A 115,343-nucleotide genomic window follows, 5' to 3' on the forward strand; every position below is an offset into this window, starting at 1 on the left:
CTGAGTTTTCACTGTTTAATCCGTCGCTTGGATTGCAGTGGGTATGTTGGTCTCACTATTTTCTGCCAAGACTTGTTTATCATCGATTGTTTCGGCTTCAGCATTTTCTGAATTGACTGTTTCAGTAAGGACATTTTCTGCTAGACCTTTCTTGTCCTCACTATTATCTAAGGACGGATTGTGATTGCTTTCAGAAGTTAACTTTGCCCTTTCTTGGTCACGGGATTTGAGCACAGCTTCCACTGCAGCAACTTGGTCAGGACTTAATTCACTGGCCTTTTTAGCCTGTCCGGTTTCTGGCTTATAAACTGTCAGCTTATATTCCGTGCCGAAAATTTCAAAGATATAGCCTCCAGCAGTTTTGGATTTTACTTCTTCAGGGTTAAAACCATGAGAAGCGAGAAAGGCTTCCTTTGCCGTTTCAATTCGTTCGGCGTCGTTTTTTTGCTCGGTAGCTGCTTTTGAATCGGTGGCTGGCTCTTTATCTGTGGCCTTGCTACCTCTTTGCTGCAAGACTTCTTCTACCGCGTCAATTTGCTCTTTTGAGAGTTCAGACTGACTGAAGTACTGGTTGCCTTGGTCAAATTGGAAGAGGTATCCGCGTGAAAAACGGCTAAGCACTTTATCTGCTTGGAAATTCTTCAAGAAAAGTTGCCGTTCAATTTTTTCAATTTGGTAATCAGATAAAGCTTCAGCTGGGTAGACCACGGACTTTCCATTCACTTTAAAGTGGTAACCATCGCCATCCTTGCCTAACACGGTTTGAGGGTCAAGTGTTTTTCTAGCTAAGACCGCTTCGACTGCAGCAATTTGGTCCGGTCTTAATTCAAATGGATAGACATAAAATTCCTTACCATTTTCACCTTCGAAGACGTAGCGGTCACCACGCTTGTCAGGCACAACACTTTCTGGATCGATTTGAGGGCTTGGGTCCTTAGTCTTTTCAACTGCTATTCCCTGTTCTTCCATCCATTCTTCCACTTTGGCAAGTTCATAGCCCTTTAATTCGCCAAATTCAATATAGTGGGTATGGGCATGGCCATCTTCTCGGTGCTCGGTGGTTACACCATGGTCATCCACTCCTATGATATTATCCTTACTGAAAACATAGCCTTCAGATCCAGTATTATAAGGTCCCGCTTGGAGCCCCTTACCGAAAGCCTTATACTTTTTACCATTAAAGCTTACATAGAAATCCTTGTCATCCGCCGATTGATTATGAGGGACACCAAAACCATTTTTAGGCGGCATTTTAGCTTCAGGATGAGCGATTAAATAACGCATACTTGCCTTAGCCTTTTCGATTTTTTCCTTATCTTGGTTAAACCAAGCATTTAAGTGGATATCTTCGATTTTGTGCCAGTGATCAATATGGTAAACCAAGAAAGCCCCATTTTCTTCTCTTTCCGGATAGGCCATTTGTATATTCACTGCAGCCAATTGCTGAGGGGTAAAGAGCCCTTCAGGGATAGGGGTAGCTTGTGGCTGCTCTACTACAATTTCTTCCTTCTTCTCATCTTGGTCATTTTTATAAGAGCTAAATGAAACCGTTTCATAGTCTATCGGTAAAGTAATATCATCAAGTTTTTTAGCAATCGTTTTATCCGCGAGAACAGCAAGTAACTGATCACCATCACGTAAAACCTCTTTGTCTTGGAAACCATGTTCCAATTTGAACTGACTCAATTTTAATCCTAAAATATAGTCTTTATATTCTTCAGCAGTAGAAAAATCACTCGCTCTTAGGTAGGAAGGATAGTCCGATAAATTCTTCATATGACTATGATTACCATGCGGAACAATGACTTTATTGCCGGTTACTTTAAGATCGGCCTTCTTAACCCCACTTTCCAGGGCGATTAAAGAAAGTTTCTTATCGATTTCATCAGCAGAATCCTGACTTGCTTCGACAAACTTAATTTCCTTTTTCCCACTATTGACATAATCCTGTGCTTGACGGATCTCTTCATCATCCAAATCCGCAAAGGGAACATAGTGACTGTGATCGCCATGTTGGGTGATAAGGCCGTTACTGTCGTACTCTATGATTGACTCTGGGCTAAAACGATAGCCGTCATCAGTGGTATAGGCTTTATGATCTTTACCTTTAGCGGATTTATCGATTTTTTGAGCCAGAGCAAGGAAGATTACCTTCTCTTGGTCTTTCTCCTCTTGTCTATCCTCCACCTGGCTTGCTTGCTTCTTAGACTCATCTGTTTGACCATTTATCTCTTCACCATGGGAATCTGAAGGTTTACTTTCCTGATCGGTTTTACCAGCTTGGTAAATATAAGAAGGATTGTTGAGATGAGCCTCCGTTGCAGCAATTTCAAGAGCGGATAATTCTTGCAAAGGAATCACATGGTGATGGTCACCATGAGGATGAACATAGCCAAAATTGGTCTTGCGTGTCACTTTCATCGGATCGAATAATAAGCCATCCCCTTCCCTATGACGTTCTTTTAGAGGAAGAGCGTAGAGTTCGTCCAACATTTGCTCTAAGGTTTTTTGACTATTTGCCGGACTGTCATTGAGATCTTTTTGCGGCTGTGCTTTGCCTTCTTGAGGATGGTCGATTTGGCTAGGTTTAAAGCCTGGTTGGTTCACTTGCGGGCGAACTGAGTCTAAGGGCCTAATGACCTTCTCAGTCTGGTCTTGCTGTGCTCCAGCTTGCCCGCTCTTCTTATTAAGATATGCCTTGGCTTGAGCGCGCTCATTAGCACTTAAATCATCCTTAGGGACATAGTGGAAATGATCGCCGTGCTGACAGATATAGCCATCGCCTTGGTCGGAAACGATAGATTCAGGGGTAAAGATATAACCATCGTCGGTAGTATAACGTCCCTGACGCCGCGCTTCTTCTAAGGAGCTCAAATCCTTTCCTTGATCTTTATTGCCTTGGCCATGCTCCTGGGTTTTCTGTCCTGCTGGCTCTTTTTGTCCAGGAGATGCTTGATCTTTTTTCTCAGGCTGCGACCCTGTTTGTGGTTTCTTATTAGATGCTGTCGTTTTTGAATGGTCTTTAGGCGCTTGGTAGTTATAGTTCCCAGCCTTTAAATAAGCTTCAGTGGCCGCAATTTCCAAATCGGATAGTTGGTCAAAAGGAATAATATGGAAGTGGTCGCCATGCGGGAGGACATAGCCGAAATTGTTTCTTTTGGTGACTTTGACCGGATCAAAAACTAAGCCATCGGACTCCACATGGCGTTGATTCATTGGCAGTTTATAGAGTTGGTCTAATAAACCGTCTAAGCCAGAGCGTTGTCCCTGACTCGCTTGCTGAGCTTCTTGGTTAGCTTGATTTTGGGGACTTATTTTACCCGTTGATCCCTGTGGATTTTGCCAGCTATTATTCCCATTCACTAAACCAGCGTAAGGACTATTATTTAAACGTTGGCTAACGATGCTTTGTCCACTACTATGCGAAGGGACCGCTGATCCTGACTGAGAAGTTCCTGATCGTCCCGCCATATAGGCCGCTGCAGCCGCCCGTTCCGCTGGGGAAAGGTCTGCCTTAGGGACATAGTGGAAGTGGTCGCCATGAGCACAAATATAAGCGTCCCCGGTATCTTGAACAATGCTACCCACGGTAAAGACATAGCCATCATCGGTGGTATAACGCCCTTGGGCTTTAGCTGCTTGGACAGCTTGGGCCTCAGCCTTAGTCATGGCATGTCCTCCATGGCTACCGTCTTCTTTAACATTGTGTAATTTTCTTTGCTCTTCAATTTCTTCTTTGGTCCGCACATTAACAGCTTTATTAGGATCTTTTAGATAGAGGTAATATTTGCCATTAACTTTAATGATATAGCCATCCCGAACTTCGTTTACGATATCTTCTTGACGGAGTTTGTAATTGGAGTCTCGCATAATTAATTCTTCACTAATAATGGCATCATAAGGAACCTTACCATTGTAATAGTGGAAATGATCGCCGTGAGAAGTGACATAGCCATCATCAGTGATCTTCACTACGATTTGCTCTGCTTCAATTTCGTCATCCGCATGAGACAATTTTTTGACTTCGGCCCCATCTTTTCCCAGGCCTTGGTCAGCCACGTAATTAATCGTCGATTCATTGCCTGAATGTCCCTGGGAGTAGCCCCAATAATAGCCCCCTCCTAATAAGAGCGCTGAGGCTGAGCAGGCCAGAATGGCTTGCTTAATGTTTTTCTTCTCCACAATTATTCACTCACTTTCTACTTTTTATCTTCTTGTAAATGCTTTAAGAGGGTTTGTAAATTCATCTCAATATTTCCTAAGAGTCCTTTATCATTTTGGGGGTCAGCTTCCAAGGGACTTAAAGTATCCAATTGAGCCCCCGTCGCTTGGGAAATGACCTCAGCAATTTTAGTAGACACTTGAGGCTCAACGAAAATGGTCTTGACCTGGTAATTTTTTACAAAGTCTTGAATTTCAGCCATTTGTTGGGCACTGGGCTCTTGGTCCGGTGAAATCCCCGATATCCCTAATTGCCGTAAACCAAAGCGATTAGCTAAATAAGAAAAGGCTGTGTGCTGGGTGACAAAAGTTTTTTGCTTGAGCCCTTTGAATTGATCTTGGTATTTATCCACTAGGTCTTGGGCCTGGGCTTGATAGTCGTCAGCGTTCTTTTGATAGATTACTGCATGGTCAGGATCAATCGCACTTAATTGCTTAGCAATACTTTGTGCCTCTTGGCCAACTAGAATCGGATCAAGCCAGGAGTGGGGATCATAAAGCGTTTTTTCATCGACTTCTTGACCAGGGTCGAGGTCTTCTAATCCAGGGACCTTGTCTAGAGTTAAGTCTTCTGATCCTTCGATAACTTTGACTGGAGAATCTTTCAGATTTTCCTTAAGGTTCTTGGCCCAGCCTTCCAAGGTCCGCGAATGATAAACGAAGACATCTGCCTTTTCAATGGCAGCAATATCATTGGCTGAGGGTTCAAAGGAATGAATACCGGCTCCACTTTGAATCATTTGAACCGTATTCAAGTCTCCCGAAACCGCCCGGGTCATTTCATAAATTGGGTAAAAACTGGTGACAATATTTAGCCCCTTGACTTCCTTATCCCCAGTATTCTTCGTACAAGCACCAGTAAGCACTAATAAAGCGAGTAAAAGCATACTGAAGATTAGGCTTTTAACCGATTTTTTCACTTAATTTCCTCCTCTTAATTTTTAAATCGTAACTCTTACGATTTATATTATCGATTCTTTCGATCGAAGTCAATAGCAAATCGTAAATATTACGATTTATTTTTTACTGACACTTTTATTTCTGTTTCTACAAAAGTCCTGTTAAAGTAATAAGTAAGAAGATTTTTTCCTAACCATGACCAAGAGACCGGCTAAGATAAAATCCATAGAAAGGAAATGAAGATGTTATATCCACAAAGCAATTTATGTCGCAGTGTCTTATCGCTCGATGGCAATTGGCGCTTCCGTATTAAAGAAGACCAAGAAAGTTATGACCCTAAGGACCCCTTAGACCATTGGCTAAGTGTTGCGGTCCCTGCCTCCTTCAATGACCAAGTGGCTGATCCAGCCATTCGCAACCATGTCGGCTACTTTTACTACCAAAGAGACTTCACCCTCCCCAAGACTTTGGCTGACCAGGATATTTTTCTCCGCTTTGGCTCTGCAACCCACCAAGCTTGGGTCTATGTCAATGGTCAGAAAGTCGCCCATCACCAAGGGGGCTTTACCCCCTTTGAGTGCAAAATTACGGACGCGGTTTCTTTTTCTAAAACTAACCGCCTAACTGTCCTACTTTCCAATATCCTTGACCACACCACCCTACCCGTGGGCCACTACCATGAAAAGAAAGATGACCAAGGAAAGATCAAACGGGAATTAGATGAGAACTTTGATTTCTTCAATTACGCCGGACTTAACCGCTCCATTGTTATCTATACCAGCTCAAAAGCTGCCCGTTTGACTGACCTCACCATCTTGCCTGAATTAAATGATTCCTTAGACCAAGCTAAAGTCAGCTTCGATGTTTCAATTGATTCCCAGGTTAATGACGGGTTATCCTATCAAATAAGTATTTATGACGAAGCTGAAAAGATAGTTGTCGAGGGGAAGGCTAATGAGAGTGAATTTTATCTAGACCAACCCCATCTCTGGCAACCACTGAACGCCTATCTCTATACTGCCCAAGTCGACCTCTACCAAGACGGCCAACTAGTGGATACTTACCGGCAAGACTTTGGTATTCGCAAAATAGAAGTTAAAAATGGCCAATTTCTAATTAACCAAGAACCATTCTATTTCAAAGGTTGTGGTAAACATGAAGATAGCTACGCCCATGGTCGCGGTTTTGATCCTGTTTATAACGTCTTAGATATTAACCTCTTAAAAAGCATGGGAGCCAACTCCATCCGTACCTCCCACTACCCTTATTCCGAAGAAATGATGCAGCTCTGTGACCGGGAAGGGATTGTCGTTATTGATGAAACCACCGGAGTGGGGATAATGTCCTCCTTTGGTTTTAATATGTCTAACTTTGACCCGAACACTTACCGCGATGACACTTTCCAAGAGCTCAATACCCAACCGGCCCATGAGCAAGTGATCCGCGAATTGATTCAAAGAGATAAAAACCACGCCTGTGTGGTGATGTGGTCCTTGGCTAATGAAGCAGCCACTTTCAACCCGGAAGCCCATGATTATTTTGCGCCACTCTTTGATTTAGCTCGGTCGCTCGACCCCCAAAAACGTCCCCTAACTATGATCAATATCCTCTTAGCTACTCCGGATACTGACCAATGTTCTGACCTAGTTGATGTTATTTGTCTTAACCGCTATTACGGTTGGTATACCCAAACCGCTGATTTTGACTTAGCTGAAGACTTGAGCCTAAAAGAATTACAAGACTGGCAAGCCCTCTATCCAGATAAACCCATCATGTACACCGAATACGGGGTTGATACGGTTGCTGGCCTCCATGCCATCGAGCGCCAACCTTTTACAGAAGAATTCCAATGGGACTACTATGTCATGATGTCTCGAGTCTTTGACCAAGTGGATAACTTTGTCGGCGAGCAGCTTTGGAATTTTGCTGACTTCCAAACCAAAGTTGGCGTTCAACGGGTTCAAGGCAACAAAAAAGGTATCTTTAACCGGGCCCGGGAACCGAAAATGGTGGTTCGTTTCCTTAAGGAGCGCTGGCAAAAGATACCAAACTTTAATTATAAAACAAAAACAAACTAGGCCTGATTAATAAAATCATTTAGAGCAAAGCTGATTCTTCTGTGCCAAAAGCTTGAAATAAGGGGAATCAGTCTTTGCTTTTTATCGTTTTTGACTAATATTTTACGAGAATTATTTTTTTCTACTGTGCAAGCGAACTTTTTCGTGTATCATATTGTAGGTGTTCATTTGTTGGACTAACACATGAACCGAGACAAGTAACGATCATTTAATCGTTAATAAAAAAGAGAAAGTGAGTGTAAGAGTATGGGTAAAATTGGTTTTGACACTAAAAAGTATCTTGAAGAACAGTCAAAGTATATCTTTAAGCGCGTTGAAGGCAAGGACAAGCTCTACCTGGAATTTGGGGGAAAATTAATCGGCGATAAGCACGCCAAACGGGTCCTTCCAGGTTTCGATGAAGATGCCAAATTGAAACTCTTGGAAAGAATGAAGGACCAAGCCGAAATTATTATCTGTGTCTATGCTGGAGACATTGAAAGTAACAAGATGCGGGGCGACTATGGCATCACTTATGACCTTGAAGTCTTACGTTTAATCGACGAATACCATGCCTTAGATATTTCTGTTAACAGCGTCCTTATCACTCGCTACCATGGTGAAGCGAATGCCACAAACTTTATGCATAATCTTGAAAGACGGGGAATTAAGGTCTACACCCACCAAGAAATTAAAGGTTACCCCACTAACGTTGACCTTTTAGGGGAAAATGGTTTTGAAGTCAATCCTTATATTGAAACCACAAAACCGATTGTGGTTGTCTCTGGGCCAGGTGCCGGCTCTGGGAAACTAGCCACCTGCCTTAACCAACTCTACCATGAATGGAAACGCGGGGTTCGAGCTTCCTACGCCAAATTTGAAACCTTCCCAGTTTGGAACCTCCCCCTCAACCACCCTGTTAATATTGCCTATGAAGCAGCTACGGTGGACTTAAAAGACGTCAATATGATTGATAACTATCACTACGATGCCTATGGAGAAGTCGCTGTTAATTATAACCGTGACTTGAAGATGTTCCCAGTTATCCGCCGCATCTTACAAAGCATTACCCACGAAACTGTCTACCAATCCCCTACTGATATGGGTGTGAACTGTGTCAAAGCTGGCATTATTGATGATGAAGTGGTCCGTCAGGCAGCTAATGAAGAAATCATCCGACGTTCCTTCCAAACAGAAAACGATTATAAGAGTGGTCTGGTCGATGAAGAAGCCTTGTCACGGATGCAATTAATTATGGAAGACTCCAACCTCAAGCAAGAAGACCGCGTTCCTGTCAAAGAAGCACGCCAATATGCTAAAGAAGTCCAAGATCGCTTCAATTCCGAAGAAGACCAACCCGTCATGGCCTTGGCTTTAGATGATGGTCAAATTGTTACTGGACGTAGCAGTGACCTGATGGACGCCTCAGGTGCAGTCATCCTAAACAGCTTAAAGGTACTAGCTGGCATCGCTGACCCGATTAACTTGCTATCACCACTCATTTTACAAACCATTCAAGAACTCAAAACTGGCCCTTTAAGTGACCGGACACCGATCCTAACGGCTAATGAACTACTCATTGCCCTAGCTATTTCAGCGTCAACCAATCCAACCGCCCAAATGGCTTATGACCAATTAAAAGCCCTGGATGGCACCCAAGCTCACTCAACCTACATACTCACTAAAGACAATGAAAAAACCTTAAAGAGTTTAGGTATCGATGTCACTAATGACCCCGTCTTCCCTAATGAAAATCTCTATTATCAATAAAAACAAAAAACAGGCCGCGGCCTGTTTTTTGCTTATTATAAACGTTCTAAGTAATCAATTTGATCAAATTTTTCATTATTGGCTACAGCCACGATAATATCGTCTTTAGCAAAACGATAATCCGGTTGGAATTGGGTATTTAGGGTTTCCTTTAAATGTTGTCTAATGCCAATAATATTGAGATCATATTTTTGTCTAACGTCTAATTCATCCAAAGTGACATTGACCCATTTTTCCGGAGCCCGGAATTCAACAATAGCAGTTTCTTCATCCAGATTAATCAGGTCTTCAATGGATTGGCGACTGATAACATCGGCAATATGGTAACCTGATTCCTCTTCAGGAAGAATCACTCGCGAAACCCCTAAAGCTAACAAAGCTTGGGCAAAACGTTGGTTCTTCGCCTTACAGATAATATGGTTGACCCCTAATTCTTGGCAGTTAATCACACCGAGAACGGCAGCCTCGAGGTTTTCCCCGGTTCCAATCACAATAATATCGCAATTTCCAAAACCAGCTTCTCGCATAAAGTCGAGGTCAGTAAAGTCTCCTACACTACCTATAGTTAGACAATCTTCCAAGTCGTTGACATGTTTTTCCATGCGGTCACAAGCAATCACATCAATCCCCTTGGTCGCTAGCCGCTTAACCAAGGCAGAACCAAAGAGGCCTAAGCCCATAACACCAATAACACGATTTGCTTTACTCATAATGACTCCCTTATCCTATTATTTTTTATTTCTTTCTAATCTATCCAATAAGAATATTGGTCTTCGCATAGCGAATATCATAATTGTTCCGATTCCGTCTCAAACTTAAAGCCATGGTCATCGGACCGATACGGCCAACAAACATTAATAGCATTAAAACAATGTGGCTAGCTAGGGAAAGGTTAGGCGTCAAGCCAGCAGAGACCCCAACTGTCGCCAAGGCTGAAATGGCTTCAAATAACAAGTGTAAGTAGCGCTGGCCTGGATCAAAAGTTAGTAATAAGGCCGACCCAATGAAGAGAGCGCTAACATACATTAAAGCTATGGTAAAAGATTGACGAACCGCTGCATCTGGGATCGTATGCCGCTCAAAGTTGACATGCTTAATTTGCCGCACCTCGCGCAAGGCTAGCATGATGGTTAAGGCAAAGGTGGTTACCTTTAACCCACCGGCAGTACCCCCGGCCCCCCCACCAATGAACATGGTAAGAACAAAGAGCAACAAGGACACTGGGCGGCAGGCCGTGTAATCCACAGTGGCAAAGCCGGCAGTACGCATAGTGATGGTTTGGAAAAAGGCAGTCATAATCTTATCTCCAAGCGATAACGGCCCAATAGTACCAGGATTATTCCACTCCACTAGTAAAAATAAAGAGGTTCCAGTCAGAATAACTAAGCTAGTAACGATAAGAACTAACTTGGTGTGGGGACTTAAGTGTTTAAAATAAAAACTCAATTTGTGTCCATTACTTTTTTTAGCATAATTTTTGATTTGATTAGTGATATCGAACCAAACACTGAAACCAATCCCCCCCAGGACAATGAGGGCCATGATGGTCCAATTTAATACCGGCACTGTCTTTAGGTCAATTAGGGAATTGTTTCCCATAATATCAAAACCAGCATTACAGAAAGCTGAGATGGCTGTAAAGAGACTATTCCAGAGCCCCTTAACCCAGCCGAAGCGAGGCACAAAGTAGGTCGACAATAAGATAAAGCCAGCCCCCTCAATAATCGCCGTATAGCGAATAATTCGGGTTAGGAAGTCGCCAATTTTGTAATTTTCACTGTGGTTAAGGGCCGCGCCAGTGGCTATTTGATTTTTCAAACCGATATTTTGCCCAATGGTATGGTAGATGGACCCAATAATGGTCATCAAGCCCAAGCCACCCGTTTGGATCAGGGCTAGCATCACCATTTGTCCGATAATATTATACGAATCATAAATGGATTCGGTCCATAAACCAGTCACACAAACGGCTGATACCGAAATAAACAAATGGTCTAAATAAGTTGCAGTAGAAGTCGCCGTATGGGCGATCGGTAGTGATAAGAGTAATGACCCTACTAAAATCACAATCATGAAAGAAAAAGCAATCTTTTGAGAAACATTTAAGCGCTTAAAGAAATTTAACATGACTACCCTCTTTATTCTTAATAATTTTGAATAACTTGTGTGGCTATTTCTAGCATACGAATAGCTAATTCATAATTATCTGTAAGTAAATTATAGACTTGATCCTCAGAAAGCACACCACATTTTAAGTCACTAGGAAGAACTCCCTGGTTAGAAACCTCAAAATCACGATACCATTCTTCACTCCCATAATAATCGCTAAGTTTATTTACGGCAGCTTGACTCTTAGCATATGCCTCTAAAGACTTAGAAAAATCAGTAAGTAAAGCGGCCACTCGATCGGCATGGTTTTCCATCGCCTGGATTCTAGCTTCTGATTCCATCAACATCCTCCTTAGCTCGCTAAGCCATTATTTCTGGCTAGCGCATATATTCACTCTCAATAACTATGAATTGTACGCCTAATATTTCTAATAAGCTAGCTTTTTCTCCAAGTAATAAGACAATTTTTCAATTATTTTCTATTTCTAAAAAAAGAGGACCTGGCCTTAACCAAGTCCTGAAGGTTTCTTTTCAATTGTAAAAGGCAAGTTCCACTAACCAAAACGACCAGCCACATAGTCGGCAGTTTGTTCTTGTTGGGGATTGTTGAAGATTTGTTCCGTTGGGCCATATTCGATAATTCTAGAATGGCCACCACCTAATTCGGGATCAGCATAGAAGAAGGCAGTATAGTCGGATACCCGGGCAGCTTGTTGCATGTTATGGGTCACGATAACAATGGTATATTCTTCTTTAAGATCGTTAATTAAGTCTTCAATCTTCAAAGTGGATATTGGGTCCAAGGCTGAAGTGGGTTCGTCCATGAGTAAGACTTCTGGTTTAACGGCTAAGGCACGCGCAATACATACCCGTTGTTGTTGCCCACCAGAAATAGCTAAACCACTCTTAGACAAGTCATCCTTGACTTCGTCCCAAATAGCTGCACCACGTAAGGATTCTTCCACAATTTGATCAAGTTCATTTTTATCACGGATACCGTGGGTACGAGGCCCGTAAGCCACGTTATCATAAATACTCATTGGGAAAGGGTTAGGTTGTTGGAAAACCATTCCTACTTCCTTACGTAAAAGATTAAGGTTGATATTTTTATCATAAATATTTTTACCTTCTAATTCAATGGTTCCGTCAATCCGGCAACCATCAACCAGGTCATTCATACGGTTTAAAGATTTAAGAAAGGTGGATTTTCCTGATCCAGAAGGTCCGATCAAAGCAGTCACTTGTTTTTCATAAATTTCAATATCAATATCTTCCAAAGCCTGGAAATTACCATACCAGAGGTCCATATTATGGGCACTCATCTTTAATTTCATCGGCGTTTTTGTTTGTTCAGCCATTTTATTGTTGTCCTCCTTGTGCTCCCAATTTATTGGATAGCCATGTTGATGTTCCATTAATAATTAAAACTAAGATCAGCAATACCACACCCGTTGCCATCGCTTCGTTACGGTGTAAGCCTTCAGTGGAAAGCACGAACATATGTAAGGCTAAGGTTCTCCCGGATGAAAAGAGTGATTTTGGTAAGCTAGTCGAAGTCCCTAAGGTATACATAAGAGCTGCCGTTTCACCTACGATACGCCCAATAGCCAAGATAACCCCTGATAAGATCCCTGGCATAGCCACTGGTAAAACGATCCTAAAGATGGTCCGTAACTTGCCTGCCCCTAAGCCATATGAGGCAAAGCGTAAGCTATCGTTAACTGACATTAAACCTTCTTCGGTATTACGGATAATTAAGGGTAATACCATGATTGCCATGGTTAAAATCCCGGCTAAAACGGAATACTGGAATTGTGCTGCCAAAACAAAGGCAAGCATACCGAATAAACCATACACAATGGAAGGTACCCCTGTCAAGGTATCTGTAGCAATTCGAATGGCTTCCACCCATTTATTATTTTTACCAGCATATTCTACCAAGTAGAAGCCAGCAAAGACTCCTAAAGGCACTGCAATGAGTAAGGAACCTAGAACAATGTAAATGGTGGTGATGATAGAAGGCATCATCGACACATTCTCAGTGGTATAATTCCAAGCAAATAGTTCTGGTGATAAATAAGGAACCCCTTTTACTAGAACATAGAGAATAATGAAAAATAACCAACCAAAAGTAAATAAGGTAAAGAGATAAGTCAAAGCACGTAGTAATTTATCTGCCATTAGTGGTTGCCTCCTTTACGGTTTACAATAGCTAGTACACCATTGATGATTAAGATAACCACAAATAAGACTGCCCCTGTCGCGATCAGGGCATCACGGTGAGTCCCAGAAGCATAAGCCATTTCTAACATAATGTTAGTGGTCATGGTTCTGACCCCTTTGAAGAGGCCTTGTGGGAAAATGGCCTGGTTACCAGCAACCATAATTACCGCCATGGTTTCTCCCACCGCACGACCAATACCTAAGATAACCGCCGCAAGAACCCCTGACCGAGCCGCTGGCAACATAATCCGATAAGCTGTTCGATCATGGGTCGCTCCCAGACCAACAGAGGCTTGATAGTAGGACTTAGGAACCGCTCTTAGGGATGATTCAGAAGTGGTAATAATGGTTGGTAAAATCATAATTCCTAAAACTAAACCCGCTGTAAAAACGCTCATCCCGGTGCTTGAAATGCCTAGAGACTGGCAAAAACTACGAACAGCTGGAACCAGAACCACTAAGCCAAAATACCCATAGACAATGGAAGGAATCCCGGCCATCAAGTTAACAGCAGGTTTCAACCAGGTATGGAGTTTCTTGGGACAATAGAAGGCCATAAAGACCGCAGTAAAAATTCCTGCAGGGACACCAATAGCAATCGCTAAGAGAGTCACATAAAAAGAACCAACAATCATTGGAGCAATTCCAAAGTTTCCCTGACGCGGGCGCCAGCTAGAACCAAACAAGAAGTTTCCTAGTCCATAATCCGACAAGAAAGGAATACTTCCCGCAAAAATGAAATAACAAATAGCTAATAATGCTAAAATTGAAACAGCCGCACAGATGAAAAAGATCCATTTCATGACGACTTCTAAAGTATTCTTCTGCATTTTTTTCTCCCTTTAAAATTCTTCTACTAAGCTATTATATTATAAAGGGCCAGCAATAAAAAGGGCTACCTCTAGTTAAAGGAGTAGCCTCTTTTTACTAATCGCTATTATTGATTTAGCTCTGACCAGTCAAGAATTTCTCCTGTATAAATTCCTCTAATTTGGTCTACAGATAAATCATCTGTTGGGTTTTCCTTGTTGACGATTACTGCAATACCATCTTTAGCAATTGCTTCAGCTGTTACACCAGTTTCGTCTTCTTTTAATTCACGAGAAGCCATACCGATATCAGCTGTACCTTCTTGAGCACCGGTAATCCCTGCACCAGAACCATTTTGGGTAATGTTAATTTGAACATTTGGATTCTTTTCTTCATAAGCTTCTTTTAGTTTTTCCATAACCGGACCAACAGAAGTTGAACCAGCGATATTAATGTTACCACTCGCAGAACCATCACCGCTATATGCTTCAGCGTCAGACTTCACAGGAACATAACCATTTTCTAAGACAATGTCTTGCCCTTCTTTAGAGAAGATAAAGTCATGGAAGTCTTTAGCTGCGCCTTCTAATTCACCAGGGTAAACAATGTTGAAAGAACGAGCAATCTTGTAGCTGTCATTGGCAACATTTTCTTCAGTTGCTTCGACACCGTCAATCTTCAAGGCTTTCACGGTATCGTTCATGGAACCAAGGGAGATGTATCCAATGGAGTATGTATCTCCAGCTACATAGGAAATCACTTGGTCAGTACCGTTTTGCACTAAAGCAGACGCTACTGGTTCTTCAAAATCGATGATTTCTTGGAAAGCATCACGGGTCCCGGAACCTTCTTCACGAGTGGTTACGTTAATAGTACCTGAGAAGTCAGCAGCTGATTCACTACCACCATCTGCAGTATTTGAGCCTTCAGAACCGCCGTTGCCCCCATTGCCACAAGCAGCTAAAGTAGCTGTTACACCTAAAGCCATAACTAACTTACCTAGTGGTTTGAATTTCAATGCCATTAAACAATCTCTCCTTCTGATTGATAAAATATAGCCATCATCGATGACCGTTTTTTTCTTACTATATCCATTATAGCTCCCTAATGTAAAAATAATGTTAGGGTTTAGCCTTTTTTGCTGATTTTTGTAAAATTTATGTAAATTTTGTGTAAATTTTTCCTTTTTATAAATTATATTTTAAATGATCAAAAAGACAAAAGCAGCCAATTCCTTTCACTTAAAAGTCATTGACTGCTCTAGTTTGTTCTTTATTAAAATATTATTTATCGGTATTTTTCTGCTATTGAAATCCGGCCCAAAAAAACTTAATTTCTATTCACTATCAGCAGACAGGGAGGCGTCTGCTTCTGTTTCTAGTAAACTTTTATCGTTTTTAGGCAAATAGACTGTAAACGTCGATCCCTCATTGAGTTCGCTGACCACATCAATCTTTCCACTCATTGATGCGACTAAATTTCGGACAATAGACAGGCCAAGACCAGTCCCACCAGAAGCAGTTGACCGGGTCTTGTCTACCCGATAGAAACGTTCAAAAATCCGAGGGATATCTTCGTCAGGAATGCCAAGACCATTATCTCTTATAGCAACAACAACATATTTATCATCCTCAGTCACTGTAGAACTAATCCAAACTTGACCTCCCTCAGCCTTGTTGTATTTGATCGCATTGTTGATTAAATTGGTCAAAATCTGCTTTAAGCGCATTTCTTCGGTAGTAAAACGAATGCCTGCTTCAAGATCATTATCATAGTGGACTTCCACTCGATTTTCGCTGGCAGGAATTTCTAAAGAATGAACGACTTCAGCAATCACACGGTTCAGTTGCACTGTTTCACTACGGTGACCGAGTTGGTCTTGCTCAATCTTAGCCAAATCTAAAATATCATTAATGAGAAAACCCAGTCGGTTAGCTTCCCGGTTCATAATCTCGACAAATTCTCGAGCGGTATCCTCATCTTCTAAGGCCCCATCAAGTAAGGTTTCCGTAAAGCCTTTTAAGGCGGTGACAGGTGTCTTTAATTCGTGGGAAGCATTGGCAATGAAATCAGAGCGCACTTTTTCTAAACGGCGAATTTCAGTAATATCATAGGCTAATACCACTACCTGCTCACTGATTCCAGAGACATTGGCCTTCTTAGGAACATAGAGAATATTAACATCCAAAATCAATTCCTTAGGATAATAGAGGTAAACTTCATCGTTAACATTTTCTTTGGTGGAGTAGCAGGTTTCTATCATTTGTAAGAGCCGATAGCCTGTCAGCACTTCTTCATATTTATGATTGATCACATTATCATCTAAATCAAAAATACTATAGGCTGCCTTATTAGCCACTTTAATCCGGTGTTTTTTATCAATCATTAAAACCCCCACCACCAGATAGTCCATCAGGAGTTGTAAACGTTCCTCCTGCATGGAAATTTGGATATCTTGCCGGGACAAATTGCTGGCTAGATCATTGATATCGTCTCCCAACTCGTCAATTTCAGCCACTCCCAGCTGATTATAACGAATCGAGTAGTCACTTTTAGACAATCGACCGACCACGTCGGAAATGGAATAGATGGGTTGGGCAATCTTTTTAAAGTAATAGGACAGAATCGCTAAAAGGATTAAGACCATGACCACCGACCCACCGACAGACACGATCAATAAGCGGTTTTGTGCCTCTGTTATATCGTTAACATTCCGCAGAACTCGGATTGAAGCGATGGGCTGGTGGTTCTTATTCTTGATCAAGCCAGTGTATTCATAGGTGGTCATATCTTCTTCATTTTCAAACTCGGTAAAGGCTAAATTCTTATCTAAGGCCTGCTTCCCCGCTTCGGTAAAGGGAATATTGGCTAAGAGTTTATTACCAAACGAGAGAACTTCCTTATGGTTAGCGTCATAAATAGACACCCGTTCCATAGGGTTAAGGGTATTCATAATTTCCTGCTGGGCATCAAACCAAGCAGAACTATTGTTCACCACATCTTCTGCGGTCAAGTTCTTAGTGATGCGCTCAACCGAATGGACTGTATCCCGCATGGATTCTTGGGTTTCCTGCTGGACAGTGACTTGAACAACTTCGTTAGCATTATAAGCAAAAAGAAAACTATATAAAATAAACAACAGTGAAAACACTGTTGTTATGATTAAAGTTAAACGTTTCATGCTTTGGGCACCTCAAATTTATAGCCAAAGCCTCTAACCGTAATGATGTATTCAGGATTTTTAGGATCCTTTTCAATCTTTTCCCGTAAGTGACTGATATGCACATCCACTAAGCGGGAACCTACCGAGTAATCAAAATCCCAAATCTTGGATAAGAGAATTTCCCGAGAAACAATCCGGTCGACCCGTTCAGCTAAATAAGTTAAGAGTTCAAATTCTTTCTTTGTCATATCTACCGCTTGCCCATGGGCAGTAACAGAAAAGTCACTCTTATTAATAGTGATATCGCCTACCTGGATCACTGATTCCTCTTCCCCGGCTGGGTCTTGGTCAGCTTCCTTCTTGTCTTCCTGGTCACTAGCCACTTTACCATAATCACGTGACCGACGTAAGATGGCCTTCATTCGCGCGACTACTTCTCGCGGACTAAAGGGTTTTGTCATATAATCGTCCGCTCCCAGTTCAAGGCCAATAATTTTTTCTAATTCATCATCCTTGGCAGTTAGCATCAAGATCGGTGTATTTACCTTATCTTGACGCAATTGCTTACATACATCCATTCCATCCATGGAAGGAAGCATCAAATCTAATATAATAAAATCAAAGTTTTTCTCGCTTGCAAGATCATAGGCTGCCTTACCATCAGCCGATGAAGTGACCTCATAGCCTTCTTTAGATAGGTTATATTCTAACAACTTCCGAATTGATTCTTCGTCATCCACGACTAGAACTTTCTTCATGAATAAGCCTCCCCCTTGTTATCAATCATCAGTTCTTATTGTAGCAAAAAAATATCTGAAAAAGAACTCTCTAACATTTTCTTCTTAATCCTGATTGATAGTCTCTTTGAGATAGGCATCGATAAAACCATCGATATTGCCATCCATCACCTTACTGGTATCGCCTTCTTCATAATTCGTCCGATGGTCTTTGACCATTTGGTAGGGGTGGAAAACATAAGAACGAATTTGAGAACCCCAGGCGATCTCAGACTTTTCGCCCCGAATTTCATCAAGTTCTTGGGCGTTCTTTTCTTCTAATAAACGGGCGAGTTTGGCTTGCAACGTTTTCATAGCGGTTTCCCGGTTTTGTAATTGTGAGCGTTGACTTTGTGAGGAAACCACAATCCCAGTTGGAATGTGGGTAATGCGAACAGCTGATGAGGTTTTATTAATATGTTGACCCCCAGCACCAGAAGCACGAAAAACATCGATCCGCAAGTCATCATCATTGATTTCTATTTCCGTATTCTGGTCAATCTCAGGCATGACTTCCACTGAAGCAAAGGAAGTATGCCGGCGCTTGTTGGAGTCAAAGGGAGAAATGCGAACCAAGCGGTGGATGCCGTGCTCCGATTTTAATAAGCCATAAGCATTATTGCCTTTAATTTCAAAGGTAGCCGACTTGATCCCCGCTTCATCGCCTGCCTGGTAGTCAAAGAGATTAAAAGTAAAATCATGACTATCCGCCCAGCGTTGATACATCCTAAGCAGCATGCTGGCCCAGTCTTGAGACTCAGTTCCTCCCGCCCCAGGATGAATATCTAAAATAGCCGATGCCTTGTCGTGGGGGCCATTGAGTAACATATGGCGCTCATAATCCTCCATCTCTTCCTGGAAGGCGAGCACTTGGTCTTCAAAGTCCTGGTAGAGCTCTTGGTCAGCCTCTTCCTCTGTAAGTAAGTCATCATAAGCCTGTAAGTCTTCGTAAGTTGACAGTAATTTATGGTAGGTATCATAAACCGCCTTGACTTGATTATTTTCATTGATTACTTCCTGGGCCTGGCTGGGGTCGTCCCAGAAATCAGGGGCTAACATGCGGTCTTGATATTCAGCTAATTGAGCTTCTAACTCCTCTAAGTCAAAGAGACCTCCCGAAGCTGGCTAATTGTTCTTGGTTTTCTGCTAATAGATGACGTAATTCACTAATTTCCATCGAACTACTCCTTTATAAAAAATCCTTAATTTTAAATTAAGTAATAAGAAAACAAGGACTGTAAGCCTCACGAGCCCAGTCCTTCCCTCCTAATCGTTAAACGTGTTCCAAGTGCGAGGCAAGCGTCCACTTCATTAAATGGCGACGAATTCTTTATGAGAATTCTTTCGCCCTTTAGCTCCAGTGTTCTTGCCTTATAACGCGCTTGTCGCACTCTCTTCAGTTGAGTTCGTACGCCAGCCTTGAAATTGCTTCAGGAAATTCCAACGCACAGATAGTTGAGTTCGGAAGGGTGAGGGGATGTCCTTTCTCACATCCTTATAGCTGTGCTTATAGTATTTTCCTCCAGCAATTCAAGTCTCTGACGGCGTCCTCACATCCTTTTTAAACCTGTTCCAAGCGCGAGGTGAGCTCCATTTCAGAAGTTTACGCAAATCCTCTTTGAGGATTTACTGCAAACTTCTTCCAATGGACTCCCCTCTTTTTGCGCTTGTCACACTCTATTCAAACCTGTTCGGTGACAAAAGTGAACTCCGCTTCAGAAATATTTGTCAATCCTCTTTAAGGATTTCCGCATATTTCTTCCAGCCTTTCACTTTTTTCACGCCGCCTCACACTCTTACTTAAACTTGTTGTCTTTGTAGGTTTTGACGGATTTCAGAATTCATAAAGATCCGACTGGCATCGTATTCAATGCCAGAAATCATATCATTGAAGCGTTCATAACCTTCAGTTTGGTATTCCACTAGTGGGTTATTTTGCGCATAGGCTCTTAGCCCTACCCCTTGACGTAATTGATCCATGGCATCAATATGGTCGGTCCAACGGGTGTCAACTGCCCGCAGAATAACCACCTTTTCAAATTCCAAGATCAGATCAGGGTTAGCAATATTCTCTAACTTTTCTTGGAAGCGTTGGCGAGCTTTATCGGTAATGAATTGCTTGAGCTCGTCTTGAGACTTACCTTGTAAATCACTGGATTGGATAGCGTCAGAATGTAAGATCTCAGTAGACACTTGGTCATAGAGGGCTTCTAAGTTCCACTCTTTTTCCGTTCCAGCAGTGTACTGTTCTACCATTCGCTCAACGGTACGTTCAATCATTGCCCACATGATATCATTGAGGGATTCTTTCTCATCGATAATTTGTTGACGTTGGCTATAGATGATTTCCCGTTGTTCACGCATGACTTCGTCGTATTCTAAAACACTCTTACGGGTATCGTAGTTATTACCTTCTACCCGTTTTTGAGCAGATTCCACTTGGCGAGTCAGCATGGGATTTTCAATTGAGACATCATCATCCTCTAAGTGGAGGTTTTCCCAAATCGCTTTCACCCGGTCAGAACCAAAGCGACGCATCAAGTCATCTTCTAAAGATAAGTAGAAGCGAGAGAAACCTGGGTCTCCTTGCCGGCCAGAACGGCCCCGCAACTGATCATCAATCCGGCGTGATTCATGGCGTTCCGTCCCAATAACCGCTAGACCGCCCAGGTCTTTAACGCCAGGTCCTAATTTAATGTCGGTCCCACGACCAGCCATATTGGTGGCAATAGTTACGGCGCCTTCTTGTCCTGCTTGGGCAATGATTTCAGCTTCACGGGCATGGTTTTTAGCGTTTAAGACATTATGTGGAATGTTCCGTTCACTGAGCATCCGTGAAAGTAATTCCGAGGTTTCCACTGCCACAGTCCCTACCAAAACAGGTTGACCCTTTTTGTGGCGAGTCTCAATTTCATCGGCTACCGCACGGAACTTGGTCATCAAGTTAGGGTAAATCTTATCCAAGGCATCTTCTCTTTGCACCGGACGGTTGGTAGGAATTTGAATAACATCCATATCATAGATTTCACGAAATTCTTGTTCTTCGGTTTTAGCTGTCCCGGTCATCCCAGCTAATTTGTCGTACATACGGAAATAATTTTGGAAGGTAATGGTGGCCATGGTTTTGGATTCATTTTGAATGGGAACATTTTCCTTGGCTTCAATCCCTTGGTGGAGGCCATCTGAGTAGTGCCGTCCTTCCATAATCCGCCCGGTAAAACCATCCACAATCTTAACTTCATCATCTTGAACCACGTAATCAATATCACGGATCATAATGTAGTTAGCCCGTAAGGCGGTATCAATGTGGTGGATAAGCGGACCGTTTTCCACATCATAAAGATTATCTAAATGGAAGACAGATTCCGCCTTATCGACACCTTGTTCGGTCAGACTAATGGTTTTTGATTCAATATCAATGACATAGTCTTCTTCCTCTTTCAAGGATTTTACAAAATAATCAGCCCGTTGGTAAAGTGCAGTTGACTGTTCGGCCTGTCCAGAAATGATCAAAGGTGTCCGGGCCTCATCAATTAGAATGGAGTCTACCTCATCGACAATGGCATAATGCAAGGGACGTTGAACCATTTGCTCTTTATAAACGACCATGTTGTCACGTAAATAGTCAAATCCTAATTCGTTGTTGGTGGAATAAGTCACATCACAGTGGTAGGCCGCGCGTTTTTCTTCGGCGGTTAGGTCATTAGTATTTAAACCAACTGTGAGGCCTAGGAATCGATAGACTTCTCCCATATCAACCGAGTCACGACGGGCTAGGTAGTCGTTGACTGTTACCACATGAACCCCTTTACCTTCTAAGGCATTGAGGTAAACTGGCATGGTCTCCGTCAAAGTCTTCCCTTCCCCGGTTTTCATCTCAGCAATATTCCCATAATGCAGGGCTAAGCCCCCCACGATTTGGACATGGTAGGGATATAAACCTAAAACCCGTTTAGCGGCTTCCCGAACAGTGGCAAAGGCTTCGACTAAGATGTCTTCTAAGCTCTCCCCATAAGCGAGACGCTCACGAAAAGAAGTTGTTTTTGCCCGTAATTGTTCATCAGAATACTCACTGTATTTATCAGCAAGTGCTTCCACTTTTTTTGCTTGTTTATTAAAACGTTTTAATTCTCTTTTATCGTTATCAAACATTTTTCTTAAAATGTTGGCCATGGAATTCTCCTTAATCTACTCGTATTCCTTGCATAAATAAGGTATCTTTATTATTCTAGCATTTTTTTATAGCTATGAAAACAAGAAAAACTTTCCCCATTGATTGTAACAGAAGCAGCTCGTCTCGGCTAAATGAAATCGTTTTTTATATTCTAGCGGCCCCGTTCTTTTCAGCTTCCGCCAGCTAGTCAGAAGAGATTTCCCTGGTAAACTTTAAGTCTTTCCATTCAAAAAAGCTGGATCAGAGTGACCCAGCTTTTGACTTAAAAATCTCTTATTCGTTAACGATGTCTTTTTCGATTTCGATTAAACCGTACTTACCGTTATGGCGTTTGTAAACTAAGGACACGCTTTCACTTTCAGCATCTTCATAAATAAAGAATGAGTGTCCTAACATTTCCATTTGTAAGACCGCTTCTTCTGCGCTCATTGGTTTTACCGCAATACTCTTGGTGCGGACAATTTCAATATTGCTGTCATTGTCATCTTTACTGTCTTCTTGATTGTTTTCAGTAAACATCACGTCAGAAATGCCTTTTTCACGTGATTTGCGGTTAATCCGAGTTTTATATTTCTTCACTTGGCGTTCGAGTTTATCAACCACTAAGTCAATGCTACCGTAAAGGTCTTGTGAGGTTTCTTCAGCCCGTAAGGTTAAACGTGGTAGGGGAACGGTAACTTCTGCTTTAGCCTCTCCGTTTTGGTAGACTTTGGCATTCACATAGACGGTTGTATCCGGAGCGTCTTTAAAGTATTTCTCGATTTTTGAAATCTTATTCTCTGCATAATCACGGATAGCAGGAGTGATTTCAATATTTTCTCCGCGAACATTGTAAGTAAACATAATTACTCATCCTTCCTAAGCCAAACTTCGTCTGGCAGAAGCCCTTAATAAGCTTCTTCTTACTACTTATATTATATGTTAGATAGCGCTTTAATTCAAGTCATAAGGAGTTTTCCCTAACGTCCCAGCGTGAGTGACGCGATTTCTTCTACCCCAAAAGATTCTAAAAAACGGGCCACTTGGTGGATCGTCGCACCGGTTGTATAGACATCATCAAAGAGAAGAATTTTTTGAGGAAGTGGTCCTTCAGTCAAGCGTTCAATCTGGCGTTGGTTAGCTAAGCGCTCTTGACGGTTCAACTGGGCCTGTTTCTTTTTGGATCCAGCTAGGTGGATTAAGCGTTGGTAGGGAATACCCGCCTGGTCCAAAATAAGCTCACTTTGATGAAAACCACGTTTTTTAAACTTTGCACTTGAGCCAGGGATGGCTAACCAGGTGTATCCGGGATAGTCGCCTCTAATCTTTTTGAGTTCTTGAGTAAATAAGCCGGCCACCCTGACATCGCCCTTACTTTTCAGGGTATGTAGCCAGTCTTTAAAAACAGCATTATAGGCGCAGAGCGAGTAATTACGAAAGTACCAGCCATCCTCCCTTTGCCAGGTCAAACAGTCAGGACAGTAGTCCCCTCCCTCCCATTCCCGGCTACATTGCTGACAACGCGGCCCCTTTAAATAATGAAAGGCCTCTTGGCAAGTTGGACAGATAATAATAGGCTCCCAGCTCTTCCAGGCGAAGAATTCTTTTAAGCTAAGCTTTTCCTGGAAACTTTCTTGACACAATAAGCACTCACTCATCAATCAAGCCCCGCTTCCTAGCTTCTTGATTTAGCCAGAGAATCTGCTTGACCGCTTGCAAGCTGGCCTTGGTTTTCCCCTCATGAAGGAAATACACCTGCCCGCTGGCTTGGTCAGGTTTTCGTCCTACCCGTCCAGCAATCTGAACTAAGGAGGAGGTGTTAAAGACCCGGTCCTCACTCCCTAAGACAATGACGTGAATTCCAGGAAAGGTCACGCCCCGCTCTAAAATAGTAGTAGTCAGTAAAAACTGATAAGTCTGTTCACGCATGGCAGCTACCTTTTCAATCCGATCGGGATCTTTAGAGGAAACACTGGTAAAGCTTACTTGCTTAAAATGCTTATGGAGAATTTTTTCGAGTTCTTCCATCAAGGCGATATGGGGAAGGAAGAGTAAAAAAGACTCGCCCTTCTTCAAAAAAGACTTGATGGTTGACCCTAATACGCCCGGCAAGCGCCCCTTAGCAATAGCTTGTCGCCAATTGCCCACCCAGCGGTGCTTAGGAACCGGGAGAGGATGGCGGTGGTAGCGGGCTGGCAGGATAGAAGCGGCAACTTTTTCCTGCTTGATAGCCCTTTGCTGGTCTCTTGAAGGGGTGGCCGTGAGTTCCACTCGCACGCCGGTGTCTTTAACTGCTCGCCGACTAGCTGCCTCTAATAAAGGGTCACCATGGTAGGGAAAAGCATCGACTTCATCAACAATTAAAAGATCAAAGGCCTGGTAAAAGCGCAGTAACTGGTGGGTCGAAGCAATAGTCAAGGGGCTAAGCCGGTAGGGGTGGTCCACCTTGCCATGGAGGAGGAGAATATCAATATCCGGAAAGGCAGCTTGAAAGCGGGGAAATAACTCATTACAGACATCGACCCGAGGCGTAGCCAAGGCGATACGCTGACCCTGACGGAGGGCATAGTCCACTAGGGGAAAAATCATCTCTGTTTTCCCTGCTCCAGTGACCGCCCAAACCAAGTGATCCCGCCCCGCTTGATAGGAAGTCAGTAATTGTTTAGCACACTGCTCTTGCTGGGGCGATAGGGTCCCGGGCCATTCTAGGTAAGTTTGCTCCCGACATAAGTCTCTAAAGTAAAAGTGAGGGTCTAGGTCATAATAAAGCCGGTCGCAGGTCCTTAATTTGGCGAAGGCCAGGCAATTTAAACAATAAAAACAGAGGCCGTCACAAAGACAAGGATTAGGCTGAAAAGCCAGCTGGTTAAAACAACGTTGGCAAATTAATTGCTTTCCCTCAGCTTTAATCGCTGGGAGACTAGGAATACTGTTTAAATCAAGGTTATCGGGCAGCTCACTCGCCGCCAGCAGCCGTCCTAAAAGTAAGTCTTGCACGCTTATTCATCCTCCTTTCATCACCTGACTAAACTATTCATCCGTAATTTATAGCCAAATTCCCCTCTCAATTGACGAATAAAAGGAGACTTTTGAAGTTTAGACCTGCTTTAGTTACAATAAGGAGAAAATAAACAGAAACGAGCTGAGCCATCAATGATTGAATACCGTACCATTAAATGTGCTGGTGAACATGAAATAGAAATCAAAAAATCACGCTTTATTTGTCGGATTCAGCGTGCCTACACGAAGGAAGAAGCCGACGCTTTTGTTGAAGAAGTCAGAAAAGAACATTATAAGGCCACCCACAACTGTGTCGCCTACCAAATCGGTGAGCATAATGAAATTCAAAGGGCCCTCGATGATGGTGAACCCAGCGGAACAGCTGGAGTGCCCATGCTGGAAGTCCTAAAAAATATGGATTTAAAAAACGTTGCCTGTGTGGTTACCCGGTATTTTGGGGGCACCAAATTGGGAACTGGCGGTCTAGTCCGTGCCTATAGCGGTGCCGTTTCCGAAGCTGTCCACCAGATTGGTGTGGTTGAACGCCGCTTGCAAACCCAAGTCGATGTGACTATCGATTATTCCCTCAATGGCAGTATGGCCTACTGGGTGGAAAACTCCCCCTATTCTCTCCTAGACACCACCTACTTGGAAAAAGTGACCTATCACTTAGGCGTTCCGAGCCAAGAAGTGGACAAACTCCAAGAAGAACTCACCAACCTTACTGCTGCCCAAGCCAGCTTTCATATTGGTGAAGAGGTCTATGTGGACGTACCTGTCCCGGTCGATACTGATCAATAAAGAAATAAGCCTGATCTTACCCCAGGGGGTGAAATCAGGCTTACTTGCTGCCAATTTTTAACTGACTAAAAAATTTTTCCTCCAAAAAACACCCAGCCGCTAAATATGGTGACCCCAATAAGTTGGACTTTATATATAGTGAGTTGGCCTTTGGCCAGCTCTTTTTTGTTGCTTACAGTTCTTGCTTATTTCTTGCCGACACATTTACTCAGAAATTTAAACTTGTCAAGAGGAAGAGCGTAGCGGCTCTTGATAAGTTTAAAGTTTATGTGTAATCATTAAGCGGCGAAAGAAGCGTGATGAAGACGAAATTCTATAGGACTCCTAAAATCTAATTTTTCTTTGATTCTTTCACCATTGTAATAGATTATAAAATCTTCAATCGCTTGTGCTAATTCTTCAAAGGAATGATAAGTCCGACCATAGTAGACTTCTTGTTTTAGTAGACTAAAGAAATTCTCCATTGGCGAATTATCTAAGCAATTTCCTTTACGAGACATACTTTGAAAAATTCGGTGATCCTTCAAGAGCCGGGTGTAACTTTTCATTTGATAGGCCCAGCCCTGATCAGAATGAAAGGTTCTTCTGTATGGACATAATTTACTTGCTTCAATGGCAGCTTGTAGCCCCTCCAACATGCTTTGTCCATTAGGCTGATGTGTTATCTTAAAAGAAATAATTTCTCGATTAAATAGATCCATGTAAGGATCTAAATAGAGTTTTCCAGTTTGATAATTCCCAGAATCATCGGCATAGTAGTATTTAAATTCTGTTGTGTCTGTTGTTATTTTTTGATAAGGAATGGTCGAATCAAACCGCCGGTTGATACGATTTGGCGCTATCTCTCCAATCGTTCCTTTGTAGGAATTATATTTTCTTGTCTTTCTAGTATAGCTAGTGACCTGTATCCCCATAATTTTCATTAGGCGTTGAACTTTGTTTTTACTGACCTTATAACCACGGGAAAGCAGTTCAGCTCGCATTCTTCGATAACCATAATCCTTATGGGTTTCTCTGATGTCTTTCATTTCCTCTTTTAAATCGGCATCCTTATCAATTTCCTCATCTTTATTTTTCCAATAAAAGTAGGTCGATTTAGGAAACTTTAAAACGCTAAGAATATCTTTTAAAGCATATTTTTCATCATGGAGACGTGTGATTTCGGTCACTATTTCTTCTTTTCTCGCTTGACTCTTTGAGCCACACGTCTCCTCAATCCTTTTAAAAATTTGTTCTCAATTTCTAAATCCGTAATCCGTTGTTCAAGTTCCTTTATTTTTGCTTCACTTAACTGATTGGTTTCGCTGCTATCCTTTATTTGATTGATTTGTGATTTCTTTTTAGACACTTTAGGTGGCCTTCCTTTCCTCGCGGAAAGGCCATCAAGTCCTCTTTCATGATAAGCTCTTCGCCAATTAGCGATTAGACTTGGATTATTCATGTTTAATGAATTGGCCAATTCGCGATAACTCATTTCCGTACTTTCATACAATTCTATCGCATTTAATTTGAATTCAACAGTATAAACCTGTTGAGTCCGCCTTTTCTTTAAACCATCTACACCAAATTCATAATAGTTATTAACCCACCTTCGTAAAATAGAAGGATCTATTCCTGCTTTATTAGCTAAGGTTCGATAACTTCCTTTTTCGCAATATAGTCTCCTACTAAATTCAGTTTAAATTCTAATGAATATTTAGACATAAAAATAACCCCCAAAAGTTGAATTCTTAGTCCAACTTTTGGGGGTCACTACAAAAAGCTGGGTGTTTTCCTTCCAATAAATTTAGTGGAGCTGCTTGGTTAAGGCCGCTAATTTTTCTGAGGCTGTCTTTCCTTCATCTTTTAAGACCTCTTTTTCAGACAAGATAAAGGAGCCCCCCACTGCCAATACGGCATCATTGGCTAAATAGTCGGTGAAGTTATCATTATTGACCCCGCCAGTGGGGATGAATTGAATATCAAAGAAAGGTCCTGCTAAAGACTTAATCGCTGACAGCCCCCCATAGACATTGGCTGGGAAGAATTTCACCACGTCAAGGCCTAAATCCATGGCTTGCATGATTTCACTTGGAGTAACTGCTCCGGGGAAAACAGGAATATCTTCCTTCAAACAATAGTTGACCACTTCAGTCGATAAACCAGGACTGACAATAAATTGCGCGCCATGGTCAACGGCGTCCTTGGCGGTATCCAAGTCACGGACTGTGCCTGCTCCCACAACTAATTTTCCCCTATCCGACAATTGCTGGATGGCTTGAGAAGCCAGGTCACTGCGGTAGGTCACTTCGATAAAGGATAAGTTATTTTCGCTTAAAACCGCCTCAGCTAAGGCTACCGACCCTAAGTCATTGACCGTGTATAAGGGTAAGAGTTGCTCTTTACCCAATTGTTCTTTAAAAGTTTCTGCCATACCTAATGCCCTCCACTCATTGCAATTACGCTGCTTATTATTATTCAGTCTAACACGATTACTAGGATTTGCTAGAAAAAAGCCCCGGACTGCTTTATATTTTCTTGAAAACAAAAAAGCCCTTACAGATTTTGGGTAAGCATTGTAAGGGACTCACAGGCTTATTATAGCAGCTTGTTAACGCTTTCGCAAGCGATTTCATCACTTTATCAGTCATTTTAGAATTTTTATAAAGAAGACCACTAAATATAAAAGCTTAATTAAATTTTAAAAATAATCAGGCCGAGCCATCCAGGAAGTCTCAAGCTTAGTCAAATAGGTCAAAGAGCGCAGGAAAATTTCTTCCTTGGCCTTATCAATATCCTATGATAGAACACTTTTCGGACACAAGATATAGTGTTTACACTTATTTTTATAAGAAAACAGCACAATATATAGTTAGAGAGTAGGGATTACAATAGTGATAGTTTTTGCTGGAACCATCGGCGCAGGAAAATCGACCTATGCCGGAAAATTAGCTGAATATTTAGGCACAAAAGTATTTTACGAACCTGTCGAGGAAAACCCCATCCTTGATAAATATTACCAAGACCCCAAGAAATATGCCTTTTCCTTACAGATTTACTTTTTAAACCAACGTTTTAAAAATATTAAGGCAGCCTTTTTCGATAATAATAACGTTTTGGACCGTAGTATTTACGAAGACGAGCTTTTCACCTATTTGAATGTCTTAAACGGGAATATCTCTGAAGAAGAGTTTGCCATCTACCGTGACTTACTAGCCAACATGATGGAAGAATTAGACAGCCTACCTAAAAAGGCTCCTGACCTCTTAGTCTTTTTAGATAGTTCCCTAGACAACGCTGTCAAAAACATCAAAAAACGGGGCCGGGTTTATGAACAACCAAGTTCTGATAACGGCCTTTACGATTATTACCGTCAACTCCACAGCCACTATGGTCAATGGTATGCAGAATATGACCAGTCACCTAAAATGCGGCTAAATGTGGATAATTATGACATTCATCGCCCCCAAGACGCCCAAATTATTTTCGATAGCATTGGCACTTACTTAGAAAAAATTCAATAGAAAACGAGGAAAATATATGCAAGAACAAAACAAAGCCACTAAGACCCTGTCCTTAAAAGAATGTATTCACCGCGCCTTAAAACCACTCAACAAGGTGGAATTAGCCATCATCGCTTTTGGTTTTATCGTCTCCTTGGGATTTAATTTATACGGAATTATTACCAGTTTAACCAGCCAAGAATTTGACCTTAACATCCTTATGTCTCTAGGGATGAGTATCTTTGGATTTTTAGGCACTTGGACCTTAGCCATTCAATGGCAACCCACTTTTATCGTTAACGGGATTCAAAACATCTTCGGCATTGCCGCTGCCGCTATCCTAGGAATATACGGAGATATGTTTTCATCTATTTACTATCTCATCACCGAATTTGTTGGCCACTTCAGTTGGGCTAAACGTCGGGACGAAAATGGTGACCTCCACGTGGACCAATACTTTAATTTAAAAATAATTTGCCAAGCTGTCTTCTTCTGGACTATTGGTTTAGGGGCCTTCTCCTATGTATTGGGTGGCCAACAAATTGTCTTAGACGCCATCACTAACGGGATTTCCTTTACCGCCCAACAACGTCAAGTGACTGGTCACAAGGACGGCTACTATCTCTGGTTAATTAACGACGTCCTCTCTGTAATTCTTTGGTTACAAGCAGGCAACCTCATTGTTGGTTTCTCTTACCTAGGCATGTTAGCCCAAGGGATTGCCGGTTTAATTATCTGGTCTAAAGGCAAGAGCTCGGCCTTAGAATACGAAAACGAATGCATCGACTAAAAACTTGTCGCTTCCATCTTCAACAACACAATAAATAAAAAAGTGCAGCAAGCACAAAAGGATCACTGAGAAGTTCTGATCGCTCCTACTTCTCAAGCAAAGTCCTTTGGCTTGCTGCATTTTTGTTTTACTTATGTCTTTTTAATCGTTTATTCAGGATCGTCCACTTCTAAGTGCCAAATATCCTCATTATATTCCAAAATGGTACGGTCACTGGAGAAGTAGCCCGCTTCTGAAATATTGACTAGGACCTTATCCAACCAAGCTTCTTGGTCTTCATAGTCTTGGTACATCTTATCTTTGAGGGCAATGTATTCTTCTAAGTCAATCATCGCCATGAAGTAGTCCTTGTTCTTGATATCTTCATAGAGACGCCGTAATTGACTTTCGTGGCCTAAGCGAATCATTTCCGCACTCACAATAAAGTCGACCAGGGCTTTAATGGCGGGACGATTATAGTAATCTTGCGGATTATAGCCATTATTCGCATAGAGATCAATAATCTCATCACTAGACTTACCAAAGGTGTAGATGTTGTCTTCCCCTACCCGCTCAGCAATTTCCACATTCGCCCCATCCAAGGTACAAATGGTTAAGGCACCGTTGAGCATAAATTTCATATTACCCGTCCCACTCGCTTCTTTTGAAGCCAAGGAAATTTGTTCAGAAATATCAGCCGCCGGAATGAGGTATTCTGCTTCCGTGACATTATAGTTGGAAACAAACTCAACCTGTAAATAAGGAGCCACTTCAGGATCTTCCTTAATCAGTGCTGACAAGGTGAGAATTAAGTGGATAATATCTTGGGCAATGGTATAGGCTGGAGCGGCCTTGCCCCCAAAAAGAATGGTGATTGGGGTTTGGGGACGGTTGCCGTTCTTGATATCAAAATATTTGTAGATAATATAAAGGGCCAACATTTGTTGACGTTTATACTCATGGATCCGTTTAATTTGAACATCAATAATCGAATCTGGCTTAATCTCGATCCGTTTACTTACCCTTAAATGTTCCGCTAAACCTTCTTTATTGGCCTGCTTAATTTGGGCTAATTGATTCATGAAATCCTTATTATTCTTTTCTTTGCTTAAATCGCTAAGATCGGAGATCCCTTGATGCCATTGGTCGCCAATACTTTGGTCAATTAAATGAGCCAAACGCGGATTGGCAGCCATAATCCAACGTCTAAAGGTGATCCCATTAGTTTTATTGGAGAATTTTTCTGGGTAAATATCGGCAAAGGCCTTGAGCTCACTATTCACCAAGATCTGCGAATGTAAGCGGGCCACACCATTAGTCGAAAAGCCAAAGTGGATGGCAATGCTGGCCATATGGACCGTGTTCGAGCCATCGATAATCTCAACCACATGATTATCGGGAAACTCTTCCTTAATCTGACGGTCCAAGCGGCAAATAATATTAGCAATTTCCGGTTGAACGGCTTCAATATCTGCCAGTGGCCATTTTTCCAAGGCCTCACTTAAAATAGTATGGTTAGTAAAGGCGACTACCTGGCGGACAACTGCCACCGCTTCTTCAAAAGTAAAGTCATGGTCTTCAGTTAAGAGTCGGATTAATTCAGGAATAATGAAGGTAGGGTGGGTATCATTAATCTGGATGACCGCGTAGTCAGCTAAATCATGGAGATTGGACCCTCGATCCAAGGCTTCACGAATAATTAATTGGGCAGCATTAGACACCATAAAGTATTGTTGATAGATTCTCAGCATCCGTCCCACATGGTCAGAGTCATCAGGATAGAGGAAAAGGGTCAGGTTTTCAGGGATATTTTTCTTATCAAACTGGATAGTTCCCCATTGGATTAAATCAGAATTCACCGTGTCCAGGTCAAATAAGCGGAGGCGGTTACGTTCCCCTTTTTTAAAGCCGATAATATCAATCTCATATAAGGTAGAAGCGACTGGCCCATTTTTAAAGGGAACGGTAAAAGTGGTCTCAGTGCGGTTTAACCAAGTTCTCCCCCCTAACCAATCATCAGGCTTGGCGGTTTGCTGGTTATTATCAAAGAATTGACGGAAGAGACCGAAATGATAATTTAAACCAATGCCGTCCCCGTTCATGCCTAAGCTGGCAATAGAATCTAAGAAACAAGAAGCCAAGCGTCCCAACCCTCCATTACCGAGTGAAGGTTCTTTTTCTGCTTGTTCCACTTCCGTTAAAGATCGGCCGTGAGCCTGTAATTCTTCTTCAACTTGGTCATAGATCCCTAAGTTTAAGAGATTATTGACCAGTAATTTACCAATCAAGAATTCTGCCGATACATAATAAAGTTTTTTCTTACTGTGATTAGTGGCTAAGCCTTTGCTTTTATCTTTGATTAAATCGAGTAATAAATAATAAAGTTCCTGGTCACTAATATCTTCTATGGACTTATGAAATTGGTTTTTTGCCATAGCTGCTATTGTATTCATAGGTGGATCCTTTCTCGTACTTGGATAATAACAACTAAAAAGTTGTATCCACTTTAAAAAATTAAGTAATATACTATTAAAATAGCTGATTTCATCTCATTGAGCAAGCGTTTTCTATTTTCCCTTGAGATAAAAACAAGACTTAACCACTTAAAATATAAAACGACTGGTCTTTAGTTAGTAGAAGAAACATGTTTGAGTTAATAAAAAAGAGGGCCTCTGCCCTCTTTTTCGCGCTTGTCGCACTCTATTCAAACGTGCTCACTGACAAAAGTGAACTCCGCTTCAGAAATATTTGGCAATCCTTTTCAAGGATTTCCGCATATTTCTTCCAGCCTTTCACTTTTTTGTCGTCAGCTCGCACTCTATTCTAATATGCGCGGGCAAACCAAACGGTGTGTTTTGCGGGCTTTCCGCTAACTAGATCGACGTTTTTTTCTACTGCTGGTTCAAAGGGGATATTCCGGGTAGTGAAGCCGGTTTCTTCTTTGACCTTGGCTTCTGTTTCTTCCGTGCCATCCCAGCCAGCAAGGACCCAGCCTGGATATTCACCCTTTTCTTCACAAGACTTGATATGTGCCTTTAATTGGTCTAGGGTGTCGATGTCGAAATGTTCATGGTCATGACGGAATTGATCTGCCTTGTCATAGAGACGTTTTTGCATGGTTTCCATTTCACTGGCAACCTTGTCGAGTAAGTCATCTAAGTTAACCGCTTCTTTGTCCTCTAAGTCACGCATCTTAATCATGCATTGGCCATTTTCCATATCCCGTGGACCAAATTCAATCCGTAGCGGAACCCCTTTCACTTCAGCTTCATTGTATTTGTAACCCGCTGAATTATTGGAATCATCTAAATAGGTTGAATAGCCGGCTGCTTGTAGGTCCTTTTCAATGGCTTCTAGGCGAGTAAGAACTTCAGGGTTCTTCTTCACATTGCCAACTGGAATCAAAGCAATTTGAATTGGCGCCATTTTTGGTGGGAAGACAACTCCCTTTTCGTCACCATGGGCCATAATCATGGTCCCGATCAAGCGGGTCGAGACGCCCCAAGAACTGGTATGGGCATAAACGTGTTGGTTTTCGGTATTAAGATACTTAATATCAAAGGCTTCGGCAAAATTGGTCCCCAAGTAATGTGAGGTCCCTGCTTGAACAGATTTGGTGTCTTTCACCATGGCCTCGATCGAATAGGTATCCACCCCACCAGCAAATTTTTCCGAAGGTGTTTTTTGACCAGCGTAAACGGGTAAGGCTAATAAGTCTTCGACGGTTTCTTGATATACCTTAAGGAAGTGCATAGTCCGTTCCCGGGCTTCCTCTTCGCTAGCGTAGGCACAGTGGCCTTCTTGCCAGAGAAATTCAGAGGTTCTTAAAAATGGTAGGGTCCGTTTCTCCCAGCGGAAGACATTGGCCCATTGGTTAAGTTCCATAGGTAAGTCACGGTAAGAGTTAATCCAGTCTGACATGGCATTACCAAAGAGGGTTTCTGAGGTTGGACGAAGGGCAACTGGTTCCTCTAATTCTTCATCACCAGCCCGGGTTACCCAGGGTAGTTCAGGGGCAAAGCCCTCAACATGGTCAGCTTCTTTCTTGAAGAAAGATTCTGGGATTAACATGGGGAAGTAGCAATTCTTTACCCCTGATGCTTTAAATTTCTTATCAAATTCGGTCTTAATTTTTTCCCATAAGGCATAGCCATTAGGTTTAAAGACCATGGTTCCACGAACAGGACCATAGGCAAATAAATCAGCCTTTTGAATACTTTGTAAATACCACTTAGAAAAATCATTTTCTTGTAAATGACTTGTTGTTTCTTTTGCCATTGTAATCTCCTTTTTCACTTTATCCGATAAAAAAAGCGAGTCCACCATCCCCTAAAAGGACGATATGACTCGCGGTACCACCTTTATTAAGCTTTTGCTTATCTCATTGGACGATAAGGGTGTCTCCCCTGCAAATGCTTGCACTTGCTAAGTCTTACTTAGTAGGTTCAATTGTGAGCGGGGTAGTTTTTTCAGCAGCCAAACTCTCTCTTAACCCTTCAACAATTTACTAGTCTAAACTAACTCCCATTGTGGCCGACTTGGGGCCTTTTGTCAATAGGAAAAAGCTCAATGCTTAGAGAAATACTGTCAAGAATGGTTTTTCGTTACAAAAACTTTTTCTATTTATCATTTTGTGATAATGTTTTTAAATTAATATTTTATATATATAATGAAAGAGACAGGTGTTTTCTTAGACAGCAAGCTAGCTTAAGCGCTTTTCAGCGTAATAAGCTACGATAACTTTTAAGGAAAGATTTTATTTTTTATGAAAGTTAATGAAAACGTGATATAATGAATTAGTAAACGGTTGCAAAAGAAAAACACCTTTGCTATATTAAGTCAGTAAATTTTTTCGAAGGAGTTTTATTATGGAGAAACAAAACGTGACAATCTATGATGTCGCCCACCAAGCAGGGGTATCCATGGCCACAGTTTCACGTGTCGTTAACGGAAATCCTAATGTGCGCCCTAAGACTAGAGAAAAAGTCATGAAAGTGATTAAAGAATTAAATTACCATCCTAACGTCATTGCCCGCGGTTTAGCCAGCAAGCGGACCCGCTATATCGGGGTACTCTTACCAGACATTACTAACCCTTATTACAGTTCTCTGGCTTTGGGGATCGATGATATTGCTAATATGTATGAATACAATATTATTTTAGCTAACGCCGACCCTGAGCATGACGCTGCTGGGGTGGAAAGCTTAATTATGAAGCAAGTCGACGGCATTATCTTTATCGGAAATAGCATTTCTCAAGAAGCCCGGCAAAAAATTTTCGCCGCTGGTCGTCCTTGCGTCTTCACTGATTTAGTCGATCCTGAAGCAACCATGCCTACGATTAATATAGACGTGGAAGATGCCTACTACCAAGTCACTAAAGATTTCTTAGCTAAGGGTAAGAAACGAATCGCCCTCGTTGGTAGTGACCAAGGCTTCAAAGTAAGCCAAAGCCGGCAATTACAAGGTTATGAAAAGGCCCTAACAGAAGCTGGACATGCCGTTAATGAAGACTTATTAATTGCGGCGAAGTCGCCTTCTTATGACTCAGGCTATGCCCTTTACGAGACTTTCTCTGAAATAGAAGCGGATGCTGCTATTGCTACCGATGATACCATCGCCATTGGCTTACTCAATGCCTTATTAGATAATGGTGTTAAGATCCCTGAAGAGGTCGAAATCATGGCTTCAGATAATTCTTCAATTGTCAACATGTCACGTCCAGAACTCTCCTCAATTGCCCCACCAATCTATGATATTGGTGCTGTTGCCATGCGGGCCTTGACCAAGTTAATGGAAAATGAAACGCTTGACACTGACCTGAAGCTTCCTTACCAAATCATAAAGGGAGGAACCACCAGTTAATCAAGCGGCTTAATTAGAAAGTAGGATGTCACTATGGAAAACGAAACAAAGGATTTAGTCCTTAATTGTCAAGACACACTTGTTGTCCATGAAATGCTAATTTTACCTGCCCATACTAACCCAGCTGGGAACCTCTATGGTGGGGAGTTACTCTATTTAATCGACAATGTGGCTAGTCTCGCTGCCCATAAGGCCACCCGCTGTTCTGGGGTAACAGCCTCCTTGGACAATATGAACTTCATTAGTCCCTTTAAATTAGGAGAAATTGTCCGCATTGAGTGTTATGTCACTGGGACTGGTCATCGCAGCTTGGAAGTCTTTGTCAAAGTGATTGGTGAAAACTATCAGGAAAACCGTAAATTCATTGGAGCAACCTCTTTCTTAACCTTTGTCGCTACTCCAAAAGAAGATGAAGAGTTTACCATGCCCAAAATTCAACCGGAAACCGATGAAGAACGCTACATCTGCGCTGGTTATGGCTCCCGTCGCAAGATCCGCCAAGAGCAACGCAAAGAGGATCAAATCATCCAAGAGAAAATGAAACACCATTTCCATTAAGCACAAGCGGCTTAATCTTTTAAAGTTGTCCAAAAAAGAGGTCAGAATTTTTCCTGACCTCTTTTTCTTTGAAGTTTTTGTAGAAATTATTTAGCGGCTTCAACTGCGGTTTTAATTTCATGAATTAAGTCCGCATCATCCAAGCCAGTGACATCTTGGATGACTTCTTCCAAGGGTTGTTTTTGTAATTTTTCTTGTAAGGCCACACTTTGGTCGTCTTGGGGATTATCAAAGTTAAAGGCTAGGCCAACCACTGTTAGCAGGTTGTTATAGTCTAAGCCACGTTCCTTTAATTCACGGATAGGACGGATAAAGCGTTCGTTATAACCCAACTTACGGATTGGTGTCCGACCTACCCGGTTGACTTGGTCAACAATCATTGGATTTTGGAAACGTTCAACAATTTTTTCCCGGTAAGCGGCCATATCTGCTTCCTTAAAGTTCCACTTGGCCATTAACAAGCTGCTGGTTTCTTTAAGGACTGCTTTCAAACGTTCTAAGATGGTGCCTTCTTCTAAGGCTTGGCCAATGGTTTGATAGCCCTTAGCTGCTCCAGAATAAGCCACAGAAGCATGTCCAGTATTGACCGAGAATAGCTTCCGTTCAATGTAAGGTTCCAGGTCATCCACATAAAGAACCCCGTCTAAGCGAATGTTCTTAGCTTTGGAGTGGGTTTGGTCAACCACCCATTCTTTGAAGGGTTCGACACTAACAAAGAGGGCATCCTCATGGTGTTGCTCAGGGACAATCCGGTCGACAGCTGCATTGGGAAAACCAACATAGCGATCAATATAGTCTTGATCTTGGTCGGTCAGGTATTTATCGACTTCTTGGTGTAAGAAATCGGTCCCTCCAATCATGTTTTCACAAGCAATGACATCAATAGGTTCGCTCACCCCAGCTTGGCGGCGTGCTTGTAAGCCTTGGGCAATTAATTCAGCAATATAGGGAAGGATATTAGGGCCAATCGCAGTGGTAATGATATTTGCTTCCTGAATGGCTTGAACCACGGCTTCAGGATTCTTTCCATTATTAATGGCTTTCACACCAGAAATATCAATTTTTTCTTCTCCTGGTGCCGCATAACCAATTTGGTAGGATCCTCGTTCATTCAAGGCATCCACGATCGTTTCATTCACATCCACAAAATCAACGGTAAAACCATTGGCGACTAATACTTCACCAATAAAACCACGTCCGATATTTCCCGCACCAAAATGTACAGCTTTCATTAAACTTCTGCCTCCTCAAAAATAGCAATAATTTCTTGGGCACTTGTTGCATTGACTAAGCGTACAACACTGTCCATATCTGAACATACAACTGCAATCTTGGATAAAAGATCCAAGTGTTCATTTCCAATCCCCGCAATGCCAAAAACCATCATAGCCATTTTTTCTTCTGGCTCATCGGGGGCAAAATCTACCCCGAATGGTACTTGGATAACCGAAATACCAGTTGCTTTTACCTTATCTTTACCTTCATCGGTGCCATGGGGAATGGCAATAAAATTCCCCATATGGGTTGAAACCACTTCTTCACGGGCTAACATGGAATCAATATATTCTTCTTCCACATCACCGTCATCAACAAGCAATTGCCCAGCTGCACGAATGGCATCTTCTTTATTAATAAAGGATTGATTCAAACGAATCATCGATTCTTTTAATTCCATTTCCTCACTCCTTTTATCTCCAGGAATACTCCTACATCATTTTTGCTTTTTTATAGACTGTCCATATTTTTTATGGTAGCCAGTAATATGTTATTCAATAACTGTTTCAAGTGTCCTTCATCGCCTCGATCATAGAGGGAGAGATTAGCATCATTTTCAATCACGGAACTCGATATTGCTCCCATCACTTCCTGTATCCAGGGAGTTAAGGGATTGGGGGCTAAGAGTAGTAGCAAACGTCTAAGGGTCATCATTTGGTGGTCCATGCCCAAAATAGGGTAACCCTCCGCCAAGTCATAAATGACAAAGTATGGCTCTAGGACCTCAACATGACTCGTATGGAAGAGTCCGATACTTGAATGCGGGATGCCGATAGCCGATTCTTTAAATCGCTGCATGACCGCCTCGCTGACCTGCTGGCTATTACCAACTTGCTGGCCTCTAAGTTGCCCTATTTGCTGGTCAAGTAAGGCTTTGAGATCAAGCTTAGCCTTTCCAGTATTATTGACCTTAATCACTTGAAAGCTTTGGTAGACTTGATAAGCCTCTTTGATCTTATGATAATAATTTTCTAAACTGAGCTCCTGATTATTTCTCGCTAAGCTTCTTACTTCCCCAGTCCGATTGTTAGCTCCTACCCGGTCCTTATTTTGAGCGATTTGCTCAATTTCTATTTCTAAGGCCTTTAATTCATCGTCTAAGAGCAAGGGGGAGACCAAGTGATAGTGACGGCTGAGCCCTGGTAAGAACAGGGTGGATAAGACGATATCATAGGAAGTTAGCGCAACTTGATTTAAGGCTGATAATTTCACCACATCAATCAATAGATTTTGTTTAATGTACTTTTTCAAACGGTTTTCCAGAATTTTTGTCGTTCCCATCCCACTCGCGCAAACCAAGAGCAAGGAAATTTGCTGGCGGCCTTGGGGGTGACGTTCCAGGGAAGTTGCAAAGTGAATAACAATATAGGCCAATTCATCACGGCCAATCTTCTGTCCCGGGAAGGCTTGAGAAAAGCTCGTCCTCACTGCCTGGTAAAGGTCAAAATATTGGTCAGTTATCCGGTCCAATAAGGTATGGGGAGATTCTTGAAATTCACTCACTTCCGGTCGGTTAAAGGTCGCCTGGATATGGGTGACTAAATTATAGTAAAGGGCTGAATCAGTGCGGAAATCGTTGGCCGTTTTTTCACTGACAACTTGGATAAGCTCGGAAACCTGATAGAGGAAGGTTCCATCGTAATTTTCAATCAACAAGTGTTCAAGCGGCTTGTAATTGACCCCTTCTAACTGCTGGGCCAAGAAATTCCGTTCATTAATACCAATCGGTAAGGCTAAAGCATTCGATATCCAAGTCATGATTTGCTGAGCTAACTGTTGTTCAGTTTTTCCGGGCCGGGAAAGGGCTAAGTGTTTGCTTTTTTCTTGCCCTCCATCTTCTAAATCCTGACCCGACTTTAAACGAAAAATAGTGACCGTGACTTGGAGCATAATCAGCTTCAACTGGTTATCCGTCACCTTAGCAAAGGTTGTCGGATTCAAACGATTAAAGATTTGCTGGACTAATTCCAAGTCTTCCCCTTCCAGTAAAGCCATAAAGGCTTGACTGTTTTGTCCGCCTTGGCGGTTGGGATGAAAGAAGGTATATTCGTCAATATTTTGACTTAAAAGTGAACTCAGCATTTGCCGGCGTTCGGCTTCCCAGCCCCTAACCAAATAATTCTTCCTATCATCACGAACTAGGTGGAGGTCATAATTCAATAGGGCCTCACCAACCGCCTTGAGGTCAGTTTGAATGGTGGCTGGGCTGACGCCATAACCCTCTGCCAGATCTTGCCTAGTCAATTCTGGGTTTTCTAGTAATAATTGGCAGGCTAGATGCTGCTGGCGTATCTCCCGGTCAAAGAAAGGCCAGGATGCTTGCCTTTGCTTTGGTCCAAGAATATCCATTAAATCATAAGCCGTAAAGTCCTTGGGGTAACGTAAGAAGTAACCCTTCTTGCGGTCACGACCGATTTCGATCCCAAACTTGTTCAAGGAAGCTGCTAAATTATTCAATTCCCGATAAACTGTACGCTGGCTGACTTGTAAGGACATCTTTAAACTTTCTAAGCTCACGCCATCGCCTTGCTCCATAAAGCACTGTAATATGACCCGTTCTCGTTCTGAAAAGTACATGGCCTAATCCTCTCTATAAAAGCTACTTTGCCTTAATAGTACACCATGAGACCAGCTAATGGAAAACTTTATCTGACTTAAGTCGCTTATTTATCAAAGGATGGCTAAAGGCCTTATTCTCCTAAGGATTGAATCAATGAATAGTAATTCCCTTCATCAATCAAACGGTCAAAATGAATGACTCTAGCCTTTTGGAAATGTTCCTTGGCTGTTTGATAGTCATCACTCTGTACGATCACCAAGATATTGTCTTGGTCCTTAATCTCTTCCAGTGCTTGAGCAGAAGCATGGATATTTTTATCAGGGGCTTTTTTGACAAGTAAATTTCTAAAGATGGAAGCGGCAATCGTCGTGCCACCAACACCAGGTCCTTGAAAGGCAAAGACGACCTTGTTAATACCAGCATAATCAGATGCTTGCGCTTGACTAGCGTCTTTATCAGCGGACTCACTAGCGCCATCAGATACTTCAGCTTCAACCGTTTCTACATCTTCGTCTAACATATCCGCTAAAATTTCATCATAGCGATCAGAATCCATAAAGTTATTCACCGAAATATGGGTGGAAGATGGCGCTTTCTTACGGGCTTGAGGGGTTAATTCTTGTTGGGTGATGACTAAGGTCTTCGCATCGTCACTCAGGTTATTAATGGCTGAGTTGGTCACGGGTTGAGTCAAGCCTAATTGTTTGGCTTTCTTTCTTAATAGGGAAGCCCCCATGGCACTTGACCCCATCCCAGCATCACAGGCAAAGATAATCCGGTCGATTTGGTTGACGTCTGGAACTTCATCTGAAGTCGCTTCAACATCAGCACTTTGACCTTTCGATTCAGCCTTGGCTTGAGAAACAGCTGCTTGTTGCTTAGCAAAGTTGTCTTCTTGGGAACGGTCGGTTTTTAGGATTAAAGCAGCAACCGCAAAGGATACCGCAGCAGCGGCAGCAACAGCTAGGAGCATAGGTAGATGGTCGCCACGAGCAGTTACCCCAAAAATAGCAAAAATGGAGCCTGGAGAAGCAGGTCCAGTTAAACCAACATTGAGGAGGACGTTAACAAAGGTCCCCGTTACCCCACCAGCGATAACCGCTAAGATTAAGAGAGGCTTGGTCATCACATAAGGGAAGTAAATCTCATGAATCCCACCAAGGAAGTGGATGATCATAGCTCCCCAACTGGAAGATTTGGCGCTACCCTTACCAAAAATGGCAAAGGCTAGTAAAACGCCCAGACCAGGGCCAGGGTTGGCTTCTAAGAGATAGAGTACCGATTTACCCACTTCAGCAACTTGGGCTGAACCTAGTGGTGTTAAGATCCCATGGTTGATAGCATTGTTTAAGAAGAGGATCTTAGCGGGCTCAATCAAGACATTGGCCAAAGGTAAGAAACCCAGTTCCATGATCTTATTGACGCCAATTTCCATCCATTCAGTTCCCCAACTCACCAGTGGTCCAACTGCAAAGAAACCGAGTAAGGCTAAGAAGAAGCCCAGAATCCCGCTAGAAAAGTTATTGACTAACATTTCAAAACCAGAAGGGATTTTTTCTTGGAAGGCTTGGTCAAATTTCTTAATGACCCAACCGGCAAAGGGGCCCATGGCCATAGCACCAATAAACATTGGCGTTTCGGGTGGCGCACCACCGATAACTCCCATCGTAGCAATGGTCGCAACAACAGCACCCCGCTGTTGGTAGACCAGGGCACCACCAGAATAAGCAATTAATAATGGCAAGAGATAACGTTGCATGGCTCCACCAACAGCATTTAAGCTTTCATTAGGTAGGTAACCCGTTGGAATGAAGAGCGCAGCAAAAATCCCCCAGGCTATAAAGGCACCGATATTAGGCATGACCATGCTAGAGAGATGGCGTCCCAATTTTTGGATACCTGCCTTCAAGCCGGAAGACTTGGCTTGTGACTGTTCCATAATATTTCCTCCTTCATCGAATCATTGTAATAAGTATTTACACCATTATTGTACAGAATATCTGTATACGCTTTCAATGGATTTGCCGGCTAGTTTTGGCAAAGTGCCCGCTGCCAAAATTTATGCCAAGATGCTTTAATCATCTCTCCCCCCTTTTCACCTATTCAACTTTGTGATTTTTTTGTTAAAGTGCCGGTTTTACTTTCAAAATCTACTTTTCCCACAGATTTATTTTCCTATCCGTGTTAAACTAGGGGTAAGATTTTTATCAACTTATATCTTTTATGGAGGTACAAAAATGAAAGTTTATATTTATGATGACGTCGAAACAGCCAGCCAAGCCGCTTTAAATTACTACCAAGAAGCCTTAGCTGATGGGCCTAAAGTCTTTGGCTTAGCTACCGGTTCGACACCAGAAAAACTCTACCAAGAAATCGTTGCTTCTGACTTAGACTTTACCGACAGTCTTTCCTTTAACTTGGATGAATATGTTGGCTTAGAAGCCAGCCACCCACAAAGCTATAATTACTTTATGCACAAACACCTCTTCAACGAAAAACCCTTCAAACATAACTATCTCTTAAATGGGGCCAACCCTAACGAAGAAGAGGAATGTTCACAATTTGAAAACTTGCTCCAAGAACATCCGATTGACCTACAATTACTCGGTATTGGACGCAACGGTCATATTGGTTTTAACGAACCCGGTTCTTCCTTCACCAGTAAGACCCGTAAAATTGAACTAACGGAATCAACTATCGAGGCTAACAGCCGTCTCTTTGACTCTCCTAGTGATGTCCCAACCGCAGCTTATAGTATGGGGATCGGTTCCATTTTAAACAGCAAAAACATCTTGCTCTTAGCCTTTGGTGAAGAAAAGGCAGCCGCTGTGAAAGCCATGGTGGAAGGTCCAGTGACTGAAGAAGTCCCAGCTAGCGCCCTCCAAAAACACCCTAATGTTGTTGTCATTCTGGACCAAGCAGCCGCTAGCCAACTAAGCGGTGAGGCAGATGCCTAAACCCATCCTCTACCTAGGTACCCAATATAAGGACCAAGCCCGTGGGCAACTAGCAGAGCTGAGTGACCGCTATCAAATTAAAGACAAAAACCAACTTGAAGCGAGTGACTACGCCCAAATCGAAATCTTTTTCGGTAGCGACTTAGATACCCTAAGAGCCATCTACCAAGGAGAAGACCGCCATTTAGCCTGGCTTCAATTAGATACCGCTGGAGCTGACTACTTGCCCCAAGAAGTTATGGCCGATCCCAAAGTAACGGTGACGACCGTTTCAGGAATCCATGCCCCTTCCATTGCTGAGAGTATTTATGGTTATCTCTTAGGGGTTTTCCACCAACTCTTTATCTACCATGACCAACAAGAAGAAAATAACTGGCACCGTTATGAGCATGTGAAGAATCTGGCAGGTAAAAAGGCACTCCTTTACGGGACTGGCCATTTAGCCAGTGAAATTGCCCGGATTGGCCAAGCTTTTGGTTTAAGCTGCTACGGAGTTAATACCTCGGGGAGACCGGTAGAACATTTCCAAAACACCTACACCCAAACGAGTGTGACCGAGCAGCTTGGCAAAATGGATATCATTATTAATACCCTTCCGGCAACATCAGAGACTGAAAATATCTTTAATCAGCACTTCTTTAAGCAGATGAAGATCAATAGCTATTTCATCAATGTGGGCCGTGGCAATGCTGTGGTAGAGGCTGACCTCCAAGCCGCCCTGGAAGAGGAAAAGATCGCCGGAGCCTATCTAGATGTCTTTCAAGAGGAACCCTTAGGAGAAGACAGTCCCCTATGGCAGACTAAAAATCTCTTAATCACACCCCATGCCTCTGGGCGGGTAGAACACTTCCGTGATGATATTTTTAAGATTTTCTATCAAAATTACCAAGCTTACCTAAGCGGTAACTATCCAAGTATCAACCGCCTAGATAAAAAAAACGGCTACTAAAACATTCGCCTCATAAAAAGCCACTTACCCCTTCCCTTCAAGGAAGCAGTAAGTGGCTTTTTTACATAGCTATTATTCATTAAATCTAAGATATTATTCATCAAATTTAAGCATATTTGGCATTCATTTGTTTTTCCCAACGGTTCAAGAACTTGGTTAAGGTAAAGGTCAAGATAAAGTAAATGACCATAGAAATCAACAATGGAATAATCCCTTGATAGGTAATGCTGGTAACCGCCCGGGTTTGGAAGGTTAATTCAGCAATACCGATAGTCGATACAATGGATGACTCCTTAATCAAGGTCACAAATTCATTCCCCAAAGCTGGCCAAATTGACCGTAAAGATTGTGGAAAGATAACCTTCTTCAGGGTGGTCAAACGGTCTAAACCAAGAGAACGTGCGGCTTCAGTTTGCTCCTTATCAACCGCTTGGATCCCCCCACGGATAATCTCACTAATATAAGCTCCCGAGTTTAAGGACACCGCAATCAAGGCTGAAAGCAAGGCAGGTACGTTAAATAATCCACCGATTCCTAAGAACATAAAGAGGACTTGGATCATTAAAGGCGTCCCCCGAATGAATTCAACATAGGCCATAGCAATACCGGATAAAATTTTGTTCTCAGTCAGACGCATAACAGCTAAGATAGCCCCTAGGGTTAAGCCAAAGACCACACTGACCGCTGAAATCAGCAGAGTCATTTTTATGCCGTTCCAGTAATAAGGCCAATAGGATAACCAGTCAACCCCTTGTTCAGCTTGTTCTTGACCTTCACTAATAATCAAATCATAAGATTCATCTAGCCATTGATCCATCAAACCTTGGTCTTTGACTTCTTGGACACTTTGGTTGATAGCGGCTTGTAGGTCAGGTTGGTTTTTGGGCATAACTACCCGTTTAGAGTTATCGTCTTCTAATTTAAAGTGACCATTGATCATTTCTAAGGCATCTTCATGGGCGCGAACGTGGGCACCACCCACACCAGAGTCGATAATAACTCCATCAATTTGCCCCGTAAGTAAGGCAGAGATTAAATCAGGGAGTTGTTGCATAGCATGCTTACCCACATGAGGCATTTGTTCATTGGCTAGCCCTTCTTGAATCGATCCTTGTTGGTAACCTACCGTCATATCGGGAGTGAAAGAATCTTTATCATGGATCTTTTCAGCATCATCTTTGCGGATAATAATGGCTTGTTCGTCATTTTGGTAACCATCAGAGAAGTCAACCGACTTAGCTCTTTCTTCAGTATACCCCATCCCAGAAATGATAATATCGATATTTCCCGCTTCCATGGAAGATAGGAGACTAGAGAATTCCATAGTCACAACATTTAATTTAACCCCGAGGTCATCGGCAATTTTTTGTCCTAATTCAATATCCGCTCCAGCCACGGTTTGTTGGCCGTCTTTCATGGTAATAAATTCAAAAGGTGGATAGTCAGGACTAACCCCCATTCGAAGTTCACCACGGTCTTTTATGCTTTGGAGGAGTGAATTCTCGCTAGGGGCCTGGCCCTTGTCTTCCTCACCATAGACTTGTGGGGCTAAGAGACCGGATAGGGTCGTTAGCATCAGTAAAACAGCTAAAAAGCAATGACTCAATTTCTTCATCAATGACATTTTTCATTCTTCCCTTCTTTTCTCTTATTTTGATAGTTTTTCAGACGTTCTTTCACTTGGGCAATATGTTCTTTGACCTGGTCTGGAGCTGGTCCACCAGCCACCTGACGGGCATAGACTCCATGTTTCAAATCAATGGCTTGGTAGATATCGGCTTCAAATAAATCATTAAAGGATTGGTACTCTTCTAAGGAGAGTTCCTCTAAAGTTTTATCCTTTTCATGACAATACTTTAAAATATCCCCAACTTGGCGATAAGCATCACGGAAGGGTAAGCCCTTAGCGCTCAGGTAGTCGGCACAGTCAGTGGCATTTAAATAACCCTTACCCGCGGCTTGGTACATGTTTTCCACCTGAGGATGGGTGGCATCCAAGATGGCTGGCAGTAAGTTAAGTAAGGCTTGGACTGTATCAATGGCATCGAAGAGCCTTTCCTTTTCTTCTTGTAAATCCTTATCATAGGCGAGTGGGATTCCCTTCATGATGGTTAAGACCGCCATCAAGTCGCCATAGACCCGGCCAGCCTTGCCCCGCATTAATTCATGGATATCCAAGTTCTTCTTCTGAGGCATAATCGATGACCCCGTAGAAAAGCGGTCATCCACTACAATCAATTGGAACTCTTGGCTGGCCCATAAGATCATTTCTTCACTATACCGGCTCAGGTGCATACTAATCAAGGCTAAGGCACTCAGTAACTCAATACTGTAGTCCCGGTCGGAAACCGCATCAATACTATTCCCAGCGTAGGCATCAAATCCTAATAAGGCTGTCGTTAACTGCCGATCCAAGGGGAAAGTGGTAGTGGCCAAGGCGCCTGCCCCTAAAGGCATGGAATGATTAATCCGTTTTTGAGCATCCATCAAACGCTCGTAGTCACGCATAAACATTTCCACATAGGCCATCAGGTAATGCCCATAAGTAACCGCTTGGGCTCTTTGCAAGTGGGTGTAGCCAGGCATGATAGTTTCTAGGTGTTGGCCTGCTTCCTGGCAAAAGGCCTCTACCACTTGGTCCAATTGATCTAATAATTCGTCGGCCGCTGTGCGCGCATAGATTTTCATGGCCGTGGCGACTTGGTCATTACGGCTCCGTCCAGTATGGACTTTCTTACCAATATCACCTAAGCGTTTGGTGAGTTCACTTTCAATAAAACTATGAATATCTTCTGAATTAGGATCAATAGTGAGTTCTCCTTGGGCATATTCTTTTTGCATATCCCCTAGACTTGCTACTAAAGCTTCCGCTTCTTCTTTAGCAATAATCCCTTGATGACCTAACATTTTGGCATGGGCTTGGCTAGCCTCAAGATCTGCAGGAAGCAACCGCAAGTCAATAGCCAAGGATTGATTTAACTGGTAGGCTGACTCAGCCATGGCTTGATGATAAGTATTCGACCAAAGTGCCATTTTAACACAACCTTTTCTAAAATTTTTGTTTTCAAGCCTTCCTCATCGACTTTATACTTTCGCTTGCATCTTATTCTCATATAAACGTAAAGCCATCGAAGTCACAAAAGTAAGGACAAAGTAACAACACATCGAGATAAATAGAGGAATCGTCCCCTGATAGGTTAAGCTGGTCACCGCCCGGGTTTGAAAGGTTAATTCCGCTACCCCAATCGTAGAAACAATGGAAGAATCCTTAATCAAGGTCGCCGCTTCATTCACTAAAGACGGCCAGACTGGACGTAAGGATTGCGGGAAGACGACCTTCTTCATGGTGGTCCAGTAATTGAGTCCCAAGGAACGAGCAGCTTCTACTTGCCCCCGGTCGACGGAAAGAATCCCGCCCCTAAATATTTCTGAAATATAGGCCGCAGCGTTTAGGGAAACTGCGATAATTCCTGATAGCAGGGAAGATAAGGAGAACAAAGCTCCAACACCCAAGAAAACGAAGAGAACTTGAACCATTAAAGGGGTTCCCCGAACAAACTCAACATAGGCACTGGCCAATTGAGGTAGGACAGGTAAGTTTGAAATTCTCATCAAGACGATGATCAAGCCCAGAATAATCCCAGCTAAAATGGCCACTACTGAAATCAACAAGGTGACTTTAATCCCATCATAGAAGTAAGGCCAGTAGCTCAACCAGTTCGACTTTTGACTTTGCCGGATCAAGTCATAGGATTCTTCCATCCATTGATCCATTTGTCCCGATTCCACACAGGCGTTCACCGTTTTATTAATTTCTGCTAAGAAGGTGGGTTGGTTATTAGGGATAGCCACCGACTTACCATCAGAGCTTACATCTAAACCAGAAGGAATAGCTAAAAGTTCCCCATGTTCAGCAGCAAAGGCCTTGGCTACCGATTCATCGAGGAGCACGGCATCCACCTGGTTAGCCATTAGGGCAGCGACAGCATCAGCCGACTTCCGCATGGCTACTTTTTCAGCACTGGTAACCCGTTCGGTCACCAAGGTATCTTGGAGGGTGTTATCGGAAACCCCAATCTTGCCACCTTGATCAAAGTAAGAAACATCTTTAATTTTATCTTGGTCTTGCTTTCTAATCACAAAATATTGCTGATCGGACTGGTAGACATCAGAGAAATCCACTTTTTTATCCCGCTCTTCGGTATAGGACATCCCGGAAATAATCATATCAACAGACCCGGTCTCCATGGCTGGAATCAGAGAGCCAAATTCCATATCGACAATTTCTAATTTCACCCCAAGATCGTCAGCAATTTGTTGGGCGAGGAAAACGTCCGTACCTACTAGGCGGTTTTGGCCATTTTCTAAGACTGTAAACTCAAAGGGAGCATAGCCACTCGCTGTACCAAAGCGAAGTACGCCGCGGTCCTTAATTTCCTGAAGTAGTTGATCGTCTTGGGCAACTTGCTTGCCCTCGTTTTCCTCTGCGTAAACACTGCTTGGACTAAGTAAGATTAAAAGAGTCAAAGCAAACAAACACAGCGCACTAAACATTTTCTTGCATTGATACATATAAATACCTCCCTTTATAATAACTAAACATCACTTCAATCAATGAATGGCTCATAAACAACAAAAAAGCCCACCTCCTAAGAGGCGGACTTCTTCCACGGTACCACTCTAATTTGCGAATAGCTTACTAACTATTGACAACTCTGTTTGGTAACGCAGACATCTGCGAGTTAATCTCAAAACTTCGACTAACTATCTCAGCAAGACGTTTCATTAGTCATCCTGGGAACCTTGCACCAAACGTTCATCGCTTTGCAGGAGTGAGTTAATTACTTATTTGCTTCATCGATTTCATAAATTAATGTTATTATAAAGGACATTCATTTATTGTCAATCTTTATTTTTATTTTTCCTAAAGTTTAATCCTAAAATGAAAAAGAAGCAAGCCCTTAGACAAAGATCGTCTTAATTTCTAAGTAGTCGGCAATTCCGTAAGGACCTTTTTCCCGACCGAGACCGGATTCTTTATAGCCACCAAATGGCGCCCTGGAAGACCCAGAAGCATGGTTAACGAAGACATTTCCTGTCCGTAATTGTTCAGCCATGGCTACCGCTTTCTCCTTAGGCCCAACCACATAACCGGATAGACCATAAGCCGAGTCATTAGCGATAGCAAGAGCCTCTTCTTCATCCTTATAGGTCAATACACATAAAACCGGGCCAAAAATTTCTTCTTGGGCAATGGTCATTTGATTATCTACCTGGGTAAAGACTGTAGGTTGAACATAGAAACCACTGTGGTCGATATCTTGACCACCTAAGAAAAGCTCAGCGCCTTCATCAATGCCCTTTTGAATATAGTCAAGGACGGTTTCTTTTTGTTGCGCCGACACCATCGGACCGACCATGGTTTCGCCCTCGCCGGGCATACCGATTTTGACGTGGTCTTGGTAATAAGATTCAATCAATTCCTTGAAGTCTTCCAGTTCAGCTTCAGGCACTAATAAGCGGGTAAAGGCGGAACAAGTTTGACCCTGGTTGTTTAAAATCGAATCCATAGACTTTTTAACCGCTAAGTCCTTATCCCCACCGGCTAAGTAGAGCATAACCGACTTGCCACCTAATTCAAGAATTAATTTCTTAATGTTTGGCGCAGCCTTTTCATAGAGACCTCGGCCAACTTCAGTAGACCCCGTAAAGGAAATCACCGCCACATCAGGGTGCCCCGCCAGGTAGTCACCGACTTCGCTCCCGGAACCAGTGACTAAGTTAAAGACGCCATGAGGAAGATCAGCTTCCTCAAAAACTTTGGCATAGACCAAGGCGGTCAAGGGCGTATTGGAAGCCGGTTTAACCACTACTGTATTTCCGGCAATGAGGGCTGGGGTGACCTTACGCTGAATTTGATTGAGTGGGTAATTCCAAGGAGTGATGCAAGCCACCACACCGAAACCTTCCTTAATAACCCGTGCCCCATCGATTTCTTCTTCAAAGTCAAAGTCTTTGGCCGAATCCATATATTCACGCATCTCTTTGATAGCCATAGGAATATGATTATCCTTAGCAAAATTGACCGAAGCCCCTAGTTCTAAGACCGTGGTCTTAACTAAAAGGTCAGCATATTTCTTCAAGCCGTCATAAACTTTCTCTAAATAGGTTAAACGTTGGTCCACACTTAAGGCATTCCAATCAGGAAAAGCTGCCTTAGCCGCGGCCACTGCTTGATCAACATCCTCCTGATTACTTTTTTGTACATGATTGATGACTTCTTCTGTCGCCGGATTAATGACTGGCATTAATTCTTGGCTTGACGATGCTATCCATTCTCCATTGATAAAATTCCGATAGTTCTCCATAATCATCACCTCGTTCTTATTATCTAAAAAAATCCCAAAAGACTCAAGCAAGAAGAAATGACCGTAATGGACTTATTCATTAATTAAAAGGAATTTCATTTTAAGACATATCACCTAAAGCGCTATCATGGTACAATAACCCTATAAATATAAAATAAGGAGTGAGAAAAATGAATGAAACCGCTGAGAAAAAACAGCGTTTCCAAACGCCACACACTTACGTCATTATTTTTGGTATTGTTCTCGTGGCCTGGTTACTAACATTCATCGTTCCGGCTGGTAAATATACCACCGAAGTTTTGGAATATGAAGGAGCCAATGGGGAAACCCAAACCCGGACCGTTCTCCAACAAGATTCCTTCCGTTACATGCATCCCTTAAAGGAGGATGTTTTAAGGGACAACTTGGAAGACCTGGTCCAAGAACCCGCTAAAATGCAAGAACTAGAAGTTGACCAGGAGGATTTATCCCAGCTTCTAGAAAAGTCAGAACCCTTGACCCTGGGGCAGTTAGAAGAGATCGACTTAGAAGAATCCGAACTCTATGCCATGTATGGGGACAGTATCTACGACACCAGTAAAAATTTAAATAAAACCGCTGGCCTATGGGGAACCCAGGACCACTATGGCTTCGGGGTGTTAAACTATATCTTTGAAGGGATTGTTACCGGAGACCGCTATGGTTCCGCCATCGGGATTGTGGCCCTCCTCTTAGTCGTTGGGGGTTCTTTTGGAATTATTATGCGGACTGGGGCTATTGATGCCGGGATTTATGCCTTTGTCAATAGCGCCAAAGGAATGGAACACTTGGCCATTCCCCTGCTCTTCTTCCTCTTTTCCTTTGCCGGAGCAACCTTTGGGGCCTCTGAACAGGTTATTCCCTTTGTGATGATTATTGCTCCCTTTATGATTGCCCTGGGCTATGACTCCATTACAGCCGTGACCGTTACCTTTGCTGCTTCACAGATTGGTAACGCTTGTTCCTGGATGAGTCCCTTCTCCATCGCCATTGCTCAAGGGATCGCTGGGCTTCCGGCCCTGTCAGGGGCTGGCTTTAGGATTGTGATGTGGGTAATTATTACCACCCTCTCCTGCGGCTTTACCATGGTCTACGCGAAGCGAATTCGTAAGGCTCCACAATTATCACCCTCTTATGAATCAGACGCCTACTTCCGGACCGATTTAGCCAAGCAAGAGAACGTCAGCCATGAATTTACCCTGGGCCACAAACTGATCTTATTAGAAATGTTACTGGGCCTGGTATGGATTGTTTGGGGTGTGATGAGTCAAGGCTTTTCCATTCCTGAATTAGCTTCCCAATTCTTTGTTATGGGCTTAGTATCAGGAATTACCGCCCTAATCTTTAGAATTGACGGCATAACCGTTAATGATATTGCCTTTGCCTTTAAAGATGGGGTCTCTGACCTGGCGCCTACCGCTGTAGTTGTGGGGATGGCCAAGGGGATTTTACTGGTCTTAGGAGGATCAGACGCGGGGACCTTCTCCGCCTTAAATACCATTCTCTATGGCGTCGGTAACCTGTTATCTGGTATTCCTAACGTTCTAGGCGCTTGGTTCATGTATATCTTCCAATCCTGTTTCAACTTAGTGGTGACCTCCAACTCTGGCCAAGCTGCCCTTACCATGCCAATTATGGCTCCACTGGCGGATATTATCGGAGTCAGTCGTCAAGTTGCCGTCTTGGCCTTCCAATTAGGGTCCGGTTTTGTGGACGCCTTCACACCAGTTTCTGCTAGCCTGGTGGGTTGCTTAGCAGTCGCTCGGATCGATTGGGCAGATTGGGCTAAGTTCCAAATTAAAATGCAGGGTTTCCTCTTTGTTTTAGGGAGCATTGCCATTATTATTGCCATTAGTATCGGTTACAGTTAGAAAGTTGGGAAAGTATGAAATTAATCAAACAAGTCACTGTTTACGCCCCTGAAAAATTAGGGGTTAAAGATATCTTAATGGATAGTTCCAAAATTATTGCCATTGAGGACCACATCACTATTGATAGTAATGCGATCGACATTGAAGTGATCGACGGTCAAGGCAAAATCGCTACCCCTGGTTTCATTGATAGCCACTTCCACCTCCTAGGAGGCGGTGGTGAGAATGGTTTTCAGAACCGGACACCAGAAGTCCAATTGAGTCAACTAACCACGGCTGGAGTAACTACTGCCTGTGGCTTATTGGGGACTGATGGGGTCGCACGCGATGAAATGGCTCTATTAGCCAAGGCTCGTGGTTTAGAAGCAGAGGGCATCTCTACTTATATCTATGTCGGAAACTACCGTCTCCCGGCAACCACCCTCACCGGATCCATCATCAAAGACATTATGGCCATTGACAAGGTGATTGGCATTGGTGAAATTGCTATTTCCGACCACCGCAATGGGGCACCAACCTTTGAACAATTTGCCCATGCCGCAGCCGATACCCGGACTGGTGGTTTATTAGCAGGTAAGGCCGGCGTGGTCAACTGCCATGTGGGACCCAACAAGGGCCGACTAGAATTCCTCTTTAAGGCCTTAGATGAAACCGATATTCCAGTCACCACCTTCCTGCCGACCCACTGTGGCCGGAGCCAGGAACTGGTTGACGAAGCCATTGCCTTCGCCAAACGTGGTGGAACCTTTGACATTACGGGTAGTGAAGACCCTGATATGACCTATGAAAAAGACGGGGAAATTCCTTTTAGAACGGTTCTCAAACAAGTCCTTGACCAAGGCTTAGATGAATCCTGCATTACCATGAGTTCTGATGGTCAGGGGAGTCTGCCTCGCTTCGATGAAGAAGGCAACTTCCTCCGTATTGGTGTGGGCAGTGCTAAGTCACTCTTGGTCGGTATTCAAGAAGCTGTTCAAAGAGAAAATATTGCCCTTGAAAAGGCCCTCCCAGCAGTCACCTCTAACGTTGCCCGTATCCTAAAACTTAACCATAAGGGCCGGTTAGAAGTGGGACGGGATGCGGATATCCTGCTCTTAGATGAAGACAGTCTAGCCATCGATACCGTGATTGCCATGTCAGAAATAATGATTAAAAACAAAGAAATCATTAAATACGGTACCTTCGAAAATGCCTAAAGAAGGCCGAATTAAAAGAGCCTGGGACCTATGTCCCAGGCTCTTTTTACTTAGGCTTACTCTTTAACATCCTTTAACTTTTCATAACTGGCCTTATCGACCCGAACGCGCATGGAAATATTGGGGTTAACAATCTGACAAGATTCTAAATGAGCGGAAAAGGTCATGAACATGCCAACTTTATTATAGGATAAGCCGGTTTGAGCCATGAGAAATTCTGCCATCCGGTCATTGGCTTGGACAACTGCCGTTTCAAAGTCTTCACCGACGCCATAAGAATAATAAGCCTGGTCCGTTTCCACAAAAGGCGTTGGGCAAGGGAAGGACTCGAGGACTTCAACGGTTAGGTCAACCGAGCCACCGATCTCAACACCACTGCCCCAAATCTCGCCATCACCCATGGCAGCATGCATGTCACCTAAAGCCAGGAGCGCTCCTTCGACCTCCACAGGCAAGTAAACCACAGAGCCTTCGTTTATTTGATTGTTATCCATATTGCCACCATGTAAGTCAGGCAATCCAGTAGCCACCGCTTCGTCCTTGGGTGCTGTTCCGATCACACCAATCATCTTATGAACCGGGAAAGTTGCTCCGTAATAGTCAAAGGTCTTTTGGTCTTCACTGACCTTACAGATGGCTGTCTCTTCTTCAGTAATTTCCTTGGAGAAATATTTGTTGAGCCCTGGAGAAGTCATAATGGCTCCTTGGGGATCTAAATCAATGCTATGAATAGTCACTTTCAGCACATTGCCTGGTTGAGCGCCTTCCACATAAATCGGACCAGTTGCTGGATTAATTTCATTAAAATCAATCCCAGAAATTAAGTCCTTTTCATCCTGGACACTGCCCTTGAAGCAATCCCAGACATCAACCTGCAAACGCTGGCCACTAGCTACCTTAGCAATGGGTTCATGGTTCTTGTCCATAGAGAACACATAGTGATCTTTTGTAATATGCATAAGCCTACCTCCATTATGTCTATTTAAGATTTTATATAGACCTATCATCTCATATTGCTTATAAATAGTAAACGTTTTCAATGGCATGTTAGAGGATAACTGGAGCAGGAAAAAGAAATTATTTAAAAATAACCAACTAGACTAATCCCAAACGTGCATAAATTTCATCCACTCGGCGCAAGTGATAAGCCGGATCAAAGGCATCATCAATGGCCGCTTGGTCAAGAGACTGGCGAATTTTCGTATTATTTTCGACTAAGCCTTTAAAATCAAGACCTTGGTCCCAAGACTTAGCGGTTAGGGGTTGGACTAAATCATAGGCCGCCTCCCTAGAAAGACCTGCATCAATTAATTTTAACAACACCCGTTGGGAGAAAATCAAATTGTGGGTGGCCTGCATATTGCGCTTCATGTTTTCTGGAAAGACCGTCAGATTAGCTAAAAGATTACCGAAGCGATGGAGGATATAGTCCACTAAGATGGTGGTATCGGGTAAAATAATCCGCTCGGCTGAGGAATGGGAAATATCCCGTTCATGCCAGAGACTGACATCTTCCATAGCAGTCACCACGTGCCCACGCACTACCCGGGCCAAACCAGTGACATTCTCGCTACCAATGGGGTTGCGCTTATGGGGCATGGCGCTGGAACCCTTCTGTCCCGCAGCAAAGTATTCTTCCACTTCTCTGACCTCTGACTTTTGTAAGTGGCGGATTTCAGTCGCCATATTTTCCACTCCGGTAGCAATTAGGGCTAAGACTGAAATATATTCTGCATGCAAGTCACGTGGCAAGACCTGGGTCGAAATCTCTTGGGCACGAATCCCTAAATGTTCACAAACATAGGCTTCCACTTGGGTGGGAACATTAGCAAAAGTCCCCACTGCACCAGAAATTTTTCCCGCTTCGACGCCCTTAGCCGCATGTTCAAAACGTTCACGATGACGTTTAAATTCACTATACCAACGGGCCACTTTTAAACCAAAAGTTGTTGGCTCAGCATGGACCCCATGAGTCCGTCCCATGCAGAGGGTATTTTTATATTTGAGCGCTTGTTTTTTAAGAATCGCTAAGAAATCATCTAAGTCTTGGCGGAGGAGGTCATTCACTTGCTTTAATTGGTAACCATAAGCTGTATCCACCACATCGGTCGAGGTCAGGCCATAATGGACCCATTTCTTCTCCTCGCCCAATGACTCCGAAACACAGCGGGTAAAAGCCACCACATCATGCTTGGTCTCAGCTTCAATCGCTAAAATACGGTTGACATCGAACTTGGCCCGCTGACGAATTGCTTGGGCATCCTCTTGGGGGATTTCTCCTAATTCAGCCCAAGCTTCAACAGCTAAAATTTCCACTTCCAACCACGATTGGTACTTGTTCTCATCCGACCACAATTGTCCCATTTCTGGACGGGTATAGCGATTAATCATCTGCTTTGACTCCTTTTCTGGCAGTTTCTTCTGCCTTGTGCTTCTTGCCTTCTGGTGCGCCTGTCGCACTCTGTTTAAACCTGCTCCAGTCACAGGACGAACGTCCATTTCACACAGGGTGTGAGACTTGGCGCCTAGGCTTGGATGATTGGAGCAAGTCAGAATAAAAGCGAAATATCCGCTTGTTTCTGACTTGTGAAATCACTCCAAGTCTGCTAAGTCAAACCCAACTAAAAACTGTCAACGCTCAGGCTAGCTAAGCTTATGATAGTTTTCTCCAATGGTTTCGTCCTTCGTTGTGACTGTCGCACTCTTACTTTATAAATGTATGCTATTTTTTAGGGCAAGCAAGGACTTTTTTATTATTAAAAAGGTCAGAGCCTAAAAAAGGTTTTCTTCAAAAAAATTGCGGTATAATATTTTGGGTGTTAAACCACAAGCTTACATGAAGAAGACACTATTAAGTTCGAATAGACAAAGGAGAAGTCATATGCCATCAGTTGTTGTTGTAGGTACTCAATGGGGCGACGAAGGGAAAGGTAAAATCACCGATTATCTCAGTAGCCAAGCCGATATTATTGCCCGTTACCAAGGCGGAGATAATGCTGGCCACACGATCCAATTCAACCAGCAAACTTTTAAGCTCCACCTCGTTCCCTCAGGAATTTTTTCAGAAGATAAGCTGAGTGTGATCGGAAATGGCGTGGTTGTTAACCCTAAATCTTTACTTGAAGAATTGGCCTATTTGCGCCAAGCAGGAATCTCTTGTGAAAACCTCCGCATCTCTGAACGGGCCCAAGTGATCTTGCCCTACCATCAACTGATCGACCGCTTGGATGAAGAACGTAAAGGCGACAATAAGATCGGTACTACCCAAAAAGGGATTGGCCCTGCCTATATGGATAAGATTGCTCGTAATGGTATCCGGATGGCTGACCTCATTGACCCTGAAACTTTCGCGGAAAGGTTATCTGTACAAATTCAAGTCAAGAACGAACTCCTAACCAAGGTATATGACGAAGAGCCATTAGACTACGACACCATCTACCAGGAATATCTAGCATATGGCCAAAAACTGAAAAAATATGTCACTGATACTTCCTTATTGATGAATGATGCCTATGACCAAGGGGAAAACATTCTTTTTGAGGGGGCCCAAGGGGTCTTACTGGATATTGATCATGGGACCTATCCCTTCGTGACTTCCTCTAACCCCATTGCCGGTGGTGCTACAGTCGGTTGTGGGATTGGTCCAAGCAAAATCAATACGGTTATCGGAGTAATGAAGGCCTATACCTCTCGGGTAGGTGACGGTCCCTTCCCAACCGAATTGCATGATGCTATTGGGGACCGCATCCGTGAAGTTGGCCATGAATATGGTACCACTACTGGACGTCCACGCCGGGTAGGTTGGTTCGACGGGGTGGTGACGGCCCATGCTCGCCGGGTTTCTGGTTTAACCAAGCTTTCCTTGAACTGTTTAGACGTCTTAACTGGCCTAGATGAAATCAAGGTCTGTGTAGGCTACCAAACCCCTAATGGTCAAGTATCCAAATCCTACCCCGCTAACTTGCGCTACCTGGCTCAATGTCAACCCATCTATGAAAGTTTACCTGGCTGGAAAGAAGACATAACTAGCTGTCAAGACTTCGACCAACTTCCCGAAAATGCTAAAGCTTATGTCCGTCGCATCAGTGAAATCGTAGGGGCCCCCATTGCCACAGTGTCAGTGGGACCTGACCGAACCCAAACCTTAATCTTAGATAATATTTGGTAAAAATGATAAAGAGAAAAAGTAAGCTCTGACTGAGGAAGATCTCCTTAATCTGAGCTTACTTTTTTGTGAAAAAGCGCTTGGGAAAATCCCAAGCGCTTTTCAATCTTTATCCTATTCAGTTTTCGGATTAATACATACCTGGTGCGCCTGCTCCTGCAGCTGCATCATTTCCTGCATTTTCTTCTGGATGGTCAGCAACAACTGCTTCAGTAGTTAAAATCAAACCAGCTACTGAGCCTGCATTTTGTAAAGCAGAACGTGACACCTTGGTTGGGTCAACCACACCATCAGAAATCATGTCTACCCATTCACCGCTAGCAGCGTTGTAACCAACACCTTGGTCTTTATCGTGAATGTGTTCCACAATGACAGAACCTTCTAGACCAGCATTTTCAGCGATTTGACGTAGTGGGGTTTCGAGGGCACGAACCACGATGTCTGCACCAGTTTGTTCGTCACCTTCTAAGGAGTCAACGACTTCTTTCACCTTGTCTTGGATATTCATGAAGGCAGTACCACCACCAGCTACGATACCTTCTTCAACCGCAGCACGAGTAGCGTTTAAAGCGTCTTCGATACGTAATTTACGTTCTTTTTGTTCAGATTCGGTCGCTGCACCCACGCGAACAACGGCAACCCCGCCAGCTAATTTAGCAAGACGTTCTTGTAATTTTTCACGGTCATAGTCAGAAGTAGTTTCTTCAATTTGTTTTCTGATATGAGCCACACGTTGTTCCAATTGTTCCTTGTTACCCTTACCTTCAACAATGGTGGTATCGTCTTTAGTAATGGTTACGCGGGCAGCTTGACCTAATTGATCAATGCTGGTGTCTTTCAATTCAAGACCTAAATCTTCAGTAATGACTGTCCCACCGGTAAGAACAGCTAAGTCTTCTAATTGTTCTTTACGACGGTCACCAAAGCCAGGCGCTTTCACAGCAACGACATTGAATGTCCCACGAATCTTGTTCAAGACTAAAGTAGGAAGCGCTTCACCTTCAACATCGTCGGCCACTAATAATAAGGATTTGCCTTGTTGTACGATTTGTTCTAATAATGGAAGGATATCTTGGATATTAGAAATCTTCTTATCAGTGAGAAGGATGTAAGGATCATCGAGAACAGCTTCCATCTTATCATTGTCGGTTACAAAGTATTGGGATAAGTAACCGCGGTCAAATTGCATCCCTTCAACAACGTCTAAGGCAGTGTCCATGGATTGTGATTCTTCAATAGTAATAACACCATCTTGGCCTACTTTTTCCATAGCGTCAGCAATTAATTGACCAACTTCTTGGTCGCCGGAAGAAATTGCCGCAACGTTAGCAATAGATTCTTTAGCATTCACTGGAACAGAAATTTCTTTCAAAGCTTCTACTGCCTTGCGGATAGCTTGATCCATCCCACGACGAATACCCACAGGATTTGCCCCTGCTGTCACGTTCTTAAAGCCTTCATGGACGAGGGCTTGAGTTAAGATGGTAGCGGTAGTTGTCCCGTCACCGGCAACATCATTGGTCTTAGAAGCGACTTCAGAAACTAATTTAGCTCCCATATTTTCAAAGTGATCTTCTAATTCAACGTCTTTAGCAATAGTCACCCCGTCATTGGTGATTAATGGAGAACCATAGCTACGTTCTAAGACAACATTACGTCCCTTAGGTCCTAAGGTTACTTTCACGGTATTAGCTAATTTATCAATACCTTCTACTAAAGATTGTCTTGCATCACTTGAATATTTAATATCTTTGGCCATTCTATCTATCTCCTATTTTAAATCTAAACATGATCGAGAATTCAATGTTTTTTTGTTGATTGTCGAAGTTCAGTCAATGATTATTCAACTACAGCAGTTAAATCTTTTTCTTTAATGATGAGGTAATCTTCCCCTTCATAGCGGATTTCACTTACTGCATATTTTTCAAAAATAACTTGGTCACCCACTTTAACTTGAGGGGTGTAGTCATCAGTAGCATCAGCAACGGCTACCACTTGACCTACTTGAGGTTTTTCTTTAGCAGCAGATGGTAAAACGATGCCAGAAGCAGTTTTTTCTTCCTCTTCTTGGACTTGAATAATCACACGTTCATTTAACGGCTTTAACATTTAAAATATCCCTCCAACTTTCTCTTACTAATTAATAACACTTTTAATGGTTTGTTAGCACTCATCAACTCCGACTGCTAACTTACAATATTTATAGTAAAACATTTCTAACTATAAATCAAGTGATTTGTTGACTTTTTTTGACCTTTTTTACTTTTATAACTTTAAAAATATAAAATGTCATTTAAAAGTATATGCCCTTAAAGTTAGGAAATTAAGTTAGATTAAACTCTTTATTCTTTGATTTTTACTATTGATGACAAGAAAAAAGCCCTCAATTAAGAGGACTTTACTAAGCGACTGACAAAAGTTAGACCTGATCTTCAAGTTAGGGCCTGCTAACTTTTGCTAGTTCGACTAACCTTTCTTTTTATTTTCACCATTTCGATTACCAATGTAGTAAATCAGGGTTTGCAGCTCATTGGCTAAATCGACGTTTTGGACATGAATATCTTCAGGAACATCTAAAACCACCGGAGTAAAGTTCAAGATGCCTTGTATACCAGCTTCTCCTAATTCACTCACGGTATCTTGAGCGACTTTTTCCGGAACGGTCATAATGGCAATCAGAATTTCCATTTCTTGAATCCGTTCCTTTAATTCACTCATTGGGTAAACCGGTACCCCACTGTGGACTGTTCCTACAATCTCAGGATTAATATCAAAGGCCGCCCCAATCCGAATATTATTGGTCCGTTTAAAGTTATAATTTAATAAGGCGTTCCCTAAATTACCCACCCCGATTAAAGCAACTGTGGTGAGGCGGTCTTGGTAGAGTTGGCGACTAAAGAAGTCCAAGAGAGCTTCAACATCATAACCATAACCACGCTTCCCTAGGGCACCAAAATGTGAGAAATCCCGACGAATAGTGGCACTATCCACTTTGATCGCCTCACTGAGTTCACTGGAAGAAATCCGTGTCTTACCCATATTCTTAAAATTATGCAAGTAACGGTAATAAAGCGGTAACCGCCTAGCCGTTGCACGTGGAATTTCCTTCATGTTTCCACTCCTTTTCACAAGATATCAAATACATTTTATCACCTAAATCATAAAATGAAAAGAACTTTGTGAAAAAATCACATAAATCTTTTCAGCTAATTTTCATTAATTTTAAAACTTTGTGAATAATACCGCCCCTTTCTAAGGGAAAGTTCACAAAGCCAAAAAATATCTGCCGATAAAATGTGATACACTAGTGAAGACAATAATAAACGATTTAGGAGGAAAGGATCCAATGATTGTACTACAAGGATCAAAACTCATGCGACGTTTTGGCTCCGATATTCTTTTCCAAGATGTCCAAATGACCATCCAAGATAATAGTCGCACTGCCTTAGTCGGGCGAAACGGTACCGGCAAATCCACCCTACTAAAAATGTTAGCGGGCATTGAGGAACCCGACCAAGGGCAAGTCACCCGGGCTAAGGGCAAGACCATTGCCTACATGGACCAACATGCTGCCATTGAGAATAGTCAACGGACAATTTATGAAGAAATGCGGTCGGTTTTTAAAGAATCCATCGCCCTCATCCACCATGCTGAGCAAGCCGCTCAAGACTTGGCCGATGCCCAGGATGAAGCATCCTACCAAGAGGCTCTCAAACGCTATGACCAATTACAAGAAGAAGTCAACCAAAGCAACGCCTATGGCTATGATTCCGAAATCCGCATGGTCCTCCACGGCTTTCAATTTCCCGAGTCAGATTACGACAAACCCATCAATCAGTTATCTGGTGGTCAACGGACTCGGCTAGCCCTGGCCAAGGTCCTCCTCGAAAAACGCGATACTCTTATCCTTGACGAACCCACCAACCACTTAGACATTGAAACCCTGACATGGCTCGAAGACTACCTGCCTTCTTATCCTGGAGCCCTATTAATCGTTAGCCACGACCGTTATTTCCTAGACCATGTCACCAACGAGACCTATGAAATGACCGGATACAGTATGGAATATTATAAGGGCAATTATTCCTTCTATCTCAAAGAAAAAGCCGTCCGCCTCGAAAGTTGGCAAAAGGCCTATGATAAACAACAAAAGAAAATCGCCAAGTTAGAAGACTATGTGGCTCGTAACCTGGTCCGGGCTTCGACCACCAAGATGGCCCAGAGTCGGCGTAAGCAACTCGAAAAGATGCCCAAAATCGAAAAGCCTAAGCAAGACGAAAAAAGTCCCCACATTCAATTCCTAACCGACAAGTCCAGTGGCAATGTGGTCCTTACTGCCGACCACTTAGGCATTGGTTACGATGATCACTTACTTTCCTATCCGATTGAAATGGATATTAGAAAACAACAAGCTATCGCAGTGGTGGGACCCAACGGCGTGGGCAAATCTACCCTCTTAAAAACCATTATCCAAGAAATTCCTGCCATCAAAGGGAAAATTCACTATGGCGCCAACGTGACTATTGGCTACTATGACCAAGAATTAGCCAAACTCCACAGCAATAAGGATGTCCTCCACGAACTTTGGGATGACCATCCGACCATTAACGAGGAAAACATTCGTACCATCCTGGGGTCTTTCCTCTTTTCCGGACAAGACGTGGAAAAATCGGTAGCTATGCTGAGCGGGGGAGAGAAGGCCCGGCTTGCCCTCGCCAAACTCTCCTTTAACCATGATAATTTCTTGGTCCTCGACGAACCGACCAACCACTTGGATATCGACTCTAAGGAAATTCTCGAGAATGCCCTGATTGCCTATGATGGGACCCTACTCTTCGTCAGTCACGACCGCTACTTTATTAATCGGATTGCTACCCAAGTGCTTGAAATCAGTCCGGAGGGTTCCACTCTCTACCTGGGCGATTATGATTATTATCTCAATAAAAAGGCCGAGCAGGAAGCACGGCTAGAAGAAGAAAACAAAGAAAATCAAGCCAGTCTTACTGAAGAAAAGCCAGCACCCAGCCAGTCCGCCCAAGCCTATCAAAATCGTAAGGAACGCCAAAAAGAAGAAAGAAAACTCCAACGACAAAGCGAGAAAATCGAAGCAAGTATTGAAGGCTTAGATGAAGAAATAGCAGAGATCCAAGAAGAAATGACTGACCCTGATATTTTACAAAATTACTACGAATTAAACCAACTCGACCAGTCCCTTAAAGAAAAGCAAGCCCGCCAAGAAGAACTCTTTAAGGAATGGGAAGTCGTTCAAAGTCAGTTGGAAAGTTTTGACCAATAAAGATAAAAAAGGTATGCCTACACCAGGACTCAAGACTAAGTCCTCCTGTGAGCATACCTTTTCTTTTAGCCTTCATACCATTCCGTATGAATCACCTCAATGGGATACCATTCTTCAATTTTATCAAGATAATTAAGCAAGCGTTGCCGACTCTTACTGTATGAATTAGACACCAAGCCAAAAGCGACAACAGCTTGATTGACTAGGCCCAAGTCAGCAATTTCAGCGGCAGTCATTTTTTCACGCTGTTGGGCTCGTTCGATCATACTTTTGACGATCCGGCGTTTGTCCTTTAGCGTATAAGATTGGTCAATAATAAAAGTCACTTCTAGACCGAGTAAGACCATCTTTCCGCCTTTAAATTTTCCTCAAAATCAACTTAGCCTCAACTAATTTTCATCACCCAAGTCTAAACCAGGATTAGCATCCAAGTCCAAGTCGACAAAGTCGCCCTTTTGGTATTGCGGGTAGGCAGCCGCTGCGATCATTGCCCCATTGTCCCCACATAGACTCAGGGGTGGATAGGACAGGCGCACATTAGGGTGCTCCTTGGCCAGCTCAGTTTCTAAGCCTTTTCTAAGTGCAGAGTTAGCCGCCACGCCTCCGGCAACCACTAATTGTTTAACCGGATAAGCAGCGATCGCCCGCATGGTTTTGGTCACTAAGACTTCCACGGCTGCTGCTTGGAAGCTGGCTGCCACATCATTGGGATTTAATTTTTCTCCCTTTTGTTCAGCATTATGAGCATGGTTAATGACCGCAGATTTCAGACCACTATAAGAGAAGTCAAAATTATCCTCATTGATCATGGGGCGGGGATAGTCATAAATGGCCTGACCTTCTTGGGCCATTTCATCCATGCGTTTGCCCCCAGGATAAGGAACCCCTAAAATACGGCCGACCTTATCATAGGCTTCCCCCACAGCGTCATCACGGGTATCGCCAATTTTTTGATAGTGGCCGTCTTCTTTCATATAGACTAATTCAGTATGTCCCCCACTAACCACTAAGGCTAATAAAGGGAAAACCATTTGATCAGAAATATTATTGGCGTAGATATGACCCGCCATATGGTTGACCCCAATTAAGGGTTTATCATGGGCAAAGGCCAGAGTTTTAGCCGCAGTGATCCCAATCAGTAAAGACCCCACTAAGCCAGGTCCCTTGGTGACCGCCACAGCATCGATCTCGGGCCAGGTCACGTTCGCTTCCTTCATGGCATAATCAATCACCTGAGTAATTTGCTCGACATGGTGGCGGCTAGCGATCTCTGGGACTACCCCACCAAAACGCATATGACTTTTAATTTGTGTGGCAACGACATTACACTTCATCTCTTTGCCATCAATAACGATCGCTGCACCGGTTTCGTCACAGCTTGATTCAATTCCCAATATTGTTGTCACTGGTCGATCTCTCCCATAAATAAACTTTTGCATCTTCATGATTATCTTGGTAATAGTTTTCGCGTTGGTCAATACACTTAAAACGCTGGCTCTCATACAAGGCCTGGGCGGGGATGTTGTGAGCACGGACTTCTAAGAAACAACGGGCTAAGCCTTGTTCTTCTAAGTAGACCAGGGCTTGAGTCAAAAGGAAGGCCCCCAAGCCCTGGCGCCTTCTTTGGGGGCTGACTGCAAAATGCAATAATTCCCCTTCATCAGCCAATAATTGAAAAGTAGCTGCCGCTAAGACGACTTGCTTTTCATCTAGCAAGAGGAATAAATAGAGTCGCGGACTGGCTAAGCCCCGTTCCAACCAATCCCTGGCGATGTGAGGCATATGGTCAAAAGCCTCCTGGTAAAAAGCCAACACCTGCTGACTAATCCCGGGTATCTGTTTGGCCTCCGGTCGGTGGTAGACTATGATTTGCTTCATCTTCTTGGGCAACCTGGTGGGCTTCATTTTGCCAAGTCAGGGTGAGGGCGTCTTCGTGGTTATCACGGTAATAACGCTCCATCTTTCCCGTTGCCTTAAACCCCTCTCGTAGATAAAATTTCTGAGCCCCTTGATTGGATAAACGCACTTCTAAGGTTATCGAGTCGCGTTCCAGCTCAGGAGCTAAGTGTTTGACCAAGTCTAAGAGCTTGGACCCAATCCCTAAGGACTGGTAGCTAGGTAGTACGGCTAAATTCGAAATATGAATCGATTCTTTGTCCCGCCGACAACCTACAAAGGCCAGCAGTTCTTTTTCCTTAAAGGCTTGTAGGTAAAAAGTTGACGGATTGTAAAGCATGTCATTATAGATATCCTTCTTGGACCACATCTGATGCCCATCATAAGCCGCCCGCTCCAAAGCCACCATTTGGTCAATCCACTCCGAATCGGATATCGCTAAATCAAGCTCCTGGTCTAGGCCGTAAGTCAATGTGGCCTTATCCAAATCGATCTGCTGACTCAGAGCCTGGCCGGGTTCATCAGCAAATAACTGGGTAATTTTATTGCCCAGCTGAAACAGCCAGCGATCAAAGCATTCTTTCCACATAATGGCCTCGGTTTGCTTGGGCTTCTTGAGGGTGCTTTTCCTCCCAGCGCTCTTCAGCTTCCGCCAGTTTGGCATACTCCGGTAAGAAAGTAGCCACATCTTCCTTTTGAAGAGCTAAGTTCACTAAGCTCGGCGCATGGATAACCCCTTTTTCTGCTGGCAGTAGCTGGGCTTGGTCGCCCAAGTATTCTTGAATGGTTTCTTGGAATTGGTCGATATCTGTACTAATGAAGTACAGGGGCACTGTTGGATAAGCCGCCTTTAACTGGTTCAACCAATCCGCTAAGCGGTAGTGGCCTAAGTTCAATCCCCCAAGAGCTTGTCCCTTACTGTCATAAGCCATAGCAAAAACAGTTTGCCGTCTGGCATTAATTAAAGGGCAAATTATTCCATCTTCAACTGCTGCATTAGCGGCAATAGCTTCTAAACTAGTGACTGAATAAAGTGGAATATTTAAGGTCCAGGCTAAGGTCTTGGCAGTAGTCACTCCAATTCGAAGTCCCGTATAGGATCCTGGTCCCCGAGTAACAATTACCCGGTCAAGATCCTTCACTTCCCAAGCAACTGTGGTAAACAATTGCTTAATCAAAGGTAAAAGAGCCTTAGAATGTTTAATTTTGGTATTAGTGGTAATTTCCATTTTGGTCGTCTGATCTTCAATCAGAGCAATACTCATAGAAACCGTCGATGTATCGATAGCTAATGTTCGCATGATAATCCCCTTTGTGCTTCAAACTCATGTAGGTCTATTCTAACATTATTATATAAATGGGGCTAGGTGCTAGCTTGACACGAAGAAGCAAGAAAGTTGCAGGTCCATCAAATCCTTGGTATATTGTACTAGCTGCAAATAGCTAATGGTCAAGAGACCAAGATTAAAGGAGGTCTTAACATGGACGAATTACTCAAACGCATTAATGAACTCGCTAAAAAACAAAAAGAAGATGGTTTAACTGCCGAAGAAAAGGAAGAACAAGCAAAACTTCGTCAAGAATACTTGAAGATCTTCCGTGGTAACTTCAAAAACATCATGATGAATACCAAAGTCATCGATCCCGAAGGTACCGACATTACTCCTGAAAAACTCAAACAAGCTCAAGCAGAGCATCACGGTAAAGGACAAAATAAATAATTATCTGATACCGCTGAAGGAATAAAAATAAACGGTTCTATAATATTTGGTGTTGATGGGAGCCAACGGCTCTTCATTGGCACCATTTTTTGATACACAAAAAGCCATGGAAGGCCTATACTGAAAATACAATCCAAAACACAGAAAGGCGGATTCCATGACTCAATCTAATTGTATACAAAATCTCTTTAATATAAAAGATGAAAATATTGAAATTGAAGATAAAGTAGTGGAGGAAAAGAAAAATAATATCATTCATAAGGTTATTTTTGGAACCTTAACTAACCATCCTTCTCACTGTTCCCATTGCGGACATATCAACGAATCACAAGCTGATATCGTTAAAAATGGATTTTATTCAAGCGATATCTTACTAACGACCATTAATGGAGGTCAACCCGTTACTTTGCGTCTTAAAAAGCAACGTTTCTTTTGTAAGCACTGCCAAAGGACTTTTAATACTGAAACCCCCATAGTGGCAGCTAATTGCTATATTTCTAAAGCGCTAAAAACTGCGATTACTTTTGCTCTTAGTGAAACGATAGCGATGACTCTTATCGGTAAACAACACAATGTTTCTGTATCGACGGTGATTCGTCTTCTAGAAGAAAGAGGGAAAGCATTACTACCTAAATTTAATTATTTGCCCCAGTGCCTTTCTTTTGATGAATTTAAATCAGTGAAAAATGTTAGTGGCGCGATGAGCTTTATTTTTATTGATCCCCTAAACCATCGGTTAATTGATATTGTTGAAAATCGACAAAAGAACGAATTAATCCACTACTTTATGCGTTTTTCTTACAAAAGTCGACAAGCTGTCAAAATAGTTACGATTGATATGTATAGCCCTTATATTGAAGTTATCCGCGCTTGTTTCCCTAATGCAAAGATACTATTTGATCGTTTTCACGTTATTCAACATCTTAATCTGGCAATCAACTCCGTACGTATTCAACTGATGAATCATATTCGCTATCAATCACCACGTGATTATCGCAAATTAAAACAGTTATGGAAGTTACCTTTAAAAAATGAATGGGAACTTGACTATAAAAACTTATATACACATCGACTTTTTGACGGTCTCGTTTCAGAACAGATGATTGTCGATTACCTCATCAATTTATCTCCCGAATTGTCACGTACCTATACCTATGTTAATCGCCTAAAATACAGTATTTATACCCATGACATTCAGTCATTTAAAGACTTACTCATTGAAGTCAAGAAGTACACTTTTCCACGTAGAGTACGAACTATTTTTCAAACCTTAGAAAGATATCAAGAAGGTATTTGTGAAGCTTTAACGTATACTTTGTCTAACGGTCCAATAGAAGGAATGAACAATAAAACGAAACTGATCAAGCGCACAGGTTATGGCTACCATCGTTTTGATCATTTAAGAATACGTATAATAATGGCTTCTCGCTTGGTATGTAATGATTTCCAACCTCGTTCACTCACTTTTTCAGAAGCAGCATAATCTTTGTGGTATTTATTCATTATTTATAATATTGCTTTCTCACTCTCTGTCTTCGCCTACGGCGAAAAAATAAGAAACAAGAGGCCTTTTAATCGTACCCTTTTTCACCTATCAGAAGCTATTAAAAAATGCCATACCATTTCTGATATGACATTAATTATAAAAATTCCTATCAACACTATTTGACAGAGAACCATTAAGAATAGCTTATATTGGCTTGATAACGGCAATTATTAGCTTAATAATAGCCTTAATCCAACTTATAGCAATGCTGTAGTAGCTTTACCAAACGGGCGCCTTGTGCGCCCAACCTTTGCTATTATTATACCACGCACGAAAGCAGGTGACAACATGACCAAAAAGAGACGACCAGGTCGCCTAGCTACAGGACGAAAACGAAATATACAATTTAAATTAAACCTATCGCCAGAAGAAAAAGAACTTATATCATCTCAAGCCGAAAAACACGGCCTCAGCATGACCGATTACCTCATGACCTTAGTACACAAAGACAAAGACCACCAATAATCTTACTTATATATTAGGCTTTTTTAATAACTAGCTTTTTGTTTGTCTCAATAAATAGTCAATAGAAACATTATATAAATTAGATAACTTTACAAGCATGTCGTGCTTAGGCAATGACTTTTTATATTTCCAAGGATCACCCCCGCATCTGCGGGAACTATCGAACAGAGCTCCTACTCGCTCAGCCGCTTAACTACTTAACAAACAGAAAACTAAGCCCTTGCTTTTATTTCGTCAGAAATTTCTAAATAAATTGGGGTGTGGTCTTGGCGGGTACCGGAATCAATCATTTCCGACTTTTCCACGGCGTTGGCAATGCGGTCACTGACCAAGAAATAGTCAATCCGCCAGCCTGAATTATTGATTTTACTGGTTTTGACCCGCTGTGCCCACCAGCTATAGACGCCTTCGACATCACCATGAATATGGCGGAAAGTATCCGTGAAGCCCTGGTCCAATAACTTGGTAAAACCAGACCGTTCTTCATCGGTAAAGCCGGCTGACTTATGATTATTTTCCGGATGGGCTAGGTCGATTTCCTTATGAGCCACATTAAAGTCACCCGTCGCTATCAAGGGCTTTTCTTGGTCCAGTTGACTGAGGTATTGGGCATACTTCTCATCCCAAACCTGACGTTCAGCCAACCGTTTCAACCCATTTCCCGCATTAGGGGTATAGACTTGGGTAAAGTAAAATGCACCAAAATCAAGGGTAATGATCCGTCCCTCACTATCCATAGGTTCCGGTGCCCCTATCTTAGGATAAGTAATGATTGGTTCAAGGGATTTCTTATAGAGAACCATGTTTCCGGCATAGGATTTGCGGGCAGGTTCGACGGAACTCACCCAAGCGTTATTATAGTCAGGGAACCATTCTTCCAAGGCTTCTTGATGTTTTTTTGTAGGCCCTTTGGCGGATAGTTTGGTTTCTTGTATAGCAATAAGGTCCGGATCATATTGGTCAATGGTCTCTAGGACTTGGCGTGACAATTGGGCCCGATTGGAATCACTAGTTAAGGCGGCATTTAAAGAATCAATATTCCATGAGATAAATTTCATTAATTACTCGGCTCCTTTAGTTTTTCTTTCAGTTCTTTCAGTTTATCATAAAGCAGCCCAATGCCCTATTACTAAGGATCGCTAAAGAATCGCTAACCTCTACTAGCCATCATAAGAAAGACACTTATCACCAAGACCTTTCAAATTCTTCCAATAATGCATGGCGATCAGGATAACGATCCTCCAACTGATTAATAAAGCAGTGACGAACAAATTTTCCCCCGCTAATGGAATCCATATTCTTGAGAAAAGTTGCAATGCTTTGAAATTGTGGACGACTCTTAGCAGTCTCAAGATCAACAAGGGCTTGTTTCAGGTAGCCAGTTAAGATTTGCACCGGATATTTTTCCGACTTATCAGAGACTTGACTAGTCTCCTCTCTATGGCTAAGGGCAAAACGGCGCAAATAATCAACACTAGCTAGGTAGTCTAAATGCCGACTCGCAAAGTCAACCACCTTCTCACTAGGCTCTAGCTCTTGGTAGAGTTTAAACAGGGCTTCAAAATACCACTCTAAATCTTGGTCTGGAAACTTCTCTTGCAAGGTTTCTAGACGGTACATACAAGCTTTCAGTAAACGGCGACGCTCGTGGAAACGGTCAAAGTGACGCCCGATCACTTGAGGAAGGAGGAGGTCAATCCAGAAACTGTGGTGATTGTTTAATAGAGCCAGTAACATGGCTAGACCCTCTTCACGTTCTTCCTGGCTGAGATAATCAACAATAGACCCATAGGCCTGGTCGCAGAGGTTGATCACAATGGCTGCTTGGCCAAATTCCTCTTCAAATTCAACCTGTTCGACCATTTCAATGACATGGTTTAATAGCATCAAAGCAATAAGAGTCTGACCATGATGGAGAATATCATTAAGATTGTTGTTCAAATACTTGGTTAAGTCTTCGATTAAAGCAAAGCCCTTAAAAATAGGAATTTTTCCTGACTGGCTATGTTTAGAATAAATATCATCTACTTCATCAAATAAATCAAGGATAACATTTAATTCATCATCGGCAACTTCATCTTCTCTTTCTAGAAGACTATCATAAAGCTCATTAGCAATTCGGGGATTATCCAGAAGGACTTGCTTAAAATAGTGGAGCAAGCTTAGCCTGGGCAATTGGGAAAGCAAGCGGTCTAATTTAGGAAAATGATGGCTCATGGCATATTCACTATAAGGTCCGAATTGATAGTACAAGGCTGCTGCCGCCATGTGTTTGCAGGCTTTTCCACTATCCGCATAGGGACAGTCACAGGTCATCTTTGATGCTTCATCTTCCCGGTCCAGGTTTAATTGGACCTGATACTTTTCACTGCCCCTTACCCAGAAGTGATAGGTCTGATCCTTGACATAGCTATCTTCCACCCGGTCATCAGCATAATAGAGATAGCCACGTTCATAGATTTTTTTAGGGAATTCCTGACCAAGTAACCGCATAAGCATTACCTCCTTTCCTTCCAGCTCTTATCATCATTATACTAAAATGAAAGCGACTAGTAAGTAAAGAAAAGCCCCTGCAAGTTTGTAGTGACCCCCAAAAGTTGGACTAAGAATTCAACTTTTGGGGGTTATTTTTATGTCTAAATATTCATTAGAATTTAAACTGAATTTAGTAGGAGACTATATTGCGAAAAAAGGAAGTTATCGAACCTTAGCTAATAAAGCAGGAATAGATCCTTCTATTTTACGAAGGTGGGTTAATAACTATTATGAATTTGGTGTAGATGGTTTAAAGAAAAGGCGGACTCAACAGGTTTATACTGTTGAATTCAAATTAAATGCGATAGAATTGTATGAAAGTACGGAAATGAGTTATCGCGAATTGGCCAATTCATTAAACATGAATAATCCAAGTCTAATCGCTAATTGGCGAAGAGCTTATCATGAAAGAGGACTTGATGGCCTTTCCGCGAGGAAAGGAAGGCCACCTAAAGTGTCTAAAAAGAAATCACAAATCAATCAAATAAAGGATAGCAGCGAAACCAATCAGTTAAGTGAAGCAAAAATAAAGGAACTTGAACAACGGATTACGGATTTAGAAATTGAGAACAAATTTTTAAAAGGATTGAGGAGACGTGTGGCTCAAAGAGTCAAGCGAGAAAAGAAGAAATAGTGACCGAAATCACACGTCTCCATGATGAAAAATATGCTTTAAAAGATATTCTTAGCGTTTTAAAGTTTCCTAAATCGACCTACTTTTATTGGAAAAATAAAGATGAGGAAATTGATAAGGATGCCGATTTAAAAGAGGAAATGAAAGACATCAGAGAAACCCATAAGGATTATGGTTATCGAAGAATGCGAGCTGAACTGCTTTCCCGTGGTTATAAGGTCAGTAAAAACAAAGTTCAACGCCTAATGAAAATTATGGGGATACAGGTCACTAGCTATACTAGAAAGACAAGAAAATATAATTCCTACAAAGGAACGATTGGAGAGATAGCGCCAAATCGTATCAACCGGCGGTTTGATTCGACCATTCCTTATCAAAAAATAACAACAGACACAACAGAATTTAAATACTACTATGCCGATGATTCTGGGAATTATCAAACTGGAAAACTCTATTTAGATCCTTACATGGATCTATTTAATCGAGAAATTATTTCTTTTAAGATAACACATCAGCCTAATGGACAAAGCATGTTGGAGGGGCTACAAGCTGCCATTGAAGCAAGTAAATTATGTCCATACAGAAGAACCTTTCATTCTGATCAGGGCTGGGCCTATCAAATGAAAAGTTACACCCGGCTCTTGAAGGATCACCGAATTTTTCAAAGTATGTCTCGTAAAGGAAATTGCTTAGATAATTCGCCAATGGAGAATTTCTTTAGTCTACTAAAACAAGAAGTCTACTATGGTCGGACTTATCATTCCTTTGAAGAATTAGCACAAGCGATTGAAGATTTTATAATCTATTACAATGGTGAAAGAATCAAAGAAAAATTAGATTTTAGGAGTCCTATAGAATTTCGTCTTCATCACGCTTCTTTCGCCGCTTAATGATTACACATAAACTTTAAACTTATCAAGAGCCGCTACGCTCTTCCTCTTGACAAGTTTAAATTTCTGAGTAAATGTGTCGGCAAGAAATAAGCAAGAACTGTAAGCAACAAAAAAGAGCTGGCCAAAGGCCAACTCACTATATATAAAGTCCAACTTATTGGGGTCACCATAGTTTCCATCACTTTGCAGGGGTTATTCCATTCAGATTTTATTAGTTTCCCTAAGCCCTAATTCACGCGATTCTTAGCGTCACCGGTTTCAATGACCTCAAGGGCACTGTCTAAACCACCATCCACTAAAGCCTTAATGGCGTCATCGGTGTAGTAGGCCAAGTGAGGGGTGTAGAGAATCTTTGGATGATTGATCAAGGTTTTCAGGCGTTCATCTTCAACCGTTTTATCGCTCCAATCCTTGAAGACGTATGGCCCTTCTGCTTCATAGGTATCAAGGGCTGCTGAAGCAATATGACCAGAATCAATGGCTACTAATAAAGCATCGGTATCTACCAAGGCGCCCCGGCCATTGTTTACCAGAATGGTTCCTTCCTTACATTGGGCCAATAAGTCAGCGTCAAACATATGGTAATTATCCTTGGTTAGGGGCATATGGAGGCTGACAATATCTGCTTGGGCTACAGCTTCTTCAAGCGAATCCACAAAAGTAAGGTATTTTTCTGCCGCTGGATCAGGGGCAATATCGTAAGCAACTACCTTCCCGCCAATCCCAGAATAAATGCGAGCCAGTTCTTGGCCAATGTGTCCAGCCCCAATCACAGCTAGGGTTAAGTCTTTTAAGACCCGGCCACGAACTTCAGGAGAACGGGAGAAGTTATGTGCCTTGGTCCGCGGTAAGATATTATTCAAGCGACGATTTAAATAAATAATAGTTCCTAAGGTGTATTCAGCAATAGAAACTGGGGAATAAGTAGGCACATTAGTAATAATAATGCCATTTTCCTTAGCTTGGTCTAAGTCATACATATCCACACCGGCTGAGCGTTGGGCGATTTGTTGAATGCCTAAGTCATGTAAACGCGAAAAAATCGGTTCTTCAATCCGAGGCACTTGGGATGTCGATACTCCGTCGAATCCTGCCGCCAAGTCCACCGTATCCACTGTCAACTCTTCTGTTACCAGCTTCACTTCAACTTGATGACGACTGGCCCAGGCTTCTACCAAAGGTTTCTCTTCAGCAGTCACAGCATAAACGATAATTTTAGTCATAAAATCGCCTCTTTCACTTTTTAATAATAGTACTATGAAAATTAGGCTTTGGCTATAATAACTTCTTCCGAAACCAATTCCTAATTTAAGATAGCAAACAAAAATTGAGAATAGCACAATCTACACAAACACCACTATCACGGATCCTCACGTGCAGCACAGCAATTATCTCACGATTTTTATGCTTTCTCACTATTCAGCCAAGCGGCTTTAATGCTATAATCCTCAATGTTAGAAACGAGGAATTATCTATGTCTAAAATTGCTTTAAATTGGAAAGAGCGTCTAATCATTGCTCTCATGCTCTTTGGGCTTTTTTTCGGAGCCGGAAATATCATCTTCCCAGTCTCCCTAGGTCAACAGGCGGCTAGCCATGTGGGGCTAGCCGTGACCGGTTTTAATATTACTGCAGTGGGCCTACCTTTACTCGCCATTGCGGCTATGGGTTTTTCAGAAACGGAATCCGTCTTTCAAATCGCTAATAAGGTCAATCGCCCTTTTGCTTATTTCTTTACCGTTGGTCTCTATCTGACTATCGGCCCCCTTTTCGCCACACCGCGCTTAGCCACCGTTTCCTATGAAGTAGGAATCACTGATTTTGTGCCTGACCACTTAGAAACTCCCGCCCTGTTCTTATATTCAGCGCTCTTCTTTCTTTTGGTCCTATTCTTTAGTTTACGCTCATCTAAAATCATTGAATGGGTGGGCAAATATTTAACCCCAGCCTTTCTTATCCTATTGGCTGTGATCTTAATCCGAGCCCTCTTTGACACCGGAGGCTTCCGTCAAGTACTCTACCCTTCCCCAGCCTACCAGGCGGCCCCTTTGGCTATGGGACTATTAGAGGGCTATAACACCATGGATAGTTTAGCGGGATTGGCCTTTGGAATTATTATTATTCAATCAATTCGTGAATTTGGTATTCAACAACCCCGACAAGTCTCTCGAGAAGTGATGACATCTGGGAGTTTAAGTATTCTTTTGATGGCTTTCATCTATATTGCCTTAGCTTTACTAGGCACCCATAGCTTACAATTTATTCCCCTGTCCGAAAACGGTGGTCAAGCTTTATCACTGATTACTCGCCATTACTTCGGTTTAGCAGGACAAGTCCTCTTAGCCCTTATGATTACCGTAGCTTGCTTGAAGACCGCCATTGGACTAGTGGTGGCCCTAGCGGAAACTTTTGATAAATTTCACTTTTTCAATCTCAAGCAAAAGCATTGGACCATTATTGCCTGTCTCTTGGCCTTTCTGGTGGCCAATATCGGTTTCGACGCGATTTTATCCTTATCTCTACCAGTATTAATGTTACTTTATCCCCTAGCTTGTGTGTTGATCTTACTTAGTCTCTTACCTCAGAACTGGCAAAGTCCCGCACTCTACCAAATCACGATGGCGGTAACTTTTGTCCCAGCCTGCTTAGACTTTTTAAAAGCTTCTCCTGATTTTATCAGCCAAAGTGGACTAGCTAGTAGCCTAACCCAATGGGCCAGTCACTATCTGCCTTTCTTTGACCTCGGTTTTGCCTGGCTCATACCGGCTACTGTAACCATTATTCTCTGCTTACTTATCCAAAAAATTAAGCAATAAACCAAAAATAGCGCAACTAGTCTCTAATAGAGGGGCCAGATGCGCTATTTCTTATTTTCTATAAGTTAATTTACTTCACTTCCCACATATCCAAAACTGGGCCTTGGGGCAGGATTTCTTTACCAAAGGAATCACGCCCGTTCTTACCGAGGTAAGTCCCTTCCTTAATGGCTTGGAAATTAGTCGATTGATGAAATGCTGGGATTTGGTGTAATTGTTGTAAATGATCCCATAGATGCGGGAAATCACTTAAACGGTACTTATTAACCTGAAAGGCTGTATAGTAAGTGGTATCAAAACGAACTAAGGGGGTATAAAGGACAACATCCGCCAAGGTCAAACGGTTGCCTACTAAATAATCCTGTCCAGTTAAGGCTTGGTCAATTTCTGCAAGAGAGTCAAAAAATTGATCAGCATATTTTTTATAGTCTGCTTGTTCACTAGCCTGATGGGCCTTGGCCGGCGCTCCGATTAGGTCAGACCCAATTCTGTCAAAGCACTGGTCAATCGCTGCCCGCTGGTCTGCAGGATACAAGTCCTCAACTTGACTCGTCCCTAAGTCCTTAAAACGAGTAGAAAAATCCTTAATAATATCAAGGGATTCTTGGCTAACTACTTCTTTTGTAGTCAAGTCTACCAGGGCAGGAACTGAATAAGGACCATCATAATTCGGATCAGTATTATGATAGAGCTCACTTAGGTATTCCACTTGTAAAACTGCATCTTGATTGCCGGCTTGGTTAGAAAAGTCCCAAATTTTATCAGTTTTGATGGGCGAAGTGACTGATTTCCCAATCACATCCTCTAAGCCTAATAAGGAACGCACAATATCCGTTCTCTGTGCAAAAGGACAAGACTGGGAAATAACTAATTGATAACGGCCACTTTCTACTGGATAATCATAGTCTTTATCGTATACTCTTGACATAAAAGCACTCCTCTTTTTTAATTCCTGTCTTCTTACTCTCTCATTATATAAGAGGGGCTAGGCGGATGATAGTTTTCCGCTCAAGACACTTCCTTAAGCAGACAAAGTTAAAATCATAATCGCTCCGGCAGCCACTAAACCTACCAAAAGGGCTTCAATGGATTTTTCCACTAAAATACTCCCCACTTGATGCCAATAGGAGCCTTTTGGAAGGTTACGCACTAAGAGAGAGCCATTGACAAAAGCCGTTAAAATCATCCAAACCAAAAACAGAAAAACTAGGGCAATCGACCAAGAAGGATTGATTATGAACTCTACCATAATTCCGACAAAGGCAAGTTCTAAAATTATTGCTGCCAGACAAAAATACCGGTCTTTCTTCCATAGGGAGCGGATAAAATACCTGCGCTTTTGAAAATGATTTGAATTTTCTTTCATAACTGCCACCACCTCAGTTTACTTATTCAATGAAATTATACTAAATCAGGTGGTTTTATAGTACCGAAAGCCTGAAAAGGTTGAAACTTAATATAATAAAAAGAGCTCACCATAAATAAACTAGCGAACTCTTGTCTTTACTAAAAAGGAAGGTCAATGTCAAAGATAGGGTCAAAGTTTCGATAGAGTTGCTCTTCTGGACTACCTAAAAGACCACGATCACAGTCAAAATGAGGGGCAAAGCCAAGATCAAGCTTTTGATCGATTGGTTCTTGAGGCGTATCCAGGAGGCCAGAATAATCTACATAACCATTTTTACCTTCCTTAACCCTGATATTGAAAATCGGATCAACTAGTGAAGGTCTATTATTATAAGAATTTGTATTATGCCTTCTCAATTCTTCTTTAAATGTTTCGTAGCCCACATTATTAGAAAAAACACACACCGTCTTTCCATAAAATTCTCCAGGGGAAATAATTTTTAATTTAATAAATTGACTTCCATTCGATGCGATATATTCTATGAAAGAAGATATTTTCACTTGAACCTTTTTTCCTAGGCCATGGTATTTATTCTTGGTACAGGACAAGAATTTAAATTGCATTCCCGGATTCTGCGTTTTTAGTAGGCTTAGCGAAATCTTAGCCGTATCCCCTCTTTCAAAGAGGTCATCAATCACTAGACCAATCGGTTGGGCTGAGCCGGTTCTTGAGTAGCTGGGAAAATCTTCAGGCAGTCGAATACATGATGCTTCGAAGTTTTCACTGCTGACCATAGTATCTTTAGCCGTCACATTATCTTTTTTAAAGAGACAGCGTTTGTGGTAGGGAACACCTAATTGATCTGAAAGAACATTGACTAAATCATAGATAAATTTCACTTGACCATTAGGATTCCAGCGTGTTCGTGGATTAAAAGAAGGAGCAGGAATAAGAAAATCAAATAGTAATCCAATCTCTCTAAGTCCTTGGCCGACAAAACCCGCTAATTTGAATAATTCATTCATGTAAGCATCTTTCAGCCAATTGGGTAAATCATTGTAGGGCTTATGCATTTGAGGCGTATATACGTATTTTAATTGATAAATGCACTTTCCTATTTCGGTATGCTCTGGACCTCTATCCTCATTGACTTTGTCCTTATACCAATCCAGGTAATAGGCTTCAAAATCGGTAATTGCTTTAATAGGATGAATATGTTTTAGTTTTTCTGCTTGATTCACTGCCATAATGATAGCCTTTCTAGACTAAAAAAGCGTCGTTTGTTGGAAATCAGAATCTTCACTAACAGTCAGTTGACGTTCGTTTTTTAATAAATCAGAAAATTTGCTAAAAATTTTATCACGCTTGATTGTAGCAGGATGTTCGTCTTTATTTATACCTCGAGAGGAAAGAATTAAGTCTTTTTCTTCCCCAGTCAATTGCTCCTCTTGATAGCTATTCATCAATGCTTCCAGCTGCTTGAGTCCTTCCTCTCCCTTTAAGTTGCGATAGCGCATGGTGTTTTCATATAAATAAAAAACTTTACCGATTTACCTTGTAACAACAACTGTATCGTGTTCCTTAGGGTACCGGAAGAAACCTGAAGAGCACCAAAACGGTTTTTTTGATGGGGTCAAAAATCGCTAGCCCCCATTGAGAGTCATTAACCATTTGTCGGTCCTTCATCATTTGTTGCTCTTGACCATTGAGCCCTTCATTAGGGTGGACATAGCGAAGTTTCCAATCTTTTTCAAGTGCTATCCGTGGCTTCTGATTTATAGTAAAAATTTCCACATTTTTATAATCCTCGAGGCGGAGCAAGTCAGCAACTTCTTTATCGACCCCCTTGTTAGAGTCCCCTAAGTTAATCTTTAAGCCTTGGTCAATAATTGCATCAATGGATTCTAGTACTTCTTGGGATAATTGATTTTGCGTTCTCGACCCAGAGATGAAAACACTCCGAGTTGTTTCAGCCATAAACTTCCACCTCCAAAAGTTTACAATAATACCTGTGTATATTATAAGATCTCCTCCCAAATAAAATAAAGGAGAGAATCACAAATTGACTTCGCTCTTATATTATAGCATGTTCGATCCAAAGCTTGGATAATGAGAGTTGAAGACCGCAAGAGGAAATAAAAATAAGTTAATAAAAAAGAGACTTCAATAAAGCCTCCAATAAATCAAATATTATTAATTTCTTTTTGAAAATCCCAAAATAAGTAGGTAAAGACTCATGGTTAATGGTTTTGGTCATGCTCCCTAGCCACTGTTAGAAAGTAGTCAGCCAGGGTGAGACCATACTTCTTTGCTTGATTTTTTAGGTAATCTCTTTCTTCTCGAGTTACTTTCATCCCTATATCGATGTTACGCTTCCGCCCTGTAGCTGGACGACCACGAGGGCGTTTCTTTTTGTCTGTCACTGTCTATTCCCTGCTTTCCTTTATCATTTAATACGCTAACAATAAATCACCAGACTAACGCCTAACCCCCATGAGAGAGAAGATTTTGTCACTAAACCAAGTTTCTTTAAATATCGCAAAGCACTTAAAGTTATCTCGACCAATTAATGAGTATATTTTAATTAGGTATGTTTAAGATCCACTTTAATAGGAATCAGTAATGCATCTTCAGAAATTATCAAGTCATCAAAAGACGATGCCTTGGGAATTGAATTACCTTCTTTTTTAGCAATAATTAACCATCCTTCAAGAAGATACTTAGCCATATAGAGGGCATCGTTCATATCTTCACCGAAAGAATACGCGCCATCTAAATCTGGAAATTCAATAGTATATTTGCCTCCTGATGGAGTAAAGATGGCATAGTATAAATATATAGCTAACTTCCTTTCAGATTAACCCCGCATGTGCGAGAAAAGCTCTTGACCTTTTACCACACTACCATAGTAACAACTATCATCATGAAGTTGTATGTAGTAACGCCTTACTTTTATGCGCAAAATATGAACATTTATGTAGTAGTTATGAATTGATGTTAGTAAATATAACAAAGAAGACAAATAAAAAAGTCACACAAATTAATGTGTTGCTAAAGAATGTTTGTTATATATTAATAAAAACCTGTCAGCTTAAACCACTGATAGACTCAATAGCTAACGCCTTTACTATATAATAAATAACCAACCTCCGCTAGAAAAAGCCTACCAAATATATCAAAAGATCAGACTTAATAACCGCTATTATTAAGCTACTTAAAGCGTTGATAAACTTGATACAATAACACTATATAGCAAGGTGTTAACACTTATACTATATCATAAACTAACAACCAATCGTCTGTAATGTGCAACTCACGAACGCCCTGCCAATCACCGCTTAAAGCGTGATCTTTATACTTTGTCTTAAGCAAATCTTTGTCTTGAGTTTGCAAAGCTTGAACAGCTTCCTTAACTTTTATCATATCAAAATGTTTTTTCTGATACTTTTTAAATCGTCTTTTAAATTTAGGCGATTGAACAATCTTAAACATCGGCGTTCATCGCTTCCCACCAGTCTTCCACACTTTCAAAAGTTTCGCCTTTGCCTTGCTCGATTTCAGCTAGCGCTTCTTGAATGCTGGTACGCTTAACGTCAAAAGGAATCCCTTGACAAGCATTAACTTTCTTTAGATACATTGTGATCGCTGTAGACATGTCAAGGCCCAAATCATCAAAAATAGCCTGTGTATTTTTCTTTAGATCTTCATCAACCCGAACATTAATAACGGCTTTTTTAGACATGCTTATCCCTCCTTTGTATACATTGTATGCACATTAGATATACAAGTAAACCTTTATACCCTATCTTTAGAATTGGTCTGACGCGGGAAAAACTCATACTCGATATCTTTAAAATCGACATACACAGGATCACCCCCGCATGTACGGGAAAAAGACTAAAGCTTTTCCTAGTATTTATAATTCTCTAAACGTTTGGTTTGTGTCTGGCCGCGATGCAAGAAATAACAAGGCCGACCCTTATGTTCACTCAAGGAGCCCAGCTGTTCCTGGCAATTCGGACATAATAGGGCCTTGTCGCGTCGGCCAAAGTCATATTCAGCTTCAATAATCCGGTGAATTTGTAATTTAATCAGATTACCACGGCCAACCTTCCAATAAACACATAAATCATGCTTGCAGTGCATGCAAGACACTAAGAGTGGGTGGGCATTCTTTATTTTTCCTGTCCTAGAATTTTGATAAGTCATCATTCCCCTCACTCCCTCCTTACTTAGTTAATAAACTGTTTTCTTTAATCAAATTGAGTCTGCCAATTCTCACTACGATAAGCTTGAAAGCACATAGCAATTTGTTCTGCTGTGGTTCGTTCTGGATCCAGATCTGGCAATTGGTCGGCTTTAAAGTACTGACTGTCACTGGTTTCAATATTATCTTGGTAATGCCCACCTAAATCCTCACAAAGATAAAATATCTTCACAATACTATAAGCGTAGGGAGGTTGGTTATGTTTATCGCGATCTTGGACAGCGATTACCGATTTTACCCTAACCTCACGACCAGCTTCTTCCTTGGCCTCTTTAACTGTATTTTTCATCGGAGACATATTCATCTCACACCAGCCCCCAGGCAAAGACCATAAACCATTGCGTTCTTTGACCAATAAGATCTCATCATTTTGAATAATGGCTGCCCGAGTATCCACTTTCGGGGTTTGGTATCCTTCATCCCCACAAAAGAGATCTTGAACTTTTTGCCAGCTTAGCTGAGTTTTCTTTGCCATAATTTCGGCTGCAATATCGCGAATCCGTTGGTAACGCTCTCGGTCAAAATCATCCCGCCCATAATGCAAACCCGCCTGGGCAATACTTTGTAGTTCAATGGCTATCTCGACTAATTTGTCTACTTCATCCATCACGGTCACCCTTTCTTTATTTCTTTAAGCTTAGCGATCCAAATAGAAAAAACAAGCCAGGCCTTATAGCTTAGCTTGCTTCTCACTTTAAACTCATTTATCTATCGGTCTTTTAATTTATCCAACCCAGTAAATTTCACTAAGTCTGTGGAATAAATCCTCCGATTGATGACCCGGGTGGAACCCTTCTCGTATTGGTTATTAAAATAGTCAAAATAAGTCCCCGGGGTCATCACTCCCACCATGAGGAATTGGTCCAAGCCAATAGCTCCAATAATTTCATCACAGAAGAGGACACAATTACTCCCAAAAACAAAATAGGTCTTATATTGACCGGATTTAAACTTATACATGGCACAATCGGTTGCCCGCTTCAAACGTCCGCCAAAGGAATCCCACTGGCTCTCAGTTTCTGGCGCCCAGGGGACCAGTAAGTCATCGATTTCGGCTAATTTTGCTTCTAAGGCTTCCTTCTGCTCTTGGTTCAATTCAATATCATACTCAAAAATAGTAATCCCATTTTCCAATTCAAATTCGATACTCTTCTGATGGTCAATCTTACACAAGACCCCTTCCCCAATCGCCCGGAATAAATGCCCCGAATCGACGTCATGGTTGCCATAAGAATAAACCGTCCCATGGTAGGCAATATTTAAGTGCCCGATTAAGTCGAGATGAGCATTGGAGGTTTGTACTAAGACCTGCAGGCTGTCGACCGCACCTGTTTCATTTTCTTCCATGTAGTCATGGTAGGCACTACTAAAGGCAAGTTCATCCTCTACTTCTTGGCGGATAAAGTGATTTAATTTATTGGCTAAGCGATTAGGTTCCAACAAATTAAAAACAATCGGTACTGGGAAACGAAAACGACGCTTGATCTCTTGGTCTTGCTCGCGATTAGGTAGATTTTTTCTGGCATCGGAAATGTAAGTCAAGCCAATAAAGACCAGGTAGAGACCTAACCAGAAGAGCACATTATGGTCTTGGATCGGTAAAAATAAACTCGCCAGACCAAAAATCAAGTGCACCAAAGCAAATAAGAGTCGCTTGAGTCGATCAGGGACATGGTCCATCCGCATTAGGCAATAAGTCACAAAGGAAACCAGGCCCATGAGTAATTGATAAATACCAATTATCCGCATCAGAAAGTAGGTCGATGAAATAGGAAAAGACAACATGACGAATGCAACGAGCACTTGCCCCAGGGCTACAAAGAGTTGGAAGAGCCGATTCTTAGCTCCGTTAGCATTTTTATCAAAGATCACCTGTGATAGTATGCGAAAGATCCCTTGTAAGCCAATGATCCAAGCTACTAAATTATTCAATCGTAATAAAGCCTGTCCCTGCCACAAAATAAAGGCGAGTCCAGCTAGTATCCAGAGAATCCCCGAAATAAGATGAGAAATCTCCCATTTATTTGCTTTCAAACAGCCACCGCCTTCTACACACAATTCTTCAACCTCAATATTAGAGTGTCCTCACTCTATTTGATCAATTCTTTTCTAGGACTGACTCATAGATATCTACCATAGCCCGTGAGGCATTCTCCCAGGAAAATTGCTTGGCATAGTCCTGTCCCCTGACCACAACATTCTCTACCACTTCTTCTTGATCTAAAAGAGCCAAGCATTGATCCAGGGAATCCAGGTCATCTTGTTGGTAGATCAGCCCATTGTCTAAATGTTTAATTTGTTCCTTAGTGGGTGCCGATTCAGCAGCAATCACCGGCAAACCTGAAGCCATGGCTTCAGTAATCACTAAGCCCAAGGTTTCACTTACCGAGGGAAAGATAAAGGCATCAGCACTTGCATAAGCCGCTGACAGTTACCCACCATGCAAGAAGCCGGTAAAAGTCACTGGCAAATGGGCAAATTTTTCTTCCAAGTTCGCTTTTTCTGGACCATCTCCTACAATGGCTAAGTTGACATCATCGCGAGTTTCTAACCATGGAAGTAAGCTATCAATTTCCTTTTCTGCAGCCACCCGACCGACAAAGAGCAATAGCTTATCCCTCTTTGAATCAGCCGTCAACCGTTGACGCATCTTTTCTGAATAGAATTTAGGGTCACGCTGGTCTAAGTCCACTCCCTTAGGCAGAATGACTAAGTTCTCAATGGCATTGTCATCCAATAAGTCATACATGGCCTGGCTGGTCACCATATTAGCCGCAGCTAAATTATGCCAGTGGCGCAAATAGGACCAAATCACCGGAGATAAAACATCCAAATGATAATAAGCAAGATATTGAGGAACATTGGTATGGAAGCTAGCCACTAAAGGAATGTCCATCTTCACCGCATAATGAATACCGGCTGCCGCAAAGCCCACTGGATTGACCGAGTGTACAATATCTGGTTCATCAATTTCCAACTGCTTTTGAATATCCGTTGAGGGGATTGCCCAGGGACGGTAACGATAGAAAGGAAACCATACCGATTTAAAAGGAATAATCAAAGCATCCTTATATTGGACGGGCATGTCCTCCATCTCGGGAGCGTAGATAAGCACTTCATGCCCGCAATCCAACATATAGTCAATGGCGTGAGTCAAACGGGTAACGACACCATCCGTTGCCGGCAAAAAGGTTTCCGTAATGATAACAATCTTCATGGCATTACTTCCAAGATGGTGAATTCATGATCACTTCTTGGTGGGCACGGTCCTTGTTCTCTAAAGCCAAGTCCAATAGATTCTTGGTGACTTCATCGGTTAAGTAATGTGGATCAAGACCTAAGTCCTTCAACTCAGTCATCACGGCATTAAAATAATGTTCTTCTTCTTCCACACGAGGATTAGCCACATGATCAATGACAGGATTTAAGCCCATTTCTTTGGCCACTTTTTCCACCTTATGGGCCATATCCATGACTGAGAATTGTTCCGTCATTTGGTTAAAGACACGGAACTCTCCTCGCTCAGCAGGGTTCAGAGCAGCAATTTCAATACAACGAACGGTATCTTCGATATTGATAAAGCCTCGAGTTTGACCACCCTTACCATAAACCGACATTGGTAAGCCATTGGCGGTTTGAACCACAAAACGGTTAAAGACCGTCCCAAAGATGCCATCATAATCAAAGCGGTTGTAAAGGACAGGGTCCATAGCGGTTTCTTGGGTATTGACCCCATAAACGACTCCTTGGTTCAAATCGGTTGCCCGAATTCCCCAAGACCGGCAAGCAAATTCAATATTATGAGAATCATGAACCTTGGTTAAATGATAGAAAGAACCTGGCTTCTTAGGATAAAGCATGCGGTCACGGCGGCCCTTGTGCTCAACCTCTAGCCAACCCTCCTCGATATCAATATTGGGCGTCCCATATTCTCCCATGGTGCCTAACTTAATCAAATGGCAATCCGGTGCATAGTCATGGATAGCGAAGAGCACATTTAAGTTCCCTAAAACATTATTGGCTTGGGTATAGCGGGCATGTTCAAGGTCAATCATGGAATAAGGTGCAGAGCGCTGTTCTGCATAGTGAACAAAGGCTTCTGGCTGAAACTCTTGAAAGACAATAGAAATAAAATCATAGTGGTTTAAGTCGCCTTGGTAAACAGTAATATCTTTACCGGTTAATTCTCTCCATTTGTCAACACGTTCGTTGAGGGAGGCAATGGGCGTGATGGAATTGGAGTTGAGCTCCTTATCGTATTGCCGACGCACTAAATTATCGACAATCGCCACATCATGACCCTGTTTGGATAGATATAAGGCGGTAGGCCAACCACAAAATCCGTCTCCACCTGCTACGATGATTCTCATAATCACATTCCTCCATCATGAATATTTTTTAAATAATATAAATCCTTTAAACTAAATATAACACGATGAATTTACTTTTCAAAAAATATGATAAGGATTTTATGGAATCATTTTCTGCCATTAAGAGATCCCCTGTATATTCACTGAAGTCCCACCCTTTTCCTCAATATAAGTGGCAAGTCTTTTATGAAAGTTCAGCTGTAAAAGTGACCAAGGAAGAGCTGACAGAAGCTAATTAGTTTATAAGTCGAGCTAAGTTTGTTATTCTATACTTAGTTAATGTGTTACATCGTTAAGAGGAGGTAATGAATATGAAAGAAGTTACTATTGAAGAATTTCATAATATTGTCGAAAATGAAGATGATCTTAATATTTTAGACGTTCGTCCTCGCGAACTCTATGAAGAAGGTCACGTGCCTGGAGCCAAGCATTTCCCTCTTTCACAAATTGAAGACCATCTTGATGAATTAGACAAAGACAAGCATTACTATGCGATTTGCCATGATGGTAAAGGCTCTAAAAAAGCCACCGAAATTTTAGATGAACACGGTTTTGACGTCACCAACGTCGAAAAAGGCGTTCCAGACTACCCAGGAGAGCTGGAAAAAGCTTAAATCAATAAAGCATAACATAACAGGAAAAAGCCATGCTAGCTTTCCAGCCGCCATGGCTTTTCTTTTGGCAATTCTAAATAAATGACGTATTTTGATAAGCAATAAATGAAAAAATAAGCAAATAAGAGGCAGTAAGTAATGAAAGAAATTAGCAGTGATGCATTCTACCAAAAGATTAAAAACGGCGAAGAACCCAATGTGCTAGATGTTCGCGATCAAGCGGCTTATCAAGCAGGTCATGTTCCTGGGGCTAAACATTTCCCTCTCTCCCAAATCCAAGAAAATATGGATAAGCTCGATAAAGACAAACATTATTATGCGATCTGTAACAGTGGGAGAACCTCTAAACAAGCCAGCCAAATCCTAAGCCAGCACGGTTTTGATGTCACTAACGTTGAAAAAGGAACCCTTGGCTATCCAGGTAGCCTAGAAAAATCTTAAAGTCAGTCGTGCCTTAATATAATCATTAAAAACATGCTGTCTTAGTGGCTAGCATGTTTTTTGTATTTCAAAAAATATTTATGTTTATTTAGCTTATCATATAAAATTTCAAAAAAATCTATACCCAATCGAGAATAAGTTTGGTAGGATAGTTATTATATCAGGCGATCAAGCTTAATAAACTTTTTAGAATGGAGCATGATTATGACCAAGCGTCTTGAAAAACGGAAAATTGGTTTGGTTCCTCGTATTATTTTAGCCATTATTTTAGGTATTGTTGTGGGCCGCTTACCAATTGTTCCCGAATTTATACTACAGATTTTTGCGACTTTTACTACAATTTTCTCTGACTTCCTTAGCTTTGTCATTCCCTTTATGATCATTGGTTTTGTGGTCCAAGGAATTGCTGACTTGAGCCAAGGGGCAGGAAAATTACTGGGGATAACGGTCTTAACCTCTTATATTTCAACCGTCATCGGTGGTTTACTGGCCTATCTGGTTGCCAGCAACCTCTTTCCTCTATTCATCACGACTGACCTGGTTGACCAACTCAGTGAAGCCGGCGAAGGAATCAAGCCCTTATTCACTATTCCCTTAGAACCTTTCTTTGATGTGACTGGTGCTATTATCTTTGCCTTTATGATGGGGCTGGGGATTTCCTGGTTACGTCAACTCGGCCGCGGAAAAGTTCTCTATGAGGCCTTCAGCGACTTCGGAGGGATCATCAGTCAAGTACTGGCCACCATCATTGTACCGCTCTTACCGGTTTATATTTTCGGTAATATTGCCAATTTAGCCTACACGGGGACGGTCTTTGCGATTTTAAATGTCTTTTGGAAGGTCTTTATCTGCGTGTTGATTATGCATTTACTTTACATTACTTTCCTCTTCTTTGTCTTTGGGACCTATGCCGGCAAGAATCCGATCGAACTCATCAAAAATCAAATCCCTGGCTACATGACTGCCCTAGGCACTCAATCCTCAGCTGCCACCATTCCAGTCAATGTTAAATGTGCTTTAAAGAACGGGGTTTCTGAAGGGATCGCTAACTTTGTCGTACCGCTCTGTGCGACTATTCATTTAGCAGGATCGATTATCACCATCACTTCCTGCGCAACGACCCTGTTATTGATTTATGATATGCCACACGGTTTCTTGATGATGCTTGGTTTTATCCTCATGTTAGGAGTTGCCATGGTTGCTGCTCCAGGAACTCCAGGGGGCGCCATTATGTCTGCTCTACCTTTCCTACCTATGATTGGGATCGCTAGTCAGGCCATGCAACAAATTATGATCTCCCTATATATCACCCAAGATAGCTTTGGGACTGCTGCTAATGTATCTGGAGACAATGCCATCGCCGTCTTTATCGATAAAATCTACCAGGAAAAAATTAAGTCCAGTGACCAATAATTTGTCATAAGGAATTTGAAATATAATTAAAAAATGCTTCCGCATTCTAAGTGTTAGCGGAAGCATTTTTTATTTAATATAAGCCCAAATATTGAAAGAGCGGAACCAGAATAAGGGGGATGAAGGTAGCTGGCAACATGTTCGAGACTTTGAAATCTTTGACCTCAAAAAGACTAAGGCCAATCACCCCAATCAGAAGTGACCCAACCGCCGATAACTCATTGAGAGAAGCTTCCGGCAAGTAAGGAGCTAGCCACTGAGCTAAGAGCGCAATGCCCCCTTCATAACAGATAATCGGTAAACTGGCAAAAGCTGGACTCATCCCATAGGTTGCCCCAAGAATAAGCACAATAATAAAGTCCAAAATCGATTTAGCAAATAAGGTGGCATGGTCATGATATAGGCCGGACTGGATAGCTCCTACAATACCCATAGCACCAACACAAGTAATCAAAACCGCTGTGATTAAGCCTTCCGCAAATTGCGACTCAGGGTCTGGACCTGCAAGTCGACTTTTAATCCGATTGCCCCAGCGGTTAAGCCGGCCATCAATATCCATCAGCTGGCCTATAATGACTCCCACCACCATGGATAAAATGACGACGATAATACTCTTTGTGGTCAAGGCGCCTTGAATAGCGATCAAAACCACCGACAGACCCAAGACCTGATTAATGGCCTTAGCCAAATCATCCTGAATAAAATGCCCAAAGAACCTCCCCAAGACACCAGCTAGTAAAATTAAGCCAGCATTCACCAATGCGCCCGTTATTGCCATAAACTTTCTTCCTTTCTCCCTATCATTGTCCCAACAATCTGCCTGGACTAAAAACCCCTTTCTATTCAGACACGATTAATCATTACTAGCCAATATAAACAAATCGCCCCCAGTTGACAAGTCTTTTAGGCAAATATTTGGGTCACTTTTTTTGTCTGACTTTAATAAAAACAAAGCCCGACTAAGTAAACTTTTAAACCTGCTGTTTTCCTATAAAAACTTGCCCAGCTTACTGATTCCTTTGTCGCAAGGGAACAATTTTATGCTATTATATGTCCTATTGATTTGATTATAGAGAAAAATAAGCACGAAATAGACAGAAAGAGAAATGATCATGACAATAAAAACCAAAGACATTTTAATTATCGGCTTTGCCCTCTTTGCGATCTTTTTTGGCGCTGGGAATTTAATCTTTCCTCCTTACCTAGGGATCGTCAGTGGGGAAAGTTGGCTGAGTGCTGCCCTAGGCTTTCTCACCTCAGACCCCTTCTTTCCGATTTTAGGGGTCTTAGTGACAATCTACTTAGGGGGACGGGCTAATGACCTAGGTAAGCGAATCCACCCTCAATTCGGGACTGTCCTAGCCGGAATCGCTATTATCTTAATCGGGCCGCTCTTTTCAGTTCCGCGGACTGGTGCAACCACCCATGAGGTCTTTATCCAATCCCTATGGCCCAATATTCCGATTTGGCTAAGCAGTCTGGTTTTCTTTGCTTTGACCGCTTATCTGGCCTTAAATCCAAGTAAAGTGATTAATAATATCGGTAAATATCTTACCCCCGGGATTCTAATTATTCTCTTTTTCTTAGTTTTGGTTACCCTATTCAATCCGCCAGCAGCTGCAGCTCCCAGTCAAATTAGCCAAACCTTCGCCTATGGCTTTAAAGAAGGCTATCAAACCATGGATGCTCTAGGAGCCTCTTTAATGGCAAGCGTCGTCATGTCAGAATTAAGGGCACGTGGCTACAGCGACAAGAAGACCCAGATAAAGGCCGGCGCCTTAGTCGGACTAGTTGCCTTTGTTCTCTTAGCTGTGGTTTATCTCTCCCTGACTTACGCTGGTTCAACGGTTTCCAGCTTGATGAGCGCGAATATCGACCGCACGGCCAGTTTCAATGGCACGGTGACCGCGATCCTAGGGCAATGGGGGCACTTGATTATGGGAATTTGTGTAGCCCTCGCTTGTTTAACCACCGCAATTGGGCTCACCTCTGCCTTTAGTAACTTCTTTGTGGAAGTCTCCAAGGGACGTTGGTCCTACCAAGCCATCACCCTGGTAGCTGTCGCCATTGAATTTTTGATTTCTCTCTTAGGGACTAACCAGATCATTTACCTGGCTTCCTTTGTCTTAACCACCATCTATCCTATTTTCATGGTGCTGATTCTCTTCTCCGTCTTTGACCGAAAAATCAGCTATGACTTAACCTATACGGGAGCCGTTATTGGCGCTGGGGCCGTGGGTCTGACTCAAGCCTTGGCTGGCACTGGATTAGGGGTTTTCGAAAGCCTCTTTGGCCCACTCGCCCAATTCACTTACCAGCTTCCTCTTAGTCAACTGGGGTTAGAATGGCTTCTGCCAGCATTATTAGTCGCTGGCACCTTCAGTCTCTACGCTGCCTTGAAAAATAAAGAATCAGCAAGCCATTAATACTTAATTAACCAAGACCGCTAAGGCTTAGCAGATTGTAGCTAAGCCTTAGCGGCTTTTTTATTCAACAAAGGGCAATTGCTTTCTCTCCCGAGCGGACTGTGTTAGGATGGGATAAATAATATAAGAAGGAGTATGTTTGGATGGCTTTTAATTTGAATAGCTTAATGCAAGGAGCCCTGGGAAACTTTTCCCAAAAAGACCAGCAAGAATTGACTGAAGAATACGGCGATTTTCTTTTTAAAGATGAAGAAATTTATTCCGGCTACCAATTGATCCGGGACGCCATCATTTTTACTAATATTCGGATCATCTTAGTCGATAAACAAGGCGCTAGCGGGAAGAAAACTGCCTTCCGTTCCCTTTACCTCAGCCATATCGTTGATGTCGAAATGGAGAGTGCCGGCTTGGCCTTTGATGATAGTGAAATCACCATCACTTATCTCAATAACATTTACCGTCGCCCCCGTGAGGAAGAAACAGAGACGGTGACCTTTGAATTTCCTAAGCAAACTGACATCTTGCCGCTCTACCGCTTCTTAGGTAACCTAGTCGTAGAAAATCGCCGCGAGATTAACCAATAATACAGAAAAGAGTGTGCCCAGCCAATAAAGTCGGCTAGAGCACACTCTTTTTGTCTAAAGTATTGGATTAGGAATTGGCATAAGCCTTGCCCTCTTGCCCATCTCCTTCATAGTATTGGTCAAGGTTTAAGACTTTTTCGAAACGAGCAACTAGAAGGCCGGTAGAACCCGAAGCAGTGACGTTGGTTGCGGTTCTAGCCATATCGGCAATGGCTGAAATTGGAGTTAATACAATAATCATTTCTACCGGTAGGCCAATAGCAGTAAACATAGCCGTTGCAGTAATGGTCGCCGTGCCGGGAACGCCGACTGTCCCCGCTGATACTAAGAGGGCAACAACCACCATATAAAGATAATCAAGTAGACCAAAATCCAACCCTAGAGCATTAATGGTAAAGATAGCTAAGAGGACCGGCCAAGCTGCTGCACAACCTGGCATCCCAAAAGTTGTTCCAATAGAAGAAGTAAAGGAAGCGATATGTTCTGGAACCCCCATCTCCTTTTGGGCACTAACATTAGCAGGAACCGAGCCTACTGAACTTTGGGTTGAAAAAGCAATCATCCATACTGAGAAGAAACGTTTTAAATAGATCCAGGGATTCAGCCGACCCAAGAGGCCAATAATTGCCCCAGTAGTCACTGATGAATGGAAGAGAGTGACTAGGTAGAGAGTCGTTAAAGCTAATAATAGAGACCCTAAGGAGGCTAAGTTCAAGCCACCGACCTTGTCCGTTAAGAGCGCTAACACGGCATAGGGGGTAAAGCGGGTAATCAAAGCCGCTACTTTGAAGATCACTTGGTGGCCAGCATCGATAAAATCAGTGAAAGCCTTGATTTCTGCCTTATTTTGATAAGTCAGAATAGCAATCCCAACAAATAAGGAAAAGACAATAATAGGAATCACCCGGTTATTGGCTGCATCCTCAATAATATTTTGCGGGAAGAAATTAATCACCGCTTGGGTGAGAGTCGGAACTTCCTTAACTTCCACATTGCTGGGGAGGTCAATGTGCGCGTTACGCCCTACCCCTAAGGTCAAAGCCACAACAATAGTGGTCACTGAGGCTAAAACATTGTGCAAGGAAAGCACGCCGATAGTCTTAGCCCCAATTGTGGTTAAAGTTTTTAGGTTTCCTAATGAAGAAACCGTTGAGATAATCGAGAAGAAGAGGACCGGTACCACAATCGCCTTCAATAAATGAGCGTATATGGTACCAATCGCCCCCACGTAGGCCGTATGACCAGCAAAGACCAAGCCAGCGCCGATTCCTAAAAATGTCGCGGTCAAAACCCGCACCGTAAAGGATTTGCCCTGACTCGCCTGCCAGCGTAACACAAAGAATAATAATAGAATCGTAATTAATGCAAATACATCTACCATCAATGTCACCCCTTTCACTTACTTATAATAAGTCATTTTCAATAGGTCTATTATATATTTTTTTATGCCAGATACAAGCCCTTAATTTTTATGGGGTATGATCAATAAATTTTATCACTCCTTCATACTTATACAATATATAATTTTTTATCAGTAATTTATAGCTTTTATATAACCATTAATGATACTATGAAAATAATTATTACGAAATGGGGAATTTATATGAAGAAAACACTGTTATTTTTAACAAGTTTAGCATTACTTGCAGGATGCCAATCCAATGACCAAGGTGCCGAAGCTGAACAATCTAATTCAGCAACCACTTCGGTTCAGGAGAAACAAAATGATACGGATCCAAAGGACGTAGGTAATGCCCCTCTTGAAAATGTAGGAGACTATACCACGAGAAACGAAGCTAAAGCCACACTTCTAGCCATCCATAAGCCAGAAGGTAAGCAAGATATTGCTGACAATGTTTCTGTTTCAGTAAATGATATTAAAATTGTAGAATTATCTGATATTAAAAAAGATTCAATGTACGATGTTACTGGATACCAAAATGGTGATAAAATCATTCAAGTAAACTTTACTTTTGATAACCAGACCGATTCGCAAATTGATAATATTGGTATGCCTAAAATTGTAACTTCCTCCGGTGAACAAATTTCACCTTCAAATCTTATTGGCGATCACACTGTTCTGCCTAAAGCTAAGGTTGATACCGGCGCATTCGAAAAAATTAAAGATGCCGATATTTCAGGGATCACTTTAAATTGGGAACTATATGTTACCGAGCCTGATTTCCAAAAAATCCCATCCAATCCTTTAGAAATTAGTTTCTAGATCCAGTAAAAAGCACTTAAATTGCAGCTTTTATCAGCGCCATTTAAGTGCTTTTACTTATTTCTAATGAAAACCTTTAAGACAGTTCCCGTTTTAGGCGTTCACTTTCACTTTCCTTAGAAAGTTTTTGCGCTAAGGCAGGTGAAGCTAGGGAAGTAATAATACATACCATCATCACGATAGCGGTAGCCGAAGTCACTTGAGAAGCAAAAACGGCAGGGAGGGCGGCACCGATAATGGCTGGGTTAGCTACCGACATACCGGCTACATTCCAAATAGCTACACCATCGACACCATCATTGACCTTAGTCACATACTTATCAAATAAAATTAAAGGAAACATCAAGGCCATAAAGAGGACAGCCATTAATAAACCGGACAAGCCAGAGGAAACAGCATCCATCAAGTTCATTCCTACCCCTAAATTCCAGCCTAAAAAGGGCAGCAGTTTACCAATCAAGGGCGAGAAGAAATCTGCAAAATCAGGGTCAATATTACCGAGTAAGGCTCCTACAATTAGGGGGATAAAGATGGAAATAATGGGATCCCAATCTATCCCTGCACCGCCACCACTAGCAGTAAGGAGACTGAGAAGAATCAAGGGGGTAAAAGACATGCCCAGGATGCCGTAAATACCATAGACTGCCCCAAATTGTCGGTCACCGTACTCACTATGGATAGCTAAGGCAACGGCTGGATTGAGTGAATACATCACGCAAGCAAAGGTTAATAGGTTAATCCCTAGTACTCCTTCAACCCCAAACAGCCAATAAAAACTAAAATGTATAAGGTCGATAACACTAATTTAAAGACAACCATGGGTAAGTGGCGCTTGAGCAAAGGGCCGATTTTCTTAAAATCTAGGGTCGTTCCCGCTGCAAAAACCAGAAAACCAATGACAGCACTAGTTCCATTCTGGAAAGCAGCCTGGGTGGTTCCGCCAAAGACGTCGTACATTCCAGGGAAGAAAGAAATCAATAACATGGAAATAATCATTGGTACTAAGAAAGTCCCTGCTGGAATTTTCGCAATTTGTTTTAACATAAATACCTCTTTTCTTTTCTCCTATAACAAGCATGCTTATCATAGCATAGATGGCTTTGCTAAAGCGAATCAAAACTAGGCTAGAAATCGCTCATCAAATATTTCTCCTTGAGAAAAATAAAACCCTAATTTTTATCGAATGATTAAAAACAATATCATTAAATTTTTTCACATTTTAATGAACATTTTTAAAATTCCTGTTACAATATTCTTTGTGTAGCTAATTTTAGAAAGATTTAAACTTTAACAACTAACTATTTAAAAAGGGAGTATCTGCATGAAAGGCAAATTTTTCCAAGAGAAAAAGTCTAAAAAGACAATGCACAAATCAAAAGGCAAATGGGTCGTGGCTAGTTTACTCCTGGCCGGCTCACTAGGTGCGGTTTCATTAAGTAATGAAGAAGTTAGAGCCAATGTCAACACCCTGGCCAGTCAAGGAATTAAAAATTTTTCCAGTTCTGACTTTGTGGGTAAAGATCAACTGAGTGAAAATGGACAAATCAAACAAGCTAGTCAGGATGCACTCAAACGTATTAAAGGAACTTGGACCAAGAATAGTGTCGACCAGGTCAAAGGGGAAATCGCCCGCCAACAAGCAGCCGGCTACCAAGCTTACGTTGTTCAATGGGGAGATACTCTCAGCGTACTCGCTGAAGCGACTGGTCAAGACCTCAACAGCTTGGCTCAAGCTAACCATTTAGGCAATATCCACCTAATCTTTACTGGTGACTTATTAACTGGAGTTCTCTCCCCACTTAGCCAAAATAATGATGGGACTCAATCGGCTAAAACAGTTAGCCCAGCGACAACCACCAGTGAAACTAGCGCACAAAAGGCCCCAGCCAGCGGTCAACATCAAGACCAAGCCAGTGCTGACTTAAGCCCAGCAGCAACTGAGGCAGCTATTGAAAAAGACTTAGCTGAAAATGTGAAGATTACGGTCTTAACTCCTCAAGGCCAAGCACAAGCAGGCGTAAACAGCGCACAAAGCAATCCGCAAACGGAAAGCTCTGAAAGCGGTCTTAGCGGGCATATCGTAGAAAATCCTGCATCCATTGACACTGCCCTGCCAGAAGAAAACGCTGGTAAGGAAAATCAACAGACTACTGAAGCAAAGGCTGAACCAGAACAAAACAAGACAGAAAGTGTAGAAAATCCAACAGTTATTGATGAAAAATTAGAAGACGCCGATACAAACAAGGATTCAGAGGCTCAGGAAACTAAGAACAAAGACCAAGCGCCAACTGAAAAGTTAGTGAAGGAAAAAGAAGTTCAAGCAGAGGCCAATCCCAAAGCCGACAATAAGGAAAAGGACAAAGCTGAAAGCAGTCAACCGGCTCCAGAAGAAACAGCTAAGGACAAGTCCGAAACTAGTCAACCCGCTCCAGAAAAGACACCAGAAGACAAGACCAATAAGGAGCAAGAAAAGCCAGCTGACGAAATCACTTCAGTAAGCGTTCAAAAGACCTTCATTATCCAACCGGGCGTAAGATTTGTTGCTGATGATCAATTAGCTCTAGGACAAGAAAAAACTGTCCAAGAAGGCAAGGAAGGCAAACGCGTAGTTGAAACCACCGTCCGAAGCCAAGCAGGTAAAGAAATTCACCGTTCTGAAAAGACGATTGAATATGTTCCGGCTGAAGATAAAGTTGTCCATGTGGGTACTAAGGCATTAAGCACGAAAAAAATCCTTACCCAAAAAGTAAGCATTCCTTTTCAAACCAAGTATACCGACAATAATGACTACAAAGCTGGCAGCCAAAAAGTCTTACAAAAAGGTGAAAACGGTGAAAAGACCGTCACTTATGAAGTCACTTACCAAGACGGTAAGGAAGTCAGCCGTCAACAAATTGATGAAAAAGTGACTAAAGAACCCGTCGACCAAATCGTCCAACGGGGCACCAAGACGCCTGGCCCTAACCAACACATCGTTAGTCATGGCGAGTCACTCTGGTCCATCGCCAAAAGATATGGTGTCACAGTCGACGGCATTAGAAAAGCCAGTGGTTTAAGCAGTAATACGCTCTACACCAACCAAGTGCTTACTATTCCTAAGGATCAAGTAGGAACTGTAACCACCAGTTTAGTCTATACTGTCGGTCCTAACGAAACCGTTAATAGTATTGCTAGCGCCTTTGGCATCAGTCCTCAAGCGCTTCGGAGCGCGAATGGCCTCACTGGTAACTACCTTGCTGATGGCCAAGAACTACAAATTCCCAACGCCCCTGTGAGACCAATGAATATCCCGCAAGCCTCCGATGGGATTCGGACAGTCATGTTAGACCCAGGACACGGGAATTGGTCAGGAGCCTCTTATGCCGGGGCTAACGAGGGTACTCTGAATAAGAACCTCGCCGATAAATTAACCCGGGTCCTCCAAAGTCGCGGCTACCGCGTTCTCTCAGCCCGTCCAGGCACCAGTGATACCGGCTTGCTCCAACGTAGCCAAATTGCTAACGAGTCTAATGCTGACATCTTTGTTTCCATGCACCACAATGCCATGGGAGCAGCTAACCGCGGTAAGGCCCAAGGAATTGAAACCTATTACTACCAATACTTTAACAACTATCCATCTAAAATTAACCCTTACCACAACAATGCCCAACGGATTACCAATAGTGCTTACTTAGCTAAGCAAATTCAAAATCAATTGATTGGCAATACCGGGGCCATTAACCGGGGCGTCCAAACCAATACCTTTGCGGTTTTACGGGAAACTGACATTCCTGCCGTCTTGATTGAGTACGGCTTTGGTGATAATCCACAAGAGCTCAGTCGCTTGAGAAATTCAAATTACCAAGACAAGTTAGTTCAAGCAACCGCCAACGCAATTGACGCATACTTTAACAATGTTTATTAATTAAACCAAGCATCGAGGCTGTGACTCAGGTCGCAGCCTTTTTTCTTATCTTCTAAGCGAACCGATTAAGAGTCTGCCTCGCCTATCCAGCAAATTGGTAATTATTTGACCTTGGTAGTATAGTTTATATAAGAGTGATTTGTAGCCTGCAACTACAAAGGAGGAGATTTCACGTGAGTAAAGACTATCGCGTATTACTATATTACAAGTACCAGGACATTGAAGATCCCGACCAATTCGCCAAGAAACACCTGGTTTTCTGTAAACGGATCGGCTTAAGGGGACGTATTCTCGTTAGTGAAGAAGGCATTAACGGCACTGTCTCAGGAACGATAAAACAAACCGACCAATATATGGACCACTTGCATGCCATTCCTGGATTTGAAGATGTTTGGTTCAAAATTGATGAGGCTGATGACTACGCCCATAAAAAGATGTTTGTTCGTTCCCGTAATGAAATTGTCTCTTTATCTTTGGATGATGACTTAAGTCCTCTAGATATCACTGGTGACTATTTGAAACCAGAAGAATTCCACCAAGCCCTCCTAGATGAAGACACCGTGGTCTTAGATACTCGTAACGATTATGAATATGACCTCGGTCACTTCAAAGGCGCCATCCGCCCTGACATCCGAAGTTTCCGTGAACTTCCCCAATGGGTAAGGGATAATAAAGAAAAGTTTATGGATAAGAAAGTAGCCGTCTACTGTACTGGAGGGGTTCGTTGCGAAAAATTCTCCGGTTGGATGCTCAGGGAAGGCATTGGCGATAAGGTTGGCCAACTTGAAGGCGGCATCGATACTTATGGCAAAGATCCCAAAGTACAAGGAGACTTGTGGGAAGGCAAGATGTATGTCTTTGACGAACGGATTTCTGTACCCATTAACCACGTCAACCCAACTATCATTTCAAAAGACCACTACGACGGCCAAGCTTGTGCCCGCTACGTTAACTGTGCTAACCCCGAATGCAATAAGCAATTCTTCTCTTCTAAGGAAAATGAAGATAAATACTTACGGGGTTGTTCAGCAGAGTGCCGCCGTCACCCACGCAATCTCTACGTCAAAGAACACGAACTCACTGAGGCAGAATGGGAAGAGCGACTTAATGCCATCGGAGAGTCCCTCTATGCCAAGCAAAATTAGTCCATATACAAGCATCCTGCATTAACAAAAACCATGCTGAAAAAATCAGCATGGTTTTTTACTGCTTACTATTAAAGCAATCACACTAACATTAGGAGGCATCTTGGTAACCTAATTCTTTAAGGACTTGAGTAATTAAATCCACCATTTCAAACAAAGTATCCACAGTCGATTGGACTAAAAAAGCAGTTCGAGCACGATAAGTTACCTCATTGCCCTCAACTCTAACATTTTGCAACTTTTTATGCTTAGGCATATTATGCAGGAGTTCTTGACGGTCAGGCGCTTGGCCGTCTTTGGTGAGGTGAAAGATAATATTATACTGTTGGCCTAAATGCATCATATCAACTAATAAGGTATAACCATTAACCCGGCCGTGAACTAAACCGGTATCCTTTTCAACCACGTAGCGTTCATCACGGTCAATTCTTTTCAAGACCTTCCCTAACCGCATCGTTAACCATCCTTTCAATGCTAAAAAAGCACACAAACGACAACCGACTATCTTGATCTCAAAAATTGTTTCCTCTCTCTTTTAACTTATTTTATCATTAAAAACAATCCCATCCTAATTTTATCACCCTAGAAAAGCCAAAATTTTAGCTCGATTGGATACCTTATACAACAAAAAGCTGCGATCGAAACCACAGCTTTTCAGTCATTTTCTTTCTACTTATCCGCTTTAATTAGCCAAAGAGATGCTTAGAAGCGATCGCTGCGCCTTCAACTAAGGCTTCCAATTTTGCCCAAGCAATTTGCTCATGCAAGCGACCCCCTAGACCACAGTCGGTTGAAGCAATCACGTTTTCTGGACCGACTAATTTGGCAAAACGTTCAATCCGGTCTGCAATAAGTTGAGGGTGTTCAACCGCATTGGTGGAATGAGAAACAAATCCTGGGACAATCTTTTGCCCGGCTTTCAAGCGGTCTGCTTTTTCCCAGACGCGCCATTCATGACCATGACGAGGACTTGAGGCCTCAAAGGAGAAAGATCCCGCCTTGATTTGTAAGCATTGGTCCACAATATCTTCGAAAGGAATATCGGTGGTATGCGGTCCATGCCAAGACCCCCAGCAGATATGTAAGCGGACCAAGCTAGGATCAATGCCCTCTAAGGCGCGGTTAGCGGCATCGACACGTTTTTGCAGCCAGGCTTGGAAGTCCTTGAGACTCGGTTCAGGATTAATTTGATCCCAAGCTTCGGCTAAGTCTGGGGCATCTAATTGGACAATTAAACCAGCATCAGTGATGGCTTTATACTCTTCGTGTAGGGCATCGGCAACATCATTTAAGAGGGCATCTTCATCATGGTAATAACGGTCCTCCAAACGCGCCGCTGCTCCCGGAGAAATCGCCGCCATAAAGCCTTGCTTGATATCATATTTTTCAAGGGCTTCAGTTAGGAACTTCACATCGCGGTTAACTTGGTCTTGACCGATATAGGTTACCTTTTCAGCAAAAACTGGATTGGCTACCTTATTACGTCTGCCTAAAACCCCGGAATCAGGATCTTCATAGGCTGCTCTAAATTTTTGTCGGTCACGACGATCAGGAAAGTTGGTCAATTTAATATTCCCTGGAGTGGAACGAATGGCTTCACTCTTTGCCCAGCGGTCTTCATCCGTCATCTCTAGTCCACCTAAGCGGTAGAAGGAGTAGTTCCACCAGGCACCATAGTCAACTGCCCCTGAAGTCACATGGCCGTACTCCCCGTCATTCACTTGGTCAATGCCAATTTCTTTTTGCTTTTTCACCACTTGGTCAACCGATTCAGCAATAATTTGGTTAAATTCGTCTTCAGCAATCGTACCCGCAGTACGGCGTTTATTAGCCTCCAACAAGGCCTCTGTCCGTGGTAAGGAACCTACATGTGTGGTCAAAATTTTATTAGTCATAATCATTCTCCCCCTCTATCAAACTCAATCTATTCTAGCATGACTTCTTTTTGAAAACCATCTTGTTTTGCTTATCCTATCAGCGAAAAGATTGATATGATAGGATTTCTCCATATAACTATATTTATTCTATTAGTTGTGATCGTTAAAAATGATCATCAAGTTAACCACATAAATGAAAAAATCGCCTAAGCAGACATCTGTGGTCTCCTCAAGCGATTTTATGCGTTAACTTTCCTTCCATTTAGAAAGAAAATATACAATCGGGATGACAGGATTTGAACCTGCGACCCCTAGCACCCCATGCTAGTGCGCTACCGAACTGTGCTACATCCCGAGATCAAATTGGATCAATACGATTAGTATAGCATACTTTGTCAATAAATTGTAGACTTAAAGGCAAAAATAAGCCATAATTCATTATTACTAAGAATCAACTAGAGGTAACATCATGAAAATAACCATAGTCGGCCAAGTGGTCAGTCAGGAAAAACTTGATCAGTGGGAATATCGGCACACCCGCCAGGCGCTTAAAAATTTGGGAAATCGGCCTAAGCCTGCAGACAATTTAATAACACTGAGAAATAAACTCAATCAATTGAAGCAATCACTAACCTATGAAGAAATCGTCCACCACTTAGGCTGGAAATTAAAGCTTATGGCTGCTCTCATGCGCGGTGTTGGCTGGCTTTCATTTGGCCGGGTAAAATATGCCGCTTGTACTCTTGAAGTTGATGAACTAACTATCGAAGAATTCGCTCCCCTAGTCAAAGATTTTGTGACTAAGGATAATCCTGGCATTCGGCAAATTAACCTGGAAGCTAATCCTGAACACTATGTCCTAGAGCCAAGGGGACAACTATTTGAGGTAATAGAAACCGCCGGAGCCAGTCCCCTGCCCATACAATTTTTTATTGATTTTTCAAGCGACCAGGGACTGGTCAGTCAAGCGAATCCTGCTTACCCCTTGCAGATGATAGGACAGGCTTACTTGGCTAATGGCCTCCCAGTAGGTGGCATCCGTCATCAATTTAGAAATACCAAAACCGGCATGGAAGCCAAGACCCTGGTCGAATTTCCCGCTGCTTGTCCCAGCTATATCGTCAACGACCACTGCCTCCACCTGGCCCTAGAGTGGAAAAATTGGATCAGCGCCGCCCAAGAATTAAGTAAAGGCTAATAAAAACAACCGGCAGAAATTTCTCTCTGCCGGCTGTCTTTACACTTTTAGTTCATTAAAAACGATTTATTCGTAAACACGTACTTTTTCATCTTGGTCGATATAGTCTTTGTCGCCAGCTGGGGTTTCAATCGAACCAAATGGCATTTGCGCTAACATAGCGTATGAGTCTGGCAAGTCAAACATTTGACGAATGGACTTATCGAAGCCTTGTTCATAACCAATATTAAAATGTTGCAAGGTTGCTCCTAAGTCTAATTCAGCTAAGGTTAACCAAGCAGCGTATTGGTGGTTAGCACTGTTATTTTCCTTATAGGCAGTGGAGCGCTCTGGGTTAGCAGGCATATTTTCTACTTCATTTAAGTCTTCAAAGAAGAGAATGGTTCCTAAACCTGCTTTAGCGCCTTGAATTACGCCAGACATTTGTTCCCACATGTCGCCTTCTAAAACACCTTCTTGAACTTGGTAAATTTCATCCCATAAGTCTTGGTGCTTGTCACCAAAAGCAATCACAACACGTGAAGTTTGGCTGTTAAAGGCAGTTGGCACATCTTTTAAGACTGCTTTTAAAGCGTCAACGATTTCTTGAGAAGTGTGGTCGGTATTCTTTCCAATATGGTAAATCGAACGACGCTTAGCAGCAAGATCTTTAAATTGTGTCATAAATTAAATCCTCCATTTTTTGGCTTTATACATTAACGATATACAGAGTATAGCAAGCCAGTAGACCAATTAAAAATATTTTGCTTATAGAAAAAAGGACTGCGACTAAGTCACAATCCCTTCTTTTTATGTATATAGACTTGATTATTCTTCGTTTAAGGAAGCTTCATCGAAGACAAATTTAGAGTCTCTGTCGTCAATTGGACGAGTACCCATCCAAGAAATCATTTCTTTCATGGATTCAGTAATTGCGTCAGTACCAGGTCTTAACAATTTACGTGGGTCGAAACCTTTGTTTGAACGGTCTTGGTCATGACCAGCTTCGATGTATTCACGAGTAGCTTTTTGGAAGGCTAATTGGAATTCAGTATTGATGTTGATCTTAGCAATACCTAAAGAAATAGCTTTCTTCACTTGGTCTTGAGGAATACCAGAACCACCGTGTAAAACAAGCGGAACATCAACAGCGTCAGAAATTTCTTTCAAGCGATCGAAGTTTAAGCCTTCCCAACCTTCTGGGTAAACACCGTGGATGTTACCGATACCACAAGCAAGACGGTCAACGCCAGCTTCAGCAAAGCGAATTGCATCTTCAACAGAAGCTAATTCACCGCCGCCTTGGTTTTCACCAATTTTACCGATTTCAGCTTCAACAGCAATACCACGTTCATGAGCTAAACGAACGATTTCTTTAGTTTTAGCAAGGTTTTCTTCAACTGGTAATTTATGACCATCAAACATAACAGAAGAGTAGCCTAACTCGATACATTCTTTGGCTGATTCGAAATCACCATGGTCCAAGTTTAAGATAACTGGAACATCAATATCCATGCTATCCATCACGTTAAGGACTAAGTCACGAACTAATTTGTAACCACCCATATACTTAGCAGCACCAGTTGATACTTGAATCAATAATGGGGTTCTGGTTTCTTTAGCCCCGCTAACTAAGGCACGGGTCCATTCGAGATTGTTTGTATTGTAGGCCCCAACCGCATAATGATTGCGACGTGCGTCCTTCAAAATTTCATTACCATTTACTAAAAAAGCCATTAAATATACCTCCTAAAATCTATAACGACTTGTACGAACCCCATTATACCTTACTAAAGAAAAGATTGGTAATTAAAATGACAAATAATTACAAAAAAATCCCAGTTTTTATTAGCTTTCACATGCTAGTATAGCGGACTTTGCTGTCGTCACTAGCAAAGTTTTCTTCGGTTGTGAAAATAAATGCAAAGCAAAAAAGACCCTAACGGCCCCAAAAGCTCTGTAAAAACAGCTTGGTCACGTCCGTTAGCGTCTCTTCTTAGTTATTTATTTGATTTTAGTAACCGTGGTGTCTTAATTCCGCTTCATTATATGCAGGTAGGTCGGTTAGACGTGCATTCTTAATGTCTTCAATGGTTTGACAACCGGTTAATTGCATAATCCGGGTTAAGTCGTCTTTCAAGTAATTTAATACAGAAAGAACACCCTTGTGTCCACCTAAGGCTAAACCGTAGAGGGCTGGACGTCCAATACCTACGACATCTGCACCGGCAGCAAGTGCTTTAAAGACATGTTCACCACGACGGATACCGGAGTCAAAGACAATTGGCACTTCACCTTGAACGGCTTGAGCAATGGCTTCAAGGGTTTCAAAGGATCCAGGAGCACCATCTAATTGACGTCCCCCATGGTTGGACACGTAAATAACATCCGCACCAGCACCAATACCCTTCAAGGCGTCTTCAGGTGTTTGTACCCCTTTGAGCATTACTGGTAGGTCACAAATGGATTTAATGTATTCAATGTCTTTTGGTGAAATCTTTTGTTTAGAGGAAGCATAGACATCTTTTAGCGCCATTCCTTCGCCGGAACCTGCTAAATAGCGTTCAACGATTGGCATACCAAATGGATAAGTAAAATGATTCCGTTTATTTAATTCACGGTTCCCTTCAACGGTAGAGTCCGCAGTTAAAATAATAGCTTGGCAACCAAAATCTTTGGCTTCATTTAACATGGCTTCGTTAAAGCCGTGGTTCTTACTCATATATAACTGGAAGTAACGTGGGCGGTCTTCATAGCCTTCATAGGAAGGAGCCATTTCATCCCAGCTTGATCCAGCATAAGAGGAAATTGAAAAGGCGGTGCCGAATTCGTTAAAGGCTTTAGCCATACCAATTTCTTTTTCTTCATGAGCAATTCCTAAAGCAGCAATTGGTGCATAGAAGAAGGGTGCTGAGTAATCTTTTCCTAGGAAACTAGTTGATGTATCTGGATGTTCAACATCACCAATCACCCGCGGTAGGATGCCCTTACTGTTAAAACAGGTAATATTTCTTCTTAAAGTAAATTCATCCCCTGCACCAGAACGAATGTAACCATAACCTGCTTCAGGGATAATTTCTCTAGCTTCTTCTTCTACATCATATAAGTTAACAATCTTGAGATCCTTAACTTCAGTACCTGCAACATAATCTGCCATATGATTTTCCTCCTTTTGAATAAGTAAATAGCCTTCTCATACAATTTAATATAAAGCGTTTTCATTTTCAAGTGAAAACCATTCCGCTAGATGAAAAATAATATCCTCAGATATTTTTATACAGTAAAAAGACAGTCTTTTCACTCATTTGAGAGAAAGACTGTCCTGAAAAACTTGTTAATCGTATTCAGTAAGAAATTCTTAGCTTAAGGAGACTAAGGGTCGTGAATTAGGCAAAAAATTCGTAAAGATAGGATCCTAAAAGAATAATCGCCGCGATTCCGTTGTTCATCATATGGAGTAGAATGGCGTCCTTAATGTTCTTGCGCCGGCGGTAAGCAAGATAAAGGACGATTCCCATGAGAATATACATGAGCGCCTCAACAAGGTTACTAGACATGTGGTTGAAGCCAAAAATCAGCGAACTCAAAATTAACGGCCACCAGAAACTTTCGGCCTTGAAAAAGAGGTGGTGGAAGATGCCGCGGAAGACCAATTCTTCTAGAATAGGTACCACAAAGCCCATCATAAGGAAAAAGTAATATTGGATATCGGTGACACTAGGCTAAAATCCCCCGAAAATAGCATCTGATCATTGGCCGATAGCTCATTACCATAGAGGGCTTGGTTGGCCACGGTCAAGCCTACCACTACTACTCGAAAGCCAAGATAATAGAGGAAGGCAATCCCAACGTCCTTCCAGCCCAAGCGGTCAAAGTTATCCTTGCCTTGGGCGCGCTTGCAATAAAACTTATAAAGAAAACGATAGGTCAGATAGGCAAAAACCAGAACTAATAGCGTCAATTCAGCCACTACTGGCCAAGACAACATGTGGGAACGGCTGTTAACCACAAACATTAGTCCAAAAGGCAGGGTTGCCCAGACCATCAGGGCCAACCATTTCAAAATATCCAAGAAGGGCTGGCCCCAGCCTTTCTCTTCCTTTCGATATTCTTTAGTCATAAATACAACCTCCTTTTGCATCACTGTAACACCCTAATTATTGGTCAGCAGTTACCATGTGGTAATAAGCCTTAGAAGTGATAAAATACATCAGATAATAGACCAATATAAAGCAAATGATGACGCCTAGAAAGCTCGTCAAAATCAAGGTGGGATCCTTAATGGCCATGAGCCCCAATCCCTGACGTAAAATCGGGTAGGCAAAGGCAATATGAATGATTGCTGTTAGGAGAGGAAGACCAAAGATCCAGAAAATTTGTTGCCTAATGGTTGAGCGAATCAACGACTTAGGCAAACCGATCTGACGCATGATCCGATAGTTATTAATATCTTCTTGCCCTTCAGAAAGCTGCTTATAGTAAAGCATCAAAAAGCAACCAATAAATAAAACTAAAGAGACAATAGCACCGATACTAATAAAACCTCCATTAAGCTTATAGAGTGAGGCCCTAGAGGCAGATTTAGAATTAATCACTAAGCCTTCTGCTTCATAATCCTCCAGGTGTTGGTCAATAAGCTCCTTATTATCCTTAGCATCAAAAGTCGCCTTATAACTTAGGGGACTCTTAAAAAAGCCAATCGCTTGACTAGTATTAGAGGCTTGGTAAGCGTGGGCTAATGCTTCTTGGCTAGGGAAAACCAGCATCAAGGCGTCTAATCCTGCAATCAAAGGCAGACGATTTATGGGGATATGCTTAACTTGGTATGTTTTATCCCCAACTTTAACTTGGTCAACCTGGTCCAAGTGGTCTCGACTAGTGGCCATTAAGACCTGGTCCTCTGCCAAGCTTTCCTGGCTAGCATAGTTCTTGTTATAACCATCTAGACTCTCTCCAAAGAGAACCAGCCCTTGACTGATTTCATCATTAGGGGTGAAAGCTTGTAAGCGTAAGCTCTTATCCTCCACCTCACTAAGGGATAATTGGCCAAAGCTCAACATATAATTAACATCTTCTAAAGGAGCTAACTGACTCAGTTCATCCACGGCTTCTTCTAAGCGGTTGCGTTGCTGGTCAAAAGATTCCTCAACCACTGGCCCCTGCAATTCGATCAGATAATCTCTAGCCTGGAAACGATCAACCATACTCTCTAGCCCACGTTCCGTAGAAACAGTCAGTCCTAAAACCAACATGACACCAGTAGACAGGATAGCAATGGAGGCCAAACTCCAAGCATTAGCCTTCATCCGGTAAAGCATTCCAGAAACACTTAGAAAATGCTTAGGCTGATAGTAATAGGATTTGCGCTGCTTTTGCCAGTTTAAAATAATAATCGACAAGGCATTATAGAGACAATAGGTACCTAAGACAACTAGGACGATGGCTAGGAGTAATTTATAAATGACCTGCATAATATTCGTTGTAGTTAAGGAGATATAGTAGCCGGTCCCCACTAAAACCAGGCCAAGTAAGGCGACAAAGAGATTGCCTTTAGGTGCTTCTTCCCCCGCTTGGCCCCTCTCCATCAACTCGAGAGGGTTATTTTTCTGAATCCGACGGCGATTAAGAAGATAAACTAAAGCATGTACCAAAATAATTTCGACCAAGCTTATAAGGGCTACCTGCCACTTAAAGGGATAGTCCATCAGAGTCATCCCGGATACGCGCATGACTTTGTTGATGGCCATAAAGGCAAAACTTCCAATGAGATGTCCACCAACTAAGGAAACAGGCAGGATAAAAGCCAACTGCAAAAGGCTCTCCCGACCGAGCAAGGACTTGATATGACGCTTTTCCATACCCAAAATACTATAGAGAGCGAACTCCCGGCTACGCCGTTTCTGAATAAAATTATTAGCATAGAGAATAAAAGCTAAAGCAAAAAAGAAACTAATAAAAGCAGCAAAACCCATCACAGTAGGAAAATGAGGATTCCGCTCCAAGACAAATTGATTACCAATTAAAGAAATCATGACATACTGGAGAGCAAATAAGAGTCCGTTCACCAAGAGAAAAGGCAAAACAATCATCTTACTGACCCTTAAATTGCGTTTGGCTAATTGCCAGATTAAACGTCGATTCATACTAGCCCTCCTCCCGATTTAGAAAGGAGAGACTGTTAGCGATTTTTTCCTGGAAATCAGCTAAAGAAGCCTCACCCCGGTAAATTTCATGGTAGACAATCCCATCCTTAATAAAGAGCACTCGCTTAGCATATGCCGCACAACGTAAGGAATGGGTTACCATGAATATGGTCAAGCCCTGCTGGTTTAACTGAGTAAAAAGCTTCATAGTCGCTTCACTGTTCTTCGAATCTAAAGCTCCAGTCGGCTCATCAGCAAGAATCAGGCTGGGCTGGGTAATAATAGCCCGTCCAATGGCAACCCGTTGCTGTTGACCCCCAGAAATTTGATAGGGATACTTATCCAAAAGGTCTTCAATCCCCAGTAAAGGAGCAAGCTTAGCTAAACGTCGCTCCATTTCACTATAGTCAGTATTAGAGAGTACCAGGGGGAGCAGAATGTTATCCCGGTTATTGAAGGTATTGAGCATGTTAAAATCTTGAAAAACAAAGCCCAACTCTTGCCGGCGAAAAGCTGCTAAGTCACTTTCTCCTAAAGCTGCCAAGGCCTGGCCATTTAAGAAAACTTGACCGCCAGTAGCCTTATCCAAGGTGGCAATAATGTTTAAGAGCGTGGATTTTCCTGAACCGGACTCTCCCATAATGGCCACGAATTCGCCAGCTTCCGCTTGAAAAGTGACGTCCCGTAAGGCCTTGGTGGCATTACCGCCATGGCCGTATGTTTTTTCTAAATGAATCACATCTAAAAGCATCTCGTATCCTCCAATCTTTGTCTCTATTATAGAAAGAAAAAAAGAGCCCTGCTTTTATCTAAACTAACAAAAGCAGGCCCCAAACTTACAAAATTGTAAGCTAAGTCTATCTGAAGGCATCTTGGTGAAAATATATCCTGACTGTCGTACCTTGGCCCCAAATAGAGTCTAATTCTACCGGTTGGTCTAAACGTTCAGCCAATTGCTTAACGAGAAATAACCCGATCCCCGTTGACCGCCGCAAGCTCTTCCCCATAAAGGCTGAATAGCCCTGGTCAAAGACCTTGGGTAAGTCGCTGGCCTTAATCCCCCGACCATTATCTTTGATGGTGAGACAGGCCTGGTCGGCTTGGTAGGTGATCCAGATATCCCCTCCCTCACCATACTTGAGCGCATTATTGAGAACCTGTTCAATCATAATTTCTGACAGGGTGGGATCGGTCATGACATGGTCAGGAATCGCTTGATAGTGGAGGCGAGTACGGCTATTAATAAAAATTCGCCGGTACTTTTTTAGCAAAGGAGCGATCATAGCGTCGAGACTGACCGCTTTAATCTGCAAGTTCTTCTGTTCATTATTGACCTTGAGGTAGGTCAGGGCCATGGTGGTATAGTTCTCGATGGCTAACAGTTGCCCTTCCAAGTCAGCTTTAGTCTTAGCGTCCAAGTCTTGAATAAGAAGCTTAGCCGCCGCGATCGGCGTTTTAATCTGATGGAGCCAGGTCAAAAAATAGCCCTCTTGCTCTTGCTTAGCCAGGTCAGTTTGGACCCGGTCAGCCTCTGCCTTATCCTGACTTTCACGATAAAGCTTTTGGTAGTCAACTTCCCGTCTTGCTAGCCAATAAGCTATCAGCAAGATAAGTCCGTAAAAAAAGACTAGAAACAGCAAGAGAAAGCGGACGACCATGACATCTAAATCAAACAGAAAACCCAGCAAGAAGAAAACAACCAAGGTGAAAGCCATAGTCACTAGGGTTAAGCGCTGGTGCTTAAGAAAATCTTTCACTTCTTACTAGCCTCCTCATTTAAGGCGTAGCCGACCCGCTTCTTGGTTTTAATAAAGTCTTCCAGACCCAACTTGGCCAATTTCTTACGTAAACGGGAAATATTGACTGCTAAAGTATTGTCATCAATATAGTTTTCGCCCAGCCAACACTCTTCCATCAAGCTTTCCCGGCTAACATAGTCGCCTTGGGCTTGAAAGAGCTGCTTAAGTATTAAAAGTTCAGTAGCGGTTAAGTCGCTAGCTTGGCCTTGATAAATTAGCCTAGCCTTTGTTGGATCGAGTTGCACTCCTGCAAAAATAAAAGTCTCACTAGCCGAACTGTAGCGATAGGCACGGCGCAAAAGGGCTTGGATTTTAGCCAACAAGAGCGGCAAATCGACCGGTTTTGTCACATAGTCATCGCCACCCACCTGCATGGCCATGACTTGATCCATACTGGTATCCCGGGCCGATAAGAAAAGAATCGGCACATCACTGTCTTTACGGATCATCTGGCACCAATAATAGCCGTCATAAGACGGCAAGTTCAAATCTAAAAGAACTAGATGTGGGGCAAATCTGTGGCATTCCTGGTCAATCGCTTCAAAGTTTTCTGCCCTTTGAACCTGGTAATGCCACTTGGTTAGTTCCCGCTCCAAACCGGCTGCAATAACCGGATCATCCTCAACCACAAATATTTTCTCGGCCATCTCCACCGCCCCTTTCCTTACATCTTGGTTTAATAAGTATACCATTCTCTTCCTAATCATAAAAAGTCTGATTAATTTAGGCAGAGTCACTTCTCAAATATTCCTTGACTCTAACCTTACGTCATACTTTATATTAAAAAGAGACTATTGCTTAGGTATAAAGCATACCGTAGTAAGATTGGCTAGGAGGAGCTCAATGAAAAAATCGGATAGAAAGCAGAAAAAAGCTCTTGCCATCAAGAGAAAAAGAGATAAACAAGAAGTGAAGCATAAATGGGGATCAGAAAAATTACACGAAACAGAAATGAATTGGCAGTCTTATGACCCAAAAGAAAAACAGGACATGGTTGCCGAGAGTAAAGCCGTCTTTAAAGCCCTTGCTCAATTAAAAAACGAAGAAACCGACAGCCAAAAATTACAAGAGGCTATGCAAAGGTGGCATCGCTTTATCGGGCTCTCCTATGAGCCCTCGCTAGAAATTCTAAGAGGCTTAAGTTATGTCTACCGTGACGATGAGCGTTTTCGAAAGAATTTGTCCCAATTCGATCCTGATTTACCCGATTTCCTATTTGGTGCAATTAATAACTATGTCGATTCCTTAGAAGAAATTTGGCTACAAGAACAAGTAAACACCCTAGAAGAAAAACACTAGAAAGCATGATAATTACCATGAGCAAGATCAAATCTAATAAAGGCAGATACGTTTCTCCTGACCAACTGAATAAGAAAAAAAGCAATTCAGACATATTGTTTATTGAAAAACCTCAAAAAGTTTAAATGATATTATTTTAAGTGAATCTACCCGAAAACAAATTGATAGTCTACTGGCTAAAATTAAAAATCATGATTTACTCTATGATCACTTCGGCTTAAAGGAGATCGATCCCAGCGGTGGTAGAACTGCGATTAACCTGTATGGCCCTCCAGGTACCGGTAAGAGTGCGACTGCTGAGGCCATCGCTTATGAACTTGGTAAAGATATCTTAAGAGCCAATTACGCTGAAATTGAATCGAAATTTGTTGGCGAAACACCTAAAAATATTAAGGCCATTTTTGCTAAAGCGACTGAAACAGACGCTGTACTAATTTTTGATGAAGCTGATTCCCTCCTAAGTAAGCGCTTAGCCCATGTTAACCAGAGCACTGATCAAGCAGTTAATGTAACAAAATCCGTTCTTTTATTAGAACTAGATAAATTTTCAGGAATTGTTATCTTTACCACTAATTTCGGCGAAAATTATGACCCAGCCTTTATCAGAAGAATCTTAGGTCATATTGAATTGTCCTTACCCGAAAAAGAGTCTAGATCAGCTATTTTTAAACAATTTTTACCAGACAAGTTACCAGTCAGCCTTAATCTAGCTGAAAAGGATCAAATTATTTCCGATACTGCTGGCTTTTCTGGTGGAGACCTCCTTAATGTCGTTATTTCAGCTAGTTCAACTGCTGTTGCTAGAGACGGGACAGCTTGCAGGGTAACTTATAATGATTTCTCTGAGGCTATCCAACTTATCAAAAAAGCCAAGCAAAATATTGGCATTTCAAAGTAAATAAAAGCTTAAATTTAATTCAATTTATAAGGTGTTTTTAATCAAAAGAGTAGTCAATAAATAGCAAGGAAGTGGTAATATGAAAACAGTTAAAGAAGTGAGTGAAATGGCTGGTATCAGTGTCAGAACCTTGCATTACTATGACAAAATCAAGCTCTTAAAACCATCCAAACGTTCCGCTTCTGGCTACAGGCTATATAGTGACGAAGACCTTAAAAAATTACAATATATTTTATTGTTTAAGGAACTCGAATTCTCTTTAAAAGAAATTAAAAAGATTATCAATAGTGAAAATTTTGATGAAGACCTGGTCTTAGACCAACAAATCGAATTATTGACCTTGAAAAAAGAACACCTAGAAAACTTAATTCTTTTTGCTAAAGGAATTAAAGTCTTGGGAGTAGATTCAGTCAATTTTCAAGCCTTTGATCGAAAAAAGATTGATAAATTTAGTCAACAAGCTAAGGATTATTGGGGAGACACAGAAGAGTACCACCATTTTCAAGAAAAACAAATTCACCAATCGAGTCTTCAGAAAAAGACAATTCATCAACAGTTAATGATGATATTTGTTGAATTCTCCCAAATTAAAAAGAAAAATTATGGATCTCAAAGCGCACAAACTTTAGTTAAAAAATTACAGGATTTCATCAGTGACCATTTCTATCCCTGTTCGAATGAAATCTTGTTTGAACTAGGGAAAATGTACGCCAGTGGCGGTGACTTCACTAAAAACATCGATGAATTTGCTGGCAGTGGCACGGCAAAATTTGTCCACCAAGCCATTGCTTATTATTGTCAATAACACTTTAAATCAGCTTGCTTAGTCCCAGGCGATCAATTTAGATCATATAATCAAAATTCACAAAAATTAAATTTATCTTGCTTTTATTCATGGACTTGGCTATGATAAATGAAATTATGAAACCGTCAATGAGGAAGTAACATTAACCAACTAATCTCAAGCGAGGACGAAGGGTGAGAGCGTCTGATTAGTCTAATGGATGGGCCTCGGAGGGTATGGTGAACTGAAGAGTAGCCATAACGGATTGACCCCCGTTAAGTGGGTTGTGTGATAAGCGAAACAGCTTATCTCGAGAGGATCGCCCGAGCGATCAAGTAAGGTGGCACCGCAGGTAGAAAAGCACTTGTCCTTAGAACATTAATTTTTAATGTTTTATGGATAAAGGCTTTTTTATTTGTAAATAAAACTTATGACGAAGGAATAGCTAAGTCACTAGCTTAGAGCAAGAGCGTGTTGATGGAAGACGTTTAGTTAGTCTTAGCGATGGGCCTTCGGAAGGCTTGCCAAGGGCTTAATTAAAGCTAAAAGCAAGACGCAAGGCTGGCGTTATCAGCAGCCGGGCGGTCAGATCAACCGCTCCTAAGTGGGCATCAGAAGATGCCAAGCAAGGTGGTACCGCAGGTTAAGTAACTTGTCCTTATAACTAATCACAAATTGGGTTAGTTATGGGGGCAAGTTTTTTGTATATAAAGATAAAAGGAGAGAATATCAATGAAAACAGCAATCGAACAATTAATTAAACACCAAGACCTATCTTACCAAGAATCCTACCAAGCGATGAAGGCCATGATGTCTGGCCAAGTCAGCCAAGCGCAAATGGCTGCCTACTTGACTGCCCTAGCTATCAAAGGGGCCAGCGACCAGGAAATCGCTGGGGCTGCAGCCGCTATGCGTGACCAAGCCAAGGCCCTTGAAACCGATCGCGACACCTTAGAAATTGTGGGGACAGGTGGCGACCAATCCTACTCCTTCAACATTTCAACGACCGCTTCCCTAATCATTGCCGCAGCCGGCGTCCCCGTTACTAAGCACGGCAACCGGTCAGCCTCTTCCAAATCAGGTGCAGCTGACTGTATCGAAGCGCTGGGCATCAACCTTTACCAAGATCCTGACCTAGCCAATCAATTATTGGACCAAGTCGGCATCTGCTTCCTCTTTGCTCAAAACTACCACCTCTCCATGAAAAATGTCAGTGGTGTCCGCAAAGACCTAGGGATTAAGACCGTCTTCAATATCTTAGGCCCGATTACTAATCCTGCTAAACCCAAATACCAAGTGCTGGGTGTCTATCAAGAAGACTTGATCCAACCCATGGCTAAGGTGATTAAGAACTTGGGTGTTGAGCGTGGCCTAGTGGTTTACGGCCAAGACGGCATGGATGAAATTTCCATCTCCGCTCCAACTTCAGCCCTCTTCTTCGACGGTGATTACGAAGAAAGCTTCATCATCAAGCCTGAAGACTACGGTTTCCCTAAATACCAAAAAGCTGAAATCGTTGGCGGAAGTCCAGCAGAAAACGCCCAAATTACTATTGATATCCTCACTGGTAAAGAACAAGGGGCCAAACGCGATATCACTCTCCTCAATGCCGCTGCTGGTCTCTACGCTGCCAGAAGAGTAGACAGTTTAAGAGCAGGAATTGACCTGGCGCGTCAAATCATTGATTCTGGGGCTGCCTACCAAGTCTTAGAAGACTACATTGCTGCCAGCCAGAAAGGAGTTTCCCATGATCTTGAAGCAGTTAGCCTTACATAGTAAGGAACGGGTCCTAGCCAGTCAGGCTAAGTTTCCCCTAGAAGCCGTTAAAGAGCGCGCACTCAGTCTTGCTAAGGGAGAGCTTATCTTTGAACAGGCCTTGGCCAAGGAAGGACTGAGCCTGATTGCTGAAATCAAGAAGGCTTCCCCCTCTAAAGGAGTGATTTCTCCAGACTTTCCCTACTTAGATATTGCCAAGCACTATCAAGACAATCAAGTAGACGCCATCTCGGTATTAACTGAACCCAAATGGTTTATGGGCTCTAAGGAAATCTTTCAAGAAGTCCGGCAAACAGTGGACCTTCCCCTACTCAGAAAGGACTTTACCGTCGACCCTTATCAGCTCTATGAAGCTAAAATCATGGGCGCCAATGCGGTCTTAATCATCTGTTCACTCTTAGATCAAGGGCCTAGCCAGTTAGAAAATTATTTAAGTATTTGTCATGACCTAGGCCTCAGTGCCCTGGTGGAAACCCATAACCTGGAAGAAATCGACCTGGCCTTAGCCTGTGGCGCTAAGATTATCGGGGTCAATAACCGCAACTTGAAGGACTTCTCTGTTAACTTCAACCATGCAGCCGAGCTAAGGAGTCGGATTCCAGATTCGGTTCTCTTTGTCGCAGAAAGCGGGGTATATGGTTCAGAAGATATTCAGTCCCTGAATGAAATTGGCGCGGATGCCGTCTTAGTGGGCGAAGCTTTGATGCGTCAAGACGATCCTAGCGCCCTTATCCAAGCCTTTCGAAAGGTTAGCCAAGCCTATGAAGCTTAAAATATGTGGCCTCAAGCGGCCAGTCGATATCAGCTACTGCAACCCCTTAGCCATTGATTATGTTGGTTTCATTGTTGATTATCCCAAAAGCCAACGCTCAGTTAGTCTCTCCACCCTCGAAGATTTGAGTCAGCGCGTCAACCCTAACATTCAAAAAGTCGGTGTCTTTGTTAATGAAAAGTTAGACCTTATCGCTGACCTTTTAAAACAAGGAATCATCGATATCGCCCAATTGCACGGTCAGGAAAGCCCCGCTGACATCGTCT

Annotated in this window: 99 protein-coding genes, 1 tRNA gene and 4 pseudogenes (1 of these 104 running past the window's edge); 34 read left to right on the forward strand and 70 right to left on the reverse strand. The window is 42.3% G+C overall.

From position 1 onward, the window contains the following. Nucleotides 1–15 precede the first annotated feature (15 nt). Together HMPREF9243_RS10050 and HMPREF9243_RS08385 are read right to left on the reverse strand one after the other, a co-directional pair. Entirely contained in the window at nt 16–4,182 is a 4,167-nt protein-coding gene (locus HMPREF9243_RS10050; protein ID WP_013669059.1) for a pneumococcal-type histidine triad protein, read from the reverse strand. 17 nt (nt 4,183–4,199) lie between these two features. Continuing rightward, entirely contained in the window at nt 4,200–5,108 is a 909-nt protein-coding gene (locus tag HMPREF9243_RS08385) for a metal ABC transporter solute-binding protein, Zn/Mn family (protein ID WP_041706838.1), read from the reverse strand. A gap of 255 nt (nt 5,109–5,363) precedes the next feature. On the opposite strand from HMPREF9243_RS08385, the gene uidA reads away from it, so the two are divergent. Together uidA and HMPREF9243_RS08395 are read left to right on the forward strand one after the other, a co-directional pair. Then, entirely contained in the window at nt 5,364–7,199 is a 1,836-nt protein-coding gene (uidA, locus tag HMPREF9243_RS08390; protein WP_013668837.1) for a beta-glucuronidase, read from the forward strand. A 246-nt stretch (nt 7,200–7,445) separates the two neighbouring features. Beyond that, nucleotides 7,446–8,948, forward strand: coding sequence for a DUF1846 domain-containing protein (locus HMPREF9243_RS08395; RefSeq protein ID WP_013669551.1), 1,503 nt, complete (start codon nt 7,446–7,448; stop codon nt 8,946–8,948). A gap of 35 nt (nt 8,949–8,983) precedes the next feature. On the opposite strand, the gene HMPREF9243_RS08400 is transcribed toward HMPREF9243_RS08395, so the two are convergent. From HMPREF9243_RS08400 to HMPREF9243_RS08465, 14 genes are all read right to left on the reverse strand, one after another. Beyond that, entirely contained in the window at nt 8,984–9,658 is a 675-nt protein-coding gene (locus HMPREF9243_RS08400) for a TrkA family potassium uptake protein (protein WP_013668582.1), read from the reverse strand. 40 nt (nt 9,659–9,698) lie between these two features. After that, entirely contained in the window at nt 9,699–11,075 is a 1,377-nt protein-coding gene (locus HMPREF9243_RS08405) for a TrkH family potassium uptake protein (RefSeq protein WP_013669330.1), read from the reverse strand. Between the two features lie 17 nt (nt 11,076–11,092). Then, nucleotides 11,093–11,398: a DUF4298 domain-containing protein gene (locus HMPREF9243_RS08410; RefSeq protein ID WP_013670020.1), complete on the reverse strand. Its 306-nt coding sequence runs from the start codon at nt 11,396–11,398 to the stop codon at nt 11,093–11,095. Nucleotides 11,399–11,611: 213 nt separating this feature from the next. Beyond that, nucleotides 11,612–12,379, reverse strand: a complete 768-nt coding sequence (gene pstB / locus HMPREF9243_RS08415) for a phosphate ABC transporter ATP-binding protein PstB (RefSeq protein WP_216403018.1) — start codon at nt 12,377–12,379, stop codon at nt 11,612–11,614. Between the two features lie 37 nt (nt 12,380–12,416). Then, on the reverse strand, nt 12,417–13,238 hold the full coding sequence (gene pstA, locus HMPREF9243_RS08420; protein WP_013668751.1) for a phosphate ABC transporter permease PstA: 822 nt from the start codon (nt 13,236–13,238) through the stop codon (nt 12,417–12,419). After that, complete coding sequence (gene pstC / locus HMPREF9243_RS08425) at nt 13,238–14,110, reverse strand: phosphate ABC transporter permease subunit PstC (RefSeq protein WP_013669875.1); 873 nt, start codon at nt 14,108–14,110, stop codon at nt 13,238–13,240. The genes pstA and pstC overlap by 1 nt, the downstream gene beginning before the upstream one ends. Nucleotides 14,111–14,217: 107 nt before the next feature. Further along, nucleotides 14,218–15,114 carry a substrate-binding domain-containing protein gene (locus tag HMPREF9243_RS08430; RefSeq protein ID WP_013669265.1) on the reverse strand — a complete coding sequence of 299 codons (897 nt, stop codon included), beginning with the start codon at nt 15,112–15,114 and terminating at the stop codon, nt 14,218–14,220. Between the two features lie 312 nt (nt 15,115–15,426). After that, nucleotides 15,427–17,271 (reverse strand): two-component system histidine kinase PnpS, encoded by a 1,845-nt coding sequence (gene pnpS, locus HMPREF9243_RS08435; RefSeq protein ID WP_013670021.1) that lies wholly within the window; start codon nt 17,269–17,271, stop codon nt 15,427–15,429. Then, nucleotides 17,268–18,011, reverse strand: a complete 744-nt coding sequence (locus HMPREF9243_RS08440) for a response regulator transcription factor (RefSeq protein WP_013669433.1) — start codon at nt 18,009–18,011, stop codon at nt 17,268–17,270. Before HMPREF9243_RS08440 ends, pnpS begins: the two co-directional genes overlap by 4 nt. Nucleotides 18,012–18,095: 84 nt before the next feature. Further along, a protein-coding gene (prfB, locus tag HMPREF9243_RS08445) for a peptide chain release factor 2 (RefSeq protein ID WP_155812009.1) occupies nt 18,096–19,206 on the reverse strand; the annotation gives its coding sequence in 2 pieces (ribosomal slippage) (nt 18,096–19,133 and nt 19,135–19,206; 1,110 coding nt in all). A gap of 623 nt (nt 19,207–19,829) precedes the next feature. Continuing rightward, nucleotides 19,830–22,202: a preprotein translocase subunit SecA gene (secA, locus tag HMPREF9243_RS08450; protein WP_013669533.1), complete on the reverse strand. Its 2,373-nt coding sequence runs from the start codon at nt 22,200–22,202 to the stop codon at nt 19,830–19,832. Nucleotides 22,203–22,476: 274 nt separating this feature from the next. Then, entirely contained in the window at nt 22,477–23,046 is a 570-nt protein-coding gene (gene hpf / locus HMPREF9243_RS08455; RefSeq protein WP_013668810.1) for a ribosome hibernation-promoting factor, HPF/YfiA family, read from the reverse strand. Nucleotides 23,047–23,162: 116 nt separating this feature from the next. Further along, on the reverse strand, nt 23,163–23,840 hold the full coding sequence (locus HMPREF9243_RS08460) for a ComF family protein (protein ID WP_013669542.1): 678 nt from the start codon (nt 23,838–23,840) through the stop codon (nt 23,163–23,165). Next, complete coding sequence (locus HMPREF9243_RS08465; RefSeq protein WP_013668679.1) at nt 23,833–25,179, reverse strand: DEAD/DEAH box helicase; 1,347 nt, start codon at nt 25,177–25,179, stop codon at nt 23,833–23,835. The genes HMPREF9243_RS08460 and HMPREF9243_RS08465 overlap by 8 nt, the downstream gene beginning before the upstream one ends. A gap of 156 nt (nt 25,180–25,335) precedes the next feature. Here HMPREF9243_RS08465 and HMPREF9243_RS08470 point away from each other — a divergent pair, with 156 nt between their 5' ends. Then, on the forward strand, nt 25,336–25,983 hold the full coding sequence (locus tag HMPREF9243_RS08470; protein WP_013669435.1) for a YigZ family protein: 648 nt from the start codon (nt 25,336–25,338) through the stop codon (nt 25,981–25,983). 278 nt (nt 25,984–26,261) lie between these two features. On the opposite strand, the pseudogene HMPREF9243_RS10380 reads toward HMPREF9243_RS08470, so the two are convergent. Together HMPREF9243_RS10380 and HMPREF9243_RS08485 are read right to left on the reverse strand one after the other, a co-directional pair. Next, nucleotides 26,262–27,687: pseudogene (locus HMPREF9243_RS10380) on the reverse strand (IS3 family transposase). 82 nt (nt 27,688–27,769) lie between these two features. Beyond that, a complete protein-coding gene (locus HMPREF9243_RS08485) occupies nt 27,770–28,396 on the reverse strand; it encodes a bifunctional 4-hydroxy-2-oxoglutarate aldolase/2-dehydro-3-deoxy-phosphogluconate aldolase (RefSeq protein ID WP_013669039.1) in 627 nt (208 codons plus the stop codon). A 460-nt stretch (nt 28,397–28,856) separates the two neighbouring features. Between HMPREF9243_RS08485 and HMPREF9243_RS08490 the strand changes: the two genes are divergently transcribed. After that, nucleotides 28,857–29,486, forward strand: a complete 630-nt coding sequence (locus tag HMPREF9243_RS08490) for a deoxynucleoside kinase (protein ID WP_013669753.1) — start codon at nt 28,857–28,859, stop codon at nt 29,484–29,486. A 16-nt stretch (nt 29,487–29,502) separates the two neighbouring features. Then, nucleotides 29,503–30,255: a nicotinamide riboside transporter PnuC gene (pnuC, locus tag HMPREF9243_RS08495; RefSeq protein WP_013669619.1), complete on the forward strand. Its 753-nt coding sequence runs from the start codon at nt 29,503–29,505 to the stop codon at nt 30,253–30,255. Between the two features lie 149 nt (nt 30,256–30,404). Here the strand turns inward: pnuC and HMPREF9243_RS08500 are convergent, their stop codons facing one another. Then, nucleotides 30,405–32,687 (reverse strand): glycogen/starch/alpha-glucan phosphorylase, encoded by a 2,283-nt coding sequence (locus HMPREF9243_RS08500; protein ID WP_013669874.1) that lies wholly within the window; start codon nt 32,685–32,687, stop codon nt 30,405–30,407. 370 nt (nt 32,688–33,057) lie between these two features. Continuing rightward, nucleotides 33,058–34,512: a proline--tRNA ligase gene (gene proS / locus HMPREF9243_RS08505; protein WP_013668899.1), complete on the reverse strand. Its 1,455-nt coding sequence runs from the start codon at nt 34,510–34,512 to the stop codon at nt 33,058–33,060. Nucleotides 34,513–35,102: 590 nt separating this feature from the next. On the opposite strand from proS, the gene HMPREF9243_RS08510 reads away from it, so the two are divergent. Both HMPREF9243_RS08510 and HMPREF9243_RS08515 read left to right on the forward strand, forming a co-directional pair. Next, nucleotides 35,103–36,098 carry a substrate-binding domain-containing protein gene (locus tag HMPREF9243_RS08510; protein WP_013669386.1) on the forward strand — a complete coding sequence of 332 codons (996 nt, stop codon included), beginning with the start codon at nt 35,103–35,105 and terminating at the stop codon, nt 36,096–36,098. A gap of 33 nt (nt 36,099–36,131) precedes the next feature. After that, entirely contained in the window at nt 36,132–36,656 is a 525-nt protein-coding gene (locus HMPREF9243_RS08515) for an acyl-CoA thioesterase (protein WP_013668718.1), read from the forward strand. Between the two features lie 86 nt (nt 36,657–36,742). Here HMPREF9243_RS08515 and HMPREF9243_RS08520 read toward each other — a convergent pair whose 3' ends face one another. The 4 genes from HMPREF9243_RS08520 to HMPREF9243_RS08535 form a co-directional block, all read right to left on the reverse strand. Beyond that, nucleotides 36,743–37,888, reverse strand: a complete 1,146-nt coding sequence (locus HMPREF9243_RS08520) for a mannitol-1-phosphate 5-dehydrogenase (protein WP_013670019.1) — start codon at nt 37,886–37,888, stop codon at nt 36,743–36,745. After that, nucleotides 37,888–38,331, reverse strand: coding sequence for a PTS sugar transporter subunit IIA (locus HMPREF9243_RS08525; RefSeq protein WP_013669286.1), 444 nt, complete (start codon nt 38,329–38,331; stop codon nt 37,888–37,890). Before HMPREF9243_RS08525 ends, HMPREF9243_RS08520 begins: the two co-directional genes overlap by 1 nt. A gap of 50 nt (nt 38,332–38,381) precedes the next feature. Beyond that, the gene (locus HMPREF9243_RS08530) at nt 38,382–40,508 is read right to left on the reverse strand and encodes a transcription antiterminator (RefSeq protein ID WP_013668760.1); all 2,127 of its coding nucleotides are present in this window, start codon (nt 40,506–40,508) and stop codon (nt 38,382–38,384) included. A 113-nt stretch (nt 40,509–40,621) separates the two neighbouring features. Next, a complete protein-coding gene (locus tag HMPREF9243_RS08535) occupies nt 40,622–42,430 on the reverse strand; it encodes a PTS mannitol transporter subunit IICBA (protein ID WP_013669511.1) in 1,809 nt (602 codons plus the stop codon). A 298-nt stretch (nt 42,431–42,728) separates the two neighbouring features. On the opposite strand from HMPREF9243_RS08535, the gene nagB reads away from it, so the two are divergent. Both nagB and HMPREF9243_RS08545 read left to right on the forward strand, forming a co-directional pair. Next, nucleotides 42,729–43,448: a glucosamine-6-phosphate deaminase gene (gene nagB / locus HMPREF9243_RS08540; RefSeq protein WP_013669058.1), complete on the forward strand. Its 720-nt coding sequence runs from the start codon at nt 42,729–42,731 to the stop codon at nt 43,446–43,448. Continuing rightward, complete coding sequence (locus tag HMPREF9243_RS08545; RefSeq protein ID WP_013669553.1) at nt 43,441–44,397, forward strand: NAD(P)-dependent oxidoreductase; 957 nt, start codon at nt 43,441–43,443, stop codon at nt 44,395–44,397. Before nagB ends, HMPREF9243_RS08545 begins: the two co-directional genes overlap by 8 nt. A 106-nt stretch (nt 44,398–44,503) precedes the next feature. On the opposite strand, the gene HMPREF9243_RS08550 is transcribed toward HMPREF9243_RS08545, so the two are convergent. The 4 genes from HMPREF9243_RS08550 to HMPREF9243_RS08565 form a co-directional block, all read right to left on the reverse strand. Further along, nucleotides 44,504–46,021 (reverse strand): ABC transporter substrate-binding protein/permease, encoded by a 1,518-nt coding sequence (locus tag HMPREF9243_RS08550; RefSeq protein ID WP_013668762.1) that lies wholly within the window; start codon nt 46,019–46,021, stop codon nt 44,504–44,506. Then, nucleotides 46,012–47,430: an argininosuccinate lyase gene (argH, locus tag HMPREF9243_RS08555; protein ID WP_013669084.1), complete on the reverse strand. Its 1,419-nt coding sequence runs from the start codon at nt 47,428–47,430 to the stop codon at nt 46,012–46,014. The genes HMPREF9243_RS08550 and argH overlap by 10 nt, the downstream gene beginning before the upstream one ends. A gap of 51 nt (nt 47,431–47,481) precedes the next feature. Continuing rightward, on the reverse strand, nt 47,482–48,969 hold the full coding sequence (locus tag HMPREF9243_RS08560; RefSeq protein ID WP_013668907.1) for an ABC transporter substrate-binding protein/permease: 1,488 nt from the start codon (nt 48,967–48,969) through the stop codon (nt 47,482–47,484). A gap of 389 nt (nt 48,970–49,358) precedes the next feature. Next, nucleotides 49,359–50,765: an aldehyde dehydrogenase family protein gene (locus HMPREF9243_RS08565; protein WP_013669866.1), complete on the reverse strand. Its 1,407-nt coding sequence runs from the start codon at nt 50,763–50,765 to the stop codon at nt 49,359–49,361. Nucleotides 50,766–50,926: 161 nt separating this feature from the next. Here HMPREF9243_RS08565 and yfcC point away from each other — a divergent pair, with 161 nt between their 5' ends. Both yfcC and iadA read left to right on the forward strand, forming a co-directional pair. Then, nucleotides 50,927–52,654 carry a putative basic amino acid antiporter YfcC gene (gene yfcC, locus HMPREF9243_RS08570; RefSeq protein ID WP_041706256.1) on the forward strand — a complete coding sequence of 576 codons (1,728 nt, stop codon included), beginning with the start codon at nt 50,927–50,929 and terminating at the stop codon, nt 52,652–52,654. Between the two features lie 14 nt (nt 52,655–52,668). Next, a complete protein-coding gene (gene iadA / locus HMPREF9243_RS08575; RefSeq protein WP_013669942.1) occupies nt 52,669–53,850 on the forward strand; it encodes a beta-aspartyl-peptidase in 1,182 nt (393 codons plus the stop codon). Between the two features lie 56 nt (nt 53,851–53,906). Here the strand turns inward: iadA and HMPREF9243_RS08580 are convergent, their stop codons facing one another. Together HMPREF9243_RS08580 and purB are read right to left on the reverse strand one after the other, a co-directional pair. Next, complete coding sequence (locus tag HMPREF9243_RS08580) at nt 53,907–54,809, reverse strand: acetamidase/formamidase family protein (protein WP_013670098.1); 903 nt, start codon at nt 54,807–54,809, stop codon at nt 53,907–53,909. Between the two features lie 136 nt (nt 54,810–54,945). Then, a complete protein-coding gene (gene purB, locus HMPREF9243_RS08585) occupies nt 54,946–56,241 on the reverse strand; it encodes an adenylosuccinate lyase (RefSeq protein ID WP_013668513.1) in 1,296 nt (431 codons plus the stop codon). A gap of 490 nt (nt 56,242–56,731) precedes the next feature. Here purB and HMPREF9243_RS08590 point away from each other — a divergent pair, with 490 nt between their 5' ends. Next, nucleotides 56,732–58,018 carry an adenylosuccinate synthase gene (locus HMPREF9243_RS08590; protein WP_013669583.1) on the forward strand — a complete coding sequence of 429 codons (1,287 nt, stop codon included), beginning with the start codon at nt 56,732–56,734 and terminating at the stop codon, nt 58,016–58,018. A gap of 127 nt (nt 58,019–58,145) precedes the next feature. On the opposite strand, the gene groL is transcribed toward HMPREF9243_RS08590, so the two are convergent. The 3 genes from groL to HMPREF9243_RS08605 all read right to left on the reverse strand — a co-directional run bounded on the left by groL (nt 58,146) and on the right by HMPREF9243_RS08605 (nt 61,126). Next, nucleotides 58,146–59,774 carry a chaperonin GroEL gene (gene groL / locus HMPREF9243_RS08595; RefSeq protein ID WP_013668604.1) on the reverse strand — a complete coding sequence of 543 codons (1,629 nt, stop codon included), beginning with the start codon at nt 59,772–59,774 and terminating at the stop codon, nt 58,146–58,148. Nucleotides 59,775–59,854: 80 nt separating this feature from the next. Beyond that, the gene (groES, locus tag HMPREF9243_RS08600) at nt 59,855–60,124 is read right to left on the reverse strand and encodes a co-chaperone GroES (protein WP_013668958.1); all 270 of its coding nucleotides are present in this window, start codon (nt 60,122–60,124) and stop codon (nt 59,855–59,857) included. Nucleotides 60,125–60,481: 357 nt separating this feature from the next. Further along, nucleotides 60,482–61,126 carry a redox-sensing transcriptional repressor Rex gene (locus HMPREF9243_RS08605; protein ID WP_013670120.1) on the reverse strand — a complete coding sequence of 215 codons (645 nt, stop codon included), beginning with the start codon at nt 61,124–61,126 and terminating at the stop codon, nt 60,482–60,484. Between the two features lie 235 nt (nt 61,127–61,361). On the opposite strand from HMPREF9243_RS08605, the gene HMPREF9243_RS08610 reads away from it, so the two are divergent. Beyond that, entirely contained in the window at nt 61,362–63,311 is a 1,950-nt protein-coding gene (locus HMPREF9243_RS08610; RefSeq protein ID WP_013669061.1) for an ABC-F family ATP-binding cassette domain-containing protein, read from the forward strand. 65 nt (nt 63,312–63,376) lie between these two features. Here the strand turns inward: HMPREF9243_RS08610 and HMPREF9243_RS08615 are convergent, their stop codons facing one another. Genes HMPREF9243_RS08615 through tsaB form a run of 5 tightly spaced genes read right to left on the reverse strand, consistent with a single transcriptional unit; the run spans nt 63,377 to nt 66,508 of the window. Further along, a complete protein-coding gene (locus tag HMPREF9243_RS08615; protein ID WP_013669589.1) occupies nt 63,377–63,658 on the reverse strand; it encodes a DUF503 domain-containing protein in 282 nt (93 codons plus the stop codon). 42 nt (nt 63,659–63,700) lie between these two features. Continuing rightward, nucleotides 63,701–64,717, reverse strand: coding sequence for a tRNA (adenosine(37)-N6)-threonylcarbamoyltransferase complex transferase subunit TsaD (gene tsaD, locus HMPREF9243_RS08620; protein WP_013669592.1), 1,017 nt, complete (start codon nt 64,715–64,717; stop codon nt 63,701–63,703). After that, nucleotides 64,695–65,189, reverse strand: a complete 495-nt coding sequence (gene rimI / locus HMPREF9243_RS08625; protein ID WP_196793327.1) for a ribosomal protein S18-alanine N-acetyltransferase — start codon at nt 65,187–65,189, stop codon at nt 64,695–64,697. The genes tsaD and rimI (HMPREF9243_RS08625) overlap by 23 nt, the downstream gene beginning before the upstream one ends. Continuing rightward, complete coding sequence (rimI, locus tag HMPREF9243_RS08630; RefSeq protein WP_013669951.1) at nt 65,134–65,796, reverse strand: ribosomal protein S18-alanine N-acetyltransferase; 663 nt, start codon at nt 65,794–65,796, stop codon at nt 65,134–65,136. The genes rimI (HMPREF9243_RS08625) and rimI (HMPREF9243_RS08630) overlap by 56 nt, the downstream gene beginning before the upstream one ends. Then, nucleotides 65,777–66,508: a tRNA (adenosine(37)-N6)-threonylcarbamoyltransferase complex dimerization subunit type 1 TsaB gene (gene tsaB, locus HMPREF9243_RS08635; protein ID WP_013669245.1), complete on the reverse strand. Its 732-nt coding sequence runs from the start codon at nt 66,506–66,508 to the stop codon at nt 65,777–65,779. Before tsaB ends, rimI (HMPREF9243_RS08630) begins: the two co-directional genes overlap by 20 nt. 180 nt (nt 66,509–66,688) lie before the next feature. Here tsaB and HMPREF9243_RS08640 point away from each other — a divergent pair, with 180 nt between their 5' ends. The 3 genes from HMPREF9243_RS08640 to HMPREF9243_RS10530 all read left to right on the forward strand — a co-directional run bounded on the left by HMPREF9243_RS08640 (nt 66,689) and on the right by HMPREF9243_RS10530 (nt 68,939). Beyond that, complete coding sequence (locus HMPREF9243_RS08640) at nt 66,689–66,928, forward strand: DUF896 domain-containing protein (protein WP_013669214.1); 240 nt, start codon at nt 66,689–66,691, stop codon at nt 66,926–66,928. A gap of 157 nt (nt 66,929–67,085) precedes the next feature. Next, the gene (locus tag HMPREF9243_RS08645; RefSeq protein ID WP_013668509.1) at nt 67,086–68,411 is read left to right on the forward strand and encodes an ISL3 family transposase; all 1,326 of its coding nucleotides are present in this window, start codon (nt 67,086–67,088) and stop codon (nt 68,409–68,411) included. 351 nt (nt 68,412–68,762) lie between these two features. Continuing rightward, complete coding sequence (locus tag HMPREF9243_RS10530; RefSeq protein ID WP_013669955.1) at nt 68,763–68,939, forward strand: plasmid mobilization protein; 177 nt, start codon at nt 68,763–68,765, stop codon at nt 68,937–68,939. A gap of 212 nt (nt 68,940–69,151) precedes the next feature. On the opposite strand, the gene HMPREF9243_RS08650 is transcribed toward HMPREF9243_RS10530, so the two are convergent. Further along, complete coding sequence (locus HMPREF9243_RS08650) at nt 69,152–69,997, reverse strand: exodeoxyribonuclease III (RefSeq protein ID WP_013669310.1); 846 nt, start codon at nt 69,995–69,997, stop codon at nt 69,152–69,154. 127 nt (nt 69,998–70,124) lie between these two features. Further along, nucleotides 70,125–71,432, reverse strand: a complete 1,308-nt coding sequence (locus tag HMPREF9243_RS08655) for an SWIM zinc finger domain-containing protein (RefSeq protein ID WP_013668875.1) — start codon at nt 71,430–71,432, stop codon at nt 70,125–70,127. Between the two features lie 139 nt (nt 71,433–71,571). Between HMPREF9243_RS08655 and HMPREF9243_RS10385 the strand changes: the two genes are divergently transcribed. Beyond that, nucleotides 71,572–72,998, forward strand: a protein-coding gene (locus tag HMPREF9243_RS10385; RefSeq protein ID WP_101560582.1) for an IS3 family transposase whose coding sequence is annotated in 2 segments (ribosomal slippage) — nt 71,572–72,082 and nt 72,082–72,998 — 1,428 coding nt in all. Because the reading frame shifts where the segments join, the coding sequence is not laid out codon by codon here. A 230-nt stretch (nt 72,999–73,228) separates the two neighbouring features. Here the strand turns inward: HMPREF9243_RS10385 and HMPREF9243_RS08670 are convergent. Then, nucleotides 73,229–74,224: a D-2-hydroxyacid dehydrogenase gene (locus tag HMPREF9243_RS08670; RefSeq protein WP_013668993.1), complete on the reverse strand. Its 996-nt coding sequence runs from the start codon at nt 74,222–74,224 to the stop codon at nt 73,229–73,231. A gap of 251 nt (nt 74,225–74,475) precedes the next feature. Between HMPREF9243_RS08670 and brnQ (HMPREF9243_RS08675) the strand changes: the two genes are divergently transcribed. Continuing rightward, entirely contained in the window at nt 74,476–75,816 is a 1,341-nt protein-coding gene (gene brnQ, locus HMPREF9243_RS08675) for a branched-chain amino acid transport system II carrier protein (protein ID WP_013669277.1), read from the forward strand. A gap of 70 nt (nt 75,817–75,886) precedes the next feature. Here the strand turns inward: brnQ (HMPREF9243_RS08675) and HMPREF9243_RS08680 are convergent, their stop codons facing one another. The 14 genes and pseudogenes from HMPREF9243_RS08680 to HMPREF9243_RS08735 form a co-directional block, all read right to left on the reverse strand. Continuing rightward, nucleotides 75,887–76,744 (reverse strand): glutathione S-transferase C-terminal domain-containing protein, encoded by an 858-nt coding sequence (locus HMPREF9243_RS08680; RefSeq protein WP_013670124.1) that lies wholly within the window; start codon nt 76,742–76,744, stop codon nt 75,887–75,889. A gap of 93 nt (nt 76,745–76,837) precedes the next feature. After that, nucleotides 76,838–77,182, reverse strand: a complete 345-nt coding sequence (locus tag HMPREF9243_RS08685) for a hypothetical protein (RefSeq protein ID WP_013669201.1) — start codon at nt 77,180–77,182, stop codon at nt 76,838–76,840. A 140-nt stretch (nt 77,183–77,322) separates the two neighbouring features. After that, a complete protein-coding gene (locus HMPREF9243_RS08690; RefSeq protein WP_155812011.1) occupies nt 77,323–78,405 on the reverse strand; it encodes a hypothetical protein in 1,083 nt (360 codons plus the stop codon). Nucleotides 78,406–78,429: 24 nt separating this feature from the next. Then, nucleotides 78,430–78,681, reverse strand: a complete 252-nt coding sequence (locus tag HMPREF9243_RS10055; RefSeq protein ID WP_049776782.1) for a hypothetical protein — start codon at nt 78,679–78,681, stop codon at nt 78,430–78,432. Between the two features lie 64 nt (nt 78,682–78,745). After that, nucleotides 78,746–79,141: a hypothetical protein gene (locus HMPREF9243_RS08695; RefSeq protein ID WP_013669623.1), complete on the reverse strand. Its 396-nt coding sequence runs from the start codon at nt 79,139–79,141 to the stop codon at nt 78,746–78,748. 263 nt (nt 79,142–79,404) lie between these two features. Next, nucleotides 79,405–79,587, reverse strand: a complete 183-nt coding sequence (locus HMPREF9243_RS08700) for a plasmid mobilization protein (protein ID WP_041706262.1) — start codon at nt 79,585–79,587, stop codon at nt 79,405–79,407. Between the two features lie 161 nt (nt 79,588–79,748). Then, nucleotides 79,749–80,003 carry a type II toxin-antitoxin system HicB family antitoxin gene (locus tag HMPREF9243_RS10770; RefSeq protein WP_081456676.1) on the reverse strand — a complete coding sequence of 85 codons (255 nt, stop codon included), beginning with the start codon at nt 80,001–80,003 and terminating at the stop codon, nt 79,749–79,751. 428 nt (nt 80,004–80,431) lie between these two features. Beyond that, a complete protein-coding gene (locus HMPREF9243_RS08705) occupies nt 80,432–80,656 on the reverse strand; it encodes a type II toxin-antitoxin system YafQ family toxin (protein WP_013669765.1) in 225 nt (74 codons plus the stop codon). After that, a complete protein-coding gene (locus tag HMPREF9243_RS08710; RefSeq protein ID WP_013669032.1) occupies nt 80,649–80,906 on the reverse strand; it encodes a type II toxin-antitoxin system RelB/DinJ family antitoxin in 258 nt (85 codons plus the stop codon). The genes HMPREF9243_RS08705 and HMPREF9243_RS08710 overlap by 8 nt, the downstream gene beginning before the upstream one ends. A 167-nt stretch (nt 80,907–81,073) precedes the next feature. Then, a complete protein-coding gene (locus HMPREF9243_RS08715) occupies nt 81,074–81,376 on the reverse strand; it encodes a hypothetical protein (protein ID WP_013669964.1) in 303 nt (100 codons plus the stop codon). 41 nt (nt 81,377–81,417) lie between these two features. Then, nucleotides 81,418–82,038: an NUDIX hydrolase gene (locus HMPREF9243_RS08720; protein ID WP_013669258.1), complete on the reverse strand. Its 621-nt coding sequence runs from the start codon at nt 82,036–82,038 to the stop codon at nt 81,418–81,420. 101 nt (nt 82,039–82,139) lie between these two features. Then, nucleotides 82,140–83,465 carry an HdeD family acid-resistance protein gene (locus HMPREF9243_RS08725; RefSeq protein WP_013669614.1) on the reverse strand — a complete coding sequence of 442 codons (1,326 nt, stop codon included), beginning with the start codon at nt 83,463–83,465 and terminating at the stop codon, nt 82,140–82,142. Between the two features lie 64 nt (nt 83,466–83,529). Then, nucleotides 83,530–84,648: pseudogene (locus HMPREF9243_RS08730) on the reverse strand (glycosyltransferase family 4 protein). A gap of 4 nt (nt 84,649–84,652) precedes the next feature. Further along, entirely contained in the window at nt 84,653–85,801 is a 1,149-nt protein-coding gene (locus HMPREF9243_RS08735) for an NAD-dependent epimerase/dehydratase family protein (protein WP_013669446.1), read from the reverse strand. 311 nt (nt 85,802–86,112) lie between these two features. Between HMPREF9243_RS08735 and HMPREF9243_RS08740 the strand changes: the two genes are divergently transcribed. From HMPREF9243_RS08740 to HMPREF9243_RS08750, 3 genes are all read left to right on the forward strand, one after another. After that, entirely contained in the window at nt 86,113–86,415 is a 303-nt protein-coding gene (locus tag HMPREF9243_RS08740) for a rhodanese-like domain-containing protein (protein WP_013669444.1), read from the forward strand. Between the two features lie 138 nt (nt 86,416–86,553). Beyond that, complete coding sequence (locus tag HMPREF9243_RS08745) at nt 86,554–86,856, forward strand: rhodanese-like domain-containing protein (protein WP_013669312.1); 303 nt, start codon at nt 86,554–86,556, stop codon at nt 86,854–86,856. Nucleotides 86,857–87,060: 204 nt separating this feature from the next. Beyond that, nucleotides 87,061–88,269, forward strand: a complete 1,209-nt coding sequence (locus HMPREF9243_RS08750; RefSeq protein ID WP_013669799.1) for a dicarboxylate/amino acid:cation symporter — start codon at nt 87,061–87,063, stop codon at nt 88,267–88,269. Between the two features lie 73 nt (nt 88,270–88,342). On the opposite strand, the gene HMPREF9243_RS08755 is transcribed toward HMPREF9243_RS08750, so the two are convergent. Next, nucleotides 88,343–89,047, reverse strand: coding sequence for a DUF554 domain-containing protein (locus HMPREF9243_RS08755; RefSeq protein ID WP_013669075.1), 705 nt, complete (start codon nt 89,045–89,047; stop codon nt 88,343–88,345). Nucleotides 89,048–89,381: 334 nt separating this feature from the next. Between HMPREF9243_RS08755 and brnQ (HMPREF9243_RS08760) the strand changes: the two genes are divergently transcribed. Together brnQ (HMPREF9243_RS08760) and HMPREF9243_RS08765 are read left to right on the forward strand one after the other, a co-directional pair. Beyond that, the gene (brnQ, locus tag HMPREF9243_RS08760) at nt 89,382–90,695 is read left to right on the forward strand and encodes a branched-chain amino acid transport system II carrier protein (protein WP_013668747.1); all 1,314 of its coding nucleotides are present in this window, start codon (nt 89,382–89,384) and stop codon (nt 90,693–90,695) included. Nucleotides 90,696–90,838: 143 nt separating this feature from the next. Continuing rightward, nucleotides 90,839–91,279 carry a PH domain-containing protein gene (locus HMPREF9243_RS08765; protein WP_013669677.1) on the forward strand — a complete coding sequence of 147 codons (441 nt, stop codon included), beginning with the start codon at nt 90,839–90,841 and terminating at the stop codon, nt 91,277–91,279. A 67-nt stretch (nt 91,280–91,346) separates the two neighbouring features. Here HMPREF9243_RS08765 and HMPREF9243_RS08770 read toward each other — a convergent pair whose 3' ends face one another. After that, nucleotides 91,347–92,660 (reverse strand): dicarboxylate/amino acid:cation symporter, encoded by a 1,314-nt coding sequence (locus HMPREF9243_RS08770; protein ID WP_013668876.1) that lies wholly within the window; start codon nt 92,658–92,660, stop codon nt 91,347–91,349. Nucleotides 92,661–92,882: 222 nt separating this feature from the next. Between HMPREF9243_RS08770 and HMPREF9243_RS08775 the strand changes: the two genes are divergently transcribed. Beyond that, nucleotides 92,883–93,503: a lipoprotein gene (locus tag HMPREF9243_RS08775; protein ID WP_013669822.1), complete on the forward strand. Its 621-nt coding sequence runs from the start codon at nt 92,883–92,885 to the stop codon at nt 93,501–93,503. A 76-nt stretch (nt 93,504–93,579) separates the two neighbouring features. Here the strand turns inward: HMPREF9243_RS08775 and HMPREF9243_RS08780 are convergent. Continuing rightward, nucleotides 93,580–94,547, reverse strand: a pseudogene (locus tag HMPREF9243_RS08780) (2-keto-3-deoxygluconate permease). A gap of 277 nt (nt 94,548–94,824) precedes the next feature. Between HMPREF9243_RS08780 and HMPREF9243_RS08785 the strand changes: the two are divergent. Beyond that, complete coding sequence (locus HMPREF9243_RS08785) at nt 94,825–97,407, forward strand: N-acetylmuramoyl-L-alanine amidase (RefSeq protein WP_013669273.1); 2,583 nt, start codon at nt 94,825–94,827, stop codon at nt 97,405–97,407. A 173-nt stretch (nt 97,408–97,580) separates the two neighbouring features. After that, on the forward strand, nt 97,581–98,552 hold the full coding sequence (locus HMPREF9243_RS08790) for a rhodanese-related sulfurtransferase (protein WP_013670001.1): 972 nt from the start codon (nt 97,581–97,583) through the stop codon (nt 98,550–98,552). Nucleotides 98,553–98,643: 91 nt separating this feature from the next. Here HMPREF9243_RS08790 and HMPREF9243_RS08795 read toward each other — a convergent pair whose 3' ends face one another. From HMPREF9243_RS08795 to HMPREF9243_RS08805, 3 genes are all read right to left on the reverse strand, one after another. After that, nucleotides 98,644–99,006 (reverse strand): hypothetical protein, encoded by a 363-nt coding sequence (locus tag HMPREF9243_RS08795; protein ID WP_013669297.1) that lies wholly within the window; start codon nt 99,004–99,006, stop codon nt 98,644–98,646. Between the two features lie 232 nt (nt 99,007–99,238). Further along, complete coding sequence (locus HMPREF9243_RS08800; protein WP_041706269.1) at nt 99,239–100,447, reverse strand: cobalamin-independent methionine synthase II family protein; 1,209 nt, start codon at nt 100,445–100,447, stop codon at nt 99,239–99,241. Nucleotides 100,448–100,710: 263 nt separating this feature from the next. After that, a tRNA-Pro gene (locus HMPREF9243_RS08805) sits at nt 100,711–100,784 on the reverse strand. Nucleotides 100,785–100,898: 114 nt separating this feature from the next. Between HMPREF9243_RS08805 and HMPREF9243_RS08810 the strand changes: the two genes are divergently transcribed. After that, nucleotides 100,899–101,627, forward strand: a complete 729-nt coding sequence (locus HMPREF9243_RS08810; protein ID WP_013668602.1) for a hypothetical protein — start codon at nt 100,899–100,901, stop codon at nt 101,625–101,627. 66 nt (nt 101,628–101,693) lie between these two features. Here HMPREF9243_RS08810 and HMPREF9243_RS08815 read toward each other — a convergent pair whose 3' ends face one another. From HMPREF9243_RS08815 to HMPREF9243_RS08855, 9 genes are all read right to left on the reverse strand, one after another. Then, nucleotides 101,694–102,290 (reverse strand): nitroreductase family protein, encoded by a 597-nt coding sequence (locus HMPREF9243_RS08815; RefSeq protein WP_013669584.1) that lies wholly within the window; start codon nt 102,288–102,290, stop codon nt 101,694–101,696. Nucleotides 102,291–102,434: 144 nt separating this feature from the next. After that, nucleotides 102,435–103,343, reverse strand: a complete 909-nt coding sequence (locus tag HMPREF9243_RS08820) for a class II fructose-bisphosphate aldolase (RefSeq protein WP_013669766.1) — start codon at nt 103,341–103,343, stop codon at nt 102,435–102,437. A gap of 277 nt (nt 103,344–103,620) precedes the next feature. Next, nucleotides 103,621–104,763: an alpha-hydroxy-acid oxidizing protein gene (locus tag HMPREF9243_RS08825; RefSeq protein WP_013669582.1), complete on the reverse strand. Its 1,143-nt coding sequence runs from the start codon at nt 104,761–104,763 to the stop codon at nt 103,621–103,623. Nucleotides 104,764–104,992: 229 nt separating this feature from the next. Beyond that, nucleotides 104,993–105,280, reverse strand: coding sequence for a CPBP family intramembrane glutamic endopeptidase (locus tag HMPREF9243_RS10400; protein WP_196793329.1), 288 nt, complete (start codon nt 105,278–105,280; stop codon nt 104,993–104,995). 8 nt (nt 105,281–105,288) lie between these two features. Further along, nucleotides 105,289–105,726 (reverse strand): hypothetical protein, encoded by a 438-nt coding sequence (locus HMPREF9243_RS08835; protein ID WP_041706274.1) that lies wholly within the window; start codon nt 105,724–105,726, stop codon nt 105,289–105,291. A 37-nt stretch (nt 105,727–105,763) separates the two neighbouring features. Further along, nucleotides 105,764–107,749 (reverse strand): FtsX-like permease family protein, encoded by a 1,986-nt coding sequence (locus tag HMPREF9243_RS08840; protein ID WP_013668860.1) that lies wholly within the window; start codon nt 107,747–107,749, stop codon nt 105,764–105,766. A 1-nt stretch (nt 107,750) separates the two neighbouring features. Beyond that, nucleotides 107,751–108,500, reverse strand: coding sequence for an ABC transporter ATP-binding protein (locus HMPREF9243_RS08845; RefSeq protein WP_013670119.1), 750 nt, complete (start codon nt 108,498–108,500; stop codon nt 107,751–107,753). Between the two features lie 106 nt (nt 108,501–108,606). Next, complete coding sequence (locus HMPREF9243_RS08850) at nt 108,607–109,506, reverse strand: HAMP domain-containing sensor histidine kinase (protein ID WP_013668630.1); 900 nt, start codon at nt 109,504–109,506, stop codon at nt 108,607–108,609. Then, nucleotides 109,503–110,195, reverse strand: coding sequence for a response regulator transcription factor (locus HMPREF9243_RS08855; protein ID WP_041706278.1), 693 nt, complete (start codon nt 110,193–110,195; stop codon nt 109,503–109,505). Before HMPREF9243_RS08855 ends, HMPREF9243_RS08850 begins: the two co-directional genes overlap by 4 nt. 196 nt (nt 110,196–110,391) lie before the next feature. Between HMPREF9243_RS08855 and HMPREF9243_RS08860 the strand changes: the two genes are divergently transcribed. From HMPREF9243_RS08860 to HMPREF9243_RS08885, 7 genes and pseudogenes are all read left to right on the forward strand, one after another. Then, the gene (locus HMPREF9243_RS08860) at nt 110,392–110,847 is read left to right on the forward strand and encodes a TipAS antibiotic-recognition domain-containing protein (RefSeq protein ID WP_013669237.1); all 456 of its coding nucleotides are present in this window, start codon (nt 110,392–110,394) and stop codon (nt 110,845–110,847) included. A gap of 304 nt (nt 110,848–111,151) precedes the next feature. Then, a pseudogene (locus HMPREF9243_RS10780) lies at nt 111,152–111,421 on the forward strand (AAA family ATPase); the annotation flags it as partial. 54 nt (nt 111,422–111,475) lie between these two features. Then, the gene (locus HMPREF9243_RS10785) at nt 111,476–111,745 is read left to right on the forward strand and encodes a hypothetical protein (RefSeq protein ID WP_013669595.1); all 270 of its coding nucleotides are present in this window, start codon (nt 111,476–111,478) and stop codon (nt 111,743–111,745) included. A 79-nt stretch (nt 111,746–111,824) separates the two neighbouring features. Further along, complete coding sequence (locus tag HMPREF9243_RS08870; RefSeq protein ID WP_013669324.1) at nt 111,825–112,550, forward strand: MerR family transcriptional regulator; 726 nt, start codon at nt 111,825–111,827, stop codon at nt 112,548–112,550. Nucleotides 112,551–113,261: 711 nt separating this feature from the next. Continuing rightward, nucleotides 113,262–114,305 (forward strand): anthranilate phosphoribosyltransferase, encoded by a 1,044-nt coding sequence (trpD, locus tag HMPREF9243_RS08875; RefSeq protein WP_013670015.1) that lies wholly within the window; start codon nt 113,262–113,264, stop codon nt 114,303–114,305. Next, nucleotides 114,277–115,077, forward strand: a complete 801-nt coding sequence (trpC, locus tag HMPREF9243_RS08880) for an indole-3-glycerol phosphate synthase TrpC (RefSeq protein ID WP_013669250.1) — start codon at nt 114,277–114,279, stop codon at nt 115,075–115,077. Before trpD ends, trpC begins: the two co-directional genes overlap by 29 nt. Further along, nucleotides 115,067–115,343, forward strand: the 5' end (the start) of a protein-coding gene (locus HMPREF9243_RS08885; protein WP_041706281.1) for a phosphoribosylanthranilate isomerase. The gene runs 326 nt beyond the window's last position; 277 of the gene's 603 nt are visible here — the first part of the coding sequence; the start codon lies at nt 115,067–115,069; the stop codon falls past the right edge of the window. The genes trpC and HMPREF9243_RS08885 overlap by 11 nt, the downstream gene beginning before the upstream one ends.

The sequence above is a fragment of the Aerococcus sp. Group 1 genome, assembly GCF_000193205.1.
GTDB lineage: Bacteria > Bacillota > Bacilli > Lactobacillales > Aerococcaceae > Aerococcus > Aerococcus urinae_A.

Excerpts from the sequence above, each read along its gene's own strand:
- HMPREF9243_RS08385 (WP_041706838.1), bottom strand. The coding sequence starts at position 5,108 with ATGCTTTTACTCGCTTTATTAGTGCTTACTGGTGCTTGTACGAAGAAT.
- uidA (WP_013668837.1), top strand. The coding sequence starts at position 5,364 with ATGTTATATCCACAAAGCAATTTATGTCGCAGTGTCTTATCGCTCGAT.
- HMPREF9243_RS08395 (WP_013669551.1), top strand. The coding sequence starts at position 7,446 with ATGGGTAAAATTGGTTTTGACACTAAAAAGTATCTTGAAGAACAGTCA.
- HMPREF9243_RS08400 (WP_013668582.1), bottom strand. The coding sequence starts at position 9,658 with ATGAGTAAAGCAAATCGTGTTATTGGTGTTATGGGCTTAGGCCTCTTT.
- HMPREF9243_RS08405 (WP_013669330.1), bottom strand. The coding sequence starts at position 11,075 with ATGTTAAATTTCTTTAAGCGCTTAAATGTTTCTCAAAAGATTGCTTTT.
- HMPREF9243_RS08410 (WP_013670020.1), bottom strand. The coding sequence starts at position 11,398 with ATGGAATCAGAAGCTAGAATCCAGGCGATGGAAAACCATGCCGATCGA.
- pstB (WP_216403018.1), bottom strand. The coding sequence starts at position 12,379 with ATGAGTGCCCATAATATGGACCTCTGGTATGGTAATTTCCAGGCTTTG.
- pstA (WP_013668751.1), bottom strand. The coding sequence starts at position 13,238 with ATGGCAGATAAATTACTACGTGCTTTGACTTATCTCTTTACCTTATTT.
- pstC (WP_013669875.1), bottom strand. The coding sequence starts at position 14,110 with ATGCAGAAGAATACTTTAGAAGTCGTCATGAAATGGATCTTTTTCATC.
- HMPREF9243_RS08430 (WP_013669265.1), bottom strand. The coding sequence starts at position 15,114 with ATGGCATTGAAATTCAAACCACTAGGTAAGTTAGTTATGGCTTTAGGT.
- pnpS (WP_013670021.1), bottom strand. The coding sequence starts at position 17,271 with ATGAAACGTTTAACTTTAATCATAACAACAGTGTTTTCACTGTTGTTT.
- HMPREF9243_RS08440 (WP_013669433.1), bottom strand. The coding sequence starts at position 18,011 with ATGAAGAAAGTTCTAGTCGTGGATGACGAAGAATCAATTCGGAAGTTG.
- secA (WP_013669533.1), bottom strand. The coding sequence starts at position 22,202 with ATGGCCAACATTTTAAGAAAAATGTTTGATAACGATAAAAGAGAATTA.
- hpf (WP_013668810.1), bottom strand. The coding sequence starts at position 23,046 with ATGTTTACTTACAATGTTCGCGGAGAAAATATTGAAATCACTCCTGCT.
- HMPREF9243_RS08460 (WP_013669542.1), bottom strand. The coding sequence starts at position 23,840 with ATGAGTGAGTGCTTATTGTGTCAAGAAAGTTTCCAGGAAAAGCTTAGC.
- HMPREF9243_RS08470 (WP_013669435.1), top strand. The coding sequence starts at position 25,336 with ATGATTGAATACCGTACCATTAAATGTGCTGGTGAACATGAAATAGAA.
- HMPREF9243_RS08485 (WP_013669039.1), bottom strand. The coding sequence starts at position 28,396 with ATGGCAGAAACTTTTAAAGAACAATTGGGTAAAGAGCAACTCTTACCC.
- pnuC (WP_013669619.1), top strand. The coding sequence starts at position 29,503 with ATGCAAGAACAAAACAAAGCCACTAAGACCCTGTCCTTAAAAGAATGT.
- HMPREF9243_RS08500 (WP_013669874.1), bottom strand. The coding sequence starts at position 32,687 with ATGAATACAATAGCAGCTATGGCAAAAAACCAATTTCATAAGTCCATA.
- proS (WP_013668899.1), bottom strand. The coding sequence starts at position 34,512 with ATGGCAAAAGAAACAACAAGTCATTTACAAGAAAATGATTTTTCTAAG.
- HMPREF9243_RS08510 (WP_013669386.1), top strand. The coding sequence starts at position 35,103 with ATGGAGAAACAAAACGTGACAATCTATGATGTCGCCCACCAAGCAGGG.
- HMPREF9243_RS08515 (WP_013668718.1), top strand. The coding sequence starts at position 36,132 with ATGGAAAACGAAACAAAGGATTTAGTCCTTAATTGTCAAGACACACTT.
- HMPREF9243_RS08520 (WP_013670019.1), bottom strand. The coding sequence starts at position 37,888 with ATGAAAGCTGTACATTTTGGTGCGGGAAATATCGGACGTGGTTTTATT.
- HMPREF9243_RS08525 (WP_013669286.1), bottom strand. The coding sequence starts at position 38,331 with ATGGAATTAAAAGAATCGATGATTCGTTTGAATCAATCCTTTATTAAT.
- HMPREF9243_RS08530 (WP_013668760.1), bottom strand. The coding sequence starts at position 40,508 with ATGTACTTTTCAGAACGAGAACGGGTCATATTACAGTGCTTTATGGAG.
- HMPREF9243_RS08535 (WP_013669511.1), bottom strand. The coding sequence starts at position 42,430 with ATGGAACAGTCACAAGCCAAGTCTTCCGGCTTGAAGGCAGGTATCCAA.
- nagB (WP_013669058.1), top strand. The coding sequence starts at position 42,729 with ATGAAAGTTTATATTTATGATGACGTCGAAACAGCCAGCCAAGCCGCT.
- HMPREF9243_RS08545 (WP_013669553.1), top strand. The coding sequence starts at position 43,441 with ATGCCTAAACCCATCCTCTACCTAGGTACCCAATATAAGGACCAAGCC.
- HMPREF9243_RS08550 (WP_013668762.1), bottom strand. The coding sequence starts at position 46,021 with ATGTCATTGATGAAGAAATTGAGTCATTGCTTTTTAGCTGTTTTACTG.
- argH (WP_013669084.1), bottom strand. The coding sequence starts at position 47,430 with ATGGCACTTTGGTCGAATACTTATCATCAAGCCATGGCTGAGTCAGCC.
- HMPREF9243_RS08560 (WP_013668907.1), bottom strand. The coding sequence starts at position 48,969 with ATGTATCAATGCAAGAAAATGTTTAGTGCGCTGTGTTTGTTTGCTTTG.
- HMPREF9243_RS08565 (WP_013669866.1), bottom strand. The coding sequence starts at position 50,765 with ATGGAGAACTATCGGAATTTTATCAATGGAGAATGGATAGCATCGTCA.
- iadA (WP_013669942.1), top strand. The coding sequence starts at position 52,669 with ATGAAATTAATCAAACAAGTCACTGTTTACGCCCCTGAAAAATTAGGG.
- HMPREF9243_RS08580 (WP_013670098.1), bottom strand. The coding sequence starts at position 54,809 with ATGCATATTACAAAAGATCACTATGTGTTCTCTATGGACAAGAACCAT.
- purB (WP_013668513.1), bottom strand. The coding sequence starts at position 56,241 with ATGATTAATCGCTATACCCGTCCAGAAATGGGACAATTGTGGTCGGAT.
- HMPREF9243_RS08590 (WP_013669583.1), top strand. The coding sequence starts at position 56,732 with ATGCCATCAGTTGTTGTTGTAGGTACTCAATGGGGCGACGAAGGGAAA.
- groL (WP_013668604.1), bottom strand. The coding sequence starts at position 59,774 with ATGGCCAAAGATATTAAATATTCAAGTGATGCAAGACAATCTTTAGTA.
- groES (WP_013668958.1), bottom strand. The coding sequence starts at position 60,124 with ATGTTAAAGCCGTTAAATGAACGTGTGATTATTCAAGTCCAAGAAGAG.
- HMPREF9243_RS08605 (WP_013670120.1), bottom strand. The coding sequence starts at position 61,126 with ATGAAGGAAATTCCACGTGCAACGGCTAGGCGGTTACCGCTTTATTAC.
- HMPREF9243_RS08610 (WP_013669061.1), top strand. The coding sequence starts at position 61,362 with ATGATTGTACTACAAGGATCAAAACTCATGCGACGTTTTGGCTCCGAT.
- HMPREF9243_RS08615 (WP_013669589.1), bottom strand. The coding sequence starts at position 63,658 with ATGGTCTTACTCGGTCTAGAAGTGACTTTTATTATTGACCAATCTTAT.
- rimI (WP_196793327.1), bottom strand. The coding sequence starts at position 65,189 with ATGAAGCAAATCATAGTCTACCACCGACCGGAGGCCAAACAGATACCC.
- rimI (WP_013669951.1), bottom strand. The coding sequence starts at position 65,796 with ATGTGGAAAGAATGCTTTGATCGCTGGCTGTTTCAGCTGGGCAATAAA.
- tsaB (WP_013669245.1), bottom strand. The coding sequence starts at position 66,508 with ATGCGAACATTAGCTATCGATACATCGACGGTTTCTATGAGTATTGCT.
- HMPREF9243_RS08640 (WP_013669214.1), top strand. The coding sequence starts at position 66,689 with ATGGACGAATTACTCAAACGCATTAATGAACTCGCTAAAAAACAAAAA.
- HMPREF9243_RS08645 (WP_013668509.1), top strand. The coding sequence starts at position 67,086 with ATGACTCAATCTAATTGTATACAAAATCTCTTTAATATAAAAGATGAA.
- HMPREF9243_RS10530 (WP_013669955.1), top strand. The coding sequence starts at position 68,763 with ATGACCAAAAAGAGACGACCAGGTCGCCTAGCTACAGGACGAAAACGA.
- HMPREF9243_RS08650 (WP_013669310.1), bottom strand. The coding sequence starts at position 69,997 with ATGAAATTTATCTCATGGAATATTGATTCTTTAAATGCCGCCTTAACT.
- HMPREF9243_RS08655 (WP_013668875.1), bottom strand. The coding sequence starts at position 71,432 with ATGCGGTTACTTGGTCAGGAATTCCCTAAAAAAATCTATGAACGTGGC.
- HMPREF9243_RS08670 (WP_013668993.1), bottom strand. The coding sequence starts at position 74,224 with ATGACTAAAATTATCGTTTATGCTGTGACTGCTGAAGAGAAACCTTTG.
- brnQ (WP_013669277.1), top strand. The coding sequence starts at position 74,476 with ATGTCTAAAATTGCTTTAAATTGGAAAGAGCGTCTAATCATTGCTCTC.
- HMPREF9243_RS08680 (WP_013670124.1), bottom strand. The coding sequence starts at position 76,744 with ATGTCAAGAGTATACGATAAAGACTATGATTATCCAGTAGAAAGTGGC.
- HMPREF9243_RS08685 (WP_013669201.1), bottom strand. The coding sequence starts at position 77,182 with ATGAAAGAAAATTCAAATCATTTTCAAAAGCGCAGGTATTTTATCCGC.
- HMPREF9243_RS10055 (WP_049776782.1), bottom strand. The coding sequence starts at position 78,681 with ATGCGCTATCGCAACTTAAAGGGAGAGGAAGGACTCAAGCAGCTGGAA.
- HMPREF9243_RS08695 (WP_013669623.1), bottom strand. The coding sequence starts at position 79,141 with ATGGCTGAAACAACTCGGAGTGTTTTCATCTCTGGGTCGAGAACGCAA.
- HMPREF9243_RS08705 (WP_013669765.1), bottom strand. The coding sequence starts at position 80,656 with ATGTTTAAGATTGTTCAATCGCCTAAATTTAAAAGACGATTTAAAAAG.
- HMPREF9243_RS08710 (WP_013669032.1), bottom strand. The coding sequence starts at position 80,906 with ATGTCTAAAAAAGCCGTTATTAATGTTCGGGTTGATGAAGATCTAAAG.
- HMPREF9243_RS08715 (WP_013669964.1), bottom strand. The coding sequence starts at position 81,376 with ATGATGACTTATCAAAATTCTAGGACAGGAAAAATAAAGAATGCCCAC.
- HMPREF9243_RS08720 (WP_013669258.1), bottom strand. The coding sequence starts at position 82,038 with ATGGATGAAGTAGACAAATTAGTCGAGATAGCCATTGAACTACAAAGT.
- HMPREF9243_RS08735 (WP_013669446.1), bottom strand. The coding sequence starts at position 85,801 with ATGAGAATCATCGTAGCAGGTGGAGACGGATTTTGTGGTTGGCCTACC.
- HMPREF9243_RS08740 (WP_013669444.1), top strand. The coding sequence starts at position 86,113 with ATGAAAGAAGTTACTATTGAAGAATTTCATAATATTGTCGAAAATGAA.
- HMPREF9243_RS08745 (WP_013669312.1), top strand. The coding sequence starts at position 86,554 with ATGAAAGAAATTAGCAGTGATGCATTCTACCAAAAGATTAAAAACGGC.
- HMPREF9243_RS08750 (WP_013669799.1), top strand. The coding sequence starts at position 87,061 with ATGACCAAGCGTCTTGAAAAACGGAAAATTGGTTTGGTTCCTCGTATT.
- HMPREF9243_RS08755 (WP_013669075.1), bottom strand. The coding sequence starts at position 89,047 with ATGGCAATAACGGGCGCATTGGTGAATGCTGGCTTAATTTTACTAGCT.
- brnQ (WP_013668747.1), top strand. The coding sequence starts at position 89,382 with ATGACAATAAAAACCAAAGACATTTTAATTATCGGCTTTGCCCTCTTT.
- HMPREF9243_RS08765 (WP_013669677.1), top strand. The coding sequence starts at position 90,839 with ATGGCTTTTAATTTGAATAGCTTAATGCAAGGAGCCCTGGGAAACTTT.
- HMPREF9243_RS08770 (WP_013668876.1), bottom strand. The coding sequence starts at position 92,660 with ATGGTAGATGTATTTGCATTAATTACGATTCTATTATTATTCTTTGTG.
- HMPREF9243_RS08775 (WP_013669822.1), top strand. The coding sequence starts at position 92,883 with ATGAAGAAAACACTGTTATTTTTAACAAGTTTAGCATTACTTGCAGGA.
- HMPREF9243_RS08785 (WP_013669273.1), top strand. The coding sequence starts at position 94,825 with ATGAAAGGCAAATTTTTCCAAGAGAAAAAGTCTAAAAAGACAATGCAC.
- HMPREF9243_RS08795 (WP_013669297.1), bottom strand. The coding sequence starts at position 99,006 with ATGCGGTTAGGGAAGGTCTTGAAAAGAATTGACCGTGATGAACGCTAC.
- HMPREF9243_RS08800 (WP_041706269.1), bottom strand. The coding sequence starts at position 100,447 with ATGACTAATAAAATTTTGACCACACATGTAGGTTCCTTACCACGGACA.
- HMPREF9243_RS08810 (WP_013668602.1), top strand. The coding sequence starts at position 100,899 with ATGAAAATAACCATAGTCGGCCAAGTGGTCAGTCAGGAAAAACTTGAT.
- HMPREF9243_RS08815 (WP_013669584.1), bottom strand. The coding sequence starts at position 102,290 with ATGACACAATTTAAAGATCTTGCTGCTAAGCGTCGTTCGATTTACCAT.
- HMPREF9243_RS08820 (WP_013669766.1), bottom strand. The coding sequence starts at position 103,343 with ATGGCTTTTTTAGTAAATGGTAATGAAATTTTGAAGGACGCACGTCGC.
- HMPREF9243_RS08825 (WP_013669582.1), bottom strand. The coding sequence starts at position 104,763 with ATGGCAGATTATGTTGCAGGTACTGAAGTTAAGGATCTCAAGATTGTT.
- HMPREF9243_RS08835 (WP_041706274.1), bottom strand. The coding sequence starts at position 105,726 with ATGACTAAAGAATATCGAAAGGAAGAGAAAGGCTGGGGCCAGCCCTTC.
- HMPREF9243_RS08840 (WP_013668860.1), bottom strand. The coding sequence starts at position 107,749 with ATGAATCGACGTTTAATCTGGCAATTAGCCAAACGCAATTTAAGGGTC.
- HMPREF9243_RS08845 (WP_013670119.1), bottom strand. The coding sequence starts at position 108,500 with ATGCTTTTAGATGTGATTCATTTAGAAAAAACATACGGCCATGGCGGT.
- HMPREF9243_RS08855 (WP_041706278.1), bottom strand. The coding sequence starts at position 110,195 with ATGGCCGAGAAAATATTTGTGGTTGAGGATGATCCGGTTATTGCAGCC.
- HMPREF9243_RS08860 (WP_013669237.1), top strand. The coding sequence starts at position 110,392 with ATGAAAAAATCGGATAGAAAGCAGAAAAAAGCTCTTGCCATCAAGAGA.
- HMPREF9243_RS08870 (WP_013669324.1), top strand. The coding sequence starts at position 111,825 with ATGAAAACAGTTAAAGAAGTGAGTGAAATGGCTGGTATCAGTGTCAGA.
- trpD (WP_013670015.1), top strand. The coding sequence starts at position 113,262 with ATGAAAACAGCAATCGAACAATTAATTAAACACCAAGACCTATCTTAC.
- trpC (WP_013669250.1), top strand. The coding sequence starts at position 114,277 with ATGATCTTGAAGCAGTTAGCCTTACATAGTAAGGAACGGGTCCTAGCC.